The 113,275-nt window shown below is 62.1% G+C and carries 105 protein-coding genes, 1 tRNA gene and 1 pseudogene (2 of these 107 cut by a window edge); 46 read left to right on the forward strand and 61 right to left on the reverse strand.

The genetic code is table 11. The annotated features are described in order from the left end of the window. The 5 genes from ACSBPU_RS11135 to ACSBPU_RS11155 form a co-directional block, all read right to left on the reverse strand. Nucleotides 1-1,255: the 5' portion of an NfeD family protein gene (locus ACSBPU_RS11135; RefSeq protein WP_442598149.1), read on the reverse strand. Its footprint begins 107 nt before the window's first position; the window shows 1,255 of its 1,362 coding nt (coding positions 1-1,255); its start codon is at nt 1,253-1,255; the stop codon falls past the left edge of the window. 67 nt (nt 1,256-1,322) lie between these two features. Next, nucleotides 1,323-1,685 carry a DUF488 domain-containing protein gene (locus ACSBPU_RS11140; RefSeq protein WP_442598151.1) on the reverse strand — a complete coding sequence of 121 codons (363 nt, stop codon included), beginning with the start codon at nt 1,683-1,685 and terminating at the stop codon, nt 1,323-1,325. 12 nt (nt 1,686-1,697) lie between these two features. Next, nucleotides 1,698-3,095 (reverse strand): class II fumarate hydratase, encoded by a 1,398-nt coding sequence (gene fumC / locus ACSBPU_RS11145; RefSeq protein ID WP_442598153.1) that lies wholly within the window; start codon nt 3,093-3,095, stop codon nt 1,698-1,700. A 119-nt stretch (nt 3,096-3,214) separates the two neighbouring features. After that, nucleotides 3,215-4,255, reverse strand: a complete 1,041-nt coding sequence (locus tag ACSBPU_RS11150; protein ID WP_442598155.1) for a type I glyceraldehyde-3-phosphate dehydrogenase — start codon at nt 4,253-4,255, stop codon at nt 3,215-3,217. Between the two features lie 133 nt (nt 4,256-4,388). Then, on the reverse strand, nt 4,389-5,930 hold the full coding sequence (locus ACSBPU_RS11155; RefSeq protein ID WP_442598157.1) for a CoA-acylating methylmalonate-semialdehyde dehydrogenase: 1,542 nt from the start codon (nt 5,928-5,930) through the stop codon (nt 4,389-4,391). A gap of 127 nt (nt 5,931-6,057) precedes the next feature. On the opposite strand from ACSBPU_RS11155, the gene ACSBPU_RS11160 reads away from it, so the two are divergent. Beyond that, nucleotides 6,058-6,990: a LysR family transcriptional regulator gene (locus ACSBPU_RS11160; RefSeq protein WP_442598159.1), complete on the forward strand. Its 933-nt coding sequence runs from the start codon at nt 6,058-6,060 to the stop codon at nt 6,988-6,990. Nucleotides 6,991-7,096: 106 nt separating this feature from the next. Here the strand turns inward: ACSBPU_RS11160 and ACSBPU_RS11165 are convergent, their stop codons facing one another. The 3 genes from ACSBPU_RS11165 to ACSBPU_RS11175 all read right to left on the reverse strand — a co-directional run bounded on the left by ACSBPU_RS11165 (nt 7,097) and on the right by ACSBPU_RS11175 (nt 10,092). Continuing rightward, on the reverse strand, nt 7,097-7,870 hold the full coding sequence (locus tag ACSBPU_RS11165) for an SDR family oxidoreductase (protein WP_442598161.1): 774 nt from the start codon (nt 7,868-7,870) through the stop codon (nt 7,097-7,099). A gap of 15 nt (nt 7,871-7,885) precedes the next feature. Continuing rightward, complete coding sequence (locus ACSBPU_RS11170; protein ID WP_442598163.1) at nt 7,886-9,043, reverse strand: glycerate kinase; 1,158 nt, start codon at nt 9,041-9,043, stop codon at nt 7,886-7,888. Nucleotides 9,044-9,105: 62 nt separating this feature from the next. Next, nucleotides 9,106-10,092: a D-2-hydroxyacid dehydrogenase gene (locus ACSBPU_RS11175; protein WP_442598165.1), complete on the reverse strand. Its 987-nt coding sequence runs from the start codon at nt 10,090-10,092 to the stop codon at nt 9,106-9,108. Nucleotides 10,093-10,185: 93 nt separating this feature from the next. Here ACSBPU_RS11175 and ACSBPU_RS11180 point away from each other — a divergent pair, with 93 nt between their 5' ends. Together ACSBPU_RS11180 and ACSBPU_RS11185 are read left to right on the forward strand one after the other, a co-directional pair. Beyond that, nucleotides 10,186-12,033: an alpha/beta hydrolase family protein gene (locus ACSBPU_RS11180; protein WP_442598167.1), complete on the forward strand. Its 1,848-nt coding sequence runs from the start codon at nt 10,186-10,188 to the stop codon at nt 12,031-12,033. Between the two features lie 15 nt (nt 12,034-12,048). Then, a complete protein-coding gene (locus tag ACSBPU_RS11185; protein WP_442598305.1) occupies nt 12,049-12,654 on the forward strand; it encodes a glutathione S-transferase family protein in 606 nt (201 codons plus the stop codon). 99 nt (nt 12,655-12,753) lie between these two features. Here ACSBPU_RS11185 and ACSBPU_RS11190 read toward each other — a convergent pair whose 3' ends face one another. The 6 genes from ACSBPU_RS11190 to proC all read right to left on the reverse strand — a co-directional run bounded on the left by ACSBPU_RS11190 (nt 12,754) and on the right by proC (nt 18,590). Further along, entirely contained in the window at nt 12,754-13,455 is a 702-nt protein-coding gene (locus ACSBPU_RS11190; RefSeq protein ID WP_442598169.1) for an ABC transporter ATP-binding protein, read from the reverse strand. A gap of 2 nt (nt 13,456-13,457) precedes the next feature. Next, nucleotides 13,458-14,225: a high-affinity branched-chain amino acid ABC transporter ATP-binding protein LivG gene (gene livG, locus ACSBPU_RS11195; RefSeq protein ID WP_180070993.1), complete on the reverse strand. Its 768-nt coding sequence runs from the start codon at nt 14,223-14,225 to the stop codon at nt 13,458-13,460. Beyond that, complete coding sequence (locus tag ACSBPU_RS11200; RefSeq protein ID WP_180070994.1) at nt 14,222-15,448, reverse strand: high-affinity branched-chain amino acid ABC transporter permease LivM; 1,227 nt, start codon at nt 15,446-15,448, stop codon at nt 14,222-14,224. Before ACSBPU_RS11200 ends, livG begins: the two co-directional genes overlap by 4 nt. Then, complete coding sequence (gene livH / locus ACSBPU_RS11205; protein WP_442598172.1) at nt 15,448-16,374, reverse strand: high-affinity branched-chain amino acid ABC transporter permease LivH; 927 nt, start codon at nt 16,372-16,374, stop codon at nt 15,448-15,450. The genes ACSBPU_RS11200 and livH overlap by 1 nt, the downstream gene beginning before the upstream one ends. A 102-nt stretch (nt 16,375-16,476) precedes the next feature. After that, nucleotides 16,477-17,598: a high-affinity branched-chain amino acid ABC transporter substrate-binding protein gene (locus ACSBPU_RS11210; protein ID WP_442598174.1), complete on the reverse strand. Its 1,122-nt coding sequence runs from the start codon at nt 17,596-17,598 to the stop codon at nt 16,477-16,479. 161 nt (nt 17,599-17,759) lie between these two features. Next, nucleotides 17,760-18,590 (reverse strand): pyrroline-5-carboxylate reductase, encoded by an 831-nt coding sequence (proC, locus tag ACSBPU_RS11215; RefSeq protein ID WP_442598176.1) that lies wholly within the window; start codon nt 18,588-18,590, stop codon nt 17,760-17,762. A gap of 177 nt (nt 18,591-18,767) precedes the next feature. Here proC and ugpB point away from each other — a divergent pair, with 177 nt between their 5' ends. The 4 genes from ugpB (at nt 18,768) to ACSBPU_RS11235 (ending at nt 23,134) form a co-directional block, all read left to right on the forward strand. After that, nucleotides 18,768-20,075 (forward strand): sn-glycerol-3-phosphate ABC transporter substrate-binding protein UgpB, encoded by a 1,308-nt coding sequence (gene ugpB / locus ACSBPU_RS11220; protein WP_442598178.1) that lies wholly within the window; start codon nt 18,768-18,770, stop codon nt 20,073-20,075. A gap of 130 nt (nt 20,076-20,205) precedes the next feature. Then, nucleotides 20,206-21,087 carry a sn-glycerol-3-phosphate ABC transporter permease UgpA gene (ugpA, locus tag ACSBPU_RS11225; RefSeq protein WP_442598180.1) on the forward strand — a complete coding sequence of 294 codons (882 nt, stop codon included), beginning with the start codon at nt 20,206-20,208 and terminating at the stop codon, nt 21,085-21,087. Nucleotides 21,088-21,129: 42 nt separating this feature from the next. Then, nucleotides 21,130-21,972, forward strand: coding sequence for a sn-glycerol-3-phosphate ABC transporter permease UgpE (gene ugpE / locus ACSBPU_RS11230; protein ID WP_442598182.1), 843 nt, complete (start codon nt 21,130-21,132; stop codon nt 21,970-21,972). A gap of 43 nt (nt 21,973-22,015) precedes the next feature. Beyond that, nucleotides 22,016-23,134 (forward strand): sn-glycerol-3-phosphate import ATP-binding protein UgpC, encoded by a 1,119-nt coding sequence (locus ACSBPU_RS11235; RefSeq protein WP_442598184.1) that lies wholly within the window; start codon nt 22,016-22,018, stop codon nt 23,132-23,134. A 157-nt stretch (nt 23,135-23,291) separates the two neighbouring features. On the opposite strand, the gene ACSBPU_RS11240 is transcribed toward ACSBPU_RS11235, so the two are convergent. From ACSBPU_RS11240 to ACSBPU_RS11265, 6 genes are all read right to left on the reverse strand, one after another. Continuing rightward, complete coding sequence (locus ACSBPU_RS11240; protein WP_442598186.1) at nt 23,292-24,413, reverse strand: branched-chain amino acid ABC transporter substrate-binding protein; 1,122 nt, start codon at nt 24,411-24,413, stop codon at nt 23,292-23,294. A gap of 109 nt (nt 24,414-24,522) precedes the next feature. Then, nucleotides 24,523-25,044 (reverse strand): Dps family protein, encoded by a 522-nt coding sequence (locus tag ACSBPU_RS11245; RefSeq protein WP_442598188.1) that lies wholly within the window; start codon nt 25,042-25,044, stop codon nt 24,523-24,525. A 142-nt stretch (nt 25,045-25,186) separates the two neighbouring features. Next, nucleotides 25,187-26,140, reverse strand: a complete 954-nt coding sequence (locus ACSBPU_RS11250; RefSeq protein WP_442598190.1) for a LysR substrate-binding domain-containing protein — start codon at nt 26,138-26,140, stop codon at nt 25,187-25,189. A gap of 28 nt (nt 26,141-26,168) precedes the next feature. Continuing rightward, on the reverse strand, nt 26,169-28,160 hold the full coding sequence (gene recG / locus ACSBPU_RS11255; protein WP_442598307.1) for an ATP-dependent DNA helicase RecG: 1,992 nt from the start codon (nt 28,158-28,160) through the stop codon (nt 26,169-26,171). Nucleotides 28,161-28,292: 132 nt separating this feature from the next. Beyond that, entirely contained in the window at nt 28,293-28,679 is a 387-nt protein-coding gene (locus ACSBPU_RS11260) for a Rid family detoxifying hydrolase (RefSeq protein ID WP_180071006.1), read from the reverse strand. 98 nt (nt 28,680-28,777) lie between these two features. Continuing rightward, nucleotides 28,778-29,554, reverse strand: a complete 777-nt coding sequence (locus ACSBPU_RS11265) for an FAD-binding oxidoreductase (protein WP_180071007.1) — start codon at nt 29,552-29,554, stop codon at nt 28,778-28,780. Nucleotides 29,555-29,916: 362 nt separating this feature from the next. On the opposite strand from ACSBPU_RS11265, the gene ACSBPU_RS11270 reads away from it, so the two are divergent. From ACSBPU_RS11270 to ACSBPU_RS11280, 3 genes are all read left to right on the forward strand, one after another. Beyond that, a complete protein-coding gene (locus ACSBPU_RS11270; RefSeq protein WP_442598192.1) occupies nt 29,917-30,966 on the forward strand; it encodes a Fe(3+) ABC transporter substrate-binding protein in 1,050 nt (349 codons plus the stop codon). Between the two features lie 70 nt (nt 30,967-31,036). Continuing rightward, nucleotides 31,037-32,686 carry an ABC transporter permease gene (locus ACSBPU_RS11275; protein ID WP_442598309.1) on the forward strand — a complete coding sequence of 550 codons (1,650 nt, stop codon included), beginning with the start codon at nt 31,037-31,039 and terminating at the stop codon, nt 32,684-32,686. Between the two features lie 24 nt (nt 32,687-32,710). Beyond that, nucleotides 32,711-33,493 carry an ABC transporter ATP-binding protein gene (locus tag ACSBPU_RS11280; protein WP_442598194.1) on the forward strand — a complete coding sequence of 261 codons (783 nt, stop codon included), beginning with the start codon at nt 32,711-32,713 and terminating at the stop codon, nt 33,491-33,493. A gap of 134 nt (nt 33,494-33,627) precedes the next feature. Here ACSBPU_RS11280 and ntrC read toward each other — a convergent pair whose 3' ends face one another. From ntrC to ACSBPU_RS11310, 6 genes are all read right to left on the reverse strand, one after another. Next, a complete protein-coding gene (gene ntrC / locus ACSBPU_RS11285; protein ID WP_442598196.1) occupies nt 33,628-35,112 on the reverse strand; it encodes a nitrogen regulation protein NR(I) in 1,485 nt (494 codons plus the stop codon). Next, nucleotides 35,109-36,158 (reverse strand): nitrogen regulation protein NR(II), encoded by a 1,050-nt coding sequence (gene glnL / locus ACSBPU_RS11290; protein ID WP_442598311.1) that lies wholly within the window; start codon nt 36,156-36,158, stop codon nt 35,109-35,111. Before glnL ends, ntrC begins: the two co-directional genes overlap by 4 nt. Nucleotides 36,159-36,202: 44 nt before the next feature. After that, a complete protein-coding gene (glnA, locus tag ACSBPU_RS11295) occupies nt 36,203-37,615 on the reverse strand; it encodes a type I glutamate--ammonia ligase (RefSeq protein ID WP_180071013.1) in 1,413 nt (470 codons plus the stop codon). 187 nt (nt 37,616-37,802) lie between these two features. Beyond that, nucleotides 37,803-39,038 carry a radical SAM family heme chaperone HemW gene (hemW, locus tag ACSBPU_RS11300; RefSeq protein WP_442598198.1) on the reverse strand — a complete coding sequence of 412 codons (1,236 nt, stop codon included), beginning with the start codon at nt 39,036-39,038 and terminating at the stop codon, nt 37,803-37,805. Between the two features lie 3 nt (nt 39,039-39,041). Continuing rightward, nucleotides 39,042-39,644 (reverse strand): RdgB/HAM1 family non-canonical purine NTP pyrophosphatase, encoded by a 603-nt coding sequence (rdgB, locus tag ACSBPU_RS11305; protein ID WP_442598200.1) that lies wholly within the window; start codon nt 39,642-39,644, stop codon nt 39,042-39,044. Continuing rightward, the gene (locus tag ACSBPU_RS11310) at nt 39,637-40,551 is read right to left on the reverse strand and encodes a LysR family transcriptional regulator (protein WP_442598202.1); all 915 of its coding nucleotides are present in this window, start codon (nt 40,549-40,551) and stop codon (nt 39,637-39,639) included. Before ACSBPU_RS11310 ends, rdgB begins: the two co-directional genes overlap by 8 nt. A 110-nt stretch (nt 40,552-40,661) precedes the next feature. On the opposite strand from ACSBPU_RS11310, the gene ACSBPU_RS11315 reads away from it, so the two are divergent. Further along, nucleotides 40,662-41,822 (forward strand): acyl-CoA dehydrogenase family protein, encoded by a 1,161-nt coding sequence (locus ACSBPU_RS11315; protein ID WP_442598204.1) that lies wholly within the window; start codon nt 40,662-40,664, stop codon nt 41,820-41,822. 9 nt (nt 41,823-41,831) lie between these two features. Further along, nucleotides 41,832-43,226, forward strand: a complete 1,395-nt coding sequence (locus tag ACSBPU_RS11320) for an MmgE/PrpD family protein (RefSeq protein ID WP_442598206.1) — start codon at nt 41,832-41,834, stop codon at nt 43,224-43,226. Here ACSBPU_RS11320 and rph read toward each other — a convergent pair. Next, a complete protein-coding gene (rph, locus tag ACSBPU_RS11325) occupies nt 43,223-43,972 on the reverse strand; it encodes a ribonuclease PH (protein WP_442598313.1) in 750 nt (249 codons plus the stop codon). The two genes, ACSBPU_RS11320 and rph, sit on opposite strands and share 4 nt — an antisense overlap. Before the next feature lie 196 nt (nt 43,973-44,168). Here rph and ACSBPU_RS11330 point away from each other — a divergent pair, with 196 nt between their 5' ends. Further along, nucleotides 44,169-45,104: a YicC/YloC family endoribonuclease gene (locus ACSBPU_RS11330; protein WP_442598209.1), complete on the forward strand. Its 936-nt coding sequence runs from the start codon at nt 44,169-44,171 to the stop codon at nt 45,102-45,104. Between the two features lie 143 nt (nt 45,105-45,247). Here ACSBPU_RS11330 and ACSBPU_RS11335 read toward each other — a convergent pair whose 3' ends face one another. From ACSBPU_RS11335 to ACSBPU_RS11360, 6 genes are all read right to left on the reverse strand, one after another. After that, nucleotides 45,248-46,357, reverse strand: coding sequence for an AI-2E family transporter (locus ACSBPU_RS11335; protein WP_442598211.1), 1,110 nt, complete (start codon nt 46,355-46,357; stop codon nt 45,248-45,250). Nucleotides 46,358-46,474: 117 nt separating this feature from the next. After that, complete coding sequence (locus ACSBPU_RS11340) at nt 46,475-47,482, reverse strand: tripartite tricarboxylate transporter substrate binding protein (RefSeq protein ID WP_442598314.1); 1,008 nt, start codon at nt 47,480-47,482, stop codon at nt 46,475-46,477. A gap of 2 nt (nt 47,483-47,484) precedes the next feature. Beyond that, nucleotides 47,485-48,384: a carboxylating nicotinate-nucleotide diphosphorylase gene (gene nadC, locus ACSBPU_RS11345; RefSeq protein WP_442598213.1), complete on the reverse strand. Its 900-nt coding sequence runs from the start codon at nt 48,382-48,384 to the stop codon at nt 47,485-47,487. Between the two features lie 148 nt (nt 48,385-48,532). After that, nucleotides 48,533-49,513: an NUDIX hydrolase gene (locus ACSBPU_RS11350; protein WP_442598215.1), complete on the reverse strand. Its 981-nt coding sequence runs from the start codon at nt 49,511-49,513 to the stop codon at nt 48,533-48,535. A gap of 5 nt (nt 49,514-49,518) precedes the next feature. Further along, a complete protein-coding gene (locus ACSBPU_RS11355; RefSeq protein ID WP_442598217.1) occupies nt 49,519-50,502 on the reverse strand; it encodes a DUF808 domain-containing protein in 984 nt (327 codons plus the stop codon). A 161-nt stretch (nt 50,503-50,663) separates the two neighbouring features. After that, nucleotides 50,664-51,203, reverse strand: coding sequence for a cupin domain-containing protein (locus ACSBPU_RS11360; protein ID WP_442598219.1), 540 nt, complete (start codon nt 51,201-51,203; stop codon nt 50,664-50,666). Nucleotides 51,204-51,308: 105 nt separating this feature from the next. Between ACSBPU_RS11360 and ACSBPU_RS11365 the strand changes: the two genes are divergently transcribed. The 3 genes from ACSBPU_RS11365 (at nt 51,309) to ACSBPU_RS11375 (ending at nt 54,806) form a co-directional block, all read left to right on the forward strand. Then, a complete protein-coding gene (locus ACSBPU_RS11365; protein ID WP_442598221.1) occupies nt 51,309-52,625 on the forward strand; it encodes an MFS transporter in 1,317 nt (438 codons plus the stop codon). Between the two features lie 266 nt (nt 52,626-52,891). Then, on the forward strand, nt 52,892-53,962 hold the full coding sequence (gene pbpG / locus ACSBPU_RS11370) for a D-alanyl-D-alanine endopeptidase (RefSeq protein ID WP_442598223.1): 1,071 nt from the start codon (nt 52,892-52,894) through the stop codon (nt 53,960-53,962). 10 nt (nt 53,963-53,972) lie between these two features. Further along, entirely contained in the window at nt 53,973-54,806 is an 834-nt protein-coding gene (locus tag ACSBPU_RS11375) for an NRDE family protein (RefSeq protein ID WP_442598225.1), read from the forward strand. A 72-nt stretch (nt 54,807-54,878) separates the two neighbouring features. Here the strand turns inward: ACSBPU_RS11375 and ypfH are convergent, their stop codons facing one another. Then, nucleotides 54,879-55,634: an esterase gene (gene ypfH / locus ACSBPU_RS11380; RefSeq protein ID WP_442598227.1), complete on the reverse strand. Its 756-nt coding sequence runs from the start codon at nt 55,632-55,634 to the stop codon at nt 54,879-54,881. A 160-nt stretch (nt 55,635-55,794) separates the two neighbouring features. On the opposite strand from ypfH, the gene imuA reads away from it, so the two are divergent. Genes imuA through ACSBPU_RS11400 form a run of 4 tightly spaced genes read left to right on the forward strand, consistent with a single transcriptional unit; the run spans nt 55,795 to nt 61,466 of the window. Beyond that, nucleotides 55,795-56,493: a translesion DNA synthesis-associated protein ImuA gene (gene imuA, locus ACSBPU_RS11385; RefSeq protein WP_442598316.1), complete on the forward strand. Its 699-nt coding sequence runs from the start codon at nt 55,795-55,797 to the stop codon at nt 56,491-56,493. After that, the gene (locus ACSBPU_RS11390; RefSeq protein WP_442598230.1) at nt 56,435-57,835 is read left to right on the forward strand and encodes a Y-family DNA polymerase; all 1,401 of its coding nucleotides are present in this window, start codon (nt 56,435-56,437) and stop codon (nt 57,833-57,835) included. Before imuA ends, ACSBPU_RS11390 begins: the two co-directional genes overlap by 59 nt. 7 nt (nt 57,836-57,842) lie before the next feature. Continuing rightward, nucleotides 57,843-60,983, forward strand: a complete 3,141-nt coding sequence (locus ACSBPU_RS11395; RefSeq protein WP_442598232.1) for an error-prone DNA polymerase — start codon at nt 57,843-57,845, stop codon at nt 60,981-60,983. 27 nt (nt 60,984-61,010) lie between these two features. Next, nucleotides 61,011-61,466: a GatB/YqeY domain-containing protein gene (locus tag ACSBPU_RS11400; protein WP_442598234.1), complete on the forward strand. Its 456-nt coding sequence runs from the start codon at nt 61,011-61,013 to the stop codon at nt 61,464-61,466. A gap of 117 nt (nt 61,467-61,583) precedes the next feature. On the opposite strand, the gene ACSBPU_RS11405 is transcribed toward ACSBPU_RS11400, so the two are convergent. Both ACSBPU_RS11405 and ACSBPU_RS11410 read right to left on the reverse strand, forming a co-directional pair. Continuing rightward, nucleotides 61,584-61,982: a BPTD_2524 family lipoprotein gene (locus ACSBPU_RS11405; RefSeq protein WP_442598236.1), complete on the reverse strand. Its 399-nt coding sequence runs from the start codon at nt 61,980-61,982 to the stop codon at nt 61,584-61,586. 122 nt (nt 61,983-62,104) lie between these two features. Then, complete coding sequence (locus ACSBPU_RS11410; RefSeq protein WP_442598238.1) at nt 62,105-63,190, reverse strand: alkene reductase; 1,086 nt, start codon at nt 63,188-63,190, stop codon at nt 62,105-62,107. 173 nt (nt 63,191-63,363) lie between these two features. On the opposite strand from ACSBPU_RS11410, the gene ACSBPU_RS11415 reads away from it, so the two are divergent. Then, entirely contained in the window at nt 63,364-64,017 is a 654-nt protein-coding gene (locus tag ACSBPU_RS11415) for a potassium channel family protein (protein ID WP_442598240.1), read from the forward strand. Nucleotides 64,018-64,023: 6 nt separating this feature from the next. Continuing rightward, nucleotides 64,024-65,391 (forward strand): TrkH family potassium uptake protein, encoded by a 1,368-nt coding sequence (locus tag ACSBPU_RS11420; protein ID WP_442598242.1) that lies wholly within the window; start codon nt 64,024-64,026, stop codon nt 65,389-65,391. Between the two features lie 134 nt (nt 65,392-65,525). Here ACSBPU_RS11420 and ACSBPU_RS11425 read toward each other — a convergent pair whose 3' ends face one another. After that, the gene (locus ACSBPU_RS11425) at nt 65,526-66,203 is read right to left on the reverse strand and encodes a helix-turn-helix domain-containing protein (RefSeq protein WP_442592270.1); all 678 of its coding nucleotides are present in this window, start codon (nt 66,201-66,203) and stop codon (nt 65,526-65,528) included. 99 nt (nt 66,204-66,302) lie between these two features. Here ACSBPU_RS11425 and ACSBPU_RS11430 point away from each other — a divergent pair, with 99 nt between their 5' ends. The 4 genes from ACSBPU_RS11430 to ACSBPU_RS11445 are packed head-to-tail and all read left to right on the forward strand — an operon-like array spanning nt 66,303 to nt 72,838. Beyond that, nucleotides 66,303-66,638, forward strand: coding sequence for a hypothetical protein (locus ACSBPU_RS11430; RefSeq protein ID WP_442592271.1), 336 nt, complete (start codon nt 66,303-66,305; stop codon nt 66,636-66,638). After that, entirely contained in the window at nt 66,635-67,753 is a 1,119-nt protein-coding gene (locus tag ACSBPU_RS11435) for an NHLP bacteriocin system secretion protein (protein ID WP_442592272.1), read from the forward strand. The genes ACSBPU_RS11430 and ACSBPU_RS11435 overlap by 4 nt, the downstream gene beginning before the upstream one ends. Then, a complete protein-coding gene (locus ACSBPU_RS11440) occupies nt 67,753-69,903 on the forward strand; it encodes an NHLP family bacteriocin export ABC transporter peptidase/permease/ATPase subunit (RefSeq protein ID WP_442592273.1) in 2,151 nt (716 codons plus the stop codon). The genes ACSBPU_RS11435 and ACSBPU_RS11440 overlap by 1 nt, the downstream gene beginning before the upstream one ends. Beyond that, nucleotides 69,803-72,838 carry an NHLP bacteriocin export ABC transporter permease/ATPase subunit gene (locus ACSBPU_RS11445; protein ID WP_442592274.1) on the forward strand — a complete coding sequence of 1,012 codons (3,036 nt, stop codon included), beginning with the start codon at nt 69,803-69,805 and terminating at the stop codon, nt 72,836-72,838. The genes ACSBPU_RS11440 and ACSBPU_RS11445 overlap by 101 nt, the downstream gene beginning before the upstream one ends. Nucleotides 72,839-72,871: 33 nt before the next feature. Here ACSBPU_RS11445 and ACSBPU_RS11450 read toward each other — a convergent pair whose 3' ends face one another. Together ACSBPU_RS11450 and ACSBPU_RS11455 are read right to left on the reverse strand one after the other, a co-directional pair. Beyond that, nucleotides 72,872-75,124 (reverse strand): TOMM precursor leader peptide-binding protein, encoded by a 2,253-nt coding sequence (locus tag ACSBPU_RS11450; RefSeq protein WP_442592275.1) that lies wholly within the window; start codon nt 75,122-75,124, stop codon nt 72,872-72,874. Between the two features lie 26 nt (nt 75,125-75,150). Next, nucleotides 75,151-75,420, reverse strand: coding sequence for an NHLP leader peptide family RiPP precursor (locus ACSBPU_RS11455; protein WP_180071058.1), 270 nt, complete (start codon nt 75,418-75,420; stop codon nt 75,151-75,153). A 258-nt stretch (nt 75,421-75,678) separates the two neighbouring features. Here ACSBPU_RS11455 and ACSBPU_RS11460 point away from each other — a divergent pair. The 5 genes and pseudogenes from ACSBPU_RS11460 to ACSBPU_RS11480 all read left to right on the forward strand — a co-directional run bounded on the left by ACSBPU_RS11460 (nt 75,679) and on the right by ACSBPU_RS11480 (nt 78,253). Further along, nucleotides 75,679-75,755, forward strand: a tRNA-Pro gene (locus tag ACSBPU_RS11460). 217 nt (nt 75,756-75,972) lie between these two features. Then, a pseudogene (locus ACSBPU_RS11465) lies at nt 75,973-76,119 on the forward strand (DnaJ domain-containing protein); the annotation flags it as partial. Between the two features lie 528 nt (nt 76,120-76,647). Next, on the forward strand, nt 76,648-77,196 hold the full coding sequence (locus tag ACSBPU_RS11470) for a hypothetical protein (protein ID WP_442598318.1): 549 nt from the start codon (nt 76,648-76,650) through the stop codon (nt 77,194-77,196). Between the two features lie 64 nt (nt 77,197-77,260). Further along, complete coding sequence (locus tag ACSBPU_RS11475; protein ID WP_442592276.1) at nt 77,261-77,770, forward strand: DUF1993 domain-containing protein; 510 nt, start codon at nt 77,261-77,263, stop codon at nt 77,768-77,770. 12 nt (nt 77,771-77,782) lie between these two features. After that, nucleotides 77,783-78,253, forward strand: a complete 471-nt coding sequence (locus ACSBPU_RS11480) for a YaiI/YqxD family protein (protein WP_442592277.1) — start codon at nt 77,783-77,785, stop codon at nt 78,251-78,253. Between the two features lie 24 nt (nt 78,254-78,277). Here the strand turns inward: ACSBPU_RS11480 and ACSBPU_RS11485 are convergent, their stop codons facing one another. Beyond that, complete coding sequence (locus tag ACSBPU_RS11485; RefSeq protein WP_442592278.1) at nt 78,278-79,258, reverse strand: quinone oxidoreductase family protein; 981 nt, start codon at nt 79,256-79,258, stop codon at nt 78,278-78,280. A 348-nt stretch (nt 79,259-79,606) separates the two neighbouring features. On the opposite strand from ACSBPU_RS11485, the gene pgaA reads away from it, so the two are divergent. The 10 genes from pgaA (at nt 79,607) to ACSBPU_RS11535 (ending at nt 90,214) form a co-directional block, all read left to right on the forward strand. After that, complete coding sequence (gene pgaA, locus ACSBPU_RS11490) at nt 79,607-82,057, forward strand: poly-beta-1,6 N-acetyl-D-glucosamine export porin PgaA (protein ID WP_442592279.1); 2,451 nt, start codon at nt 79,607-79,609, stop codon at nt 82,055-82,057. An 11-nt stretch (nt 82,058-82,068) separates the two neighbouring features. Beyond that, nucleotides 82,069-84,093 carry a poly-beta-1,6-N-acetyl-D-glucosamine N-deacetylase PgaB gene (gene pgaB / locus ACSBPU_RS11495; RefSeq protein WP_442592280.1) on the forward strand — a complete coding sequence of 675 codons (2,025 nt, stop codon included), beginning with the start codon at nt 82,069-82,071 and terminating at the stop codon, nt 84,091-84,093. Further along, nucleotides 84,093-85,421, forward strand: coding sequence for a poly-beta-1,6-N-acetyl-D-glucosamine synthase (gene pgaC, locus ACSBPU_RS11500; RefSeq protein ID WP_180071353.1), 1,329 nt, complete (start codon nt 84,093-84,095; stop codon nt 85,419-85,421). The genes pgaB and pgaC overlap by 1 nt, the downstream gene beginning before the upstream one ends. Next, nucleotides 85,418-85,900, forward strand: a complete 483-nt coding sequence (gene pgaD, locus ACSBPU_RS11505; RefSeq protein WP_442592281.1) for a poly-beta-1,6-N-acetyl-D-glucosamine biosynthesis protein PgaD — start codon at nt 85,418-85,420, stop codon at nt 85,898-85,900. Before pgaC ends, pgaD begins: the two co-directional genes overlap by 4 nt. Before the next feature lie 220 nt (nt 85,901-86,120). Further along, nucleotides 86,121-86,597, forward strand: coding sequence for a curli production assembly/transport protein CsgE (locus tag ACSBPU_RS11510; RefSeq protein ID WP_180071351.1), 477 nt, complete (start codon nt 86,121-86,123; stop codon nt 86,595-86,597). Beyond that, nucleotides 86,598-87,059, forward strand: coding sequence for a curli assembly protein CsgF (locus ACSBPU_RS11515; protein ID WP_180071350.1), 462 nt, complete (start codon nt 86,598-86,600; stop codon nt 87,057-87,059). Continuing rightward, entirely contained in the window at nt 87,056-87,970 is a 915-nt protein-coding gene (locus ACSBPU_RS11520) for a CsgG/HfaB family protein (protein ID WP_180071349.1), read from the forward strand. The genes ACSBPU_RS11515 and ACSBPU_RS11520 overlap by 4 nt, the downstream gene beginning before the upstream one ends. A gap of 77 nt (nt 87,971-88,047) precedes the next feature. Then, nucleotides 88,048-88,779 (forward strand): hypothetical protein, encoded by a 732-nt coding sequence (locus ACSBPU_RS11525; protein WP_442592282.1) that lies wholly within the window; start codon nt 88,048-88,050, stop codon nt 88,777-88,779. A gap of 90 nt (nt 88,780-88,869) precedes the next feature. Continuing rightward, nucleotides 88,870-89,196 (forward strand): curli-like amyloid fiber formation chaperone CsgH, encoded by a 327-nt coding sequence (csgH, locus tag ACSBPU_RS11530; protein WP_442592283.1) that lies wholly within the window; start codon nt 88,870-88,872, stop codon nt 89,194-89,196. A gap of 283 nt (nt 89,197-89,479) precedes the next feature. Continuing rightward, entirely contained in the window at nt 89,480-90,214 is a 735-nt protein-coding gene (locus ACSBPU_RS11535) for a response regulator transcription factor (protein ID WP_442592284.1), read from the forward strand. Nucleotides 90,215-90,247: 33 nt separating this feature from the next. On the opposite strand, the gene sufT is transcribed toward ACSBPU_RS11535, so the two are convergent. The 8 genes from sufT to ACSBPU_RS11575 form a co-directional block, all read right to left on the reverse strand. Next, nucleotides 90,248-90,802 (reverse strand): putative Fe-S cluster assembly protein SufT, encoded by a 555-nt coding sequence (gene sufT / locus ACSBPU_RS11540; protein WP_442592285.1) that lies wholly within the window; start codon nt 90,800-90,802, stop codon nt 90,248-90,250. Between the two features lie 10 nt (nt 90,803-90,812). After that, entirely contained in the window at nt 90,813-91,268 is a 456-nt protein-coding gene (gene sufU / locus ACSBPU_RS11545; RefSeq protein WP_180071344.1) for a Fe-S cluster assembly sulfur transfer protein SufU, read from the reverse strand. 1 nt (nt 91,269) lies between these two features. Then, nucleotides 91,270-92,520, reverse strand: coding sequence for a SufS family cysteine desulfurase (locus tag ACSBPU_RS11550; RefSeq protein ID WP_442592286.1), 1,251 nt, complete (start codon nt 92,518-92,520; stop codon nt 91,270-91,272). After that, entirely contained in the window at nt 92,517-93,824 is a 1,308-nt protein-coding gene (gene sufD / locus ACSBPU_RS11555) for a Fe-S cluster assembly protein SufD (protein ID WP_442592287.1), read from the reverse strand. Before sufD ends, ACSBPU_RS11550 begins: the two co-directional genes overlap by 4 nt. Next, nucleotides 93,821-94,588, reverse strand: a complete 768-nt coding sequence (sufC, locus tag ACSBPU_RS11560) for a Fe-S cluster assembly ATPase SufC (RefSeq protein ID WP_180071341.1) — start codon at nt 94,586-94,588, stop codon at nt 93,821-93,823. The genes sufD and sufC overlap by 4 nt, the downstream gene beginning before the upstream one ends. A gap of 12 nt (nt 94,589-94,600) precedes the next feature. Beyond that, nucleotides 94,601-96,064 (reverse strand): Fe-S cluster assembly protein SufB, encoded by a 1,464-nt coding sequence (sufB, locus tag ACSBPU_RS11565; protein WP_180071340.1) that lies wholly within the window; start codon nt 96,062-96,064, stop codon nt 94,601-94,603. Continuing rightward, nucleotides 96,061-96,564 carry an SUF system Fe-S cluster assembly regulator gene (locus tag ACSBPU_RS11570; protein WP_180071339.1) on the reverse strand — a complete coding sequence of 168 codons (504 nt, stop codon included), beginning with the start codon at nt 96,562-96,564 and terminating at the stop codon, nt 96,061-96,063. Before ACSBPU_RS11570 ends, sufB begins: the two co-directional genes overlap by 4 nt. 164 nt (nt 96,565-96,728) lie before the next feature. Further along, nucleotides 96,729-98,510 (reverse strand): ABCB family ABC transporter ATP-binding protein/permease, encoded by a 1,782-nt coding sequence (locus tag ACSBPU_RS11575; protein WP_442592288.1) that lies wholly within the window; start codon nt 98,508-98,510, stop codon nt 96,729-96,731. 108 nt (nt 98,511-98,618) lie between these two features. On the opposite strand from ACSBPU_RS11575, the gene ACSBPU_RS11580 reads away from it, so the two are divergent. Beyond that, nucleotides 98,619-99,146: a sigma-70 family RNA polymerase sigma factor gene (locus ACSBPU_RS11580; protein WP_180071337.1), complete on the forward strand. Its 528-nt coding sequence runs from the start codon at nt 98,619-98,621 to the stop codon at nt 99,144-99,146. Beyond that, nucleotides 99,143-100,195, forward strand: a complete 1,053-nt coding sequence (locus ACSBPU_RS11585) for an anti-sigma factor domain-containing protein (RefSeq protein ID WP_442592289.1) — start codon at nt 99,143-99,145, stop codon at nt 100,193-100,195. The genes ACSBPU_RS11580 and ACSBPU_RS11585 overlap by 4 nt, the downstream gene beginning before the upstream one ends. On the opposite strand, the gene ACSBPU_RS11590 is transcribed toward ACSBPU_RS11585, so the two are convergent. The 13 genes from ACSBPU_RS11590 to ACSBPU_RS11650 all read right to left on the reverse strand — a co-directional run bounded on the left by ACSBPU_RS11590 (nt 100,176) and on the right by ACSBPU_RS11650 (nt 111,408). Further along, entirely contained in the window at nt 100,176-101,561 is a 1,386-nt protein-coding gene (locus ACSBPU_RS11590) for an L-serine ammonia-lyase (protein WP_442592290.1), read from the reverse strand. The two genes, ACSBPU_RS11585 and ACSBPU_RS11590, sit on opposite strands and share 20 nt — an antisense overlap. Continuing rightward, a complete protein-coding gene (locus ACSBPU_RS11595; RefSeq protein WP_442592291.1) occupies nt 101,542-102,342 on the reverse strand; it encodes a ferritin-like domain-containing protein in 801 nt (266 codons plus the stop codon). Before ACSBPU_RS11595 ends, ACSBPU_RS11590 begins: the two co-directional genes overlap by 20 nt. A gap of 27 nt (nt 102,343-102,369) precedes the next feature. Beyond that, complete coding sequence (locus ACSBPU_RS11600; RefSeq protein WP_442592292.1) at nt 102,370-102,750, reverse strand: helix-turn-helix transcriptional regulator; 381 nt, start codon at nt 102,748-102,750, stop codon at nt 102,370-102,372. 135 nt (nt 102,751-102,885) lie between these two features. Then, nucleotides 102,886-103,311, reverse strand: coding sequence for a MerR family transcriptional regulator (locus ACSBPU_RS11605; protein ID WP_442592293.1), 426 nt, complete (start codon nt 103,309-103,311; stop codon nt 102,886-102,888). Nucleotides 103,312-103,388: 77 nt separating this feature from the next. After that, the gene (locus tag ACSBPU_RS11610) at nt 103,389-103,709 is read right to left on the reverse strand and encodes an integration host factor subunit alpha (protein ID WP_180071331.1); all 321 of its coding nucleotides are present in this window, start codon (nt 103,707-103,709) and stop codon (nt 103,389-103,391) included. 15 nt (nt 103,710-103,724) lie between these two features. Next, the gene (gene pheT, locus ACSBPU_RS11615; RefSeq protein ID WP_442592294.1) at nt 103,725-106,136 is read right to left on the reverse strand and encodes a phenylalanine--tRNA ligase subunit beta; all 2,412 of its coding nucleotides are present in this window, start codon (nt 106,134-106,136) and stop codon (nt 103,725-103,727) included. 68 nt (nt 106,137-106,204) lie between these two features. After that, nucleotides 106,205-107,227 carry a phenylalanine--tRNA ligase subunit alpha gene (pheS, locus tag ACSBPU_RS11620; RefSeq protein WP_180071329.1) on the reverse strand — a complete coding sequence of 341 codons (1,023 nt, stop codon included), beginning with the start codon at nt 107,225-107,227 and terminating at the stop codon, nt 106,205-106,207. Nucleotides 107,228-107,296: 69 nt separating this feature from the next. Continuing rightward, nucleotides 107,297-107,656, reverse strand: a complete 360-nt coding sequence (gene rplT / locus ACSBPU_RS11625) for a 50S ribosomal protein L20 (protein ID WP_180071328.1) — start codon at nt 107,654-107,656, stop codon at nt 107,297-107,299. Nucleotides 107,657-107,672: 16 nt separating this feature from the next. Beyond that, entirely contained in the window at nt 107,673-107,870 is a 198-nt protein-coding gene (gene rpmI, locus ACSBPU_RS11630) for a 50S ribosomal protein L35 (protein ID WP_180071327.1), read from the reverse strand. Nucleotides 107,871-108,145: 275 nt separating this feature from the next. Beyond that, nucleotides 108,146-108,907, reverse strand: coding sequence for a TorF family putative porin (locus ACSBPU_RS11635; protein WP_442592295.1), 762 nt, complete (start codon nt 108,905-108,907; stop codon nt 108,146-108,148). Between the two features lie 243 nt (nt 108,908-109,150). Continuing rightward, entirely contained in the window at nt 109,151-110,659 is a 1,509-nt protein-coding gene (locus tag ACSBPU_RS11640) for a YifB family Mg chelatase-like AAA ATPase (RefSeq protein WP_442592296.1), read from the reverse strand. Between the two features lie 120 nt (nt 110,660-110,779). Beyond that, nucleotides 110,780-111,058 carry an accessory factor UbiK family protein gene (locus ACSBPU_RS11645; protein WP_442592297.1) on the reverse strand — a complete coding sequence of 93 codons (279 nt, stop codon included), beginning with the start codon at nt 111,056-111,058 and terminating at the stop codon, nt 110,780-110,782. Nucleotides 111,059-111,198: 140 nt separating this feature from the next. Then, nucleotides 111,199-111,408 (reverse strand): hypothetical protein, encoded by a 210-nt coding sequence (locus ACSBPU_RS11650; RefSeq protein ID WP_442592298.1) that lies wholly within the window; start codon nt 111,406-111,408, stop codon nt 111,199-111,201. On the opposite strand from ACSBPU_RS11650, the gene ACSBPU_RS11655 reads away from it, so the two are divergent. The 3 genes from ACSBPU_RS11655 to ACSBPU_RS11665 all read left to right on the forward strand — a co-directional run. Beyond that, entirely contained in the window at nt 111,407-111,667 is a 261-nt protein-coding gene (locus ACSBPU_RS11655) for a hypothetical protein (protein WP_442592299.1), read from the forward strand. The genes ACSBPU_RS11650 and ACSBPU_RS11655 overlap by 2 nt on opposite strands. A 551-nt stretch (nt 111,668-112,218) precedes the next feature. Continuing rightward, a complete protein-coding gene (locus ACSBPU_RS11660; protein WP_180071321.1) occupies nt 112,219-112,557 on the forward strand; it encodes a P-II family nitrogen regulator in 339 nt (112 codons plus the stop codon). Between the two features lie 70 nt (nt 112,558-112,627). Continuing rightward, nucleotides 112,628-113,275, forward strand: the 5' portion of a protein-coding gene (locus ACSBPU_RS11665) for an ammonium transporter (protein WP_442592300.1). 579 nt of this gene lie beyond the right edge of the window; 648 of the gene's 1,227 nt are visible here — the first part of the coding sequence; the start codon lies at nt 112,628-112,630; the stop codon falls past the right edge of the window.

Raw genomic sequence — 113,275 nt, forward strand, 5'->3', positions numbered from 1 at the left:
AGCTTTCACCGCGGACTTCGGCATATATCGTGCCCCCGCCGACGGCGGTCACCACGCCCGGGAGGCCGGGCATCTGCTCTTTGCCGCTTACGACGCGGTGCCGCCTGACACGAGCCGCGAGCCAGCCCGTGGCGACGATCATGCCGAAGCTGACCAGCGCCACTCCGGCAAGAAACGGCAGGGTCAGGTCATAACCCGGTATGCCGGTGTCCATCAGCAAGAGTCCGCCAAGCACGAAGGCGACGATGCCGCCCACGCCCAGCACCCCGAAGCTGGGCAGGAAGGCTTCGGCGATCATCATCGCCGCGCCTGCGGCCAGGAGCCCCACGCCCGCCCAATTGACGGGCAGCATCTGGAAGGCATACAGCCCGAGCAGCAGGCAGATCAACCCGGCCACGCCGGGCAGCGCCACGCCAGGGCTGGTGAGTTCGAAAAACAGGCCGTAGATGCCGACCATCATCAGCAAGACGGCGATCTGGGGATTGGCAAGCAGGGAAAGAACGCGATTGCGCCAGTCAGGCTCGATGCGTTCGACGCGAGCGCCCTGCGTCTCCAGGGTGATGCTGGCTCCGCCGTCGAGCGTGATGTTCCTGCCGTCCAGTTTCTGAAGCAATTCGGGAATGCAGCCCGCAATCAGGTCGATGACGCCGGCGGACAAGGCTTCCTGGGCCGACATGCTGCGCGCCTCCAGCACGGCTTTCTCGGCGAAGTCTGCGTTGCGGCCCCTCAATTGGGCCAGGCTGCGAATATAGGCCGCCGCATCGTTCGTGACCTTGCTCGTCATTGTGTCGGTGCCGCCCTTCTTCTCGCCGTCCTTGTCCTGTGCCGGCGCGGCGCCGCCGATGGAGACCGGCGAGGCGGCGCCCAGATTGCTGGCGGGCGTCATGGCAGCGACGTGGCTGGCATACAGGATGAAGGTACCGGCGCTTGCCGCCCGCGCGCCGCCCGGGCTGACGAAGGTTGCGATCGGGATGGGCGAAGACAATATCTGGCGGATGATCGAACGCATGGAGCTGTCGAGGCCGCCGGGGGTATCGAGTTCAAGCACCGCCAGCATCGCGCCGTTGTCCTGGGCCTGCTTCAGTCCCCGCTGGATGAAGTCCGCGCTCGCAGGGCTTATGATGCCTTCCACCTTGAGCACCGTGACGAGGCCTCCTGCCGAACTGGCGGGATGCGGAATCATGGCGATGAAAAGACCGGTCAACGCGGCAAGCCAGAACCCGAAGAACCGGCGCATGCAGTACGAAACGCTCATGGTGCCCCCTGGTGAGGCGCGCAGCAAGGCGCTTGCCCGAGCCGCCACGCCGAACGTGAAGCTATGGTCAGTATAGACCGTTCAGCTCGTCCGCGAGGATCAATGCGTGATTATGCTTGTCGTCCTTGGCCGCATACAGCAATGTGATCTTCTTCTTGCCGGCCGCATGGATCAGGTCTTTCATGCGGGCACGCTGCTCGGGCGTGCGCAGCTCGGTTTGGTATCCGTCACGGAAGCGGTCCCAGTGCTCTGCCTTGTGGCAGAACCATTTGCGCAATTCCGGGCTGGGCGCCAGGTCCTTGAGCCAGGCATCATGGCCAAGCTCTTCCTTCGTGATGCCGCGGGGCCACAGCCGATCGATCAGCACCCTATATCCGTCGCCCCGCTGAGGGGCATCATAGACCCGCTTGATCTGTACGTGCTGTGGCATGGCCCGCCCTCCTTAGCCGGAATGCGTCATCTCGATGGGATTGATCCATTCATCATACTGCTCCGCCGTCACATGGCCCAGCGCCAGCGCCGCCTCGCGCAGGGTGCTTCCTTCCTTCTGGGCCTTCTTTGCAATGGCGGCGGCCTTGTCGTAGCCGATGTGCCGGTTCAAGGCGGTGACGAGCATCAGGTTTCGGTCGAGGTTCTCGGCGATGCGCTCGCGGTTCGGTTCGATGCCCACCGCGCAGTGGTCATTGAATGCCAGGCAGGCATCGCTGATGAGCTCTATGCTTTCCAGTACATTGTGAACCATGACCGGCTTGTAGACGTTCAGCTGGAAATTCCCTTGCGAGCCCGCGAACGCGACGGCGGCATCGTTGCCGAATACCTGGACGCACACCATGGTCATGGCTTCGCACTGCGTCGGATTGACTTTGCCCGGCATGATGGAGGATCCGGGCTCGTTATCCGGGATGATGAGCTCGCCCAGGCCGCAGCGCGGGCCGCTGGCCAGCCAGCGCACATCGTTCGCCATTTTCATGAGCGCGCCCGCAAGCGTGCGCAAGGATGCGGATAGATTCACGAGCGCATCGTGAGCGGACAAGGCGAAGAATTTGTTCTCGGCCGACTCGAAGGGCAGTCCGGTGATGTCGGAGATCTTTTGCGCCGCAAGCCCGCCGAATCGCGGATGCGCATTCAGGCCGGTGCCGACCGCAGTGCCGCCTATGGCCAGGCTGTATATGCCCGGCAGGTCGGCCTGGACAGCTTCGAGCGCGAAGTCGATCTGAGCCACCCAGGCGCCGATTTCCTGACCCAGCGTAATGGGGGTCGCATCCTGCAAGTGGGTGCGCCCGGTCTTGACGACGTCCTGGTAAGCCTCTGCCTTGGCGGCGAGCGTATCGCGCAAAGCGCGCACTGCGGGGAAAAAACGCCTGGCAAGCTGCTGCGCAACCGCGATGTGCATGGCGGTCGGGAAGGTGTCGTTCGAGGATTGGCCGCGGTTCACGTGGTCGTTGGGATGCACGGGCTTCTTGCTGCCCTTGTTGCCGCCCGAGAGTTCGATGGCCCGGTTCGAAATGACTTCGTTCGCATTCATGTTCGACTGAGTGCCCGAGCCGGTCTGGAAAACGACGAGCGGGAATTCGTCGTTCAGCTTGCCGCTGATCACGTCGTCCGCGGCCCAGACGATCAGGTCGGCGATCTCGCCGGGCAGCTCGCCCAGCTCTGCATTGGCTTGTGCCGCCGCCTTCTTCAGGATGCCCAGCGCCGAAATGACGGGCTCCTGCCACTTGAAGCGCGATACGCCAATGGGAAAATTCTGGATGGACCGCTGCGTTTGCGCACCCCAATAGTGTTGGGCGGGAACCTCGATCTCTCCCATGGAGTCGGATTCGATGCGGCTGGCTGTCATGACATGCTCCTTTCTGTTTGCACAATGGTTAGGCCCTGTTAACGCTTGCTTGAAGCGCTGGTGGACAGGCATCGCAATGGCTGGGCAGAGGCAAGAACAAACGAATCATTGGAACCGCCCTATCGGCCTGTATCCGATATTCGATCGGACCATGCCTTGGCAACGTCCAGCATGCGGTTGGCGAATCCCCATTCGTTGTCGAACCATACGAACAGGTTCGCGAATCCATCGCCGTTCGTCCGGGTCTGGCTGCCGTCGACGATGGCCGAATGGGCATTGTGATTGAAATCGACGGACGCGTGCGGATGGAAAGAATACGACATCAGGCCCGGATACCGGTTCGTTGCCTCCATCATCAGGGCATTGATATCCTGCACGGAGACATCGCGCCCGAGCTTGACCATGAGATCGATGGCCGAGACGTTCAGAATGGGTACCCGGATGGCCTTGGCCTGCACCTTGCCGTGGAGTTGCGGCAGAAGGCGCTCGACCCCTTGCGCCAGCCCCGTTTCCACGGGAATGATGGATTGCATTGCGGACCGTGTCCGGCGCAGGTCGGTGTGGTGATAGCCGTCTATCATGGGCTGGTCGTTCATGACCGAGTGCAGCGTGGTCAAGAATGCATGCACCACGCCGAACTCCTCGTCGAGCTCGGCAAGAACCGGCACGATGGCGTTCGTGGTGCACGAGGCATTCGACACGATGCGCTCCGATCCTTCCAGGCCTTGCTCGTTGATGCCGTAAACCACGGTGTAGTCCACATCGGCCGCGCTGTTGCCCGGATGGGACACCAGAACCCGTGGGCAGCCCGCGTCCAGAAACTTCTGAATCTGCGTGCGCGAGCCGTACTGGCCGGAGCATTCAAGCAGCATGTCTATGCCAAGGCCCGCCCAGTCGACGCCGTCGGGATCACGGCTGTGGCTGACGCGGATATTGCGGCCGTTCACGATCAGATCGTTGCCGGCGCGCTCGACCTGGCCTGGGAAAACGCCATGCGTGGAATCGAACTGCGTCAGGTAAGCCATGGTCGCCAGGTCGGCGGGCTCGTTGATGGCGACCACCAGGAAGCTGTCCTTGAGTGCCGATTCCTGCAAAGCCCGCAAGACACAACGGCCGATGCGGCCGTAGCCGTTGATCGCCAAACGTAAAGGAAGCTTCATGACCCGCTCAAACCCGTAGAAAGAATGACAATACTGCAACTGTACTACGGTTCAAGGGTCAGACCCCGTGCGGGGTCTGACCCTCAAGCAAAAGCCGGGGTCTGACCCTGTACAGGGTCTGACCCCTATCCGCCTACGACATGGTCGGCATGACGAATTCATTGCCTTTGGTGATGTCTTCGGGCCAGCGCTGCATGACCGACTTCTGCTTGGTATAGAAGCGCACGCCTTCTTCGCCGTAGGAATGCGTATCGCCGAACAGGCTGCGCTTCCAGCCGCCGAAGCCATGCCATGCCATCGGAACCGGAATGGGCACGTTGATGCCCACCATGCCGACCTGTATGCGACGCGAGAACTCGCGCGCGGTATGGCCATCGCTGGTGAAGCACGATACGCCGTTGCCGAATTCGTGGCGATTGACCAGGTCGACCGCTTCGCCCAAGTCGTTGACGTGGACGCAGGCCAGGACCGGCCCGAAGATTTCCTCTTTGTAGATGCGCATGTCGGGCGTCACGTTGTCGAACAGCGTACCGCCGACATAGAAACCGTTCTCGTTGCCCGGCACCGTGAAGCTGCGGCCGTCCACCAGCAGCTCGGCGCCTTCCTCGACGCCGATGCCGATGTAGTTCTCGATGCGCTGCTGGGCCTCCTTGGTGACGACCGGGCCCATTTCGGCATCCAGGTACATGCCGTCCTTGACCTTGAGCGTCTTGGCGCGCTCGATCAACGCCGGAATGATCTTCTTGCCGACATCGCCCACCAGAACCGCGACGGAAATCGCCATGCAGCGCTCGCCGGCCGATCCGTAGGCCGCGCCAACCAGCGCGTCGATCGTGCGTTCGATGTTGGCGTCGGGCATGATGACCATATGGTTCTTTGCGCCGCCCAGGGCCTGTACGCGCTTGCCGAAATGGGCGCCGCGTTCGTAGATGTATTGCGCAATGGGCGTCGAGCCCACGAAGCTCAATGCCGCGACGTCCTGGTGTTCGAGCAGCGCATCCACCACCGTCTTGTCGCCCTGGACCACGTTGAAGACGCCGTCCGGCAAACCGGCCTCCTTGAGCAGCCTGGCCATGAACAGCGCGGCGCTGGGGTCACGCTCGCTGGGCTTCAGGATGAAGGTGTTGCCCGCAGCGATGGCGACAGGGAACATCCAGCAGGGAACCATGCAGGGAAAGTTGAAGGGCGTGATGCCGGCCACCACGCCCAGGGGCTGGCGCATGGTCCAGTTATCGATGCCGTTGGATACCTGTTCGGTGAAATCGCCCTTGAGCAACTGAGGAATGCCGCAGGCGAATTCAATGATGTCGATGCCCCGGGCCACTTCCCCTTGCGCGTCCGTGAAGACCTTGCCGTGCTCGGCCGTGATCATGGCGGCGAGCTCGTCGGTGTGCTGGTTCATGAGAGCGAGAAAACGGTTCAGGATGCGCGAACGCCGCAGCGGGGGCGTGTCGGCCCAGGCCGGCGCCGCCGCCTTGGCCGCGGCTACGGCGGTATTGACGTCTTCGACGGTGGACAGCACCACGTGGCGGGAGACCTGGCCGGTGGACGGGTTGTACACGGCCTGCTTGCGCTGGCTGCCGCTTTCAGCCACTTGGCCGTTGATGAAGTTGACCACGTCGCCGCTGTCGACGTAGGCGGGCTGCGAACTGAGCACGCTGGCCGAGTCTTTCATTGCTATCTCCTTGATGTGCTGGATGGAATGCAAAAAAGTATAGGCATCGCCGGTCTCCATCACAAGAGCGTATTTATTGATTCATTGTTTAAAATACTGAACAATCAATCCGGGATGGGAGCGCGGCATGAACGAATATAAGAAAGAAATGATGTGGTCGCACATCTACTGGCTGAGCATGCTCGGCAGCGCGGGCAGCTACACGGCGGCCGCCAAGCGCCTGGGCGTCAGCAAGGGGGCCGTGAGCCAGCGCATCGCCGAGCTCGAGCAGGCATCGGGCATCGCCCTTGTGCAGCGCACGACCCGCAGCGTGCGGCTGACCGACGCTGGGCAGGCCCTGGTTGACAACACTCGTCACGCCTATGCCTCCATCGAGCAAGGCTTCGACAGCATACGCGACCTTGCACAGATGCCCCGCGGCGCGGTGCGGGTCACGGCGCCGGTGGCGCTGGGGCGTCAGAAGATCATCCCGTTGATCGGGCAGTTTCTTGAGGAGTGTCCCGAAGTCCGGATCGAAATCGAGCTCTCGGACCATGTCAGCTCGCTGGCTCAGGAAGGCTTCGACCTGGCCATACGGCACACCAGCACCGTGCCCGAAACGCATGTCGCATGGCTGCTGCGCCCTTCCGAGACCCTGCTGGTGGCGACACCCGCATACTTGGCAAGGCACGGCAAGCCGCGCAAGCCCGAGGACCTTTCTCGGCACAACTGCCTGTACTACCTGCGTTCCGCAGCGTCGCCGGCCTGGAGTTTCGCGCCGCTGCGCCGCAAGGGAGACCGGCAAAGCGTTGCCATCAAGGGAAACTTCTGTGCCAACAACAGCGAAGCATTGCGCGAAGTGGTCATGGCAAACCAAGGCATCGCGCTCCTGCCCGACTTCAGCGCCGGCGAAGACCTGCAGGCCGGCCGCCTGGTGCAGCTCCTGCCGCAATGGAAGCCGGTGGGCGTGTTTGGCGACGCCATCTATGCGATACGCCCGTATAGCGCCTATGTGCCCAGGGCGGTGACGGCCTTCGTGCAATACCTGAAGGCCAAGGGTCAGACCCCAAATGGGGTCTGACCCTGCCGCATCGGCTGGGGGCGCTGATCGGGGTCTGACCCCGCTACGTCGGCTGGAGGCGTTGATTGGGGGTCAGACCCCGTACGGGGTCTGACCCCTCAACTCTTCAAAAAGTCACTGAAAAGCCGCCGTCGACAACGAGGATGTGGCCGTTCACGTAAGAAGCCGATGGCGACGCCAGGAACACCGCGGCACCGGCGATTTCGTCGGGACGCGCCCACCGGCCGAGCGGATTGCGGCCGACCACCACCGGCCCCTTGACCGGATCCGCTGCCAGGGCGGCATTGGTCTCTGTGGCGAATGTACCCGGGGCGATGCCATTGCTGGTGATGCCCTGCCCGCCATACTCCACCGCCAGCGCACGCACCAGCCCTGCAAGGCCCTGCTTGGCGACGGGATAGATGGCGTCTCCGGCCCGGGCCAGTTCGCCCGCGATCGAGGTAAGCGTAAGAATGCGCCCCGCCCTGCCCGCCGTCACCATTGCCTGGGCGGCCAGGCGCGACAACTCGACCGCTGCGATCAAGTCGATGTTGATCAGCTGCACGACATCGTCGAGCGTTGCCTCGGACATCGGCTTGCGGATACGGATACCGACATTGTTCACGAGGATATCGGGCACACCCGTGCTCTGGCACAACCGGGCGTAGCGTTGCTCCAGCCCACGGACGTCGGCCAGATCGTGGACGAACGCCTCTGCCTGGCCGCCTTCGTCCCTGAGCATGGCGACGACCTCGGCCGCGCGTTCGGCATGGCGGCTGTTGATGATGACCTGGGCACCCGATGCCGCATAGGCGCGTGCGATCACCAGGCCCAGCCCTTGCGTGGAACCCGTGATCAGCGCGGTCTTGTCTTCAAGGGAAAAATCAGGAGTCTTGAGCATGGAAACCCCGCCGCCTCAATGGGAAGCCTGATCCGGACGGCCGGCGCGCCCCGCCAGCCATGCGCGCATGCAGTCGCCCGCCCTCTGACGCAGGAAGGGCCCGGCATTCCTGCATGCATCGTCCAGGGTCACGGGCCCGGGGGCAATGCTGAAAGCCGCGGTGATGCCCGCCTGGTAGAGCCGCTCGTATCCGTCGCCCAGCGAGCCCGCCAGCGCGAAAACGGGTATGTTCTCTTTCTTCGCGTAGCGGGCAACGCCTGCGGGCGTCTTGCCCAGCAAAGTCTGGGCGTCCATGCGGCCTTCCCCGGTAAACACCAGCTCCGCACCCTTGAGCGCCGCCTCAAGGCCCGACAGCTCGGCCACCAGCTCTACACCCGGCCGGAAGCTCGCGGTGAAGCATGCCTTGACGGCAAAGCCCAGCCCCCCGGCGGCACCCATGCCCGGCGTATCGCGCTCGTCGCGGCCGAATTGATGCGCGCACACGTCGGCAAAGCGCGCGATGGCCGCATCCAGCACTGCGACATCTTGCGGACTCGCGCCTTTCTGCGGCCCGAAGATCGCGGATGCGCCGCGCCGTCCGCACAAAGGATTGTCCACGTCGACGGCCAGCTCGAATACCGCCTCTTGCAAGCGGGGATCGACATGCCGCAAGCAAAGGCGGTCCAGCGAGGCGAGCGCCGCGCCGCCGGGTGGGAGCTCGTTGCCTTCGGCATCCAGCAGCCGGACGCCCAGGGCCTGCAGCAGGCCGGCTCCGGCATCGTTGGTCGCACTGCCGCCCAGGCCGATGACAATGTGGCGAGCGCCGCCGTCGAGTGCATTGGAGATCAACTGGCCGACGCCGTAGGTGCCGGCGTGGAGCGGCTTGCGTTCCGCAGGGGAGATCTGCTCCAGGCCCGCGGCGGATGCCATCTCGATGAACGCCTTGCCCTGGCCCAGCCACGCCCAGCTCGCCTGCGTGGGCTCGCCGTTGGCGTTTCGGACCTTGAGTTCTCGCCGTTCGCCGCCCGTCGCCGCCAGCACAGCGTCGAGCGAACCTTCGCCGCCGTCCGCCATGGGCACGCACACGATATCCGCGCGGGGCGCCGCATCGCGCACGCCGTCGGCAATGGCCGCGGCAACCCCCGTGGCACTAAGGCTTTCCTTGAATGAGTCCGGAGCTATCACAACTCGCATGAATGGCAACCTGATATGAAAAAGATGATGCCGGCACGACTACTGCGCCGCGTGGTTGAGAGTCAGGCGGCACGCGCCGCCGGCTTGACGACGTTGCGCGGCTCTCCGGCCTGGAAAGCATCGATGTTGTCGATCAGTTGATCCGCCAACCCCTGGATGGCTTCCTGGCTCGCCCACGCGACATGCGGAGTCAGGATGAAATTGGGCAGATCGAGAAGCTGCATCAGGGGGTGGTCGGCAGGCGGCGGCTCGGGCGTTGCGACGTCGAACCCCGCCCCGCCCAATACGCCCGCACGCATGGCGCGGACCAGGGCCTCGTCATTGACCAGCCCGCCGCGTGCGGTGTTGATCAACAGCGGCTTGCGCGTCATGAGCCGGAATTCCGCGTCACCGATCAGATCGCGCGTCTGGGCATTCAGCGGGCAATGCAAGGTGATGACGTCGCTTTCCGCGAGCAATTGCTCGAAGGGTGTGTACAAGCTCCCCGGACGCTCCGCACCCTTGCGTCCCGCGAACAATACCCGCATGCCCAGCGCCCTGCCGATGGCCGCGACCGACTGCCCAAGCACGCCTTCGCCGATGATGCCGAGCGTGGAACCGGCAAGGTCCTTGATGGGATAGTCGAAATAACAGAACTGCTGCGCCTCTTGCCACCGGCCCGCCTTGACCGACTCGCGGTAGGCGACGATGCTGCGCCGCAACGCAAAAATAAGGGCAAAAGTGTGCTCGGGCACCGTGTTGACGGCGTAGCGACGTATGTTGGACACCACCACGCCCTTGCGTTCGCAGGCTTCCAGGTCCACGTTGTCGGTGCCGGTCGCCGCCACGGCAACCATCTTCAGCCGCTGGGCCTGTTCGATGGCTTCCCGCCTGACGGGCACCTTGTTGACGATGACGATGTCGGCCCCTGCAATGCGCTCGGCCACTTCCTCGGGACGGGTACGCGCGTATACCTTGAGTTCATGCGGAAACGAGGGGTTGCGCAAGACCGTTTCCGGCGAAATGGTATCGCGATCGAGGAAGACGACTTGCAGTACTTGCGCGGCCATATGCTTTTCCTTCTGAGGTCCGGTTGGGGGGAGAATCAAATCCGATATAGTAATGGGATTGCCGAGCACACAGGTTATACAGGATTACATTGCATGCAGCCAGAAAAATTCCCGGTCCAGGACTTCTTCCGCAATCCCGATCGCGGGTTCTTTCGCCTATCCGACGACGGGGCATTGCTGGGTTATATGGAACCGGCGGCCATCGACGGCCGGCCGGCCCGCATGAACGTATTCGTCCAGTCCCTTGATGGCAGCGCACCCGTGGGCAAGCCTCGGCGCCTCACCGCCGAAGTCGACCGCGACATCGCCCAATACTTCTGGAAAGGCTCGGACACCGTCATCTACGAAAAGGACTTCAACGGCGACGAAAACTTCCATGTGCTGGCCGTCGACGCCGTCAGCGGCAAGATCACCGATCTCACTCCTTTCCCTGGCGTACGGGCCGACATTCAGGACGATCTGCCGGACGACCCCGACCATCTGCTGATCAGCCATAACGGGCGCAATCCCGAGATCTTCGACGTCTATCGCGCCAATATCCGCAGCGGCGAACTGACGCTCGTCGCGGAAAATCCGGGCAATATCGTGGGATGGCAGACCGACCACCAGGGGCGGGTAAGGATCGGAATCGCCAGCGACGGCCTGCACACCAAGCTGCTGTATCGCGAGAACGAGTCGGACGACTTCCGCCCGCTGATCAGCACCGATTTCCGCACTGTCGTCAGCCCCCAGTTCTTTACTTTCGACGATCAGCGCCTGTATGCGCTGAGCAACCGCAACCGGGACTGCCTGGCGCTGGTTGTCATCGATCCGGAGAACCCGGAAGACGAACAACTCGTCTACGAAGTGGCCGACCATGACCTGGACGCAGCGGGATACTCCAGGTTGCGACAGGTCTTGACCGTCGTGGCCTACCAGACCGACAAGCCCAAATACCATTTCTTCGACGAGCTCAGCGCACAGCGACATGCGCAAGTTTCAGAAAAGCTGCCGGGCTACGAGATCGCCTTCCAAAGCGGTACGCGCGATGAGAACAAATTCATCGTGGCCACCTACAATGACCGCAGCCCGGGCAGCCGCTACCTGTACGATGCGGTACGTGACACGCTGGACAAACTGGCCGACATCAATCCCTATCTTCCTGAAGACGCGATGGCACCGGTACGGCCCATCCAGTACGTCTCGCGAGACGGCTTGACCATACACGGATACCTCACTCTTCCCTTGGGCAAACCCGCCACCGGCCTGCCCTGCATCGTCAATCCGCATGGCGGCCCATGGGCGCGCGATAGCTGGGGATTCAATCCCGAAGCGCAGTTTCTCGCCAATCGGGGATACTGCGTGCTGCAGATGAACTTTCGCGGATCCACGGGCTACGGCCGGAAATTCTGGGAGGCCAGCTTCGGCCAATGGGGCCTGCGCATGCAGGACGACATCACCGACGGCGTCCAATGGCTGATCGAAGAAGGCATCGCCGATCCCGACCGCATTGCGATCTACGGAGGCAGCTACGGCGGATACGCCACGCTGGCGGGCATCACTTATACCCCCGACCTGTACGCCGCCGCGGTCGACTACGTTGGCGTATCGAACCTGCTCACCTTCATGAATACCATTCCGCCGTACTGGAAGCCCATGCTGGTCAAGATGCACAGCATGGTGGGCGACCCCGACACCGACCGCACACGCCTCGAGGCCACGTCGCCCGCCCTGAACGCCGACCGCATCAAGACACCGCTGTTCATTGCCCAAGGCGCGCACGATCCCAGGGTCAACAAGGACGAAAGCGATCAAATGGTGAAAGCGCTGCGCGACCGCGGTGTCGAGGTCGAATACATGGTCAAGGACAACGAAGGCCACGGTTTTCACAACGATGAAAACAAATTCGAGTTTTATGAGCGCATGGAGCGCTTTTTGGCACAGCATCTACCACAAGCCTGATGGAGAAAACACATGATGAAACTGTATTACCTTCCCGGCGCCTGCCCCCTGGCAACGCATATCGCCCTGAATTGGGCGAACATACCCTACGAGCTGCAAGCCGTCAGCCGTGAGGAAATCAAGCAACCGGCATTTCTTGCCATGAATCCCATGGGCGCCGTACCCGTGCTGGTGGATGGCGACCTGACGCTCACTCAGAGCGCAGCCATTCTGGAATACGTGGCGGAAACCCGTCCCGAGGCAGGCCTGCTGCCCGACACGGCTCAAGGCCGGGCGGAAGTCCGCCGCTGGCTGGGCCTGGTCAACGCCGACATCCACCGCACGTTCGGGAACCTGTTCGGAGTCGCCGGCCTAATCAGCACGCCGGAAGGACAACAGGAACTGGCCGAGAAAACCGCCGCGAAGCTGCGCAACATCTTCACCATCGTCGACCGACAGCTGGAAGGCAAGGAATGGGTTGCGGGCGCCCGTTCGATTGTCGATCCCTATTTGTATACCGTCATGCGCTGGGCCAAGGCGAAGGACGTGGACCTCAGCGGGCTGAAGAACCTGGAAGCGTTTTATGCCCGCATGGAAGCCGACCCGGCCGTGCAGAAGTCGTTGAAGGAACAAGGCCTGTAGTGAACAGGGGGTCAGACCCCGAATGGGGTCTGACCCCATGCAGAGCGCATTGACCTGGGGTCAGACCCCGTACGGGGTCTGACCCCTTCAAGCCATCGCTCAAGCGCCCAGATAAGCCTTGCGCACCTGGTCGTTCACCAGCAGGTTGGCGCCCGTGTCCGCCAGCACGACCTTGCCGGTTTCCAGGACGTAGCCGCGGTCCGCGACCTGCAAGGCCTTGTTGGCGTTTTGCTCCACCAAGAACACGGTGACGCCTTCCTCGCGGATGGTCCGGATGATGTCGAAGATCTGGGCGATGATCAGCGGCGCGAGACCCAGCGTGGGTTCATCCAGCAGCAGCAACTGCGGCCGCGTCATGAGCGCCCGCCCGATGGCCAGCATCTGCTGCTCGCCGCCGGACATCGTGCCCGCGCGCTGGCTCGCCCTTTCCTTCAGGCGCGGGAACAACTCGTAGACATGTTGCAGGCCTTCGTCGATCTCGCGCGAGTTGAGGAAGAACCCGCCCATCTTGAGATTCTCCGACACGGTGAGATCGGGAAATACCCGCCTGCCCTCCGGCGAGATTGCGATGCCGCGCCGCATGATGGTGTGCGTATCGCAGCGCGTGATGTCCTCGCCCAGGAAAGTGATGGTTCCGCTGCTCGCCCGCGGCGAGCCGCAGACCGTCATGAGCAGCGTGGTCTTGCCCGCGCCGTTCGCCCCGATCAGGGTGACGATTTCGCCTTGGTTGACCTCTACGGAAACATCGTCGAGCGCCTGGATTGCGCCATAGTGCGTGTGTACGTTCTGAAGCTTCAGCACTTTTATTCCTCCCCCAGATAAGCTTTGATGACACGAGGGTCGGAACGTACGTCGGCGGGCAGGCCCGTCGTGATGGGCTTGCCGTGCTCCATGACCAGGATGCGATCGGATACGCCCATGACGAGGCTCATGTCGTGCTCGATCAGCAATACCGCAACGCCAAATTCCTTGCGCAATTGATCGATCAATTGCTGCAGGTCGCGCTTTTCCTGAGGGTTGAGGCCGGCGGCCGGTTCGTCCAGCATCAGCAGGCGCGGACGGGTGATCATGCAACGCGCGATTTCCAGGCGGCGCTGGTGCCCATAGGCAAGGTTGCCGGCTTCGCGGTTGGCGAACTGGCGGATACCCATGAAATCAAGCCATTCGGCCGCGCTCTTGAGCGCATCCTGTTCCGACTTGCGGTAGGACGGCACCTTGAACAGGCCCTTGATCAAGCTGGTTTCGATATGCGTGTGCTGGGCGACCAGCAGGTTTTCGAGCACGGTCAGGTTTTTGAACAGGCGTACGTTCTGGAATGTGCGGACCAGGCCATGCTGCGCCACCTTATGGCTGGGCATGCCGTCGATCTGCTTGCCGTCCATCAGGATGCTGCCGGTCGTGGGCTTGTAGAAGCCGCCGACGCAGTTGAAAACCGTGGTTTTCCCGGCTCCGTTGGGGCCGATGATGGCGAAGACTTCGTCTTTCTTGACCTCGAATTCCACTTGGTCCACGGCCAGCAGCCCGCCGAACCTCATGGTGAGGCCCGACACCTTCAATAATGTTTCGCTCATGCCTTCAGCTCCACTTGAGGACGCTTGACCGGCAGCAAGCCTTGCGGACGCCACATCATCATCAATACCATCACCAGACCAAATATCAACATGCGGTATTCCGCGAATTCGCGCGCGATTTCGGGCACCACGGTCAGCACGATGGCGGCCAGGATCACGCCCACCTGGGAGCCCATGCCGCCCAGAACCACGATGGCCAGGATCAGCGCCGACTCCATGAAGGTGAAGGATTCGGGATTGACCAGGCCTTGCCGAGCGGCGAAAAACGCCCCGCCGAAACCGGCGAACATCGCGCCCATGGTGAAAGCGGACAGCTTGATGCGCGTGGGGTTCAGCCCCAGGGAGCGGCAGGCGATTTCATCTTCGCGCAGCGCTTCCCAGGCGCGGCCGATGGGCATGCGTATCACGCGGTTGGATACGAAGAGCGTGACCAGCGCAAGGCACAAGGCCATGAGGTAAAGATAGATGACCACATCCTGGTTGTCAAAGTTCCAGCCGACGAGCTCATGAAAGGTCGTCACGCCTTCCGGCGCACGCCGCGCCATGGGAAAACCGAACACGGTGGGCTTCGGTATCCCAGAAATGCCGTCGGGTCCGCCCGTGAGGGTATACAGGTTGATCAGCAGCAGCCGGATGATTTCGCCGAAACCGAGCGTGACGATGGCGAGGTAGTCGCCCCGCAGGCGCAGAACGGGAAAACCGAGCAGGAAGCCGAACAGGGCCGACATGGCGCCCGCGAACGGCAATGCCTCCCAGAAGCCCCAGCCCGCCCAGTGATACAGCAAGGCGTAGGTATAGGCCCCCACTGCGTAGAATCCTACGAAACCAAGGTCAAGTAGGCCGGCAAAGCCGACGACGATGTTCAGGCCCAGGCCCAGCATGACGTAGATCAGCACCAGCGTGGCGATGTCCACCTGGGCGCGTCCGGTGAAAAAGGGCCAGATCAAGGCGAATGCGATCAGAAGGAAGACGAGCCCGCGGCGGACCGAGTCGGGCAGCACTGGCATTGCGCGCTTTTTTTCGCCTCTTTTCAATACGCGGCTGAACAAAGGCCGGATCATCTGGAACACGAAGACGATGGCCATGCCGAACAGGACCATGTCCCATTCGGGATCCAGATGGGTCTGCATGCCGCTCCGGACGATCTGCAGGCCGAAAATGGGCGCGATGATCACGCCGGCCATGAAGGCCGCGATCAAGGCATTCTTGATATTGTTGCTCATTACACTTTTTCCACTTCGGGTTTGCCCAGCAAGCCGGTAGGCCGGAACAGCAGTATGAAGACCAGCAGGCCGAACGCAACGATGTCCTTGTATTGGGACGAGATGTACGCCGCCGCGAAAGTCTCTGCCAGGCCCAGCAGCACACCGCCCAGCATGGCGCCGGGTATGCTGCCGATGCCGCCCAGCACCGCCGCCGTGAAAGCCTTGATGCCGGCGATGAAGCCGATGAAGGGATTGAGTTTGCCGATGGCCAGCGCAATGAGCACGCCGCCCACCGCCGCGAGCATGGCCCCGATGATGAAGGTAAAGGAGATGATGCGATTGGTGTCTATGCCAAGCAGGTTGGCCATGCGCAGGTCTTGCGAGCACGCCCGCGAAGCGCGGCCCATGCGCGAATACTTGATGAACAGCGACAGCGCGATCATCAGCAGCACCGTGACGACGATGATCATGATGCGGGAGTAAGGCGCCGTGATGACGAAATCGGAACCGAGCTGGAACTGGACCGAGCCCGTGACGAGCGCCGGCACGGCCATGTCGCGGGCGCCCTGCCCGATGGCCACCCAGTTCTGCAGGAAAATGGACATGCCGATGGCGGAAATGAGCGGGACGAGGCGCGGCCCCCCGCGCAGCGGCGCATATGCGACCTTCTCGATGGCGAATCCGTATACGCCGGTGACGAGAACCGCGATGATCAGCATGACGAGAATGATGACGGGGACGGGCAACCCGCTGTTGACGCCGATGGCCGACAAGGTGACCAGGCCGACATAGGCGCCGATCATGTAGATCTCGCCGTGGGCGAAGTTGATCATGCCGATGATGCCGTAGACCATTGTGTAGCCAATGGCAATGAGCGCGTAAATGGCGCCCAGCGACAGACCATTGAACAGCTGCTGTGTAAGTTGGGGTATGAGATCAGACATAAGAACCACGTATTCCGGTGAATCGGCCTCGCGGGTGAGTTGGGGCAGACCGGCAAAAGAAACGCTCCAGCCTGGATGAGGCTGGAGCTGGCGAAGCAGCGCTTACAGTTTCAGCTGCTCCAGATTGCCCGCGTCGTCCCATTTGAAGACGGCGAACTCGAACTCCTTCAGGTCGCCCTTCGCGTCGTATTCGACCTTGCCGATGGCGGTGTTGAAAGTGTTGCTGTGCATGTAGTCAGCCACTTTGGCCGGGTCGGCGCCCACGGCATTGATGCTGTCCACAAGGATCTGCACGGCCGCATAGGCGGTCAGAGTGAAGGCGCCGTCGGGGCTGCGCTTGTACTTCTTGAAGTGCTCGAGCACTTTCTCGTTGCCGGGCAGCTTGGTGAAGTCGGATGGCAAGGTAACCAGCAGGCCTTTGACCGCCGGACCTGCGATGGCCACGAGATCCTTGTTGGCGACGCCTTCGGGACCCATGAACTGGGTAGTCAGACCTTGCTCGCGCGCCTGGCGCAGCAGCAGACCGAGTTCGGCGTGGTAGCCGCCGAAATAGATCAGATCGGGATTGAGCGACTTGAGCTTGGTGATGACGGCGGAATAGTCGCTGTCACCCACGTTGATGCCTTCGAACAGCGTGACGTTGCCGCCGCTCTTGGTGAGATTGTCGCGCACCTGGGTGGCGACACCCGAGCCGTAGGTTTGCTTGTCGTGCAGGATGGCGACCGACTTGGGCTTCAGCTGCTTGGTGATGTAATCGGCGGCGAACGGGCCTTGCTGGTCGTCGCGCCCGATGGTGCGGAAGAAATAATGCGGCTTGATGGTATCGGTGACCAGGGGAGAGGTCGCACCCGGAGTGATGGCGACGATACCTTCCTGTTCGTAGACATTCACCGCCGGGACCGTGGTGCCCGAGCATGCGTGAGCCACGGCGAACTTGGCGCCCGAATTGATGACCCGGTTGGCGGCGGGGACCGCCTGTTTTGGTTCGCAGCCGTCGTCGATCAGCAGGGGTTCGAGTTTCTTGCCCTTGACGCCGCCGGCCTCGTTGATGGCCTCGATAGCGGTAAGCGCGCCTGCCTGGATCTGGTCGCCATACTGCGTGGCGGGGCCCGTCATGGGTTGGGGAATGCCGATTTTGATGGTGTCGGCTGCATAGGCGCTACCTGCGATGGCCAGGGCGCCCAATGCCATGACCAGGGGTGTTACGCGTTTGAAGGACTTCATGCCTGGGAATCTCCGGTTGGGCTTGCCGTTCAGAGCCTTCCTGGTGGGAGGGCTCGTGAAATATGCGGCAAGCCATGTTATTAGCTCGGCCTGAAACGGCTAGCGTATTCTGACGATTCACCCGATGGCTGTCACTACGGATAAGCCCTTATCGCCCTGCGTCAGGAGAACTCTTTCGAGAGCTCGGCAGCGCGGTCCCGTGCGGCGTCCATGGCTTGCTGCACGATGGCGGGGAAATCCCGGTCGTTCAGCACCTGGAGCGCCGCGGCGGTCGTGCCCCCCTTGGACGTAACGCGTTCGCGCAAGACGGCCAGGCTTTCGTGCGAGAGCGCGGCCAGCTGGGTCGCGCCATTTAGCGTCGCCAGGGCAAGCGTGCGCGCCTGGTCGTCGGTCAGGCCCTGGCGCACGGCGCCCTGAATGAGCGCTTCGAGAAAAAGAAACACGTAGGCCGGGCCGCTGCCGGACAAGGCGGTGACGGCATCAATTTGCGCGTCGTCCTGGACCCAGACGACTTCGCCCACCGCGCCCAGCATATGCTGGGCAACCGTGCGGTCATCCTGTGTAACGCCTTCGAGCGCCATGAGCCCGCTGGCCCCCGACCCGATGAGGGCCGGCGTGTTGGGCATGCAGCGTATCACCCTGGTGAACGGCCTGCCGTCGCTGGCCAGCCAGGCGCCGATGACCTGGGCCGATATGCCCGCCGCCACGCTGATGATCAGCGTATCGTCGGCAAGAAACGGCCGGCATGATTCGACGACGTCTTTCAGGAATTGCGGCTTGACGGCGAGAATCCAGACCCGGCGGCTGGCCAGCGTGGCGTCGGGCGCCTGGGCGACCGACACACCTTGTTGCGCCCAGCGGTCGAGGACCGCGGAGTTCTTGTCGATGACGTGGACATCATGCGCGCCGCAACGCTTGCCGATCAGGCCGGCGGCCAGCGCGGTGGCCATGTTTCCGCCGCCGATGAATGCAATGGTGAGTTCTTTGGTCATAGGGGTTCATTGTACGATTTTCAACAGGACGGGCGTATTATTTGCATGCAGGCCGGCTGCACATGGATCGGCATGCGTTTCCCGCCGCCGTCATGTCCGCGTCATGAATGCGACATAAACTTCCGGCGGCGAAAGTTTACCGCTATCGCCGCACGGAATCATCAAGGAGAAGTACACATGCAAGCCAAGTTAGTTGCTCTGTCACTTGCGGGCCTGATCGCCGGCATCGGAACGGCCCACGCCGCCACGGACATCACGTTCTGGCATTCGATGGAAGGCGCGCTCGGAGAGCGCGTCAACGCGCTGGTCGACGAGTTCAACAAAAGCCAGTCCGATTATGTCGTCAATGCGGTCTACAAGGGGGCCTACGGCGAGTCGATGAACGCCGGCATCGCCGCCTTCCGCGCCGGCAATGCGCCCGACATCCTGCAGGTGTTCGAGGTCGGCACCGCCACGATGATGTATGCCAAGGGCGCCGTACAGCCCGTACAGGAAATGTCAGAGAAAGCCGGCGACCCCATCAAGGCGTCCGACTTCCTCGGCGCGGTTGCCGGCTACTATTCATCGCCGGACGGCAAGCTGGTTTCCATGCCTTTCAACAGCTCCACGCCGGTCTTCTATTACAACAAGGACGCCTTCAAGAAGGCCGGCCTCGATGTCGACAACCCGCCCAAGACCTGGGAAGAAGTCCACGAAGCAGGCAAGAAGCTGCGCGCCGCGGGCATGGAATGCGGGTTCACCACCGGCTGGCCGGCATGGATCCAGCTGGAAACCTTCGCCGCCTGGCACAACGTTCCCTATGCCAGCCAGGATAATGGATTTGGCGGATTGAACGCCCGCCTCAAGCTCGAAGACCCCGTGTTCGTCAAGCATCTGGGCTATCTTGCCATGATGGCCAAGGAAGGCACCTTCACCTACGGCGGCCGCGGGGACGCGCCCAACGCGCTGTTCACCTCCGGCAAGTGCGGCATGTTCACCGGCTCGAGCGGCAGCCGCGCCAACATCCTCAAGACCGGCGACTTCGAACTGGGCATTTCTTCTTTACCCTATCACGCCGACGTGAAGGGCGCACCGCAGAACACCATCATTGGCGGCGCATCGCTGTGGGTCTTTGCCAAGAAATCGCCCGAGACCTACAAGGGCGTGACCCAGTTCTTCGAGTTCATTTCCAGCCCCGAAAAGGCCGCGAAGTGGCATCAGGAAACCGGCTATGTGCCGGTGACCAAGGAAGGCTACGAGCTGACGCAAAAGTCCGGCTTCTATGACAAGAACCCGGGCACCATTGTCGCGGTGAAGCAGCTGGACGCCGCCACCACCGAGAACTCTCGCGGCATTCGCCTGGGCTTTCTGCCGCAGATCCGCGACATCGAAGACGGAGAAATGGAGAAGATCTTCTCGGGCGCCGTCACCGCCGAAGCCGGACTGGCGAACATGACGCGCCGCGGAAACGAGCTGCTGGAGCGATTTGAGAAAAGCGCCAAATAAGCCTTGGGAAGCTTTTCCCTTGGATTAAAATCAAGGGCGGCAAGGGGCGTCCGGGTACCCGGACGCCCCTTGAAGTTTCAAGCCGTCCTTCTTTCCGCCAATATCCATTCAAGACAAGGCACCGCTGAACATGGAAAAGCGCGTCGTTTTCAGCCATAAGGTACTGCCCTATCTCTTGGTCCTGCCTCAGCTGGCGGTTACCGTCATCTTCTTTTTCCTGCCGGCGGGACAAGCCATGTGGCAATCCTTCCGTCTCGAAGATCCTTTCGGCCTGTCTTCGGAGTTCGTCGGGCTGGCCAACTATGCCGAGCTACTGGCCAGTTCGGATTACCTCGACTCCTTCAAGGTGACCGCCGTGTTTTCGGTGCTGGTGGCCGTCCTGGGTCTGTCGATTTCGCTTTTGCTGGCCGTCATGGCCGACCGAGTAGTCAAGGGCGCGGCCATTTACAAGACCTTGCTGATCTGGCCGTACGCGGTCGCGGCCGCAATTGCCGGCGTTCTGTGGCTTTTCCTGTTTTCTCCCTCCGTGGGCATATTGGCCGTCTATCTGATGGAAGCCGGCATTGCCTGGAATCCCCGGCTCGATTCGACCGACGCCATGATACTGGTGGTGCTGGCATCCGTCTGGAAACAGATTTCATACAACTTCCTGTTTTTCCTGGCCGGCCTGCAGGCGATACCGCGCTCGCTGATCGAAGCGGCGGCCATAGACGGCGCCAGCCCGGTACGCCGTTTCTGGACCATCGTCTTCCCCTTGCTGTCGCCGACCACTTTCTTCTTGCTGGTCATCAACATCATCTACGCTTTCTTCGATACCTTTGCCATCATCGACATCATTACGCAGGGTGGTCCAGGAACGAGCACTTCGATTCTGGTCTACAAGGTATACAACGCTGGATTCAAAGGGCTGGACATCGGCTCCTCCGCGGCGCAATCGGTCATACTCATGATCATCGTCGTGGCCTTGACCATCGTGCAGTTCCGTTACATAGACCGCAAGGTCAATTACTGATGCACTTCATTTCCACAAGCCTTAGCGCATTCGAGCCGACCCATGATTGAACGCCGCCCCGTCCTGGATATCGTCACCCATGTCGTATTGCTGCTGGGGGTAGCGGTAATCGCCTTCCCCTTGTACGTGACCTTCGTCGCGTCGACGCAGACCGCGCAGGAAGTCGCCCGCGCGCCGATGTCCCTGCTGCCCGGCAGCCATTTCATCGACAACTACCTCGCGGTTCTCACCGGCGGGGCCGGCTCGGCGCCCGCCGTAGGCCGCATGATGTGGGTCAGCACCGTCATGGCGCTGGTGATCGCCATCGGCAAGATCGCGATTTCCCTGCTGTCGGCATTTGCCGTCGTCTACTTCCGATTCCGCTTCCGCATGCTGTTCTTCTGGATGATATTCGTCACGCTGATGCTGCCCGTCGAAGTGCGCATCGCACCCACGTACGAAGTGGTGTCCAACCTGGGCATGCTGAACAGCTACGCCGGGCTGACGCTGCCGCTGATCGCCTCCGCGACCGCCACCTTCCTGTTCCGCCAGTTCTTTCTCACCGTCCCCGACGAACTCGTCGAAGCGGCCCGCATAGACGGCGCCGGCCCCATGCGCTTCTTCAAGGACGTCCTGCTGCCGCTTTCGCGCACCAGCATCGCCGCGCTGTTCGTCATCCAGTTCATCTACGGATGGAACCAGTATCTATGGCCTCTTATCATCACCACCCAGGAAAACATGTATCCCGTCGTCATCGGGATCAAGCGCATGATTTCCGGTGGCGACAGCGTCACCCAGTGGAACCTCGTCATGGCTACCGCGCTATTGGCGATGATTCCGCCGGTGCTGGTCGTCATTTTCATGCAGAAATGGTTTGTGAAGGGTCTGATCGACTCGGAAAAATAAGCCGCCGCCGACGGCGCGCTCAATCCCGAATTTGGAATCACACATGGCTACACTGAGTTTTCGCAACGTTAAAAAAACCTATCCGGGGAACATCGCCGTCATACACGGCATAGACATGGACGTCGAAGACGGCGAATTCATCGTCATCGTCGGCCCCTCGGGCTGCGGGAAATCCACGCTGATGCGCATGGTGGCGGGGCTGGAGTCGATCACCGAGGGCGAGATCCTGATCGGCGACAAGGTCGTGAACAGCCTGGAGCCTGCCGAACGGGACATCGCCATGGTGTTCCAGAACTACGCGCTGTACCCCCACATGTCCGTCTTCGACAACATGGCTTATGGCCTGAAGATCCGCAAGTTCAGCAAGGAAGAGATCCAGCGCCGCGTACAGGACGCCGCCAAGATCCTCGAACTGACCCATTTGCTGGACCGGAGGACCCGGCAATTGTCCGGCGGGCAAAGGCAGCGCGTTGCCATGGGCCGGGCCATCGTCCGCGATCCCAAGGTGTTTCTGTTCGACGAGCCCTTGTCCAATCTCGATGCCAAACTGCGTGTACAGATGCGCCTGGAGATCCAGAAGCTGCACCGCCGATTGAAAACGACCAGTCTCTACGTGACGCACGATCAGGTCGAAGCCATGACCCTGGCGCAGCGCATGGTCGTCATGAACAAGGGAGTGCCCGAACAAATTGGCACGCCCATCGAGGTATTCGAGAAGCCGGCGTCGATGTTCGTCGCCGGCTTCATCGGTTCGCCACCCATGAATCTGATCCCGGTCCGCGTCGATGCGCAGCACCAGGTGTACGACGAGAACGACATCCCCTTGCATTTCCAATCCTCGCTGGTTCCTCCGGAAGTCGCCAATCGCAAGGTGGTGATGGGAATGCGTCCCGAACACATGAAGCTTCACGCAGACGGCATTCCCATCAACATCGAAATGGTGGAAGTATTGGGTTCGGAGCAACTGATACACGGCACACACGCGGACACGCCCATCGTGCTGCGCTGCCCCGTCGGCTTGACCCGCAGCTATCCCTTGCAGATCGGCGAGACAGTGCAAGTAGGCTGGGATGGCGCCCATGCCCTGCACTGGTTCGACGCGGAAACCGGGAAGCGCATCGAAGGAACTGGATCCGGGGGTCAGACCCCGCATGGGGTCTGACCCCAACCATCAAAGCTCTGGGGTCCGACCCTTTATTTTTGGTGCAGGGGCCGGACCCCTATTTTTTGCTCTGGGGTCGGACCCCGCACGGGGTCCGACCCCTTATTTTTTGGCACATGGGGGTCAGACCCCATGCGGGGTCTGACCCCTCGATTGCTTACTTATAGACGGTCTTGGAACCGTCTTTATGCCAATTGAAGATGTCGAACTTGAAATCGTTCAGGTCGCCCTGCTTGTTCCAGGAGATCTTGCCGATGGGGGTTTCGACGCTGTTGGCGTGCAGGTATTCAGCCACCTTGACCGGGTCGTCCTTGCCGGCGCCCTTGATGCCGTCCGCGATCGCCTTGGTGGCGGAGTATGCCGTCAGCTGGAAGGCACCGCCCGGATCGCGTTTCTTGTCCTTGAACGCTTTGACAATGGCGGCGTTGGATGCGTCCTGGGTGAAGTCGGCGGGCAAGGTGACCAGCAGGCCTTCGACCGCGGCGCCGGCGATGGCGTTGATGTCCGGGTTGCCAACGCCTTCCGGGCCCATGAACTTGGTTTTCAGGCCTTGTTCGGAGCCTTGGCGCAGCAACAGGCCCATTTCGGGGTGGTAGCCGCCGTAATAGACGAAGTCGGCGCCGGAGCTCTTGAGCTTGGTGATGACGGCGGAGTAATCGCTGTCGCCCGCATTGATGCCTTCGAACAAAGCGACCTTGACGCCGGCTTTTTCGAGTTCGGACTTGACCGAGCTGGCGATGCCCTGGCCGTACGATTGCTTGTCGTGCAGGATGGCGACTTGCTGCGGCTTGATTTTCTCGATGATGAACTTGGCGGCAGCCGGGCCCTGCTGGTCGTCGCGACCGATGGTGCGCAGGATCGTGTCGTAGTTCTTGCCGTCGGTCACGGCGGGCGAGGTGGCCGAAGGGGTCACCATGAGGACGCCTTCGTTGTTGTAGATGTCGGTGGCCGCAATGGTGGCGCCGGAGCAGACATGGCCGACGACGTAATGGATCTTGTCGTTCACGACGCGGTTGGCAACGACCGGACCCTGCTTGGGTTCGCAGCCGTCGTCGATGGTGACGGCTTCAAGCTGCTTGCCAAGCACGCCGCCAGAGGCGTTGATTTGCTCGATGGCGGTGTCGACCCCTTCTTTCACCATGGCGCCGTACTGCGTCAGCGCGCCGGTGAAAGGGCCTGCAACGGCGATCTTGATGGTGTCGGCCATGGCGCCGGCCGACATGAATACACCGGCGGCCAGACCAAGGGCCGCCGCAACGGGCGTAAAGCGGATTTTCATGATGCCTCCTGAAAGTAGCCAGGAAAGGATACACCGAAATAATCGCGGAGGCCGGGATCCGCTTTCAGGGTTTACGCTAGGGCCTGTTAACGCTAAAAGGCCCTAGGGTTTATTGCAGCAGGCTGCGCAGCATCCAGGCGTTCTTTTCGTGGATGTCCAGGCGCTGGGTGAGAAGATCCACCGTGGGCTGGTCATCGACGGAGTCGGCTTTCTTCAAGGCCGCGCGCGCCGTCTTGGCAACGGCTTCGTTGCCCTTGACCAGCAACTGGATCATTTGCTCGGCGTTCGGCACCGATGAGGTCTCGGAAATGGAGGAAAGCCTGGCGTACTCCGCATAGGTGCCCGGGGCGTAGTGGCCCAGCGCGCGGATGCGTTCGGCGATGCCGTCGAGCGCCTGCCATTGTTCGGTGTACTGCGTCATGAACATGGCGTGCAAGGTGTTGAACAGCGGACCGGTGACATTCCAGTGAAAATTATGCGTCATCAAATACAAGGTGTAGGAATCCGCCAGCATCTTCGACAGCTCTTCTGAAACCGCCGCGCGATCCTTGTCCGAGATACCGATGTCTATGGGCATGCCCTTGTCGCTCATTTTTGCCGCTTTGGCATCCAGCTTGCTTGTTTTAGCCATAAAACCTCCGGGAAAAACCTGATGATCAGACCAGATTAGGATAGCATGGGGACTATGAAAAAAGCTCGGGAGTCAGGCCCCATGCGCTAGAAAATCTGCATAGGGGTCAGACCCCGTACGGGGTCTGACCCCGGGCCTCGAATCAGGCCGGCTCGGCCGCGACGCTTGGTTCGTCGAGATAACGCACGCCGGGCAGTTCGCAGGCATGGATCGCCGCGATCAGGGCATCGATGGCTGCCGCCCTTGGAAAGCTCTTGCGCCATACCAGCACCACTCGCCTGTCGGGCACCGGCCTCTTGAACGGGATGAAGGCCAGGAGTTCGTTTTCCTTGCCGGCAACCGCCAGCGAGCTGGCCGGCAGCACGGTAACGCCTATTCCCGCGGCAACCATATGCCGTATCGTCTCAAGCGATGAGCCTTCGAATGTACGCTGTATCCCTTCGCTTGCCGCCGAAAAACGGGAAAACTCGGGGCACACCTCGAGGACCTGGTCGCGAAAGCAGTGCCCGCTGCCCAGCAGCAGCATGGTTTCGTCCTTCAGGGCCGAGGCGTCGATCTCTTTGCGCGTAGCCCACGGATGGCTCTTCGGAACTGCGACATAGAACGGTTCGTCATAGAGCGGCTGCACCGCCAGCCCCGCATCGGGCAAAGGCAGCGCCACGATGGCGCAATCGATTTCCCCCTGCCGCAAAAGCTCAAGCAGACGAGCCGTATAGTTTTCCTGGAGCACCAGCGGCATCTGGGGCGTCGAGGCGATCTGGGTTGGCACCAGCCGGGGAAGCAGATAGGGGCCGATGGTGTAGATCACCCCCACCCGCAAGGGGCCGGCCAGCGGGTCATGCCCTTGGCGGGCGATTTCGCGCAGGTTGGCGCCCTCTTCCAGCACTCGTTGAGCCTGCGCCACCACGCGCAGACCGATGGGCGTGATGCCCACTTCGGCACCGCCGCGCTCGAACAGCACGACGCCGAGCTCTTCCTCCAGCTTGCGTATGGCGACGGACAATGTGGGCTGGCTGACGAAACATGCCTCGGCGGCACGGCCAAAATGCCGCTCCCGGGCAACGGCCACGATGTATTTCAGCTCGGTCAAAGTCATGATGGTCTCGCGTATAAAAACACCTGCGCTAAGTACGCAGATAATCTTCTCGGTTACGCATCCAACGGTCCAGATGGGCCCTTGCATGTTCAGGATACTGATCGCGCAGGATGGGAACCGCCTCCTGCGCCTGTTCGACGATGCGCGCATCGGTTTCCAGGCTCGCAAAGCGCAGGAGCTCCTGCCCCGATTGCCGCACACCCAGGAACTCGCCCGGCCCGCGCTGATCCAGATCGCGCTGGGCAATCTCGAAGCCGTCCCCCGTTTCGTACATGGCTCGCAGGCGCTGGCGCGCAATACCCGACAGCGGCGCCTGGTACATCAGCACGCAGATGGATTCGGCGCTGCCCCTGCCCACCCGGCCCCGCAATTGGTGCAGTTGAGCGAGGCCGAAACGCTCGGCATGCTCGATGATCATCAAGGAAGCGTTCGGCACGTCGACGCCCACCTCGATGACCGTGGTGGCCACCAGCAGATCGATATCGCCGCTACGGAAGGCCTGCATCACTTCTTGTTTGGCCGCCGTGGCCAGCTTCCCGTGCACCAGTCCGATCCGCATATCGGGCAGCGCCTGGACCAGCATGGCGTGGGTGTCGATCGCCGTCTGCAACTGCAGGGCTTCGCTTTCCTCGACCAGCGGGCAGACCCAGTAAGCCTGCCTGCCCTTGCGCACTTCGGCCATGACGCTGCCCAGCACCTGTTCGCGCCTGGCATCGGAGATGAGCTTGGTCAGGACCGGCTTGCGCCCGGGCGGCAATTCGTCGATGACGGACACGTCCAGGTCAGCGAAGAAGGTCATGGCCAGCGTGCGCGGGATGGGCGTGGCGCTCATGTTCAGCTGGTGCGGTATCAGGCTTCGCCCGGCGACGGCCAATTCCCCCTTGCGGCTGAGTTCAAGCCGCTGGCCGACGCCGAATCGGTGCTGCTCGTCGAGGATCACCAGGCCGAGATTGTGGAAATCGACTTTTTCCTGGATCAAGGCCTGCGTGCCCACGATCAGTTGCGCTTGCCCGGTTTCGGTGGCCTGCAATGCCGACTTGCGCGCCTTGGCACCCAGGCTGCCGGCCAGCCAGGCCAGCTCTATGCCCAGCGGCTGCAGCCAGGCGCCCAGTTTCTGATAGTGCTGTTCAGCCAGGATTTCGGTGGGCGCCATGATGGCGACCTGGCTGCCGCAAGCAATGGCCTGTACGGCCGCGAAAGCCGCCACGATGGTCTTGCCGCTGCCGACGTCGCCTTGCAGCAGGCGATGCATGGGAAAGGGCCGCGCGAGATCGGCCGAGATCTCGCCTACCACACGCTCTTGCGCCGCCGTCAGGGCAAATGGCAGGCTGTCATGCAATGATTGCATCAGGCTGCCGCCGCGCGCTGACAATACCGGCGCCCGCTGCTTGCGCCGTGCCGCGCGCGCCTCGGCCAGCGACAGTTGCTGCGCAAGGAGTTCGTCGAACTTGATCCGCAGCCACGCGGGGTGCTCCCGTTCGAGCAATTCGGAATAGGACACCCGCGCAGGGGGATGATGCAACACCCGGATCGCATCGGCGAAAGGGATCAGCCCGTAGCGTTGCAGCAAGGCGTCGGGCAGCGTATCGGAAAGATCCGCCTGCATCAGGGCCTGGTCGATGGCCTTGCGCAGGCTGGCTTGCGACAGTCCGTCGGTGGTGGGGTAGACGGGCGTCAATGCTTGCGGCAAAACGCCTCCGGCGGCGCTGAGCTTGGGGTGAACCATCTCGTAGCCGCCGAAACCGTGGCGCAATTCGCCGCGGACACGCAGGCGTTGCCCCGTCGCCAGCTGCTTCTGCTGACTGGGATAAAAATGAAGCCAGCGCAGCGCGATCTGTCCGCTGTCGTCGCGAACGACGGCATGAAGCTGGCGCCGCGGACGAAACTGGACTTCGCTATGCATGACTTCAGCCTCGATCTGCCCCGGCATGCCCGGTATCAATTCGGCTATCGTTTGTATGCGGGTTTCGTCTTCGTAGCGCAACGGCAGATGCACGATGAAATCGGATGGGCGAAGCAGGCCCAGGCGGCGGAACTTCCGCTCCAGCAGGGAAGTTCCCGCAGGCTCGGTAGTGCCGGCGGAGCCCTTGTCGGACCCGCGCTTGCGCCGACCCGTTGCGCTGGTACCTGCCAATGCCTGGCCCGGCGGATGTCAGATGACGATGACGGCTTCGACTTCGAACTGCGCGCCCTTGGGCAGCGCGGCGACGCCTATGGTCGAGCGGGCCGGGAACGGCTGGGGGATGATGTCGGCCATGATGGCATTGGCGCTGGCAAACTTGCTCAGGTCGGTCAGGAACAACGTGAGCTTGACGATGTTTTCCAGCGTGCCGCCAGCGGCCTCGATGACGGCCTGCATGTTGGCGAAGGATTGACGCACCTGGCCTTCGAAGTTTTCGGACACGAGTTCACCCGTGCCCGGTTCGAGCCCGATCTGACCCGACAAATACACTGTCTTTCCGGATGAAACGGCAACCGCCTGCGAATAGGGGCCCACGGCGGCGGGCGCGGCGTCGGTGTGAATGATTTGCTTGGTCATAAATGCGTTCTCTGTTTGTGAAGGGAATAAACACAACAACTATCAGAGTTTAATCATCTATAGTAAAAATTAAAAGCCCCCACCGCCGCCGCAGCGCTTTATTTCTCGACGAACGCCCTTTCGATCACGTAATCGCCTGGCTGGCCGACGCCGGGGGACACGGTGAAGCCGCGCGTATCGAGCATGTTGCAGATGTCGGCCAGCATGCTGGGACTGCCGCAAAGCATGGCGCGATCGGTCTCGGGATTCAGCGGGGGCAAGCCGATGTCCTCGAAGAGCTTGCCCGTGTCGACCAGTTTGGTGATCCGCCCCTCATTGCGAAAAGCTTCGCGCGTGACCGTGGGGTAATAAATCAGCTTCCGGCGAACCACGTCGCCAAAATATTCATTGTTCGGGAGCTCGTTTTCGATGAAGTCGGAGTAGGCGAGTTCGCTTTTGTAGCGCACGCCGTGCATGAGTACGATCTTTTCGAAGCGCTCGTAGGTGTCCGGGTCCTTGATGATGCTCAAGAACGGTGCCAGGCCGGTGCCCGTGGCGAACAGGTACAAATGCTTGCCCGGTTTCAGGTCATCGACGACCAGCGTGCCGACGGGCTTCTTGCTGACCAGCACCGAATCGCCCGGTTTCAGGTGTTGCAGGCGGGAAGTGAGCGGGCCGTCGGGCACCTTGATGCTCAGGAACTCGAGGTTCTCTTCGTAGTTGGCGCTGGCTATGCTGTAGGCGCGCATCAAAGGCTTGCCGTTGACCTCCAGGCCGATCATGACGAAGTGGCCGTTGTGGAACCGCAAGGCCGGGTCGCGTGTCGTGGTGAAAGAAAAAAGGGTGTCGTTCCAATGATGAACGCTCTGGACTTGTTCGGTATTGAAAGCTGCCATGAGTAATCGAAGAATGGACGCGTCCAATCGGCCTGCCCTGCCGCCGGGGACTGTGCGCCGCACAAGTGGAACCATGATTTTAGCCTACGCCCGCCCGCCGGCGCCCATTGTCGGACATTGCGCAAGGACATTATCTTTAATCTGGATCAAGATCGAAGAGAATAGTCGCCCGATGCGGCCGCTCTTGCGCCATGCATTGAATACTTTCCCGGACTCTGCTATCTTTCGGATTGCAACATGAGAATCATTTGTATTCTCTGTTGATTAGCCGTGCGGGGTCTGACCCCGCATGGGGTCAGACCCCAACCCTTCCTGCTTCGCCGGCGCATACCGCCGGCGCTTACACCTCCTGGAGAATCTCGATGCGCTCAAAACAAGAGCCACGGAAACTTGTCGGCACTTTGCTGACCGCAGGCCTTCTTGGCTTGACCGGTCTGTCATCCGCGGCCATCGCCGCCGACGTGAACCTGTACACCACCCGTGAACCCAAGCTGATCCAGCCCTTGCTCGATGAATTCACCAAAGACACCGGCGTCAAGGTCAATACCGTCTTCGTCAAGGACGGCCTGATCGAACGGGTGAAGGCGGAAGGCGAAAAATCCCCCGCCGATGTCCTCATGACCGTGGACATCGGCAATCTTCTGGATCTGGTCGAGGCCGGCATCACGCAGCCCATACAGTCCAGCACGCTCAACGAAGTGATCCCCGCCAATCTGCGCGGCACGGACAACCAGTGGTATACCTTGTCGCTGCGCGATCGGGTGGCGTATGTGGCCAACGATCTGGACGTCAATGCCATCACGTATGAAGCCTTCGCCGATCCCAAGTGGAAAGGAAAGGTGTGCATACGTTCGGGCCAGCATCCTTACAACACCGCGCTGATTGCCGCCATGATCGCCCACAACGGCGTCGAGGCCACCGAATCCTGGCTGCGCAACGTCAAGAACAATCTTGGGCGCAAGGCCGCCGGCGGCGACCGCGACGTGGCCCGCGACATCCTGGGCGGCATCTGCGACATCGGCATCGCGAACGCTTATTATGTCGGCCGCATGAAGAATTCCGAACCCGGCACCGACGGCCGCAAATGGGGCGACGCCATCAAGGTCGTGCGCCCCACGTTTGCCAGCAACAAGAGCAAGGGCACCCACGTCAACATTTCCGGCGCCTCGGTCGCCAAATACGCGCCCAATAAAGACAACGCCGTAAAGCTGCTTGAATACCTGGTGTCGGACAAGGCCCAGAGCCTGTACGCCAATGCGAACTATGAATATCCCGTCAGAAAGGGCGTGAAGCTCGATCCGGTCGTAGCCAGCTTCGGCGAACTGGTGGTCGATCCCTTGCCGCTTACCGAAATCGCCAAACACCGCAAGCAAGCCAGCGAACTGGTAGACAAAGTTGGATTCAACAACTAAAGACAGCTTTGCTCCACTCAAGGGAAAGCGGGCGCCACAGCCCGCTTTTTCTCTACCGCTGCAAAAAGCCATCACGCTCGAATCCGGCGCCGGCTGGCGCCTGGCCTCGCTGCTGGTCGCAGCGGGCGTCGTGGCGCCCGTCGTCGCCCTCCTCTGGTTTGCCTTCCAGGGCAATCTGGAGCACTGGCGACATCTGCTTGAATTCGTTCTGCCGACGGCATTCCGCAACACCGCGCTGCTTCTGCTTGGGGTCGGGGTGCTGGTCGGCTGCCTGGGCGTCGGCAGTGCCTGGCTGATCACCGCCTTCGACTTCCCCACCCGGCGCATGCTTTCCTGGGCCCTGCTGCTTCCGCTGGCCGTGCCAACCTACATCGTTGCGTTCGCCTATCTGGACATCCTTCATCCCATCGGACCGGTGCAGAGCGCCATCCGGGAACTGCTGGGCTATACCAGCCCGCGTCAGTTCCGGCTTCCCGATCTGCGCTCCCTGCCTGGCGCCATTTTCCTGCTGGGCTTCGTGCTGTACCCCTATGTATACCTGAGCACGCGCGTCATGTTCGCCACCCAGGCGGCCAGCCTGATCGAAGCGGCACGCGTCCTGGGAGCCAGCGGCGCCAGCGCCTTTTTCCGGGTCGCTCTGCCCATGGCCAGGCCCGCCATCGCCATCGGCATCAGCCTGGCTTTGCTCGAAACGCTGAACGACATCGGCGCCTCGGAGTTCCTGGGCATCCAGACCCTGACGGTATCGATCTACACCACCTGGGTCACGCGGTCGGACCTGGCCGGCGCAGCCCAGATCGCGCTGGCCATGCTGGCCATCGTCGCCGTCCTGATCCTGGTCGAACGCCACGGTCGCCGGCGCCAGCGCTACGCAAGCACCCAGCGCACGCGATCGATACAGCCCCGGCGCTTGAAGGGAGCCGCCGCCCTGCTCGCGTTCGGACTGGGCTGGGCGCCCGTTCTCATTGGATTCGTCGCGCCGTCGCTCTATTTATTGAACGAAACCATCAAGCATTTCCATACGGTGGGGTCGGTGTCGGACCAACTCCTGCTGAGCGCCTACAACACCGTCAGAATCGCCTTCATCGCCACCCTGGCCACTCTGGCGGCCGGATTGGCCGTGGCATGGGCGGCAAGATCCCAGCGGCAAGGCAAAGGGCCGCGGCTGCCCAAGCTGTGCGCCCGCCTGGCCACTAGCGGCTACGCCATTCCCGGCACCGTGCTGGCCATCGGCCTGCTCACGCCCCTCATGCTGATCGACGGCCTGGCCTCTTCGCTGTGGCAGCGGCTGGGCAATCCCGATCCGGGACTTTTGCTGATGGGAACCAGCACCGCCCTCGTGTGCGCCTATGCCATACGCTTCCTGGCGATCTCCATCGGCGGGATCGAATCGGGGCTGGCCCGCATTCCTCCCTCGATGGAGCAGGCGGCTCGCCTGCTGGGCGAGACGCCGGGCGGCACGCTCAGGCGCATACACTTGCCATTGCTGAGACCCGCGCTGGGCGCGGCGGCGCTGCTGATTTTCGTCGATGCGATGAAAGAGCTGCCCGCCACGCTTTTGTTGCGGCCGGTCAATTTCGATACGCTTTCGACCTGGCTATATGCCGAGGCGGCGCGCGGTACTTACGAAGAAGGCGCCGTGGCGGCGCTTGCCATAGTGCTTGCGGGCTTGCTGCCCGTCATCCTGCTCGCGCGCGCGCAACTCAGACCCACTCACTAAGAAATCAAATTCGAAGAACACGGCATGACCGACCTGCTAAAACTGGACCACATCAGCCTGTCCTACGAAACCGATGAAGGCTTGAATCCGGTCGTGCGCGACTTGTCGCTGCGGCTGGAAAAGGGCAACATAGGCTGTCTCCTGGGCGCTTCGGGCTGCGGCAAGACGACTGTGCTGCGGGCCATTGCGGGCTTCGAACCGCTGCGCGCCGGCCGCATCCTGCTGGGCGACACCGTGCTGTCCGAGCCGGACAGGCAGGTGGCGCCCGAACATCGGCATGTGGGCATGATGTTCCAGGATTATGCGCTCTTCCCCCATCTCAGCGTGGAAAAGAACATCGCCTTTGGCTTGCGCAAACGGCCCAAGGCCTGGCGTGATCAGCGCGTGAAAGAGCTGCTGGCCCTTACCGGCCTGGAGAGCTCCTCGCAGCGCTATCCCCATGAACTGTCGGGCGGCCAGCAGCAACGCGTGGCGCTCGCCCGCGCACTGGCGCCCGAGCCGGAACTGCTGCTTCTGGACGAACCGTTTTCCAACCTGGACGTCGATACCCGCGAAAGGCTGGCCTTTGAGGTGCGCGACATCCTGAAAAAGATCGGCCACACCGCCATACTCGTAACCCACAACCAGGCCGAGGCCTTCGCCATCGCCGACAACATCGGCGTCATGCAGGCGGGGACCATCGTGCAATGGGACAGCCCCTATGGCCTGCACCACAACCCGGCCAGCGACTATGTGGCCGACTTCATCAGGCGCGAAGCCTTGATGGCCCAGCGCGCCCAGGCGTATCTGCGGGGCGAAGCAGGTTAAAGGGGGTCAGACCCCGTACCGGGTCTGACCCCAGACGGGATTTGAGGTGAGGCAAGGAGTCAGACCCCGCATGGGGTCTGACCCCAGGTCCGCTTGATAGGGTCAGACCCCATGCGGGGTCTGACCCCACCCAATCAGCCGATATCCAGCTCCGCACATTTGCGGGTGAGCGTATTTCGCCCTATTCCCAAGCGCTGCGCCGCTTCCATGCGCCGGCCTCGGCTGTAGTCCAGGGCCGCCTCCAGCAGCACGCGCTCGAAGTCGCGGGTCAGTGTCGCCATGATCGCGGGTTCGTTGCGGGCCAGGCGCGACTCGGCCTCGCGGGCGAGCATTTCGAGCCAACCGTTGGAGGACGGCGCCGTCTCCGCCACCGGCATGCCGCCCGGCGCCGATGCATTTCCATCCATTGAAACCGCCTGCACAGCCTCGGCCCGGCGCTCGCCCTGCTGCCACGCCAGGATCTCCGGGGGCAGATCCTTGGATTCGATCACCTGGCTGGAGGACATCACGGTCAGCCACTGGCAGAAGTTTTCAAGCTGACGGATATTGCCGGGATAGTCGAACGCGCTCAGCGACCGCAAGGCTTCGGGGGTAATGCGGCGCACCGGCACCCCCAGGTCGGCGGCGCTGTTCTGCAGGAACAAGCGCACCAGGGCCGGGATGTCTTCCTTGCGTTCGCGCAGCGGCGGCAGGCGCAGGCGGATCACGTTCAAGCGATGGAACAAGTCCTCACGGAAGCGCCCCTCCGCCACCCGCCGCTCCAGCGGCTGGTGCGTCGCGGCAACGATGCGCACGTCGGCCTGGATAGCCTGCGAGCCGCCCACGCGATAGAAGCTGCCCTCGGCCAGCACGCGCAGCAAACGGGTCTGGAGCTCGAACGGCATGTCGCCGATCTCATCCAGGAACAAGGTGCCGCCGCGGGCTTCCTCGAAGCGCCCGCGCCGCTGCTGAGTTGCGCCAGTGAAAGCCCCGCGCTCATGGCCGAACAGCTCGGCCTCGAGCAAGTCCTTGGGAATGGCGGCAGCGTTCAGGGCCACGAAGGGCCCGCCGGACCGGTTGCTGTGCTCGTGCAGCGCGCGGGCGATCAATTCCTTGCCGGTCCCCGACTCGCCCGTGATCAATACGGTGACCGTGCTCGACGCCAATCGTCCTATCGCACGGAACACCTCTTGCATCGCCGCCGAGGAAGACTGCATCATGATCCGCCCGGGGCTGGCGGCGGTGCCGCTGGCATCAGGCGCGCCGGCATCCTCGCGCTCCGCCGATTGCATGGCACGCTGTATGAGAGCCACCGCGCTGTTCACGTCGAAAGGCTTGGGCAGGTAGTCGAAAGCGCCCTTCTGGAAAGCCTCGACCGTGCTGTTCAGGTCCGAAAATGCCGTCATGACGATGACCGGCAGCCCAGGATGCGTCTGCTTGATCCGATGCAACAGCGCCAAGCCGTCCTGGCCGGGCATGCGCACGTCGGTGACCAGCACGGCGGGCGCGGCAGTCTGCAGCGCATCGAGGACGTCGGCCGCCGAGGCGAAACTGCGGGTCGGGATCGAGTCCCGGGCCAGTGCTTTTTCCAGCACCCAGCGTATGCTCTGGTCGTCGTCAATAATCCATACCGCTTTCATGTCTGCTCCAAAGGCAGGACCATCTTGAACTCGGTCCGGCCAGGCACGGAATCGAACTCGACGATTCCGCCATGCTGCTGAACGAACTCCTGCGCCAGGCTGAGCCCGAGCCCGGTGCCGCTTGCCCTGCCCGTGACCAAGGGATGGAAGATCTTGTCATGCAAGGCTGCCGGAACCCCGGGGCCATTGTCGATCACGGACATCACGATGCCCAGCTTCGCCTGGCGCGAGGCCAGCAGCAACTGACGCCCTATGCGGGTCCGCAGGGTGATCTGCGCCGACGCCGTCGAGCCCGATTCGTCGAGCGCCTGCGCAGCGTTGCGAACCATGTTCAGGAAAGCCTGCATCAATCGCTCCTTGTCGCCCACCAGCTCGGGAGCCGAGGCATCGTAGTCCCGGATGAAGGTGATCCGGGGGAACTCCGCGCGGGCCAGCGTATGCACGCGCTCGCAGATTTCGTGAATATTGAAACGCGTCTTCTTCAGGGTTGCGCCCTGGGGCGCAATGAGACGATCCACCAATCCGGCAAGCCGGTCCGCTTCGGCGATGATCACCTGGGTGTATTCGTGCAGGGCATCGGTGCCCAGCTCGGCTTGCAGCAACTGCGCCGCGCCACGGATGCCGCCAAGCGGATTCTTCACTTCATGGGCAAGATTGCGCAAGGACTCGCGCTGCGTGGCCAGCTCTTTGCTCAGTTGCCGATGGCGGTCCAGCAATACGTGATGCTCCAGGACCCGGACCTCGAGCAAGGCCGCCCACTCCTGCTTTTGCAAGGGCACGATGGCCAGGCTGACCGGCACCATGTCGCCGCGACGTTCGACCGACAAGTCCTGCCGCAGGACGCCGAACTTGCCATGGATGGCATCGGGCAACCGGGCCGCGAGCTCGGCATCGCCGCCGAACAGGCGGTCCACCGGCTGGCCCAGCAACTGCCTGCGCGAAACGCTGAACAGCTCCTGCGCCGCCGTATTCCCGTGCTGCACGCAGCCCGCCTCATCCAGCAGCAGCACCGCCGTCGACAGCAGATCGTAACTGTCCAGGTCCATGCTCGCGCCCTCGCTTGCCGGGCGGCCCATGGGCCGCCCGCGCCTTAGAGGCTGTAGTACATATCGAACTCGACCGGATGGGGCGTCATGCGCAGGCGCGTGACCTCCTCCATCTTGAGTGCGATATAGGCGTCGAGCATGTCGTTGCTGAATACGCCGCCACGGGTCAGGAATTCGCGGTCCTTGTCCAATGCCTCGAGCGCTTCTTCGAGCGACACGCACACGGTGGGGATCTTCGCGTCTTCCTCGGGAGGCAGATCGTACAGATTCTTGTCGGCGGGATCGCCGGGGTGAATCTTGTTCTGCACGCCGTCCAGGCCCGCCATCATCAGCGCGGCGAAGGCCAGGTAGGGGTTGGCCATGGGATCGGGGAAACGCGCTTCCACACGGCGTGCCTTGGGGCTGCCCACGTATGGGATGCGGATCGACGCAGAGCGGTTGCGCGCCGAGTACGCCAGCTTGACCGGGGCCTCGTAATGGGGAACCAGGCGCTTGTACGAGTTGGTGGAGGGATTGGTGATGGCGTTCAGCGCCCGGGCGTGCTTGATGATGCCGCCGATGTAGTACAGCGCGAACTCGGACAAGCCTGCGTAGCCATTGCCGGCGAACAGGTTCTGTCCGTCCTTCCAGATGGACTGGTGCACATGCATGCCGGATCCATTGTCCCCCACGATGGGCTTGGGCATGAAGGTGGCCGTCTTGCCATACACATGCGCCACGTTGTGCACCGTGTATTTCAGGATCTGGCTCCAGTCGGCGCGCTCCACCAGGGTGCTGAACCGGGTGCCGATCTCGAGCTGGCCGGGGCCCGCGACCTCGTGGTGATGCACTTCGACGGGCACGCCTTGCTGTTCGAGCAGCAGGCACATTTCGGAACGCATGTCATGGAAGGAGTCGACGGGAGGCACGGGAACATAGCCGCCCTTGATGCCGGGACGGTGCCCCATGTTGCCGCCTTCGAAATCGATGCTGCGCGACCATGGCGCTTCTTCCGACTTGATCTTCACGAAGGAACCCGACATATCGTCGTTCCAGGTGATGCCGTCGAAAACGAAGAATTCGGGCTCGGGGCCGAAGAAAGCGGTGTCGCCCAGGCCGCTGGACTTCAGGTAGGCCTCGGCGCGCTTGGCCAGCGAGCGCGGGTCGCGATCGTAGCCTTTCAGATCGGACGGCTCGACCACGTCGCAGGTCAGATTGAGCGTGGGCTCTTCACGAAACGGATCCATGCGCGCCGAGCTGGTATCCGGTATGAGGACCATGTCGGATGCTTCGATGCCTTTCCAGCCGGCAATCGATGAACCGTCGAATGCGACACCGGTTTCGAGCTTTTCTTCGTCCACCGAATGGGCGGGCACGGTAAGGTGATGCTCTTTACCCTGCGTATCCGTAAAACGGAAATCAACAAAAGTCACTTCGCGATCGGCGATCAATTTCACGACATCTTCGGGGGTGGACATAGAAAAGGCTCCTGAACCAGTAAACACAAGAATGAGTGAGGACATCAGACATTACGCAAATGCCGTGCCAACTTCCAGCCCCACGAACGCGCAGGGCGAGCGCCCCGGAAACGGCGGTTTTCACCAAACCGGGGCGACAGGCACCATCATGGTGCAAATTTTAGTGCAAAAAGCGGGCGGCAATGCTTCAATCCAGGAACTCGGAGAGCAAATCATTCAAAAAAGCCCAGCCCAAAGGAGTGGCTTGCAAGCGGGTTGGATCGGGATCCAGCAGCCCTTTGGCGGTGGCCCTCTCTATGGCCGGCGCAATGGCGAAAATGGACTGCCCAGTGCGTTCGACGAAGCTGCCGCGCTCGACGCCCTCCTTCAGGCGCAGGGCGTTCAGCATGAACTCGAAGCCGAGCTCCTTCCATTGCACGGGACGATCCTGCGCAATATGGCTGCCGTCGCGCCGAATCGCCTTTTCCATCCATGACGCCGGGTTCTTCAGCCTGGCCTGGCGCACGATGCGGTCATGGAAGGAAAGCTTGCCATGCGCACCGGGCCCTATGCCCAGATAATCGCCGAACTCCCAGTAATTGACGTTGTGCCGGCAGCGCTGGCCCGGCCTGGCGTAAGCGGAAACCTCATAGCGCTCCCAGCCTTGTTCGGCTGTGGCATGGGCGATCATTTCCTGCATGGCGGCGCTGGCATCGTCATCCGGAACCACCGGCGGGTACTTGGCGAAAACGGTATTCGGTTCCAGCGTCAGATGATAAAGGGACAAATGACCCGTCCCGAATCCCATAGCCAAGCGCAGGTCCCGCTCGCACTCGTCCAGCGACTGCCCGGGCAGGGCGAACATCAAGTCCAGGTTCACCCGCGGAACGGCGCGCTGGGCCATCTCGATGGCGGCCATGGCCTGCTTCCTGTCGTGTATGCGTCCCAATGCCTTCAAGGCGCGATCGTCGAAGCTTTGGATGCCCAGCGACATCCGGTTGACGCCGCTGGCGGCATAATCAATGAAGCGCCCCGCCTCCGCAGTGCCCGGGTTGGCTTCCAGGGTGACCTCGGCATCCGGCAACACATTCAGGCAGGCCCGGAACATCGCCAGCATGCGATCCAGGCCCGCGGACGACAGCAGGCTGGGCGTTCCTCCGCCGATGAAGATGGAAATCACCTGCCTGCCCCATACCGAAGGCAGCGCCTGTTCCAGATCCGCCTGAAGCGCGTCCAGATAATCCCGCTCCGGCAGTTCGCCTTTCAGTTCATGCGAATTGAAATCGCAATACGGGCATTTGCGCACACACCAAGGCACATGCACGTACAGCGACAGCGGAGGCAGGCTGGACAGGATGGTTTTGCCGCCCGGACCCGTAACGACGCCGGGCTTGCGCGCCGCCGAGGATGCGCCGTGGTCGGCATTCTGCTGCAAGGCTGCCATGGCTCACATACCCCGTGCGCGCAGCGTCTGCAGCAGGGACTGCAATGCCATGGCGCGATGGCTTTGGGCGTTCTTCTGCCGGGGCTCGAGTTCGGCCACCGTTTTCCCCAAGGACGGAATATGGAAATGGGCGTCGTAGCCGAAGCCGTTGTCGCCGCGCGGTTCGTCGACGATTTCTCCTTCCCAGCATCCTTCCGCGACGATCGGCCTGGGGTCGTCCGCCGATTTCACATACACCAGCACCGCAATATAGCTGGCGCGGCGATTCTGGACCGAGGCAAGCTCCTGAACCAGGCGGCGATTGTTCGCGCTGTCCGATTTTTCGCCACCGGCCAGCGCCGCATAGCGTGCGGAAAGAACACCTGGACGGTCGTCCAGGGCTTGCACGCACAAGCCCGAATCGTCGGCGAGCGCCGGCAGCCCGGTCAGCAGGCTGGCATGCCTGGCCTTGGCCAGGGCATTTTCCAGAAAGGTCGCGTGCGGCTCTTCGGCCTCGGGCACGCCCAAAGCGCCCTGCGGAACCATGTTCAGGCCGGCTTCGGACAGAATGGCGGAAAACTCCCGCAGCTTTCCCGCGTTGTTGGATGCGAGCACTACTTTAGTCATGGGTAACACCTTCGGCCTCGTCCTTCAGAAGGACCGAGACCAGTTCTTTAGCGAAAATGGGAAGCCTGTCGAATTGCTTGACGCAGATATGCAGGCGGCGCAAGGCCCATGCATCGTTGAGCGCGACGCGCCGGAGCGGAAGATCGCGGACATAGCGCCTTGCGGCCGATGCCGGGATCACGCCTATGCCGACGTTGGCCGCAATCATGCGGCATACGGCCTCGAAGTTGCCGACTTCGACCCTGAACCGCAGCATGCGGCCCAGATCGTCGGCTGCCTGCAGCAGGAATGCATGGATCGCGCTCGTTTCGGACAGGCTGACGTAGTCGTAGGCCAGCGTTTCGGCGAAATCCACCGATTCACGGCCCGCCAGGGGGTGGTCGGCATGCGTGACCAGCACGAGCCTATCGTTGCGGTAAGGCAGGAACTCGACGTTCTCGCCGCCATCGGCCTTCGCCGTGATGCCGATGTCCGCCGCGCCGTCGGCCACGGCCTTGACGACCTGGTGGCTCAGGCGCTCGCGCAGCTCGACGTTGACGTCGCGATGCTCGGCCAGATAGCGGGCCAGGATATCCGGCATGAACTCATTCATCGCCGTCGTGTTTGCATACACCCGCACTCGCCCTTTGATGCCGCTGGCATATTCCTGGATGTCGCCGCGCAGGTGCTCGAGCTGCCTGAGGACGATGCGCGCATGCCGCACGAAGGCTTCGCCCGAAGGCGTCAGCGTCACGCCCTGGCTGTTGCGGTAAAGCAGAGCCGTGCCAAGCCGGCTTTCCAGGTTCTTGACCCGGTTGCTTGCCGCGGGCAGCGAAAGAAAGGACTGTTCCGCCCCTTTCGTCATACTTTGGGCGGCCGCGACGTTCACCATGAGGTGCATGTCGGTCAGGTCGAAATATACAGCCATGTGGCCCACTCTTAAATATTGGCAAACACCCGCTTAATCAACGAACAATGGTCAAGCCGGCCGCAATCAGGCAAAGTTCACGCTATTGTAATGAACCACGCCAAGGAACCATGACCTCGCACGCCAACGACTTCCAGGAAATCCGGGACGCCATCCGCGATCTTTGCTCGCAGTTTCCGCCGGAATACTTCCGCAAGATAGATGAAGAGCGCGGCTATCCGGAAGCCTTCGTCAAGACGCTGACCGAAGCGGGCTGGCTTGCCGCCCTGATTCCCGAAGAATATGGCGGTTCGGGTCTGAGCCTTACTGCGGCATCGGTGATCATGGAGGAAATCAATCGCAATGGCGGAAATTCCGGCGTATGCCATGGCCAGATGTACAACATGGGCACCCTGCTGCGCCATGGCTCGGAGGCGCAGAAGCGGCAATACCTGCCGCGCATCGCCACCGGCGAACTCCGTTTGCAATCCATGGGGGTGACTGAGCCCACGACCGGTACCGACACCACCCGCATCAAGACCACCGCCGTGAAAAAGGGCGATCGATACGTCGTCAACGGGCAGAAAGTGTGGATTTCCCGCATCCAGCATTCGGACCTCATGATACTGCTGGCGCGTACCACTCCGCTGGACCAGGTCGCGAAGAAGTCGGAAGGCATGTCGATCTTCCTTGTCGACCTGCGTCAGGCCATCGGCCACGGCATGCAGGTTCGCCCCATTCCCAACATGGTCAACCACGAGACCAACGAACTGTTCTTCGACAACCTTGAAATTCCCGCCGAGAACCTGATCGGCGAAGAAGGCAAAGGCTTCAAGTACATCCTCGACGGCCTGAACGCCGAACGCACCCTGATTGCGGCCGAATGCATAGGCGACGGCCACTGGTTCATCGACAAGGTTTCCGCCTACGCCAAGGAAAGAATCGTGTTCGGCCGCCCTATCGGCCAAAATCAGGGCGTGCAGTTTCCAATTGCCCGCGCGCACATCAATATAGAGGCCGCCAGCCTCATGCGTTTCGAGGCCGCCCGGCTGTTCGATGCCAGGCAGCCCTGCGGCGCCCAGGCCAACATGGCCAAGCTGCTGGCGGCCGATGCCTCCTGGGAGGCCGCCAATGCCTGCCTGCAATTCCATGGCGGTTTCGGGTTCGCGAACGAATACGACGTGGAAAGAAAATTCCGCGAAACCCGACTCTATCAAGTCGCGCCCATATCGACCAACCTGATTCTGTCCTATGTCGCCGAGCATGTCCTGGGACTGCCGCGCTCCTTCTAAGGTGATTCCATGAACCATCCCAGCGCCCAGCTCGCCGAATTCGCGGCCGAACTGAAATACGAAGACATTCCCTTCCCGGTTCTGCGCCGTACCGAAGACCTCATGCTGGACTGCCTGGCGTCGGTTCTGGCCGGATCCAGCGCGCGCCCGGTCCAGAGCATCGCCCGCTTCGCCGACGCCATGGGGCCTACCAGCGGCCCCGCCGAGAACATGGTCACCCGCCGCACGAGCAGCCCGCTGTTCGCGGCCATGGCGAATGCCGCCGCGGCCCATATGGTCGAACAGGACGACGTGCACAATGGATCGGTCTTCCATCCCGCGGCGGTGGTGTTCCCCCCCGCCATCGCGGTCGCCCAGGCGCTGGGCCGATCGGGCAAGGAGCTGTTGACCGCCTGCGTGGCGGGCTACGAAACCGGCATACGCGTCGGCGAATTCCTGGGACGCTCGCACTACAAGATCTTCCACACCACGGGCACCGCCGGCGCCCTGGCCGCCGCGGCCGCCGTCGGGCGGCTGCTCAACCTGAACCCCGCACAAATGCTCGATGCATTCGGGTCGGCGGGCACGCAAGCGGCGGGCTTGTGGGAATTCCTGAAGGACGCGGCCGACTCCAAACAGCTGCATACGTCCAAAGCGGCGGTCAACGGCATTATTGCCGCCTACCTGGCCAACGACGGCTTCACAGGAGCTCGCCACATCCTGGAAGGCGCTCAAGGCATGGCGGCCGGCATGTCCAGCGATGCCGATCCTGCACGCTTGACGCACGGACTGGGCAGTCGATGGACGGTGCTGGAAACCTCGTTCAAGTATCACGCCTCGTGCCGTCACACGCATCCGGCGGCCGACGCGCTGCTGGCGCTGGTCCAGGCCCATGCGCTGTCCATCGACGATATCGCGCGCGTGGACGCCCTGGTCCACCAGGGAGCCATCGATGTCCTCGGACCGGTGGTCGATCCCAGCACCGTGCATCAATCCAAGTTTTCCATGGGGACGGTGCTCGGCCTGATCGCGCAGCAGGGCCGCGCGGGACTGCCGGAGTTCGATGCCGCCCTGCACGACCCGGACATCGCGGCCTTCCGCAAGAAAGTGGTGATGACGCTGGACGCGGAAGTCGACCAGGCCTACCCCGAAAAGTGGATCGGGAAGGTACGCGTGACCACTACGGACGGCCGCGTCCTGGACGCGCGGGTGGACGAGCCCAAAGGCGACCCCGGCAATACGCTGAGCCGCGCCGAGCTGGAAGACAAAGCGCGCCGGCTCGGCATCTACCGGAACGCCGCCACGCCCGAGGAAATCGACACGCTCATAGAGCGCGTATGGACGCTTGCCGATAACGACATGGTCGGCGGTTTTGTTCCGGGGGGTCAGACCCTCAATGGGCTGACCCGTTCTCACGCTGGCTAAGGGGTCAGACCCCGGACGGGGTTTGACCCCAACTTGATTCGTCCGGGGTCTGACCCCGGCTCGATCCGTACAGGGTCTGATTCCAGCACGGTCTTCTGTATCGCGATCAGGCTCTGTATGCCGGTTTCGGCCAGGTCCAGCAAGCCGTCAAGCGCCTGCCTGCTGAATGTCCGGCCTTCGGCCGTGCCCTGGACTTCGACGAACTGCCCTGCGCCTGTCATGACGATGTTCATGTCGGCGTCGCAGCCCGAGTCCTCGATGTAGTCGAGATCAAGGACGGGTTCTCCGTGCACGAAGCCGACCGAGACGGCCGCCACGTTATCCAGCAAGGGATTGGACGACAGCACGCCACCTTTCATGAGTCCCCGCACGGCCAGCGCCGCCGCGACCCAGGCGCCGGTGATGCTCGCGCACCGGGTGCCGCCGTCCGCTTGCAGCACGTCGCAATCCAGATGCAGCGTGCGTTCGCCCAGGGCGGTCAAATCGAAAACCGCGCGCAGGCTGCGGCCGATCAGCCGCTGGATTTCCTGGGTGCGCCCGCTTTGCTTGCCGCGCGCCGCTTCACGGTCGGATCGCGTGTGTGTGGAGCGCGGCAGCATGCCGTACTCCGCCGTCACCCAGCCCTGCCCTTTTCCCTTCAGGAAGGGCGGCACCTTGTCCAGTACGCTGGCGTTGCATAGCACATGCGTGTCGCCCGCCTGGACCAGAACGGAGCCTTCGGCATGGCGGGTATAGCCGAGCTGCATCGAGAAGCGCCGCAGTTCGTCCGCTTGGCGACCCGAGGGACGGGTCGGGGATGATGAGGGTGGCAAGGATTCCGGCACACGGGCCTCCTGATTCAAAAAAACGATAGCCGCATTCTCTCACAGGCCGGCGGTGCCGCATCGCTGGGCTCAGCGTGCACTTACAATAGTCCTTTTCGACGACCTCACAGGACCACCCATGATCCGCAGCATGACCGCCTTCGGCAATGCCCGCTCAGATACCGAGCACGGGAGCCTTACCATTGAATTCCGCACGGTCAACAGCCGGTTTCTGGATATCAATTTCAGGCTTCCGGAAGACCTGCGCATGGCCGAAGGCGCCGTGCGAGAAGAGCTCGGACGGTTTGTGAAGCGCGGCAAGGTCGACATAAGGGTGAATTATTCGCGTGCCGAGGCGTCCTTGTCCAAGGCCTTGGATCCCGAACGGCTTGCCATCATGAGCGAACAGCTGCGTCAGGCGCGGCAGGCCATTCCGGACGTGCCGGCGCCCACGCTCGCGGACCTGCTCAATGGCTCAGGTCCGGGCGATGCCACGGCCTTTGATACCGAAGCGTGGATGGCGATGTGCGTGGATGCAGCCCGCCAGGCCCTGTCGGAGCTGCAGTCGGCCCGCGAACGCGAAGGCGCGAGGCTGGCGGAGATGATGCTGGCCTGCTCGCGGGACATGTCCACGATCGTCGACCAGGTCGAGCGGGAATTGCCGTCGGTATTGGCGGAACATCAGGAACGCGTCACGCAAAAGCTGCGCGATGCGCTGCAAGCCGTCAGCCCGGACGGCTACGCCCACATCAGCGGCGCAGAACTGTCCGCACGCATCGCGCAGGAAGCTTCATTGTTCGGCTTGCGCATCGATGTCGCCGAGGAGCTTTCGCGCCTGCGCTCCCACATCGCCGAGCTGGGGCATCTGCTGGGCGGCGACCAGGCCGAAACAGCAGCAGCCAAGAAGTCCGGCGGCGGAAGCGCGGGCAAGCGCCTGGACTTCCTATGCCAGGAAATGAACCGCGAGGCCAATACCCTGGGTTCAAAGGCCGGTGCGCTCAACGTCACGCGTGCGGCCATCGACCTCAAGCTGTTGATCGAGCAACTGCGGGAACAGGCGCAGAATATTGAATGATATGTGGGGGTCAGACCCCATGCGGGGTCTGACCCCGTTCCGTCCCGCCCGCCGTTTGGATGCGGGGTCAGACCCCGCCATGGGGAAAATAATGGGGTCAGACCCCGTACGGGGTCTGACCCCGCGCGGCGCCCCCACGACTCCTACCTCTCGGGTCCCATCGCGGGGTCTGACCTGATTGCGATCATTTCATCGTGGGTGCGCTGCTCTTCGACGTGCAGCCATTCGCGCCAGATAGCCACGAGCAAGGCCATGAGCACCGGGCCGATGAACAATCCCACGATCCCCATGGTCTTCACCCCGCCGACCAGGCCGAAGAAAGTAGGCAGGAAAGGCAGCTTGACCGGCCCGCCCACGAGATGCGGGCGCAAGGTCTTGTCGACGATGAAAAGCTCTATGGTGCCCCACAGGAACAGTCCCAATCCAGCCATGGCGTGACCGGATCCGACCAGGTACAGCGACACCAGCGTGAAGGACAGCGGCGCGCCGCCCGGGATCAGCGCCATGAAGCCGGTGATGACGCCCAGCAAGACCGGCGACGGCACGCCGGCAATCCAGTAGGCCACGCCCAGCACCAAACCCTCGCCCAACGCGATAAGGCCCATGCCTGTAACCGTGGAATTGATGGTGGCCGGCACTACCCGGGAAAATCGCTGCCATCGCCCCGGCAGAATGCGTTCGCCGATGATGTCGATCTGCCCCACGATGCGCAAGCCGTCCTTGTAGATGAAGAACAAGGTGATCAGCATGAAGATGACGGTCAAAAGCAACTGGAAAATGTCCCCCGTCGCGGAAAGCAGCATGCGGTAGATATTGCCCAGATGCTCGCCGCTGACCAATTCGACCAAGGCGCCCAGGGCGTGGGGTTCCGCCAAGTACTGCACCCAGTATTCGGCCAGATGCGGCCCGACGACGGGCAGCGCCACGATCCATGCGGGCGTCGGCATGCCGTTGCGGTTTGCCGCCAGCGCCCAGGCAATGAAGCTGTTTGCCTCTTTGATGGCGTAGGTCAGCGCCATGGACAAGGGCACGACCAGCACCAGGATCACCATCAGCAAAGCAATCGTTGCCGCCACGGCGCTGCGCCCGCCGCAGCGGCGCAGCAACCGCTGATACAAGGGCCAGCTTGCCAGGCAGATGATCAAGGCCGCCAGGACGGGAACCAGGAAACCGCTCAGGAAATACAAGCCCACCAGAACGACCAGTACGAGCAGCCAGCGGGCAAGCAGATAAGCGGGCAGGACGGGTTGCATGAATGTATCTGAAAAATATCGGAAGAGACGGTGACGATAGCACGGAAAAAAGCACGCTCCGTCAAAAAATACGTCGGGCAAGCCCCAGGGCCGCCCGTCTTCCAGTCTCAATAGCCCCTAATCGATGCGCAGCCCGATCTGCCCGGTCAGCTCGGCGAACCTCGCGATATCGCGCAGGATCAAGCCCTGAAATTCCTTCGGATCGCCGCCTTCGACGCTATAGCCCAGCGCACGCAGATCGTCTCTGACATCCTGGCGTTGAAGAATCGCGTTGGCAGCCGCAGAGAGCTTGTCGATGATGGCCGCCGGTGTCGCAGCAGGCGCAAGAACCCCATGCCATTGATCCAGTTCGTACCCCGCAAAGCCCTGCTCCGCGACCGTCGGCACCTCCGGCAGGAAGGCGGAGCGCTTCGGCGCCGTCACCGCAAGCGCCCGTAGATTGCCCGCATGGATGAAAGGCATCGCCGCCGACGCGGTCACCATTCCCAGCGGCACATTGCCCGCAAGCACGTCGGTCAAGGCCGGGCCGCAGCCTCGATAAGGCACATGCAGCCATTTTCCGCCGGCGCGCCGGTCCAGCATTTCACCCGCAAGATGCTGGGGGGTTCCGTTGCCGCAGGACGCGTAGGCCACGCCTTTATCGCTTTGCAGCGCAGCGTCGTCCAGCACTTGACCAAGGGTATTCCAGGGGGATCGCGCGGACGTCACCAGTACGGACGGAACGAAGCCGATATTGACCACCCCTTTGAGATCGCGTTCCGGAGAAAAACCAAGATCGCGGAATACGCCTGGATTGACGGCATAGCTGCTGTTGACCATCAGCAATGTATAGCCATCGGCCGGCGAGCGCGCCACCGCCTGCGCCCCGATGTTGCCGCTTGCTCCCGCCCTGTTCTCGATGACCACCGGTTGCCCGAGATCCCGCTCCAGCCAGGATCCCAGCCGGCGTGCCAGCAGGTCGGTGCCTCCGCCGGGCGGGAACGTGACCACCAGGGTAATGGGACGCGAAGGATAGGATGATGCCGATTGCGCCGATAAAGGTTCCGCCGGATTCTTTGCCGCGAGTGTCGCCGCCACAGCCAGCAAGCCCCCGCCTATCGCCAACGCACGCATCGCGTGGCGCATCTTCATGAATCCAGCCCTATGTCGAGGACCGGCGCACTATGCGTCAGCCAGCCGACCGCGATCAAGTCCACACCGGTACGCGCCACATCGACGGCGCTCTCCGGCGTAATGCGTCCGGACGCCTCGGTGGTGGCGCGGCCATCCACCATGCGCACGGCGGCAGCCAGAGTTTCCAGCGACATATTGTCCAGCAGTACAGCGTCCACCCCGGCGTCCAGACCTTCGGCAAGCTGTTCCAGCGTGTCCACTTCGAGCTCGATGCGGACCATGTGGCCGATGCCCGCGCGCGCCCGTGCGACGGCCACCCCGATTCCGCCGGCGACGGCGACATGGTTGTCCTTGATGAGGACCGCATCGTCGAGGCCGAAGCGGTGGTTGCTTCCTCCTCCGATCCGCACGGCGTACTTCTGTATCGCCCGCAAGCCCGGCACGGTCTTGCGTGTGCAGGTGACGCGAGTGCCGTAAGGCCGGATGGCGTCGGCAATGGAAGCAGTTGCGGTCGCCACGCCACTCAGATGACACAAGAAGTTCAAGGCGGTGCGCTCGGCGCCCAGCATCGCCCTTGCGTCGCCGTCGATGCGGGCAATTTCGTCGCCGGGCCGCAGCCGCTGTCCATCGTGAAGCCGCAGGTCGATCCGGACGCCGGGATCCATCATCCTGAATGCCATGCAGGCCAGGTCCAGACCGGCCAGTGTGCCCCGCTGCCGCGCCGCCAGGCGCATCACGCTGCGCGTCCCGGCCGGCACGATGGCATCGGAGGTCAAGTCGCCGGCGCGCCCCAGATCCTCCAGCAGCGCGTCTCGAACCAGAGGTTCCAGCACGATGGAAGGCAGGGACGGGATCGTCCTCTGCACGTGCGCGTCGCCGGAACGCAAAAATTCCGCAGTTTCAATTATGCTCATTGTGAGTATTAATAGAGTGAAAGAAAACATGGCGCGGAAAGCATGATCCGCCCTGGCCCCAACCCGAAATCCAGCTTCGGACTGTTCAATTATGCTAACAGTGAGCATAATTATCCGTCAAGCCATCTGTGCCGTAGACCGACAGGTTTCAGCGCGCCAGCGGCAACTTGCTGCCGGCAATGGCACGCTCCAGCATGACATCGCTTCGGAAACGGAACAGCTTGGCGGGGCGCCCGGCGGTTCCCCGCGCCATCCGACCGGTGTCCTCGACCAGGGACTGCTGTTCGATGAAACGCCTGAAATTCTGCTTGTGCAATCTACGCCCCGCCAGCGCTTCGAAAGCCTGCTGCAACTGCAAGAGCGTGAAGTCGCGCGGCATGAGCTCGAACACCACCGGCCGATACCGGATCTTGGCTCGCAGACGCGCCATGGCGGTGGCCAGGATACGGCGATGATCGTGATGCATGGAGTCGCCAGGCAGCATGCGATCGGCCTGGACTCCCTTACGTCCCGCCGCCTCCGGCACGAGGCCGGCTTCGAACAGCAGTTCGTAGCGCTGCAGCACCATTTCCTCGCTCCAGGAATCCATGTCGGTGCCGAAGGTATAGCCGATGCGCTGGCGTCGTTCCCGCTGCGCCGCCGCGCTATCGGCATGGGCGGCCCAATCGTGCAGTGCGGGCAGCACCTGCTCCTGGATCATGCCGGGACAGCCGTCGCGCCAATCTTCCCATGGGAAGTACCGGTACCAGTCCTGCCAGCCGACGGACTCGACGCCCAGATCGCCCGACTCGCGCGTCAGGCCTAGATAGCTGACCGAAATGATGCGTTGCCCCTCCGTGTTTGCCCGATCCTTGTCGGCGAAGGTGTAAAGCTGCTCGACATAGCCGAGGGGATGATGCGTTTGCGCTTCGACCCACGCGCGCAGGCCGGCCTGCAGCGATCGGTGCGAGGATTCGAAGGGCCCGGCCGGCAAGGCATGGGTGCACTCCCGGGTCAGCACCCGGGGCTGCGCATCGGTGACCGCGACCAGAACCGCGACGAGCTCCGTGGACACCGGGGACGCGGCGGACTCTGCGAGATTCTGATCGGCCCGCGCATGAGCGTGGGCGGCTTGGGCAGGCGTGTTCATTGCGCTCATTGTAATGTCGAGCGCACTTTCCTGATCAAGCCGACGGCGCCCAGCACCAGCGAACCGGCCACGATGCCGACCAGCAGGCTGGACAGCAGCGACCACAGCGCAGTGCCGGCGGATGCCCATAACCCGGGATCGCCCATCAAGCGTTCCGCATCGCCGTGCAGCCAAGCGTCCAGCATGGGCAACCCGTGGACGATGATTCCCCCACCAACAAGAAACATGGCGATGGTGCCGGCGATCGACAGGCTTTTCATCAAATATGGCGCAAGCGTCAAAATGCCTCGGCCGATCTTGCGCTGCCAATTGGCCGAAACGCCTGCCAGCCTGGCCTGGCTCAGGTACAGCCCTGCATCGTCAAGCTTCACGATGACCGCTACCAAGCCGTACACGCCTATCGTCATGACAATTGCCACGGTCGTCACGACACTCGCCTGAACGGTGAAATCCGCCAGCGCTACGGCGCCTAGCGTGATGGCAATGATCTCCGCCGAAAGAATGAAGTCCGTCCGGATGGCGCCTTTTATCTTTTCCCGCTCGGAGCCGCGGCCGGCCGTTGCCGAAGGTGCATTGCCCTGCTCCGCGGCGGTCGTCGACGGGTCCGCTGGCGAACCGGATGGCTGGGCGGAAGCTCCGTGATGCTTGCGGCGGTGAGTCCACGAATGGACGATCTTCTCTACGCCCTCATAGCACAAGTACAGGCCGCCCAGCATCAGAAGAGGAGTGATGGCGGCAGGCGCCAGCCCGCTGATGGCCAGTGCGGCGGGAACCAGGATCAGTTTATTGATGAAGGAGCCCTTCGCCACCGCCCAGACCACCGGCAGCTCGCGATTGGCCACCACCCCGGTCACCTGCTGCGCATTCAGGGCGATATCATCCCCCAGCACACCCGCCGTCTTCTTCGTTGCCGCCTTGGTCATCAGCGCTACATCGTCCAGAACGCTGGCGATATCGTCCAGCAATGCAAGCAAACTGGCACCGGCCATGGACAAGCTCTCCTTTTGCATGGGGAAGAATGATGTTACAGCCAGGGGCAATGTCGGGCGAGCACACTTACAAGAAAAAATCTCCGCCGAGCGAGAGGCCTGGGGCCAGACCCCGTTCGGGGTCTGGCCCCTTTCTCGAAAAACCTGACAGTCTTGCCTCGCTATGGGGTCAGACCCCATACGGGGTCTGACCCCTGCTTCCCGCATGCCAGTCGCCGGATCAAGGCTTCATGCCCGGGATAAGCCCGCAGCAGATCCCCGCAATCCGCCAGTTCGAATTCGCCGAACTCGAAACCCGGCGCCACGGTGCAGCCGGCCAGGGTGTAGCCGTCCGGATCCGGACGCTCGGCGCCGAACCAGCACCCAGCCGGCACGAGCACCTGAAACGACGCGCCTTCGCTCTCGAGCGGATTGCCAAGACGCTGCGTTTCCACAGCACCGCCCGCTTGCAAAACATGGATATCCAGCGGAGAACCCATATAGAAATGCCACATCTCGTCCGACGCGATCCGGTGCCATGCGGAATAAGCGGTCTGGTCCAGAAGATAATAGATGGCGGTCGACGCCGACCGGTCATCGCCGCCGGTTGCACGCTGCACCCGCTGCGGACTCCTGTAGGTTTCCGCATAATAGCCGCCCTCGGGGTGCGGCTGCAGCCCGTACCGCCGTATGAGTCTTTCGACGACGGAAGCGCTCGCCATATTCCTGCTCCGATATAAAAAAACCTGAAGCAGCACTATACTTGAGTGCCTGCGGCCATGAGCATCGTCGCGCCGCCAAGACAACAAAGCCAAAGCATCAGAGACATGACCAGCAGCACCACCGCTAGCGCCGGCGCTTCCGACGGCATTGAATCTCCCTACGCCTGGGCGCGGCTGGTCGTCTCGCTGCTGCTGATGACCATAGGCGGGTCGGGCATGTATTCGGCCACGGTCGTCCTGCCGCAGATCCAGGCCGAGTTCGACATCAGCCGCTCCGAAGCCTCCCTGCCCTATACGCTGACCATGATCGGCTTCGGACTGGGCAGCATGCTGATGGGCAGGCTTTCCGACCGTTTCGGTGTTTTGGTCACCATCGTCCTGGGCACACTGGGCATCAGCGCGGGCTTCATTTGGGCCGGCTCGGCGGAAAGCCTGTGGCAATACAGCCTGGCGCAGTTCCTGTTGATCGGCATGCTGGGCTCCGCCTCGACCATGACGCCGCTGGTGGCGGATACCTCGCAGTGGTTCACGCGGCGCCGCGGCATCGCGCTGGCCGTCTGCATGAGCGGAAACTATGTGGCCGGCGCGTTTTGGCCGCCCATCATGCAGCACTTCATCGATTCGGCCGGCTGGCGGCCCACCTATATCGGGATAGGCGTCTTTTGCCTGATCACCATGCTGCCGCTGGCGCTCACTTATCGGCGCCGGCCGCCCGCGCAACCCGCGGGCATGCCGCCTGCCACGCAAAAGCGCAGGCAGGCGCCCTTCATGATCGAAGCGTCCCGCTCCAATCCGGCTCAACCGCTGGGACTCTCGCCGGGCACGCTGCAGGCCTTGCTTGCAACCGCTGGTGTCGCCTGCTGCGTGGCGATGGCCATGCCGCAAGTCCATATCGTCGCCTATTGCGGCGACCTGGGCTTCGGCGCCGCGCGCGGTGCCGAGATGCTGGCGCTCATGCTGGGCCTGGGCATCGTCAGCCGCCTGGTTTCGGGCTGGATATCCGACCGCATCGGCGGTTTGCGGACGCTGCTGCTGGGCTCGGTGCTGCAAGGCGTCGCCCTGCTCCTTTTCCTGCCCAGCAATGGCCTCGTTTCCCTGTATGTGGTGTCCGCGCTTTTCGGCCTGTTTCAGGGCGGCATCGTCCCGGCCTATGCGCTGGTCGTACGCGAATACTTCGCGCCACAGGAATCCGGCTCGCGTGTCGGGGTCATTCTTACCGCCACGCTGCTGGGCATGGCGCTGGGCGGCTGGATGTCGGGCGCCATCTTCGACCTCACCGGCTCCTACCGGGCCGCCTTCATGAACGGCATTGCCTGGAACCTGCTGAACGTCAGCATCATCAGCTTCCTGTTGCTTCGGGCACGCCGGCCGGGCAAATGGGCCGTGGTGGGGTCAGACCCCACACGGGGTCTGACCCCCTGACCTATTCGCCGCAGCGGAACGGGGTCAGACCCCGTATGGGGTCTGACTCCATGACCTATTCGCCGCAGCGGAACGGGGTCAGACCCCGTATGGGGTCTGACCCCAACCCAATCCCCTGTTCATGCATACAGGATATTTTCCCATCCGCCGCCTTTTCCCCTCACGAAGCTAAAAAAAATATTAAAAAAATGATGTAACTTACTAATATAGCTGCGATTTTTCTGCTACCATCAGGCTCAATTCGATCATAAGCCCAGGTACGCGTCATGCCTCTTATCCGAAAATCACTCTTGCGCCGCATCGTCCGGCCGGCCTCTCTGGCAGTGGCGGCCGCAGTGCTTGGCTTAAACACGCCGCCCGCCGCCGCGCAAACCGCCCCTGCATCCCAGCTCATTGCCGTCAATGGCTTTGCCGTTCTCGACGGCGATCATTCCGCTCCTGGCAAAACCATCTACCGTACCCGGCTTGTCACCGCGCAGAACTTGCAGCCGGTGACATACAGCAACCCATCCTCCTCCGGCGATCCACTGAGCATGCCCGGCAGCCAGGACGAAGCCGCCATTGAAGCGCTGCCGGGCAATCTGGCCAAGCTGCGCTCCGAAGCCGTGCTAGTCCAGGACCTGGAGAGCGCTTCGGTCCTGTACGGAAAGAATGCCAATGAAGTACGCCCCATCGCATCGATCTCCAAGCTGATGACCGCGCTGATCGTGGCGGAAGCCGGCTTGCCCATGGATGAAATGCTGCAGATTTCCGAAGCGGATGTCGATCGCCTGAAACATTCCCGGTCCCGCCTTGCCGTGGGCACGCGGCTCAGCCGGGCCGACATGCTGCACCTGGCCCTGATGTCTTCCGAAAACCGCGCCGCCAACGCGCTTGGCCGATACTATCCGGGCGGCCTGGCGGCATTTGTGCGTGCCATGAACGACAAAGCGCGCGCGCTGGGGATGCGGAATACGTATTTCGTGGAACCCACGGGCCTGTCCAGCGACAATGTCTCCACGCCCAGCGATCTGGTCAAGCTTTTGCGCGCCACCAGCAAGCAGCCGCTGATTCACCGCTACACTACCGATGACAAATACGAAGTGACCGTCGGGCGCGGTCGTCAACTGGTATACAACAACACCAATCGTCTGGTCCGCAATGCGGATTGGGACATCACGGTGTCCAAGACCGGTTTCATCAACGAAGCGGGCGAATGCCTGGTCATGCTGACCCGGATCGACAACCGGGACGTGGCTATCGTGCTGCTGAATTCCTCGGGACGCTATTCCCGCATCGGCGACGCCGTCCGTATCCGCAATCTGGTGGAAAACGAAAGCAAGCTCGCCATGCTTTGATGGCGGCAAGATGTGCATTGCTTATCTGGCGATTGCCGCCCACCCCGACTGGCCGCTCTTCATTGCGGCCAACCGCGACGAATTCCATGCGCGTCCAAGCAAGCCGGCCGCACCCTGGGATGACCATCCGAAAATCATAGCGGGCCTAGACCTGCAGGCGCAAGGAAGCTGGCTGGGGCTCAGCCGCAGCGGCAAGTTCGCGCTCGTCACCAATTATCGCGACCCGGCATCCGTCATGCCCGACGCACCGTCGCGCGGCGACCTGGTCCGACGATTTCTCACCAGCCCGATTGCTCCTCGGGACTATGCATGCGGGCTGGAAAGCGAAGCGTCGGCCTATAACGGTTTCAATCTCATCGTGGGCGATCGGGTCTCTGCCTGGTATCTGAGCAATCGCGGATCGGGCTCGGCAACCAAGCTGGGGGCCGGCCGGTATGTGCTGTCGAATCATCTGCTTGATACGCCCTGGCCCAAGGCGCAACGCCTGCGCGAGGCGCTGGACACACTGCCCATGGCGCAGCTTGATACATCGCTCACGCCGATTTTTGAAATTCTTAAGGACACGAGCATCGCAGGCGATGAGGACCTGCCCGACACCGGCCTGGCGCTCGATCGCGAGCGCCTGCTCAGCAGCGCCTTCATCATCAGTCCCGAATACGGCACGCGGTGCTCCACCATCGTGGCCATCCATGCCAGCGGCCGCGCTCTTTTCAGTGAACAGAGCTACGACGCGGCGGGGCGTCCCACCCAGCGGCATGATTGGCCGTTCTGTCTTGGAGAGGACCAGGCCTGGAATGGGGTACGAGGGGTCAGACCCCATACGGGGTCTGACCCCGCCCTGTAACGGGTCTGATTCCATTTGCATGATACGAGGGGTCAGACCCCGTACGGGGTCTGACCCCATGCCTGCGAAACGTCAATGCAAGGTATTGTTGCCGCTGCCGGACGAACGCTGCTCGAGCGCGTTCATGGCGTCTTCCCAGCTTCGTAAAGGCACGCAGGTCTGCAGGCGTACGATCGCCTGCTTGATCAAGGCGTCATGAAGTTCGTGACCGATGCGCGAGGCGACATCCAGGGTCGCGTCGCCCTGCAATTGGCCCAAGCGCACCAAGGTGGACTCGACCTGGTCAACGGACACCTGCTGGTCGCTGGCGCCATGAAAGAAATGCAGGACGGTGGCTGGGGGAACCGAAACCGGCGGCTTGGCATACAGCCCTGAAAAAGCCAGTACACGGCCAGCCAGGCCATGTTCGGCCTGGCTGGCTTCGAGCGCCATGGAGGCGCCTTGCGAAAATCCCGCCAAAGCCGTCTGCTGGCCTTCCAAACCGAATCGTTCCTGGATTTCGCGGATCTGCCGGATCAGCAAAGGGACTTTTTGTTCGACGCGGCTGGCATAGTTGCTTTCCTGCAAACCGATGGGATCGATCCAGTGATAGCCCGCAATTCCCTGTTTTCCATCCGCTGCGGAGCCATCGTCCGCCATGATGTTCTCGAACGCATAGGGAAGAACCACCATGGACATGGGGAATGCCTGCTTGATGGCATCAGCGAGCGGAAACAGCTGTTCCGGCGAGGCGGCTTCGCCATGCAGCAATACAAACAGCAGCTGCGGCTTGCCTTGCCTGGGAACGAAGATGAGTGGATCGGGGCCTCGGGGCGTATTGATAACCATAAAACAACTCCTGCACCACGTTGGCTAGACATCAGTAATCTGAAAATTGTACGCCAGCGGGCGAACGGCAAGCACTAGCACTCAAAAATACTGTATATTTGAACAGTATAAATATCTGTACGCCAAAGCCTGAATGACTCCCATCAACCATCCGCCTCCTGTGCAGAACCCGGAAGGCATCCACCCGGCGCTCTGGCGTGGAACACAGCTGGCGCAAGCCGGCCGCCCCACCCTTTCCACCGGATTTGAATCGCTGGATGCCGAGCTTCCCGGTCATGGCTGGCCCATGGGCGCGCTCATCGAACTCATGCCCCGGCAAGCCGGCATCGGTGAGCTCTTTCTGTTGCAGCCCGCCCTGGCCGGGCTGGATGCCGGTCGCAGCGTCATTCTTCTATGTCCTCCGTACACGCCGCAATTCCATTGCTGGGTCAACTGGGGCCTGGAAAACCGTCGGTTGCTGTGGGTCGCGCCCAAAACGCCATCCGACACCCTCTGGGCCGCCGAAACCATACTGCGGCACAATGCCTGCGGCGCCTTGTTGTGCTGGGCGGCCATGCCTCGCGCGGCCTTGCTGCGCCGCCTGCATCTAGCCGCCCAGCAAAGCGACACGCTTTTCGTGCTCATGCGTCCGCCCGCCGCCTTGCAGCAAGCCAGTGCCGCAGTCCTGCGCCTGCTTCTGCAGCCTCTGCCCCAGGGCATCGAAGTCCACATCAAAAAACGCCAGGGCCCCCAGGCAAGCCGGCCCGTTTCTCTTTCCCTGTACGGCCCACGGCTTCCCGCGCCCCGTGCCCCCTCCGATCATGTCCCTCTGGATCAGCCTCTACCTGCCGTCCTGTCCGCCCGCCGGCATCTCGCCTGACACTGCCTGCCCAGCGGCCCATGCGGATCATATGCCGGCCTTGCAGCCCGCCGGCGCACCCGAGGCCGCCCTGGCGCTGCTGCAATACACTCCGAACGTGGCTTTTTTCGACGAAGACTCCATTCTTCTCGAAGTCCAGGCCAGCCTGAGTCTTTTCAAGGGGGCACGCAACCTGTGCCGGCTGATCCGCGACAGCCTGCGCAAATTGGGCATCGGCCACGCTCGTCTCGGCATGGCGCCCACCGCGCTGGCTGCCTGGCTATTCGCCAGCCGGGCGGCCGGGCCGATCCGCCTGTTCGGCACCAGAAGGCTGCCACGGCAACTGGATCTTCTTCCGGCTTTTTCATTGCCGTCCGTCCAGCCTTATCGCGACTGGCTCGAAGGCATAGGCTGCCGCAGCCTGGGGCAATTGCGCCGCCTGCCTCGCAAGGGACTGCAGCAGCGCAGCAGTCCAGAAGTAGTCCGGGAACTCGATTTTGCCTATGGTGCCGCAGAGCAGCACTTCACCTGGTTCCAGCCGCCTTCCCGATTTGCCCAGCGCCATGAGCTCATCGAACGATTGGAGCACACCCATGCCATCCTGGCCGTCGCAAAGCGGCTCATCGAACAATTATGCGGCTGGCTGCAAGCCCGCCAGGAAGCCGGCAGCGAACTCACGCTGTTGCTGCACCACGAAAAAGGACGGCATGCCCGGCCCCCTTCCAACGTCACGCTGCGCCTGTCGGAAGACGCCTGGCGGCCCGAGGACTTCACCCACGTACTGGCCGAGCAACTGCATACCTTGTCGCTTCCCGCAGCGGTCATTGCCGTAGAGCTCATCGCCGAAAGCAGCCGTCCTCGCACACCCGCCAACGCCGGGCTGTTTCCGGAGCCCGGGCAGTGGCAACGCCAGGAAAGCCGGCTGCTGGATCTCCTGCAAGCCCGCCTGGGACCCGAGCGTGTCCGGCAGCCGGCGCCCAGCGCCCACTACATGCCCGAACAAGCCAATTTGTGGCGATCCGTCCAGGCCGCCACCTCGCCCCGTCCATCCCACGCGGAACAGGCACAGCCAAGCGAACTCCCCCCACCCCGCCTGGCCGTGCAGGCCCGCCCATTCTGGCTGCTGCCCTCCCCCCAGGCCCTGGCCATGAAAGGCGATCGGCCTGTCCATCAGGGTCGGCCACTGCGCCTGGTCCATGGCCCAGAGCGACTGGAAACCGGCTGGTGGAGCCTTCACGGCCACGAAAAGCGCGATTACTTCATCGCCCAGGATGCGCAAGGGGCGCGCTACTGGCTATATCGCCTGCGCGAACCGCGCGCGGCCCAAGAAACCGGCTGGTTCCTGCACGGTTTTTTTGCCTGAGGCCGACATGCTTGCCGACTACGCGGAACTGGACTGCATTTCGAATTTTTCGTTCCTTAAAGGCGCTTCGCATCCCGAGGAACTGGTGGCCAGGGCCGCCCATCTGGGCTACCAGGCGCTGGCCCTGAGCGACGAATGTTCGCTGGCCGGCGTGGTCCGCGCGCATATCGAAGCCAAGAAACAAAAGCTGAAGCTGATCATCGGCAGCCGATTCATCATCGAAGGCATGGAGATCATCGTCCTGGCCCGCAACCAGAAAGGCTACGGCGATCTGTCGGAGTTCATCACCCTGGCGCGCAGACGCAGCGGAAAAGGCCAATACCAACTCAGCCTTGGCGACGTGACCCATCCGCCTTCCGGTTACGAGCACCTGAAGAACCTGCCCGATTGCCTGGTCATGTTCAAGCCTGGCTACGATCCGGATCCCCACGAACTTCGGCGGCAGCTGCCACGTCTCCTGCAGGCATTCCCGGGACGGCTGTGGCTCGGGCTGGCTCTGCATCACCACCATGCCGACAGCCGGCATCAGGCCAAACTGACGCAAGCCGCCCAAGACTTCGGCATACGCCTGGCGGCCGCGGGCCAGGCCGAAATGGACGTGCGCTCGCGCCAGCCCTTGCACGACACGCTGGCCGCGATCCGCTTGAAGACCCCCATACAGGCTTGCGGCTACGAACTCAAGCAGAATGCGGAGCATTACCTGCGCGGCCGCATGCGGCTGATGCAAGCCTATCCGTCCGAAGCGCTGGCCGAAACCGTATTCATCAGCCGGCTATGCTCGTTCAACCTGGACGATATCCGTTACCAGTATCCTCGGGAGATCGTGCCCGAGGGCATGACTGCCTCGGCTTACCTGCGCCAGGAAACGTTCGCGGGCGCCCGCCGGCGCTATCCACAAGGGATCAGCGACAAAGTCTACAGCCAGCTGGAAAGCGAGCTGGCCATCATCGCCACCCTGGAATACGAACCCTACTTCCTGACCGTCTACGACATCGTCACGTTTGCCAGATCCAGGAACATCCTGTGCCAGGGCCGAGGCTCGGCCGCCAATTCCGCCGTCTGCTACTGCCTGGGCATTACCGAAGTCAATCCTGAAAACGGCAATTCCCTCTTTGCTCGTTTCATCAGCCAGGCACGCAAAGAACCGCCCGACATCGATGTGGATTTCGAACACCAGCGGCGCGAAGAAGTCATTCAATACATCTACGAAAAATACGGCCGCCACCGGGCCGCCCTGACTGCGGTCGTCAGCACCTACCGTACTCGCAGTGTGCTGCGTGACACCGGCAAGGCGCTGGGCCTGCCCGCCGACCTGATCGACGGCGTGGCAAAATCATGCAAGTACTGGGACGGCTCTCATCACCTGCTCGATAAAATGGCGCAGCATGGCCTGCCGGCGGACTCGCATCTGGCCAAGCTATGGTGCAGTCTGGTCGGCCAGATGCTGGACTTTCCCCGCCATCTTTCCCAGCATCCCGGCGGTTTCGTCATTGCCCGCGACAACCTCTGCCGGATGGTGCCCATAGAAAACGCCGCCATGCCCGATCGCAGCATCGTCCAGTGGAACAAGGACGACCTGGACGCCATGGGCATGCTGAAAGTCGACGTCCTGGCCCTGGGCATGCTGAGCGCCCTGCAACGATGCCTCGCGCTGGTGTCGCAGCGGCGCGGCGAGCCTTTTTCCCTGGAAAATATTGAATCGGACGACGGCAAGACATTCGACATGATCACGCGGGCCGATACCGTGGGCGTGTTCCAGATCGAATCGCGCGCGCAAATGAGCATGCTGCCCAGGCTCCAGCCCAAGGAATTCTACGACCTCGTTGTTCAAGTTGCCATCGTGCGCCCCGGCCCCATACAGGGCGGCATGGTCCATCCCTATCTGCGCCGCAGGCAAGGGGTGGAAAAGGTCGCCCCGCTTACACCCGAGATCGACAAGGTCCTGGAGCGCACCATGGGCGTGCCCATCTTCCAGGAGCAGGCCATGCAGATCGCCATGGTCGGTGCGGGCTTCAGCCCCGACGAGGCCGACCAGCTCAGGCGCTCGATGGCCGCCTGGCGGCGCCGGGGCGGCGTGGAGCATTTTCGCGAACGCCTCATCCAGGGTCTGGTGGCTAACGGCTGCGATGAGGATTTCGCGGAAGGCATCTTCCGCCAGCTCGAAGGCTTCGGCGAGTATGGCTTCCCGGAAAGCCACTCGGCCAGCTTCGCCAAGCTGGCCTACCTCAGCGCCTGGCTGAAGTGCCACGAACCGGAAGCCTTCCTGGCCGCATTGCTGAACTCGCAGCCCATGGGCTTCTACTCTCCCAGCCAATTAGTGCAAGATGCCAAGCGGCACGGTGTCGAGGTATTGCCCGTCGACATCATGCACAGCGACCTGGACGCCACGCTGGAACCCATGGAGCCTCACACCGCCCAGCCGCCCGGCACACAGGCCAGGCCGGCCGTCAGGCTGGGGTTCAACCTGGTCAAAGGCCTGTCCGACGATGCGGCCCTGCGCATCCAGGGTGAACGCCTGGCGCATCCCTATGCCGACATCCACGACCTTGCCACCCGCGCGAACCTGAACCGCGGGGACATCGACGCGCTTGCAGCGGCCGGCGCGCTGCGCTTCCTGAGCGGCCATCGTCGCCAGGCCCGCTGGCAAGCCGCCGTCCCGATCCAGAAAGGCCTGCTGCGCAATGCCCCGCTGCGAGACAACGATCCGGTGCAACTGCCTCGGCCCAGCGAGGGCGAGGAAATCGTCGCCGACTACCGGTCCATGGGGCTGTCCCTGGGTCGCCACCCTTTGTCGCTGCTGCGTCGCGAACTATCCGCGCGGCGCTTTGAAACCGCTGAAACGCTGCGGCAAGATTATCCCGACCGCCGGCTGGCCAGAGCCTGCGGCATCGTGACCGGCCGGCAGCGCCCGGGGACGGCAAAGGGAACCATCTTCGTCACCCTCGAGGACGAAACCGGAAACGTGAACGTCATTGTCCAGGCGGACTTGGCACAACGCCAGCGCGCGGAACTGGTGCAGGCTCAACTGATGGGCGTCTATGGTGTGTGGCAAAGCCATCAAGGCGTTACCCATTTGCGGGCCAGCCGGCTGGTGGACCTTACCCCGCTACTGGGCAGGCTGCGCACCCGCAGCCGCGACTTCCATTAAAATAAATGCTTTAACCAGGATGTCATCATGAGCAACTCGCTCAAGCCCCAACTCGCCGACGCCGTGAAAGCCGCGATGCGCGCCAAGGACTCCGCCCGCCTGGGCACATTGCGCTTGCTGCAGGCCGCCATCAAGCAAAAAGAGGTCGATGACCAGCGCGAACTCAGCGACGCGGACATCACCGCCATCATTGAAAAACAGGTCAAACAGCGCCGCGAATCCATCGCCGCTTTCGAGCAGGCCGGCCGCACTGAAACCGCCGAGCAGGAAAAAGCCGAAATGGCCGTCCTGCAGGAATTCCTTCCCCAGGCCGCCGCGCCGGAAGAAGTCGAGGCAACCATTGCCTCGGCCATCGCCGAAGTGCAAGGCCAGGGCATCAGCGGCGCTCCCGCCATGGGCAAGGTCATGGCCATCGTGAAGGCCGCGCTTGCCGGCCGCGCCGACATGTCGGCCGTATCGGCTCAGGTGAAAGCTCGGCTTTGAGGGGTGGCTTTGAGGGGTCAGACCCCATTCGGGGTCTGACCCCGTTTCTCAGGTCTGTTTTGATATGCCCGGGGTCTTACGCCCGGGGTCAGACCCCGCATGGGGTCTGACCCCCTCTTACTTATAAGCCACGCACACCGACGTATCGATCATCACCGACTGGCGCATGGCGTTGAGCGCGGAACCGTCCCACGGACTGTGGCCCCACACGGTATGGGTCACCTGCGTGTTGCGGGCGTCGATGGCCTTGAGCTCCGTCCGCGCGACTTCCACGCCCAGGGGGCTGCGCACGGCCACGAGCCCCGTCTGCATGGCGGGGTCGACCTCGGCAAAAACATCGTAATGGCCTTTTCCACGCAGGCATTCATCAGCTTGGTTCTGAACACGAAGGTATACCGTCTGGTAGCTGCGCGGAACCGTATAGCTCACGGTTGGAGAATCCGCCCCTTGCTGTATGCCCATTGCGCATCCCGACAAGCAAACCGCCACCCCAATACTGACTGCTAGCGTTCTCACACCGCCTCCTGAAAATGAATGCCTTGCCTGATCCCGCTCTGAATGCTGCGGGAACCGCGTACTGGCCACGATCAAAAGTTAGCACGGCTTGTGTGCGGCGGGAAAGCTTTTTGTGCCGCGCCTCAGGAGCAGGTCTCTTTCACCAGGGAAGACGCGCTGCCCAGGCAGGGATAATCCGTGTAGCCCCGGCAGCCCTCGGTGTAAAAAGTCGCCGAATCCCAGTCATTGAGGGGCGCTCCCGTTTTGAACCGCGCAACCAGATCGGGGTTAGCGATGAAAGGCTTTCCAAAAGCCACGGCGTCGGCCAAACCGCTTGCGACGACGCTCTGGGCCCGGGAAAGACCGTAGCCTTCATTCGCGATCACGGGGCCGCCGAACAACTGTCGGATCTCGGCGGTGAGACTGTCATCGCCCAGATATTCGCGCGTGCACAAAAAGGCGATTTCCCGACTGCCCAATGCGCGAGCCACGTAGGAAAACAAGGCTCTGGGATCTGAATCCGACATGGAATGCGCATCGCCCCGCGGCGACAGATGCACACCCACCCTGCCCGCGCCAAGCACGCCAACGCATGCATCCACGATCTCGAGCAGCAGGCGAGCTCGGTTCTCGATCGAACCGCCGTATTCGTCGCTGCGGTGATTGCTGCCATCATGCAGGAACTGATCGATGAGATAGCCATTGGCGGCATGGATTTCCACCCCGTCGAAGCCGGCTTCCCAGGCATTGCGCGCCGCCTCGGCAAAGTCGCCGACAATGCCGGGGATTTCTTCGGTATGCAGTGCGCGAGGCACGACATACGGACGCTTGGGCCGGATGAGGCTGACATTGCCCTCGCAGGCAATGGCGCTCGGCGCCACGGGAATTTCGCCATTCAGGTATTCCGGGTCGGATACGCGCCCCACGTGCCAGAGCTGGAGGAAAATCTTTCCGTGCTTCTCGTGGACCGCGCGGGTAATCTTTTTCCAGCCTTCGACCTGTGCGCTGCACCATATTCCGGGTGTCGCCGGATATCCCACGCCTTGGCGCGAGACCGATGTCGCCTCGGACAAAATCAAGCCGGCTGTTGCACGCTGCGTGTAGTACATGCGCATCAAGTCGTTGGGAATCCTGCCTTCGGAAGCGCGATTGCGTGTCAGAGGAGCCATCACGATCCGATTTTTCAGTGTTACCGCCCCCAAGTCGATGGGGTCAAACAAACTTGCCATATTCATCACTATTGAATGGTTCCAGGCCGAATCGCCCGGAAAAGAGCTGCGAAAACAGCACAGCAAAATGAATAAATAATATGTCTATAAGGGTTTTTACCAGAATTTGAGTTAATTTCGCAATCCGGCTATTGTATTAGCCACTTCGTCACCAAGCGCTCTGAGTGAAACCCATGGGACAGTTTGCAGTAATCGGACTGGGCCGCTTCGGCTCGGCCGCCTCTCTTGAACTCATGAAAATGGGGCATTCCGTACTCGGCGTGGACACCAATCCCAAAATCATAGACAAGCACGCCGACCAGATCACGCACGCCGTCATCGCCGACGTCTCGGACCGAGCCGCGCTCGAAGAGCTGGGCCTGAACAATTACGACGTCATCCTGGTGGCCATCGGGGAAGAGGTTCAAGCCAGCCTGCTGTGCGTGGTCCATTTGAAATCCCTGGGCATACAGCCCATATGGGTCAAGGCGACCTCGCACGCCCAGCACCTTATCCTAAGCAAACTGGGCGTGGACCGCATCATTCACCCCGAAGAGGAAATGGGCATACGCGTGGCGCAGGCACTGAGCTATCCCATGGTGAACGACTACATCTCCATCGGGAACGGCGAGTTCGTCGTGGAAATCGACGTCAGCGAGCACCTGGAAGGCACCCCCTTGAATCAAGTCCTGAAAGACGGGAAGGAGTCCTTGCACGCACTGCTGGTGAAGCGCAGGACGCAGGTCACCGTGCATCCTCCCGGCGACTTCACGCTGCAGGCCAAGGACGTGCTCGTGCTGCTGGGACAACTGTCGGCATTGAAAACCATTGCTCCCAAGCTTGCCTGACATTTCATGCGTAACTGGCTGCCCCTGCAGGGCTATCAAACCTACAAGCGCATCAAGCGCACGGGCATGCTGCGCGCCAGCCCGCCCGTCATTCTGGCCGCGGGCTTCTTCGCACTGATCCTGCTGGGCACTTCGCTCCTGAATCTGCCGATCGCGCAAAAGCAGCCCATCAACCTCTTCGAAGCCTTCTTCATGGCGACGTCGGCGGTGACCGTCACCGGCCTGACTGTCTTCGATCCCAGTACGATGCTTACCGCCTTCGGGCAAATCGTGCTGATTTCCCTTGTGCAACTGGGCGGCCTGGGGTTCGTTACCTTCGCCGTGCTTGCCGCCATCACGCTGGGCAAGAAAATGAGCCTGCAGCATCAGGCGCTGGCGCTGGAAGCATTCAATCAGACCAGCGTCTCGAAGATCCAGCGCACGGCGCTGTCCGTCATCAAGATATCGTTGTGCATAGAAGGCATTGCCGCACTGGCGCTGACGCTATGGTGGTGGCGCGAGTTTCCGCTTTCCACCGCGATGCCCCAGGCCGTCTTTCACACCATCGCCGCCTTCAACAACGCCGGGCTTTCCCTCTTTCCCTTCAGCCTGGCCCGCTTCGTGGATGATCCCGTGACGATACTGGTGATCACGGGCAGCATCATCCTGGGCGGGATAGGCTTCACCGTGCTCAGCGATGTCTCGCACAAGAAACGCTGGGCCACGCTCATGCCGTATACCAAGCTCATGCTCGTGGCGACCCTGGCGCTCAACCTCGCCGGCTTTGCCGCGATATGGCTGCTGGAATTCAACAACACCGCCACATTGGGAGCGCTGCCTTTCCATGGCCAGGCGCTCGCGGCCTGGCTGCAAAGCGTGACTGCGCGAACCGCCGGCTTCACCAGCATAGACATCACCCAGCTGCATGACAGCACCAGCCTGGTGCTCATGCTGCTCATGTTCATCGGCGGCGGTTCGCTGAGCACGGCGAGCGGGATCAAGGTGGGCACGTTCATCGTGCTGCTCGCGGCGGTGCATTCGTATATTTTCCACCGCAAAGAAGTCGTGCTGTTCAAGCGATCGATTTCGCCGGATACCGTGCAAAAGTCGCTGGCCCTGCTTTTGGTCACGAGCGCCTTGATATTCACCGGCACGCTGCTCATGAGCATCTTCGAGCAGGCGCCCTTTCTTACCATCTTGTTCGAGGTGGTGTCGGCCGTCAGCACGACCGGACTCAGTCGTGACTTCACGCCGCACCTGAGCGCGCCCAGCCAGGCGCTGCTGACCATCCTGATGTTCGTGGGCCGCATCGGACCTCTGACGCTGGTCTACAGCCTGGCCACCCAGAAACGCAGCCGGATCCGCTATCCGGAATCGGAATTTCAGGTGGGATGAGTGTTTTGAGGGGTCAGACCCCATTCGGGGTCTGACCCCAATCCAACCAAGTGAGGTCTGACCCCGATTCAATTAGGCGGGGGCGGACCCCGATTCGGCCTGGCGGGGTCAGACCCCGAATGGGGTCTGACCCCTTATCCCACCTGCGCCAGCCGGCTGGCAAGGACTGCCGCCTTGCCGCGGTTGCTGACTTCCAGCCGCTCCAGAATGGAGCTGACATGGTGGCGCACCGTCCATTCTGAAATATCCAGCCTGCGGGCGATTTCTTTATTGGCAAGCCCTTCGGCCAGCAGCACCAGGACCTCTGCCTGGCGCTGTGTCAGTCCGAGCTTCATGAGGCTTTCCGTGCTGGGAGTTTCTTGCAGGGGCTCGGGCTCCGGTCCGCCGGTCGATTGCGCCGCATCGCGCAAACCGCGGATGAGCTCCATGACGACATCGCGTTGATCGAGCGCCGCCTCGATGCGCGTGTCGTCGCTTTCCTGTCCGGGCTGGGCGTCGATGGCGACGAACCAGTTGGCGGTGATGCCTCGCTCTTGCACGGATACGACCATCAACGGAGATTCATGGCTTCCCGGGGCGACCACGCCGGCGCACTTTCGCTCCGGGCCTGCCTCCCGCAGGCTCACGTCCGCTACGGTCAGCTCCTCGGCCTCGTCCAGGCGCCTGTCGGCGATCCGCCTCAATTCGGCCGGATCGCCGCCGCTATACAGGGTCGTGCTGCCATGCAGTCCGGTCAGGATGTGTTGCAGGGCTTCACGGATACGAGGATGATCATCGGCAATGATCAACAGTTTTTTCTTGGGTATGGCCATATAAAACAAAACCGGCTGTTCGACTCTCGTTTACAATATCAAACATATATCGCAGAAATTTTACGTCGATCCCCGGGTTAAGCATTTTTGGGAATGTATATGCGGCAAAACAATGTGCCAGCCGACCACGGCGCCCTGCGGCAATTTGCAGAACGGTTCCGCGACGATACCGCCTTTCATGAACTGGTCCGCAATGATACCAGCGCAGCGCTTGCGGCCGTCGGCATACGCGTACCCAGTGGCGTGCAGGTCAGCTATGCGCCGGACGCAGCAAGCGCCATCAGCATGGCGCTGGATCGAGCGGCGCCCCATGCCGCCCCGGGCGGCATCCTGGACGACAGCCTGCTGCTGGAAGTGGTGGGCGGCACCAGCCAGCGTGCAAGCCCCGAAGAAATCAGGCAATTCGTGGATTTGCTCAAGCACTATAGCGCATGAGCGGCCTGTTTCGGCAAGCAGCCCTCGAAAAGATCTCCAACCCCGACCAGCTCGATCGCGCGCTCAAAGTCGTCCGCCCCTTGCATGGCATCGGCATTGCAGCCATTGCCCTGGTCGTCCTGGCCGGACTGGCCTGGGGCATTCTTTCCTCGGCGCCGGTTACGGTGCGTGGACAAGGGATATTGCTGTCCGCCGCTGGAGTGGCGGTAGTCAGCTCGCCCGGCGATGGTCATGTCGAAGCCGTACTGGTCGAACCGGGCGAACTCGTCAAGAAAGGCCAATTGGTGGCCCTGCTGACTCGCCCCGCCAGCCTGGACACCATCACCGCCAAGCAGGCCGAGCTGCAAGGTGCCCAGGGCCTGCTGGAACTGCGGCAGTCCAACCAGGCCTTGCGTCAGCGCATGCGGCAGGAACTGCAGCAGGACGCCGGGCGGTTGGCTGCGGCCGACGACATCGAACTCGCGCTCCGCCATTTCGACGACGAAGCACAAAGAGAACAGGACATCCTCGAGGCAAGGCTTCGGGTCCAGGCTCTCGAGCGCGAATTGGCCAACATGGAACGCGACTACGAGCGCAGCCGCAGCCTGATCGCGCCGGTGGACGGCACGGCAGTCGAACTGAGCGTCAATCCGGGCGATCTCGTCACCACCGGGCAGATCGTCATGCGCCTGCTGACGGCCAATGCCCAGGGCCAGGACCATTCTCTGCATGCCATCGTCTTCGTGCCCAATGAGGATGGCAAGAAAATCAAGGTAGGCATGGACGCCCAGGTCATGCCGTCGACCACCACGCCGCAAAAAGACGGGTTCATGCAAGGCAAGGTACTTAGCGTCGCCAAAATACCATCCAGCCGCGAAGGCATCATGCGCCGGTTGAAGAACACCACCCTGGTCGACACCCTGCTCAAGACAGGAGCCCCCTTCGAGGTCGAGCTGAAACTGGAAACCGACCCGTCTTCGTATAGCGGTTATAAATGGTCCTCGGGCAAGGGTCCGGACATCAGCATAGACGCGGGCACCATCGCCTGGGCGGACATGGTCGTTGAACGGCGCCGCGTCATCAGCCTCGCCCTCCCCTTCTTCGATCACCTGTTCCGCTGGACGGGAGCGCGCTGATGGCGACGGCGCGGCGTGTCAAAACGCCCACCATCCTGCAAATGGAGGCACTGGAATGCGGCGCCGCCGCGCTCGCCATGGTGCTGGCCTATCACGGCCGGTGGGTGCCGCTCGAGGAATTGCGTGTGCTGTGCGGTGTTTCTCGCGACGGCAGCAAGGCGCTTAACCTGCTCAAGGCCGCGCGCAAGCTCGACCTGCAGGCAAAAGGCATGCGGCTGGAGCCTGACGAGCTGAACGGCATCGCCCTGCCCGCCATCCTGTTCGTCGACATGAATCATTTCGTGGTCCTGGAAGGCATGCAGGATGGATTCTTTCACCTGAACGATCCAGCGGTCGGCCGGCGCAAGGTAAGCGCCGCCGACTTCCACACCATGTTCAGCGGCATCGCGCTCGTCTTCGAGAAAACCGATGCCTTCCAGCCCGGAGGATCGCCCCGGCGCACGCTGTTTGCGCTGGGCGGTCTCCTGCGGGAATCGCTGCCCGCCCTGGCGGCCGTGGTGGCCGCCGGCCTGCTGATGGTGCTCATCTCGCTGGCCACACCGGCCTTCAATCGGGTATTCATCGACTACATACTGATCGAGCGCCTGCATGACTGGCTTGGCCCTTTGCTGACGGCCATCGGCATCGCCGCACTGGCCCTGGCCGGCGCCTGCTGGCTGCGCCTGCATCTGGCCGCCCGGCTGCGCATCAAACTGGCGCTGGTGCTCGGCGGCCGCTTAAGCTGGCATATATTGCGCTTGCCGTCGCTGTTCTTCACGCAGCGCCATAGCGGCATGGTCAGCGCCCGCTTGCCGCTTGCCGAACAGATCGCCGACCTGGCTTCGCAGCAAATGGCGCAACTGGTCGTAAGCATCGCCACCCTGATTTTCTTCACGGCCCTGATGCTGCAATATCATGTGGCGCTCACCCTCATCTGCATCTCGATGGCAGCCGCCAATGCCGTGATGTTCGGCTGGCTGCAACGGCGCCTGGGCGAATCCGCGGAAAGCATTACGCTGCATGCGGTGAAAATGGACGGCAAGATCATGCAGGGTTTGCAGATGATCGAAACCCTCAAGGCCACCGGCGCGGACCAGATATTCTTCTCCAAGTGGGCCGGCCTGCAGGTGCTTTTCGTGAACGCGCAACAAAAAGTGGCGCATATGCAGACCTTGCTGAGCGCCTTGCCGACATTGACCGGCGCGCTGTCCAGTGCGCTGGTCATTTCCCTGGGCGGCCTGTTCGTCATCGAAGGAGAGCTCAGCCTGGGCATGCTGGTCGCATTCATCATCATCGTCGGGTCGTTCACCGCGCCGGTCAACGAACTGCTCAACATCGCCACCGCGGTACGCGATGCCCAAGGCCCATTGGCTCAGGTGGACGATACCCTGCGCCACCCCGTTGCAAAAGAATTCGCCCAGCCGCCTGCGGACGGCCATCGCGTTCGTTCCCACCTGTCGGGCAGTGTGGTCCTGCGCGGCGTCGGTGTGGGCTACTCGCCTCTGGACCCTCCACTCATCCAAGGGCTCGACCTGGCCATGCAACCGGGCAGCCGCATCGCACTCGTGGGGGGCTCGGGAAGCGGCAAGACGACCGTGGCGCGCCTGATTTCCGGGATGCTGGACCCATGGACCGGCGAGATTCTTTTCGATGGCCGGCCCGCCGGGCAATGGCCCCGTGAATTGGTGCGCCGCTCGCTGTCCATCGTCGACCAGGAAATCGTGCTGTTCGAAGGGACCGTGCGAGACAACCTCACCCTGTGGGATGACTCCATGCCGCTGGAGCGCGTGATCCAGGCCGCCAAGGACGCCATGATCCACGACGTCATCATGGCCCGCCGAGGCGGCTACGACAGCCTGGTGCAGGAAAACGGACGCAACTTCAGCGGCGGGCAGCGCCAGCGACTCGAGATTGCGCGCGCGCTCGCCGGCAACCCTAGCGTGCTGATCCTGGACGAGGCCACCAGCGCGCTGGACACCATCAGCGAAAAAGACATCATGTCCAATCTGCGTCGGCGCGGCTGCACCTGCATCATCATTGCCCATCGCTTGAGCACCATCCGCGACTGCGATGAAATCATCGTGCTGGACCAGGGAAGAGTCCTGGAACGCGGCACGCACGAACAACTCATGCGTCGAAACGGCACGTATCGTGGACTCATCGAGAACTGACCCCTTCGCCTCATGCGGCCCCGGGCTGCGGGCATTGCTGGATGCGTCCGGCCCGCCGCTGGCGGTCGCCGGCAACACGCCGTTCCCGCTGGATGAAACGGATACATGCTGGTGGCTGGAACGCGGATGCATAGAATTGTTCCTCGTCGAGATCCGCAATGGCGAGCCGCATGGCCAACGGCATCACTTCGCGAGCATCCAGCCCGGCACGCTGCTTTTCGGCCTGCCACAAGAAGAGGCGCCGGGCCCGGGCGCGTTCGTCGTGCTGGCCGTCCCGCACGTCGATACCGAAGTGCGACGCATCGCGCTGGCGCAGCTGCGCGCAGCGCCGGCGGCCGCCGTACCGGACTTGGCTGGAGCCGTGGATCATTGGATAGAAGCAGTCAGCGCCGGGCTGGCCCGGTGGGCCGCGCCCAGTCCCGTCATTCATCAATCCATACAGCCGGATACAGCCTTCGCCATGGCGACCAACACCCGCATCGCCAGCGGAGGCGGGATTGTCTGGCTCGATGTTCCGCGGCATGCCGCGCTGTTCCTGAGCACGCAGGAATTGCCCGCCGGTCCGGACCGGTGCCTGGTTCCCCTGAGCCGCAGCAGTTGGCTGCAAGCCAGCGAGCCGCTGGAACTGCTGGGCTGCGACAGCGTGCGGCTGCTGTCCGGAAATCTTTTATGGGCAGGCCTGGAAACCCTGCACCGCTTGCTGATTCCCACCGCAAGACTCAACCTGATGCTGGCCACAGTGGACGAGCACAATCGCCTGCGCCAACGATCGGATTCCGCTCGGCGGGAGTGGCGGCAGGGCTTGGGCGCACTCCAGAACGTACTTGAATCCGGCATCGCCGGCAATGCCTTGCTCGACGACCGGCAGCCGGCCCTGGCGCTCGCCCTGCAGGCGGTGGGTCGCCATGAGGGCTTTGACGTCCGTCTGCCGGCCCGCCGCAGGCAACGGGATGAAGACGAAGCGCCCGGCCTCGAGGCCATCGTCCAGGCCAGCGGATTGCGGTCGCGCCTGGTCGCTCTGGATGCCGGCTGGGAACGCTACGATACCCAAGCCATGCTCGGCTTTGCCAAGGACGACGGCAGGCCGCTCGCCATTTTGCCGCAGGCCCATGGCGAATTGCAGGTCTTCGATCCCAAGCGCCGGCAAACCTTGCGGGGCCGGGATGCCCTGGCATTGCTTGCGCCCACCGCATATGCATTCACAGCCCCGCTCCCCTCCCGGAAGCTGGGCTGGCGGGCACTGTCCCGCTTCTCGCTGGCGCGCGGCTGGCGCGATCTGTGCGCCTTCCTGCTGACCGCCTTGTTCGGCGGCTTGCTGGCCATGGCGGTTCCCATCGGGTCCGCCTATCTCATCGATACGGTCATTCCCGGGCATGACCGCAACCACCTGCTGCAGGTCGGCCTGATTCTTGCCGTGCTGGGAATCACCACCTTCATCATGTCCTATGTCGGCGGCATCGCTTTCAGCCGTTTCCAAAGCCGCACGGCTCCCGCTCTCCAGGCGGCCATCGTCGACAGGCTGCTGCGCCTGCCCGCCCGTTTCTTCCGTCATTTTTCCGCCGGCGATCTGGCCGTGCGCGCAACCGCCATCACGCACATCGACCAATTGGTCTCGAGCAGCGCCGCCCAAGCCCTGATGGGCGGTGTCTTCGCCATCTTCAGCTTTGCGCTGCTGCTGTACTACGACTGGCGCCTCGGCCTCTGGGCCGCCCTTCTCACCGCCATCTACACCATCGCCACGCTGGCCTTGATATGGATGCAATTGCGCCACCAGCGCCATTTGGCGCAGAACGAGGGTGCGTTACAAGGCCTGTCGCTGCAGATGGTGACGGGCATCTCGAAGATACGCCTGTCGGCCTCCGAAGACCGCGCGTTCGCCCGCTGGGCGACATTGTTTTCCAGATCGCAGACCCTCCGGAATTCGGCGGCCGCCTACCAGAACATGCAAACCGCGCTGAACAGCCTGTTCGGCCTGGCCGCGCTCTTCCTGTTCTTTCTGGTCCTCGGGACATACCGCGATCCCGGCCAGGCGGACGTGCTGGCGGTAGGCGGTTTCGCCGCATTCCTGGCCGCCTTCAATCACTTCAGCGGCAGCATCACGCAAATGACGCAAACCGCGGCCGGCCTGATGGCCGTCCAGCCGCTGCTGGAACGCGCGCTGCCCATTCTCTCGGCCAGCCCTGAAACCGCCGACGACAAGGACGATCCGGGCACGCTTTCCGGGACCGTGGAAGTCACGCAGTTGTCTTTCCGCTATGCGCCTGACGCTCCGCTGGTGCTGGACGACATCACGCTATCCGCGCGGGCGGGCGAGTTCGTGGCCATCGTCGGCGCTTCCGGCTGCGGCAAATCGACCTTGCTGCGGCTGCTGCTGGGCTTCGAGGCCGCTGAAACCGGAGGCATATTGCTGGACGGACAGGACATGCGCGAGCTGGACATCCTGGCCGTGCGCCGACAGATGGGCGTTGTGCTGCAGAACAGCCATCCCATACCCGGATCGCTATATGAAAACATAGTCGGCACCACCCGTGCCGGCCTGGACGACGCCTGGGACGCCGCCAGGAAAGTCGGCCTGGCCGAAGACATCCGGCGCATGCCCATGGGCATGCATACCGCGGTAACCGAAGGCGGTTCCCTGTCGGGCGGCCAGATACAGCGCCTGATGATTGCCCGCGCCATAGTAGGTCAGCCACGGATCCTGCTCCTGGACGAAGCCACCAGCGCGCTCGACAATCGGGCACAAGCCGTGGTCACCGACAGCCTGGACCGCCTGTCTATAACGCGGATCGTGATCGCACACAGACTGAGCACCGTGGCGAAGGCCGATCGCATCTATGTCATGGACGCCGGCCGCGTAGTCGAACAAGGCAACTACGAACAGTTGATGAGCACGGACGGACACTTTGCCCGGCTGGCGGCTGCCCAACTGCTGTGACGGCCGGCCTGCCGGGCGACACCATGCTCAAGGCTACATGAACATGGGGATCGGATTCAGCTCGTCTTCGGTGCGCGCCTCGGGAAGCCAACCCATGGCCACCGGTACGTCGTACAAGCGCCCGCTTCCGTAACGCGCCCAGAAATGGCGCAGGCCGGGCACGATGACCTTGACCGCCGGCAGCCCCGTATCGGCGCGAGTCTGATCCAGAACGAGCACCTCCATGCCGCGCTGTTCCACAATGCGCCGGCAATGCGTGATGTCCTGCAGCAAATCGCCGCTGTGGCGTATGGGAAAGTCATCCGGGCGCTTCATCGGCACGCCGGCGGCGGGCGCCAGATAAGTTTGATTGTCCAGCGTCGCGGTGGTGAGCCAAGCCACGGTTTCCTCGTCTTCCAAGCCTGGATGATTGCCCCCTCGGCCATCTTGTGCCAGCCCCAGCATCTGGTTCATCTCTGCACAGGCACGCTGCAGGGCGATGCGCGCATCCAGGTGACAGCCGAACCCAAACAGAATCTGCTCCTGCGTGGCATGCAGCCGGCGCGACAGTGCCGCGAACACCGGAATGCCAAGGTCGCTGGTGAGGTCCAGCACCCATGCCTCCCGCCCGATCGACGCATAATGGTCGGCCAGCGCTTTCGGATAAGCCAGCTCCACATCCCGCATGGACGCGCCGGGCTTGCGTAATCGGTTGTACCACCACAAGGCAATCGCATCGCGCTCCACCAGCTCGAGAAAACCCTGCAGGACAGCCTCCTCGAGGTTGTTGCCGGACGCATTGCCATTCGAACAGCCAACGGCATAGAACGCATCGCAAACAGTGCTTGCCGGGGATCCGCAATACACCAATTGCGTGGGCAGGTAGCGGCGCCGCTGATGCGTCAGGGACCACACGGGGGTCCAGTCGATCGGCAATGTTGCGTCCAGAGGCTCCGGCACCCAGTTGAACATCGACTTCCTGTCATTCCATGCTTTGCGTTCGGCCAATTGGCGCTCGCTGTAAAGCATGACCTGATTGGGATGGATCGCATCGTCGCCGTAGTGCCGCTGCATCTCGAGATAGCTGTCGGTAATCACCACTTCGTCGCCCCGCCGTTCGCAGGAATAGCGCTCGATGGCCTCGCACAGGGCGCTGACCTTGGCCTGCATGTCGGACATTCCCTTGCCGCTGCTGGCCGCACGCAGGCTGCGCTTCAGGAAATCGAGGCTGCCCATCCGGAACGCCCCGTTGTGTCCCGCCACGTAGACGTGCGCGATGTCTCCGTCTTCATGCACCCGACGCAGCTTCGTCACCACGCCGGTGATCGGGCTGATCAGGTGCCGATATTTTTCGAAGGTTTGCTCGGGCGGCACGCTGCGGTACCCGCCGTCCTGCAGGCAAGCCGTGGGGCGCGGCACCAGCATCAATGGTCGAGGCATGGATGATGCCGCCATTCCACATGCCGTACAGCACGGATTGCGCCGTAGCGGATGATGCAGCGTGGTCCAGTTGCGGGTATCGATGCTGAGCACCTCATGCCGCAACACGGACGCCCCACCCGCCAGGAACTTTGCGATCTCGACCGCCAGCAGTTCCGCCGCCATCGCCAGCGTGGCGGGCAGCGCGGCCTTGCCGATTATCGGCGGATCAACCTGGCCACGGCGTTCGGCGATGAAACGATGCACGACCCGGTTGCGCGCAAGGTAGTGGGCAAGGCAGCGGTGGCAGGCTGCATCGCCTGGTGCATACAACGGCCCAAGCCAGGGCTCATGGCCGCCCGGCCGGGCCACCAGCCAGGCTTGGCCGGCCACCCGCATCGACGTGTCGACGTCCGCCAGTTCACGGCGTTGATAATCATCGGTGAGCACGACCGCCAGGTCGGCACGCTCGATGCCGATCTGAACGCCAAGCCGTTCCAAGGCCTCGCGCAGCGGTGCCACGCTGACGTTGCCGACCGCATGCAGGCTGACGCATTTCTGCTGCAGGGCCTGGCTAACGGTGCCGCGCACCAGGCCGATTCCGTCCCAGAATGCGGCTTCGGCGGGTGCCAGGGTCGGCTCCGCCTCGGTGATATGGCCGTTTTTTTCAAGCAACGCAAGAGCATAATGCACATGCGTTCCGTCGAATTGCGGCGCCAGTGCCGCCACCAGTTGCGGGACGCTGTGCGCCCCATCCAGCAACGGCGCCAAGTGCTCGTACAAGCGGCCATGCAAGGCCCTGGTCGTGTCTTCAGAGAGCAGCAGCACGCCTTCGCCCGGCAGTATCTCCACCAGCAACTGCGCTTTGAATACCGGATACCGGATCACTTTAAGCTATGCCGGCCGGTGCGACCTTACCAGGGTGAACGGTTCGTGGTAAACGAGTAATAGCCCCCCACCACATTCGCCAAGTCCTGTTCGGACAATTCCGTCGGCCTGGGCGGAATCACCAGCGTACGCTGGCCCACGGTGTCTTCCACCGCGTTGAAGGTGACGCCGTCCGGCACATCGATGCCTTCGGCCTTCATCGCGGCAACCGGATCGGACAATAGTTGCTGCTTGAAGCCCTCGTCGGCCCAGGCCTTGGCGATCAACTGCTGATATTGCATGGTTTGGTCGTTCATCAGTTAGCTTCCGAATGTAGGGAGAGGAACAGCAGGCTTAACAAAATGCAACGTGCAAAGTGTAGCAAAGCGAAGCGCCCGCCGACATGGCTCTCTTTGACTATCGAGATATGCGCTTCAGCGCCGCGAACACGATCACATTGTCAGGCAAACATCCCACACGAAAAAAATATTGTGCTATAGTTACGGTCTTCGCAACACGGCATACGCCGCAAGCGATTTGCAGTGAAATGCTAAGGGCTTTTAAGCCGTTAGTTTCGGGGCGTAGCGCAGCCTGGTAGCGCACTTGCATGGGGTGCAAGGGGTCGCGAGTTCGAATCCCGCCGTCCCGACCAATAAAATCAAGGGCTTACAGCTTAATTGCTGTAAGCCCTTGTTCATTAAAAGCTTGGTGCCAATTACACCAAAAAGCGCTACCAAAAAACAAGGCCTAAGGCTGCCTACTGATGTTAGGCAATCTTCGTTATGAAATACGTGGTAACGTTTACTCGTCAGGTTTAAAAAGTTTGGTGCTAATGCACAAAACTTAGCAAAAGTATTTGGCCAAAACGTATGGCAGAACGCTATCACACCCATTATGACAACTTGAAGGTTGCAACCGATGCGCCCCCAGCGGTCATTCGTGCCGCATACAAGGCGTTATCCCAGCAGTACCATCCAGACAAGAATCCGGACGACCCCCGCGCTACACGAATCATGGCGATCATCAATGCTTCATACGAAGTACTCTCGGATCCGGAAAGGCGCAAACAGCATGACGCTGATATTGCTCGAAATGCGCATCGGAAAAATGAGCATCCTCAAGGTCAGCCACAACCAAGCCATAGGCCCCAATCTTCTTCTACACCATCGCCTTTTGCGTCCGGGACACCCCATAGCGGACAAAAGAGCCCCCAATCGGCGCCAGAGGCACGGACGACAGGGAGCCGATCCATCAGATTCGGGTGGGTGTGGATAATTGTTGCTGTCCTGGGAATTGGCCATCTGTTAACTGACAGGTACCGGTCGGCACAGAAGCTGCAACCGCAACCGGCCGAAAACATGAAGTCGACTTATAACGACCCGCAACGTGCCCACCCGTCTACGCGATACGGCTCTACTCCTCCAGCCCCCACTCTTGCACTGCCTCCTCCATCTGTCATCCCGACCGACGTGGCTGGACGGGTATCGGCTCAAGCGTTGAATATACGCACAGGACCTGGTGTCGAACACCCGGCGATAGGCAAGTTGAAATTTGCCGAACGTGTCACCATTGCAGGCCCAGAAACCAATGGCTGGGTCTTTGTTACTACGCGTTCTGGCAGCGGGTTCGTCAATAAAGCTTACTTGCTGACTGGTGACCCAAATGCCACTCTTCTTGCTCTTTGCCCGCCTGATCACCCCCCACCAGCTAACGGTACCGTGCTTGCTAAAAGCCTAAATGGAGAACACGCTCTTACCATTACCGCGCCGATAAGCGTCCCAGCCCTAATTAAGCTCAAGGATCGCGACGGCGCTACGGCGTTTCTCGGGTATGTAGATGCAGGCAGAACCATTACCTTTAATGGCATTCCGGATGGTAGCTACCAAGCTTGGTTCGCCACCGGTTCGGCATACAGTCGAAAATGCGAACAGTTCATTGATGCACCCGCCGTGACTTTCGATCCGAACTTTATCAAGTATCAAATCGAATCCACTGGCTTCCGACAGTATGCTGCGACCCACATGACTTACCGGCTGCAGCGAACAACGGGCGGAAACTTCTCACCATCCAGCGCTCAATCTGAAGATTTTTAGTCTTCTCCGGTTCTTCGTTAGACTACAGTGCGTGCCATCTCTCCACTCGTTATAAAGGAAAATCATGACTCACTCCATGTACACCCTGTCCGTGCCCGTTTTCAAGCAGATGCTGACGGCGCTGAAAGCCATCATGGCGCAGGCGGATGCACATGCCGCCGAGAAAAACATCGAAGCGGACGCCCTGCTTCAGGCACGCTTGTTCCCGGACATGTTCCCCTTGATAAAGCAAGTTCAAGTGGCTGCGGATTTTGCACGGGGGATTTCGGCCCGCCTGGCCGGTGCTGAAGTTCCCGCCCACGAAGGAACGGAGAAAACCTTCGCCGAGCTCGACACGCTGCTGAGCCGCACGCTGGATTTCCTGGACGGCATCCGCCCGGAACAATTTGAAAACAGCGCATCCAGGGAAATCCTGCTTCGCCCCGGCACTCCCAAAGAGAAGAAGCTGAGCGGCCAATCCTATCTGGCGAACTACGGCCTGCCCCAGTTCTTCTTCCATGTGACGACCGCCTACGCCATCTTGCGCCACAACGGTCTGCCCATCGGCAAGCGCGACTACATGGGCACGTACTGAAAATTCAATAGCATGCACATCTGGGTTGATGCCGACGCCTGTCCCGCCGTCATCCGGGACATCCTGTACCGGGCAGCACAGCGATGGCGGCGGCATCTTACGCTGGTCGCCAACCAGATGCTGCGCACGCCCCCTTCGCCGTGGGTGCGCGCCGTCCAGGTGCCCGGCGGTTTCGACGTGGCGGACGACCACATCGTCCAGCACCTGAAACCCGGCGACCTGGTCATAACGAGCGACATCCCGCTGGCGGCCCAGGTGCTCGATAAAGGGGGCGTTGCCCTTAGCCCCCGTGGCGAGCACTATACCGACGACACCATACGCGAACGTCTTTCAATGCGGGACATGATGGAGGAGCTCCGGAGCGCCGGCATCGATACAGGCGGTCCCGCAGCACTCAGCCAATCGGATCGCCGCACGTTTGCCAACGCGCTCGACCACATCATGCTTGCCCGGGCCCGCATAGACCCGCCGCCTTCCGACTGAGTTTTTTAAAAAGCGGGGCCGCGGTCAAGGCACCATGACGATGGCGCCCGTCGTCGCACGGGCCTCGGCCGACTCGTGGGCCCGCGCCACTTCGGAAAACGGGAAGCGGGCCCCGATGTTGGCCCGGATGATTCCGTTCGAATACGCATCGAACACCATCTTTGCGTTCTCACGAAACACGCTCACATCGGCGTTATGAGGAAATACCGAAGGCCGGGTCAGGTAAAGCCCGCCCTTCTTGTTCAACAGCTCGACATCGAACGGCGGGATCGGCCCCGACGCCGCGCCGAAGACGACCACGTGGCCGAACTGCCGCGCGCAGTCCAGCGAGCCCATGAAGGTGTGCTTGCCGACGGAATCATAGACCACGCCGGCCTTTCTGCCGCCCGTGGCTTCCACGACGCGCGCCACCCAGTCCTCCCTTGAATAATCGATGGCGACATCGCATCCGGCACGTTCCGCCTCCATGCATTTTTCAGGCGAGCCCGCCGTGCCGATGACCGTGGCGCCCAGCGCCTTGGCCCAACGGCTCAGGATCTGCCCGACGCCGCCCGCCGCGGCATGCACCAGCACTATGTCGTCCGGTCCTACCCGGTATGTCTTGTGGATCAAATACTGGACCGTCATCGCCTTGAAGAACATGGCGGCTGCCGAAACCTCGTCGATGCCGTCGGGGAGGCGCACGGCGCGCTCCGCCGGGATATTCCGGTGCGAAGCATAAGCGCCGATGCCGGCGTTCATGTAGACGATGCGGTCTCCCGGCCGGAAATCGGTCACATTTTCCCCCACCGCCTCCACAATGCCCGCCGCTTCGTGCCCCAGGCCAGTCGGCGTGGGCAGGGAATATTTGCCCGTACGCTGATACACATCGATGTAATTGAAGCCTATAGCTGTCTGGCGCAGCTGGATTTCGCCACCGCGGGGCGCTGGTAGGTCGAACTCCCGTAAGGTCAGTACCTCGGGGGGGCCGAACTCCGTCAACTGAACCGCCAGTGTCTTGTTCATCTTTGTCTCCTCGTATCGATATCGTTATGCGTCCTTGCAGACTTTACCACCGGCGGCGCCTACGTATCCGCCCGGCGGACTACGCCATAGCGCGGAAGCGGCAGCCCGCATCCGCCACTGCGTAAGCCGTCTGCCTCATTCTGGCCGAGTCGCTTCCTCTCTATGATTCCATAGCATCAAGGCTGTAATAAGAAATCGGCAATCAACACGTCGCTCGGCAGCTCGGCCTTCGGGCCCCTATGCGAAAAGGCCGCGACGCCGTCGTCGAATCCAGGGAAGAGGAGCCTCGCGCATCATGCCGTCAATCTTGACACACCGCCCCGCCCACCTACACCCGGGGACACGGGCATGAAGAAAACCCTGAGCATATTATGCATGGCAGCCGCTCACTCATGGATCGCCACTGCCCACGCCGGCGTCTCCCGTCAGGAGTACGACGCGCTCATCATGCAGGCGCGCGCCGGCGATCGCGAGCCTGCGCTGATCATGCTGCGCCAGCATGCGCTGGAACACCCGCAGGACTTGCGGGCAGCCTATGACCGGATCCTGATCTCTTCCTGGGCCGGCCGGAATGCGGAAACCATCGCCGCCTACGAGGCGCTGCAGCCCGCCCCGAATCGCCCGCCGGCCGATGTCCTGGAGGCGGTGGCCCGGGCTTATCGGGATGCCCGGCAATGGGAGAACTCCCGCAGGCTGTTCAATGACGGCCGGCGCCTCTTCCCGGAGCGGCCCGTATTCGCCGTCGGTGAAATCATGACGCTGACCGACGCCGGCCGGCCGGCGGAAGCCGTGGCGCTCGCCGAGGAAATGACTGAGAAATGGCCGGACGACGCCGACCTGCAGCTTGCGCTCGCATACGCGCACCGCAGCCGCCGCGCAAGCGGTGAAGTCCTTCAGCGCGCATCCCGCGCGCACGACCTGGCCCCCGCCAAAGGCTACGTGAACCGCGAGTACATACTTGCCATGCAGCACGCCGGCCTGACCGAACCCGCCCTGCGCCTGGCCGAGCAGTACCCCGATCTACTGAGCGTCGCGGAGTTCCGCGACCTGCAGGCCGATCATGCCGCCGAACTGACTCGAATCGCCTCCATGCCGGCACGGAACGAGAAAGAGCGCTTCGATGTCGCTGATCGCGCCCTGGGCATCTATGATCGCCTCATCCCCCAATGGTCCGCCTCGGGCGAGGAGGCGCGCCGGGATGTGCTGCGGCTGCGCTTCGACCGGCTGCACGCCCTGCATGCGCGTTCGAGAATGAGCGATGTCGTGCGCGAGTACGAACAGCTGCTCGCGGAGGGCGTGGAGGTTCCACGCTACGCGCTCAGTGTGGTGGCCGCAGCCTATCTTCACTTGCGGCAGCCAGAGCGCGCGCGCGACCTTTATCTGAAGCTGCTCGCCGAGTCCAACGGCAGCGAGGACGGCGGCAGCAAGCTCGCCAACCAGACAGGCCTGTTCTATGCATTGCAGGAAAGCCAGCAGTACGAAGAAGCCGACGAGATTCTCGAGCAAGCGGTCAATAGCCAGACGGAATGGGTAAAGGTCAAGGGTCAGCCCGAGCCTCTGCCCAACGAGTTCAACCTCTACGCCCGGCACTCCGCCGCGCTGGGCAAGCTGTATGCGAACGACACCGTCAATGCGGAGCTTGCTCTTGCGAACATGGTGGAGCGGGCCCCGAACAACTCCAGCCTGCGCACATCGCTGGCCAGCGTATATCGGGCACGGCAGCAGCCCAGACGCTCCGAAGTCGAGCTGAAGATGGCGGAAGCCCTCACGCCCAGGAACGTCGAACTGGAGACCGGCCAATTCGAGACCGCAATGGCTTTGCAGGAATGGAACCAGGCCGAGCTGCTCCTTCATGACGTCACCCTGCGTTTCCCGGAAAACCTGAGAGTGCAACTGCTGGCACGGGACTGGGAGGTCCACAACAAGTCGGAACTGCGTGTTTCCGGCTACCGCGATCTCAGTTCCGGAGGGCCGTCCACCGGCGATGGCGGATTCGGCATGGAAACGGTCTTGTATTCGGCACCCATCGACCAGAACTGGCGCATCTTCGGAGGCGGCGGCTATGCCAGCGGCGACTACGAAGAAGGCAGCGCCCGCTATCGCTGGATACGCACGGGGGTGGAATGGCGCGGCCGGGACCTGACTGCGGAGGCGGAAGTCTCCGCCCAGAACTACGGGCAAGGAACCAAGACTGGGTTCCGTGCATCGGCGGCGCTGGACTTGAACGACCAATGGCAGATTGGCGCAAGCGGTGAACTCCGATCCAGGCAGACGCCTCTGCGCGCGCTGCTGAACGACATATCTTCCGATAGCGCGGCCTTGTGGGTCCGCTGGCGCGCCAATGAGCGCCGCGAATGGCGGCTTACCCTGACCCCGACCCGCTTCAGCGATGGCAATCGCCGCATCTCGATGCTGCTGTCGGGCCAGGAACGGCTCTATACCGCGCCGCGCGCCCACCTCGACCTCGGGTTCGAAGCCTACGCTTCGCACAACACCGAAGAGAACGTGCCCTATTTCAACCCTCGGTCCGACTTCATGCTGCTGCCCACGCTGAATCTGACCCATACGCTGTACCGCCATTACGAAAACGAGCTGGAGCAGCGATTCACGCTGGGTGCCGGCATGTATTCGCAGAAGGGATACGGATCGGGCGCAGTGGGCACCGTGGGATACGGAATCCGCTATCGCAGCAACAACACCCTGGACGTCGGCGTGAACATCGTGGGAGTCAGCCGCCCGTACGACGGACAACGCGAGCGCGAGCTGCGCATCATGCTCGACCTGAACCTGCGTTTCTAAAGGATGATTTCATGGCCCATTCGATTTCGCGCGCCGTGCTGGCAGCCCTCGTGTGCATCTTTACGTCACTGACGGGCTGCGCCAAGGACATTCCGGTCTTCCTGCCGCCCGACCAGCGCGCGGTGCAGAACAACGAGATGCCCTGGCCCAAGAATCAATACCTGGCCCTTGCCTATCACGATGTAGAGGATGGGGAAGCCGACCAGTCCTATGTCGGCGTCCGCACGGAACACCTGAAGGAACAGCTGGCCTGGCTGCATGCGAACGGCTTCCAGGCGGTATCGGTCGATCAGATCCTGGCCGCCCACCAGGGCGGAGCGCCATTGCCCGAGAAAGCCGTCCTGCTCAGCTTCGACGACGGTTATCAAAGCTTCTACACGCACGTCTTTCCCATACTCAAGGCTTACGGCTGGCCTTCGATCCTGGCGCCCGTGGGCATATGGCTCGATACCCCTAGGTCGCAAAAAGTCGATTTCGGAGGCTTGCCTACCGAACGGGATCGCTTCCTGTACTGGAAACAGGTCGCCGAACTATCGCGTAGCGGTTTGGTTGAAGTCGGTGCCCACACCGACAACCTGCATTTCGGAGCGATCGCCAACCCGCAAGGCAATCAGCAGCCCGCCGCCGCTTCCCGGCTATATGATCCCAAGACCGGGCAGTACGAAACCGAAGCGTCCTACAAGGCGCGCTTGAGCAAGGACGTCCAGGAGATCACCCGGAAAATCCGCCAGGCCACAGGCAAGGCGCCTCGCGTATGGGTATGGCCTTACGGCGCCGCCAGCGGCACCGCGCTGAAGATAGTGGCCGATAACGGCTATGAAATGGCGATGACCCTGGTGGACGGCGGCGCCACCGTGGACGACCTGATGGACACGCCGCGGCTGCTGCTGGCCAATGATCCATCTTTGCGAAACTTTTCCACCGCCATTTCCAACATGCAGCGCGACCCCACCATGCGTGTCGCGCATGTGGATCTAGATTACGTGTATGACGACGATGCAGAACAAATGGAAAGGAATCTCGACAAGGTCATCCAGCGCATTGCGGACATGCAGATCACCACGGTGTTTCTCCAGGCCTTCGCGGACCCGGAAGGCGACGGCCTGGCCCGATCCGTTTATTTTCCGAATCGGCATCTGCCGATGCGTGCGGACCTCTTCAATCGAGCAGCCTGGCAACTTATCAATCGTACGCATGTGGACGTATACGCCTGGATGCCGGTGCTCAGTTTCGATCTGGACCCGGCCCTGCCGCGCGTAGAGCGCTGGGATCCTGAAAATGGCCAGGTCGCGCCCGCTCAGAATCAGTATCTACGCCTTTCCCCTTTCGATCCAAAGGTTCGCCAGCAGATTCTCGAAATCTATGAAGACCTGTCGCAGCATGCCATTTTCAATGGCGTGCTCTACCACGATGACGCGCTGATGTCCGATTTCGAAGATGCCAGCCCGCCGGCGCTGGCGGCCTATCAGGCCCAGGGTCTGCCCGGAAGCATCCAGCAATTGCGCGCCGATCCGGAAACCATGAAGAAATGGACCCGATACAAGAGCCGGTATCTGGTGGAATTCACTCAGGCGCTGACACAGCGCGTTCAGGAAATCCGCGGCCCGCAGATCAAGACGGCACGCAACATATACGCCATGCCGATACTCGAGCCGGATAGCGAGGCCTGGTTTGCACAGAACATGGACGACTTCCTGGCGGCCTATGACTGGACCGCACCGATGGCCATGCCTTACATGGAGAACGTGCCGCACGACCAGGCCGACGCATGGCTGGACAGGCTCGTCGACGCGGTGGCCAAGCGCCCCGGCGCTCTGAAGAAAACGGTCTTTGAAGTCCAGGCACGGGACTGGAGGACGGACACCGCAAAAAGCGACCCCGATCATATTGACTCTCACACCATCGCGCATTGGATGAAACGCCTGCAACTGCGCGGCGCACGCAACTTCGGTTACTACCCTGACGACTTCATTCAGGACGAACCCCGTCTGGAGATCATCCGGCCGGCCCTTTCACATGCTTGGTATCCCTACTGATGATAGACCGCCTGATCGCCTTCCTCGTTCTGTGCATCGTGCTGGGCGCGCCCTTCGGCGTCGTCCTGGTCCTGACCAGCGATGCCTTGCTCAGTTTCGTATTTTTCTATCCCTTGTTCATGTCGGGCATATGGATGGCTGGAGGACTCAGCTTCTGGCTGCGTTGGGAGCGCCACTGGAACTGGCGGCCCTATCGCCCTCCTGTTCTGGCCGGAGAGCCGCTGGTCAGCATCATCATTCCGTGCCACAACGAGGAACGTCATGGCGAGGAAACCCTGCTCGCTGCCTTGAACCAGGACTATCCGAACGTCGAGGTGATTGCGGTCAACGACGGATCCAGCGATGGCACGGCAGCCCTGTTCGACCGGCTGACCTCCGAACACCCCGGGCTGCGCGTCATCCATCTGGCCCAGAACCAGGGCAAGGCCATGGCGCTGCGCATGGGTGCCATGGCGGCCCGCAGCGAATACCTGGTGTGCATAGACGGCGATGCAATACTGGCCGGCGACGCCGTGAGCTACTTGGTGGCGCCGCTCGTCCGCCATCCGCACGTAGCCGCCGTGACGGGCAATCCGCGCATACGCACACGCTCGACCCTGATCGGCCGCATACAGGTAGGGGAATTCTCCTCCATCATAGGCTTGATCAAACGCAGCCAGCGGGTCTTTGGCCAGCTGTTCACGGTTTCCGGCGTATGCACCGCTTTCCGGCGCAAGGCGCTCGACCAGGTCGGATACTGGAGCCTGGACATGGTGACCGAGGACATCGACATCACTTGGAAGCTGCAGCGCGCCCGCTGGACCGTGTTCTATGAACCTCGAGCCCTGTGCTGGATATTGATGCCCGAAACACTGCAAGGGCTCTGGAAGCAGCGCCTGCGCTGGGCCCAGGGAGGCGCCGAGGTGTTTCTGAAGAACATGTTCAGCATCTGGAAATGGGAATACCGGAGGATGTGGCCGCTCATGATCGAGTTCTTCCTGTCCACCGGCTGGGCCTTTGCCGTAGCCTTGTCCATCGGACTTTGGTTGATGAGCCAGTTCATGGTTCTGCCTCCCGGCATGAATGTCTCGGTGCTGCTGCCGCCTTCTTTCACCGGCATGGTGCTGGCCATGGTCTGCCTGCTGCAATTCCTGCTCGCCGTCCTGATAGACCGCCGCTACGAACCCATGATCACGCGTTCGCTGTACTGGATCATCTGGTACCCCTTCGTCTACTGGATCATCAACCTGCTGACCAGCCTCGTCAGCTTTCCCAAAGTCATGCTGCGAATACGGCGCCAGCGCGCACGCTGGACCAGTCCGGATCGCGGAATCAAGGAGCTAACATGAACATCATCACCACCAAGCGTTCGTCTCTGGGCTGGGCCATCGATGCGGGCCTCACCGCCCTGGGATGGGCGGCGTTCTTCTACCTTTTCACGCGCGGTGTGGTATCCATCGTCTATGCCGACGGCCTGCAGCCGATGCCGGCCCTGCTGAGCTCCACGCCACTCATTCCCACTTTGCAGACACTGGCCGTATACGTGCTGGTCGCCTGCGTCAACGCGCTCTTGGTGGTGATATGGGGCCGCTATCATAAAAGGCTGTTCCGTACCCTGAAGCTGTTGCGCGCGCCCGACGCGATGGACGACGACGAGCTGGCCTCGCATTTCCATCTCTCCCGCAACCAACTGCATGAGATCCAGGGCAGCAGGGTCACGGTGATCTACCACTCGAACGACGGCGCCATCTCGGAGCTGGAAACGGATCAGCTGCGCATACAGCCCGCCGGCAACAGCCCGGTTTTCCACACCGCCAAGGTCGCCTGACCGACGCGTCACACCCCACCGGCCACTCGGCCTACGCTTCGAGGCGACCCGCTGCCCGCATTGCGTACACCAAATGGCCGGGTGCGGCCTACGGCATATATCGCATGTATTCCTCCCTCCCCATCTCTACCATGTAGTCATCGGTGCCGTTTCGAGAAGTTAGAAAAAGCAGCCAAAGCTTCTCGAAACTCCGGAAGCGTAGTCAGTGAGGAGAACTCCCATGCGCACGTATGTAGCCTTGCCGATGTTGCTGACCCTGGTGGCGTCCTGCGCCATGGCGGCTCCCACGCCGTCACTGGAGCAGGATCCGCTGCCACGGACCAGTCTGGACAAGGCAAACGGAAGCAATGGCGTAAAGCGCGTTTTTGAAGATCCGCTGCGAGGCGTAATCATCAACCGCACCGTAACGGTGCAGGGCCGGGAGTTCTACATGTATTTCGCGAATCGATGGGCTGAAAAGGATCCGAACGGCCAGTTCACGCTGACCGTATACGAACGGCCGTCAGCCCGTTTCGGCAGCGAGATATGGGTGCAGTTCCGCCAAAAGCAGATGTTTCGCACCTTCCTTCCGCCCGCCCGTTCTGCCACGAAAAAGATCAGCGCCGTCGCCGTCGAGCTGGTTTTCCAGAACATCACCGATAGTGAAGTCGAACGCATGATGACCAGAACCCCCGATCTGGGCCCCGAGGAGATGTAAATGAAAAAACCGCTCACACACACCAAAAAGAAGACCGGCGCGCACTGCGCGCTGGCGCTCGCATCGATAACGCTGGCCGTCGGCCAGGCCTATGCGACACCACTGGTCTACTATCCGCTCAATCCGTCATTCGGAGGCAATCCCCTGAATGGTTCCGTGCTGCTGAATTCGGCGCTCGCCACCAACAAGCACACCAACCCCGATCTGGACGACGCGCAGAACGCCCTCGAAAACAAATCGTCGCTGGAGGTCTTCAACGAAACGCTCGAGCGCGCCATCATCAGCCGCCTGGCTACAGCCGCCAGCTCCAAGATAATCGGGCCGGACGGGCAGTTCATACCTGGAACACTGGAAACCGACAACTTCACCATTTCCATCTCGGATCTGGGCAACGGCTTCCTTTCCATCACCACCACCGACAAGCAAAGCGGCGGGCTGACAACCTTCCAGGTGGGCAAATGAGCCGCGCGCCCGCCCGTCCCGCCCTCAGGCTGGGAGCCTTGGCCGTGCTGTCCGCCCTGCTCGCCGCCTGCGCTGCGCCCCACAAGCCCGTGGAAGTCGCCACGCCGGCGCACATCACCCCGGCCACGCCCTCGACGCGGGATCTGCTCAAGCTGCCCGACCCCAAGGGCAAGGTGATCGTCGCCGTCTATGGTTTCCGGGACCAGACCGGACAGTACAAGCCCTCGCCCGACAGCTCGTTCTCCACATCGGTCACGCAAGGCGCGGCATCGATGCTGGTGAAAGCGCTCAAGGACTCGGGCTGGTTCACTCCGGTCGAGCGCGAAAGCCTGCAGGAACTGTTGACAGAGCGGCGGATCGTGCGCGCGCTCGATGGTTCCCAGGGCGAAAACGCGCCGTCCATACAGATTCCCGCCCTGATGCCCGCCTCGGTACTCATAGACGGCGGGATCGTTGCCTACGACAGCAATGTCAGGACCGGAGGCCTTGGCGCCCGCTTCCTGGGCGTAGGCCTGTCCACGCAATACCGGATGGATCAGATCACAGTCAACCTGCGCAGCGTGGACATACGGACAGGCCGCGTGTTGCAGACGGTATCCACCACCAAGACCATTTTCTCCTATGAGCTCCGTCCCAGCGTCTACAAGTTCGTGAACTTCAAGGATCTGCTTGAAATCGAGGCGGGCGTCACCGATAACGAGCCGACCCAGCTTTGCGTGAAGGAAGCCATCGAGGCGGCGGTCGTCCATCTGACGGTCCAGGGCTTGAAGGACGGAAGCTGGAAGCTGAAGGACGAGAACGACTGGAGCAACAAGGTCGTACAGGACTATCTGCGTGAAAGCAATACCTACGCCGTGACCTCGGTCGACCCCTCGGCGCTCGACAGGCAGGAAACGCAGACGACCCAATAAGCCAATGAGAATTGTCTGGTCATGGAGACCGCCGGGCAAATCAGCAGTTCCAGGTCTCTATCTAGAGGAGAATCACCATGAGCATCAAGCTATCTGCAATTGCACTGGGCATCACTCTGGCATACGGTGCGACGGCCGCCCTGGCGGCCGACACGGCCACCGTCTACCAGCAAGGCAACGACAACTCGGCGACGATCGAGCAGTTCGACAACAACACCGCCACGGCGACGATCACGTCATTGGGAAATGGCAACGACAGCACCATTGAACAGGAAGACAGTTCCTCCGTGTGGGGCACCATCCTGGCCACCGGCAACTACAACGACGGCGTAATCACCCAGGATCATGTGCGTGATTCGATGGCGACCATCAATCAGTTTGCCAGCGGCGGCGACGCCACGATCACCCAGGGCGGCACCTATAGCGGTGGCTGGGGCTGGTTTGGCCACGGCAGCTGGACCAATGGCGAAAACCTTTACGCCACCATCAATCAGTACAGCGGGTGGGGTAATGTGGCCACGATCGACCAGACCGGGAAAAAGGCCACCGCCACGGTCAATCAGTCGGGTTACAACAATCTGGCCGATATCAACCAGCATGGCAACGGCGCGGCATACATCACCGCTACGCTGTCGCAAAGCGGGCATGGCAACGATGGCTACATCGATCAGAAGGGTTCCAGCCTGCTGGCCACTGTTAGCCAGATGGGGAACTACAACGACGCCATCGTGATGCAAAGCGGCACCAACAAGATCGCGACGGTAACGCAATTCGGCAACAACAACTATAGCTACGTCGATCAGCGCTGATCGTTTTCCGAAGCAATTCCGTTCACGGAGTCCGTCCATGGCGGCCCGTGAACGGGTTCTCCACCCTGCCATACGTACGAGGAGACATCCATGATCACAGCTGACAGCGACATACAAGCCTGGCTGGAAGCGGCTTCCAGGAGCCAGCCCAGCTTGATCGTTCCCTATGTCAAGTCGGGGCACCAAGCCACGCTGCAGTATGAGATCGAGGCGAGGAAAGAAGGCAAAAGCGGAAAATCGGTGCTTCGGCAAGGGGGAAGTGTAACAATTTACCCTGGCCAGACAGTCAATTTAGGCTCGATGACTCTGAGCCGAAATATGCATGACATATGTTTTGTGGTTTTATCGCTCTATGAACGGGAGAAAAAGGTCGCTAATTATCGCTTTGATTGCCCGAAAATGGCCGTTATGAAATGATTACGCGAATAATCTCAATAACATAAGTAAATTAACCAAGGTACACAATTTCTTACTTAAGAAAGCTCATAGCTGATTCCATACTAGTCAAGGAAACTTTTCCATTCACAATTTGTTTCGCATCGCGATGCACTGACAGTAGGCTGAATATCCTGCGACCACGCTGATATTTGTTTTGCCCTGTTGCAACGGTGAAGGGCAAGCATTTACCACACAGATCCAGACATTCGGTCCGCGCTCGGCATCGCCCACAAAGCGAACGTCGAACAGGGAAGAATAAAGAATGACCACAATAATTGTCATCGAGCCGCATCCATTGCTGCGCTTGGGCATACTGCAACTGCTTTCCGATGGGTCTTGCTCCTGCACGCTGGAAGGCGCTGACTACTCGCTTCTGACACGGGAAACCAGCACACAGCGCAACTGCGAACTCATCCTTCTGTCCATCTCGTCATTCGAGAGCCTCCATGAACTCGCCCACGCCGCCGAAAGGATATGTTCGCCCAAAAGCATCTTGCTGCTCTCCGACAGCAGCAGCATGCCTCATAGCGTACAGGGCCTGCCCGCTTCGGTCGCCGGCTATGTGCCCAAGAACGCCCCGCCCGAGGTCCTGCAAGCGTCCGTGAAGCTGGTGCTGGCCGGCGGCAGCTGCTTTCCCATGCGTGCTCCGGACGCCGGCCAGCAGATGAGCCTTCCATTGGTGAAGAACTTCGAACCAGTGAAATGGCCGCCCGAAAACGAAAGAAAAAACAAAGTGGTCAACGGCAGCAACCCGGAGTGCGAGATGCTCGGCCTCACACCGCGCCAATACGAGGTTCTCGTGCTGCTGGCCCGCGGGTATCCCATGAAAACCGTGGGGCGCTACCTGAATATTTCAGTGGCCACCGCCAAAGCACATACCGAAACGCTTTATCAGCGCCTAGACGTCCACAACCGGAACGCCGCGGTCTATGCCGCCGTCTCGCGAGGCGCAACACTGGGCTGGCCTTCGATACAAGGCGCGCCCCACGACGCATGACCGGGATCCGGCCAGGGGCTGCCCCCGCCGGATCTACAACAAACCCAATTGCAGGCGTGCAGGCTCGCTGATCATTTCACGGCTCCAGGGCGGATCCCACACCAGATCGACTTTGACTTCATCCACACCATGGATGGACTGCAGCTTTCCACGCGCCTCGTCGGCGATCAGTGTGCCCATGCCGCAGCCCGGTGCCGTGAGCGTCATCTGGACCTCGATGCGAAACCGGTCGTCTGCGGCGGGCAATACCTTGCAGCTGTAGACCAGGCCCAGGTTGACGATATCGATGGGGATTTCAGGATCGTAGCAGGTGGCAAGCAGGCTCCACGCGCAGTCTTCGACGTACTGGGCCGTGACCGGACCTTCCGGTGCGTGATTGACCTCGTCGGTCGGTTCGAATCCCAGCGCATCGCCATCCACGCCTTCGACCCGATACAGGTTTCCCTCGACCATGACGGTGTAGCTGCCGCCCAGTTGCTGCGTGATGGTGGCTTCGCAGCCTTTTTCGATCGTCACCGGCGATCCGTATGGAACCGACACCGCCGGGCAATCCCGGCTGACGATGACGTCTTGTCGCGTATAACTCATGATGAACCTCTTACTCGGTGCGCGCGGTATCGCGGGCCCGGGTGATTGCATTGTGCAGCGTATGCCAGGCAAGCGTCGCGCACTTCACCCGGGCGGGGAATTCGCGCACGCCGGAAAGTACTTCCAGCTTGCCGAAATCCCGCGCTTCGGGGTGGGCTTCCGTAAGCATCGCATGCATGTCGCGAAACAGGGATTCGACCTCGTCCACGGGCTTGCCCTTGACGGCTTCGGTCATGAGCGACGCCGACGCCGTGGAGATGGCGCATCCATGCCCCACGAAGCTTGCCTGCTCCACCACGCCGTCCTTGACGATGGCATAGACGGTAAGCTGGTCGCCGCACAAGGGGTTATGGCCGTCGGCCGTATGGCTGGCATCCGGCATAGCATGGAAGTTGCGCGGATTGCGGTTGTGGTCGAAGATGACTTCTTGGTAAAGCTCGCGCAGGTCGCTGTGCTGATCGCTCATCCTACCTTCCTGTTCCAAACAATTTCTGCGCCTTGCGCAGGGCGTCGATCAAGGCCGCCACGTCGTCCAGCGTGTTATACGCGGCGAACGAGGCCCGCGCGGTGCCGGGTATGCCAAAGCGCGTCATGAGCGGCATGGCGCAATGGTGCCCGGCGCGTATGGCGACGCCTTCGGTGTCGAGTATGGTGCCCAGGTCGTGCGGATGAATACCGGCAACCACGAAAGACGCGATCCCGGCCTTTTGTCCGGCGGTACCGATCAACCTCACACCGGGCAAGGCCTGCAGCCCTTCCGTGGCGTGCTCGAGCAGGATGTGTTCGTGGTCGGCGATGGCCTCCAGGCCGACGCCCTGCACGTAGCGGATGGCGGCATCCATGCCGACCACGCCCGCGATGTTGGGCGTGCCCGCCTCGAAGCGCTGCGGCACATCGGCATAGGTGCTGCGTTCGAAGCTGACCGTATGGATCATGTCGCCGCCGCCCTGCCAGGGCGGCATGTCCTTGAGGATGTCGTAGCGGGCGTACAAGGCGCCTATACCGGTAGGGCCATACAGCTTATGGCCGGAGAAAACGTAGAAGTCGCAATCGAGCGCCTGTACGTCGACCACCTTGTGCGCCACCGCCTGCGCGCCGTCCACGAGCACCTTGGCGCCGGCTTCGTGGGCCAGGCGCGTCATTTCCTGAACGGGATTGATCGTGCCCAGGGCATTGGAGACATGAGCGATCGCCACCAGTCGCGTGCGCGGTCCCAGCAAGGCGCGGTAGTCTTCAAGACGAATCTCGCCGCTGTCGGTGACCGGTACCACCTTGATGGAGGCCCCCACCTGCTCGCACAGCATTTGCCACGGAACGATATTGGAGTGATGCTCCATGCCGGTCAGCACGATTTCATCGCCTTCCCCGATGGCGCCGCGCGCCCAGCTATGGGCGACCAGGTTGATGCCTTCGGTCGTCCCGCGCGTGAAGACGATCTCTTCGGGACGGGCGGCGTTCAATAGCTGGCGCACGCTTTGGCGGCCCTGTTCGTACAGGTCGGTCGAATGCTGCGAGAGCCAATGGACCCCGCGATGGATGTTGGCGTTCGACCGCTCGTAATAGCGGGTTTCCGCCTCGATGACCGCGGCGGGCTTCTGCGTGGTCGCGCCATTGTCCAGGTACACCAGCCTGCGGCCCTTGACGGGGTGCTGCAGGATGGGGAAATCGTCGCGCACGTCCAGCAGGACGGGTACGGAAGCGGCGGCGGGCGCGTTCATGAAAAGTCTCCCAGGGCGGCGCCACCGGGAACCAGCGACTGGATCGCGGCAACCACGCGCTGGCGCAGGAACTCGGGCTCGATGCGATGCACGGCCTCGGCGGCGAAAGCATAGGTCAGGACGTGCCGCGCATGCGCCTCATCCAGGCCGCGGGAACGCAGGTAGAACAAGCTGTCCGCATTGATCTGGCCGACAGTCGCGCCATGCGCGCACTTCACGTCGTCGGCATAGATTTCGAGTTCGGGACGGGCATCCGCCTTTGCCATGCGCGACAGCAGCAGGCTGTCGGAGCGCTGGACGGCGTCGGTCTTGTCGGCCCCTGGCGCAACCAGTATGCGTCCGCCGAACACGCCGCGCGCGTTGTCATCCAGCACGCCGCGGAAGAACTCGCGGCTGACGCCGAAGGGACGCGCATGGTCGATGACCGTGTGGTGGTCGACATGGCGGCGCCCGTCGACATAGTACAGGCCGTTGAGCAGCGTTTCGCAATGATCGCCATTGAAACGCGTCGCGATGTCGTGGCGCGCAAGGCGCGCACCGAACGACATGGAGTGCGAGTTATAGACCGAACCCTTGTCCTGTTCCGCATCGATGACCCCAAGGTGGAATGCCTGGGGGTCTTCCTGCTGGAGCTTCAAATGCGTGACATTGGCATCCGCCGCCAGCTTCAGCCGGGTAACGGCATTGGTCAGGCTCGCGCCGCTGCCCTGCCCCACATAGTGCTCGACGATGATTGCGTGGGATCCCGCCTCGGCCTGTATCAGATTGCGCGGAAAGCTGGCCGCGCCGGCGCTGGCGGAAATGAACAGCAGATGCACCGGCTGTTCGATCGACACGCCGCGGCCCAGCCGGATGAAGGCGCCATCGGACACGAAAGCGGTATTCAGCGCCTCGGTGGCGCTGCCGCGCTGCTCGTCGCCGAACAGGACTTCGACCAGATCTGGCGCGTCCGCCAACGCCTGGGACAGGCTGAGCAGTTCGGCCCCGGCGGGCAGCGCCTTGATGTCGGAAAGCTCCGGCACATAGCGTCCGTCGACGAAAACCATGCAATGGCTGTCTTCCGTCTGGCGCGATCGCGCCACGGTCTCTTTGACGGACGCCGGCTGCGCCGCCGCAAAGGATTGCTGCTCCAGCAAGGCCAGCGAAGTATGGTGCCAGTCTTCCAGCCGGGTCGTAGGCCAGCCTTCTTCGGCGAAACGATCCAGGGCGCGCTTGCGCATGGCGGCAAGCCAGGGCACGCCGGCACCCGTCAGGCTTTGCTCGCGCGCGGCAAAATCGGATACCCAGGTATCTATGGAACTCATGCTGCAGCCCCTTTCCCGGCTGCGCCTTCGCCAACCCATCCGTAGCCGCGCTCTTCGAGTTCGAGCGCCAATTCGCGCCCACCCGAACGGACGATGCGGCCGCCGGCCAGCACGTGCACGAAATCCGGAACGATGTAGTCGAGCAGGCGCTGGTAGTGGGTAATGACGATCAAGGCGCGGTCCGGGGAACGCAAGCGGTTCACGCCATCGGCCACGACCTTCAGCGCGTCGATGTCCAGTCCGGAGTCGGTTTCGTCGAGAATTGCCAGCTTTGGTTCGAGCAAGGTCATTTGAAGCACTTCATTGCGCTTTTTCTCGCCGCCGGAAAAGCCCTCATTGACGGATCGGTACAGGAATTCTTCCTTCATTCCGACCGCTTTCATTTCCTCTTTGACGCGCTTGATGAAATCCATGGCGTCCAGCTCGGGGAGGCCTTGGTGGCGCCGCGCCGCATTGACAGCGGTGCGCAGGAAATAGGCGTTGGACACGCCCGGGATCTCGATGGGATATTGAAAGGCCAGGAAAAGCCCCGCACGCGCGCGCTCCTCGATGGGCATGGACAGCAGGTCCTGCCCCATCCACTCCACCGAACCGCTTTCGACGACATAATCTTCACGTCCGGCCAGCACCTGCGACAAGGTGCTCTTGCCCGAACCGTTCGGACCCATGATGGCGTGCACCTCGCCGGCCTTCACTTCCAGGTTGAGGCCGCGCAAAATGGGCTTCTGTTCGACTCGGGCGTGCAAATCCTTGATACTCAGCATGACTACTTCTCCTTAACCTACGCTGCCTTCCAGACTTACGCCGAGCAGATTCTGTGCTTCGACCGCAAATTCCATGGGCAATTCCTTGAAAACTTCCTTGCAGAACCCGTTCACGATCATCGAGACGGCGTCTTCGGCCGACAGACCGCGCTGCATCGCATAAAAGAGCTGGTCTTCGCCGATGCGGGACGCAGTGGCTTCGTGCTCGACACTGGCCGTCGGGTTCTGGACTTCCATCGTCGGGAAGGTATGGGCGGCGCACTTGCTGCCGATCAGCAGCGAGTCGCACTGCGTGTAGTTGCGCGCGTTCTCGGCCTTGGGCGTGATGCGCACGAGCCCGCGGTAGGCGTTGCTGCCCCGTCCGGCCGAGATGCCTTTGGAAATGATCGTGCTGCGGGTGTTGCGCCCGATGTGTATCATTTTCGTGCCGGTATCGGCCTGCTGCATGTGATTGCTGAGCGCCACCGAGTAGAACTCGCCGATGGAATCGTCGCCGCGCAGGATGACGCTGGGGTACTTCCAGGTGATGGCCGAGCCGGTCTCGACCTGGGTCCAGGAAATACGCGAACGCGCGCCACGGCAGTCGCCGCGCTTGGTCACGAAGTTATAGATGCCGCCCTTGCCGTCCTTGTCGCCCGGATACCAGTTCTGTACCGTCGAGTACTTGATCTTGGCATCATCCAGCGCGACCAGCTCGACCACGGCGGCGTGGAGCTGGTTTTCATCGCGCATGGGCGCCGTACAGCCTTCCAGATAGCTGACGGACGCGCCTTCTTCGGCAATGATGAGCGTGCGTTCGAACTGACCGGTATTTTGCGCATTGATGCGGAAGTACGTGGACAGCTCCATGGGACATCGCACGCCCTTCGGAATGAAGACGAAGGACCCGTCGGAGAAAACAGCGGAATTCAATGCGGCATAGAAATTGTCGCCCGGGGGCACCACCGTGCCAAGATACTTGCGCACAAGATCCGGATGCTCTTTGACCGCTTCCGAGAACGAACAGAAAATGACGCCGACCTCGGCAAGCTGCTTGCGGAAAGTCGTGGCGACCGAAACCGAATCAAAAACGGCGTCGACCGCGACGCCGGCAAGACGCGCGCGCTCGTGCAAGGGAACGCCCAGCTTTTCGTAGGTGCGCAAGAGCTCCGGATCGACCTCGTCCAGGCTCTTGGGGCCATCGGCCTTGCTTTTGGGCGCGGAATAATAGCTGATGTCCTGGAAGTCGACAGGAGGGAAATGGACCTGCGCCCATTCCGGCGTCTTCATGGTCAGCCAGTGGCGGTACGCCGCCAGCCGCCACTCGAGCATGAACTCGGGCTCGCCTTTCTTGGCCGACAAAAGACGAATCGTGTCTTCAGACAGACCCTTGGGTATGGTGACCGATTCAATATCGGTGACGAACCCAGCGGAATACTCGCGATCGAGGAAAGACTCGATCGGGTCTGCGCCTGCTGGTTCGGTCAAAGAATTCATTTACGATGACTCCATGTCGTGGGGGAAGCCGCGACGGCTCTGGCGTTCGTTCCGGACGCCGGTCGCGTATTCAGAGAAAATTCGATGGGGGTGGCTGCGGGCACTATCATGTCGGCAATGCTGACGTCCTCGAGCGTTCGCCTGACGATGGCATTGATGCGCTGCCAATTCGTGCGGATATGACAGCCCGATTCGACACTACAGGCGCCCGGCAAAGCGGTGCATTCGGTCAAGCCGAAAGGCTGTTCTTCAAGAGCGTCTATAATGTCGGCGATACTGATCGATTCGGCCGGACGGCCGAGCATGTATCCGCCCCGCGCGCCCCGACTGCTTTTCACCAGTTCGCGCTGACCCAGCAGCTTGAGAATCTTACTGACGGTAGGCTGGCCCAGACCCAGGGTCGCCGCCAAGTCGGCCGCGCTGAACACGCGGTCTGGGCACCCTGCCATATGGGTCAGCACCAACGTGCCGTAATCGATGATTTTGCTGATGCGCAGCACCCGGCCGCCTCCATTCGAACAATAAGCATATAGTACTACTTTGGTACTATATAGGTCAAGCCGGGGTCGGATCAAGCTGGGGTCAGACCCCGTACGGGGTCTGACCCCTCAAGACACGCGCCAAAACCACAGCATCGGGTCGGACCCCGACGGGGTCTGGACCCTCATCCATCAATGCCGGCCTGCTGCAAGGCCCACATCTGCGCATAGCGTCCGTCCCGCTGCATCAGCTCGCGATGCGAGCCGGCCTCCAGCACCCGGCCCTGGTCGAGCACGATAATCTGGTCCGCGTCCACGACAGTCGAAAGCCGATGCGCGATGATCAGCGTCGTGCGGTCCCTGGCGATCTGGCCGAGCTCTTCCTGAATGGCGCGTTCCGTTCGCGTATCGAGTGCGCTGGTGGCTTCGTCGAAGACGAGTATGGGCGGATTCTTCAGCAGTGTACGGGCGATGGCCACGCGTTGCTTCTCGCCGCCCGACAGCTTCAGGCCGCGTTCGCCGACCTGGGTCTGGTACTGGTCGGGAAGACCCACGATGAATTCGTGGATGCGCGCGGCCTTGGCCGCCTGCACGATCTCTTCCTGCGTCGCGGCGGGATTTCCATAGGCGATGTTGTATAGAATCGTGTCGTTGAACAGCACGGTGTCCTGCGGAACGATGCCGATGTGCTGGCGCAAGCTGGCCTGGGTCCAGTCGCGCACGTCCGTGCCATTGATCTTGATCACGCCGCCGTCGACGTCGTAGAAGCGGAACATCAAGCGCGACAGGGTCGACTTGCCGGCGCCCGAAGCACCCACCACCGCCAGCGTTCCGCCGGGGGGAATGCGGAAGCTGACGTCGAAAAGGATTTGCCGCCGCGGTTCATAGCCGAAGTCGACATGCTCGAACTCGACGCTGGCCTGGCTGGTTTTCAAGCGACGGGCATCCGGCCTGTCGGCCACCTCCTGCCCCTCGTCCATGAGGGTGAACATGCGCTCCATGTCGGCCAGCGCATGCTTGATCTCGCGATACACAAAACCCAGGAAATTGAGAGGCGCGTAGAGCTGGGTCAGGTAGGCCGACACCAGCACCACGTCGCCCACCGACATGGTTTGCTTCACGACGCCGCTCGCCGACAGCCACAGCAGCAAGGTGATGCCCACCGTGATGATGACCCCCTGCCCCATGTTCAGAAAGCTCAACGAGACTTGGTTCTTGACGGCCGAGTCGACCCACTTGCCCAGGTTGCGGTCGTAGCGGTCGACCTCCCACCCCTCGTTTCCAAAGTACTTGACGGTCTCGTAGTTGATGAGCGCGTCGATCGCCTTGCTGTTGGCCTTGCTGTCCAGGTCATTCATGCTGCGCCGATACACCATGCGCCGTTCAGTGACCAGCAAGGTGAAGGCAACGTAGCACGCAATGGTGCCAAGGGTGACGATGGCGAAGGGCAGGTCGTAGCGCCACAGCAAAATAGCCGCCACCATGCCGATTTCGAGCAAGGTCGGCAAAATGTTGAAGACCATGAAGTTGAGCAGAAACCCGATTCCCTTGGTGCCGCGCTCGATATCGCGGCTCAGGCCGCCAGTCTGTCGCTGCATATGAAAGCGCAGCGACAATGCGAACAGATGCTGGAACAATTGCGCCGCGATTCTTCGGATCGAGCCCTGCGTGACCCGAGCAAACAGCGCATCGCGCAATTCTCCGAACACACTCGTCGCCAGACGGGCGAAGCCGTAGCCCAATAGCGCGGCAATAGGCAGGATAAGCAAAGTGCCGGGCAGGCTCAGCGCGTCGACGATACGCTTCAGATACAGCGGCAATATGACACTGGCCACTTTGGCGGCGACCAGACAGGTCAGCGCCGCGATCACCCTCCATTTGAACTGCCATACGAAAGGCAGCAAAGACTTGATGGTCTTCAGGTCGTTGCGATTGGAAGGTGCGGTGCCGCGATAGCTTGGTCTCATGCCGCATTGTACTTTGCGGCAGGAAGATCAACCTTGTCACAAAGACAGCTCCGCGCAAGGAAACAGCTAATACAATATGCCTTTCACCGGGTGTAGTCTGGAGCAGGCATGGCAGTATCCGACTTCGATTACGCGGCAGCGCTTCAGGCCTGCGCGCGCAACGATCAAAGTGCTTTTCGCAATCTGTACCAACACGAGGCGCCGCGCATTCTCGCGCTCGCCCTCAAGATGCTGGGCGAACGCAGCAGCGCCGAAGACCTTCTTCGCGACGCCTTCGTGCTGATCTGGAAAAACGCCGCCAGCTACGATCCCGCCACCGGGCCGGCGCGCGCCTGGATATACAGCATCGTCCGCTACCGCGCCCTGGGCAGGCTGCGCCAGCCGGGCCCGGTTCGCAATTCTTCGCCCGGCTGGATGGATCAACTGCCCGGCGACGACCAGCTTCGCGAATCAGACGACGACTTCTCACGCGCGCTGGCCGCATTGGATGCCACGCAACGGCGCGCCATGATGCTTGCCTATTTTCATGGGTGCACCTACGAGCAGATGCAAGCCCGCCTGAACACGCCGGCAAGCAGCATCAGGCAATCGCTGCAGGCCGGCCTGACTTCGTTGCGGGAGCGTCAGTACGCATGAGCAACACCACGCCTCAGAACGACATCCTGCTCGCCGAATACACGCTGGGCTTGCTGAATGCGCGTGAAACGCAGCAGGCGCATGCGCTGCTCGGGCAAAGCGACGACGCCGTCGCGACCGCGCTCGGCTGGGAAGAAAGCCTTTTGGCGCTTACCGACCTTCTGGCGCCGGTGGATCCATCTCCCCTCGTCTTGCAACGCATACAAACAAGCCTTGGACACGACACCACACCGCCGCCGTCCGCCCTGTATCGCAGGGTAGCCGGCGCGCCGTCCCGCCACGCGGCGCCCTCAGCTCCCGTTTCGCAAGCGCCGGCGCCGGCCACCGCTCCCGTCCAGCCGCCGGAAGCGCCCGCGATGTCCGCAGCGGCCGTCACGGCAACCGTGCCCATTGCCACCGCGGCGGCAGCCTCCATGGGCAGCGCTCGGACCGCGCCCGATCTTGCCGCCGCGACGGCCGCTGCCATGGCCGCGAAGCCGGCATCCTCTTCGGCGCCGGCCCAGAGCCCGCCCCGGGACATCCCGGAACGCACCGGCGATGCCGGACGCACGAAGAAAGACGGCAACATCTGGTTCTGGCGCCTGAGCACCGTGGTCTTTGCAGGCATTGCGCTGGCGCTCGGCCTGGCGCCGGCCAAGCCCTCCGCGCCGCCGGTGACCATACTCGAAGTTGCGCCGACCCAGGCGGCCGTACTGCAGGCGCCAGGGCATAGCTCGACCCCCGCCTGGGTCGTTACGATCGATCACCAGCAAAACGTCCACATGGTTCCTCAGGCCAATACCGACGTGCCGCCCGACGCCTCCGTGCAGCTCTGGACGCACACGGCAAGCATGCCTCAACCTCGATCCCTTGGCCTCATCGATCCGAACCGGCCGGTCACGGTGCCCGCCGAATTGATGGGCTCCGTGAGCGCGGGGCAAATTTTCGAAATGACGCTGGAACCACAAGGCGGGTCACGGGCAGCCGACCCGTCCGGACCTGTTCTTTATATAGGCCGCGTCGTGGCGCTGGGCGCCGCGCCGGCGGCCGTCAACACACCACCACGTTAACGGCCAGCCCGCCCCGCGAGGTTTCCTTGTATTTGCTGCGCATGTCCGCACCGGTCTGGCGCATGGTTTCAATGACGGCATCCAGGGAAACGTGGTGCGTGCCGTCGCCTTGCAGCGCCAGGCGGGCGGCGTTGATGGCCTTTACCGCGCCCATCGCGTTGCGTTCGATACAGGGAATCTGCACCAGTCCGCCGATGGGATCGCAGGTCAGTCCCAGATTATGCTCCATGCCGATCTCAGCGGCATTCTCGACCTGCCAGGGCGTGCCGCCCAGGACGGCGGCGAGCCCTGCCGCCGCCATCGAACAGGCCACGCCGACTTCGCCCTGGCAACCGACTTCCGCACCGGATATCGAAGCATTCTCTTTGTACAGAAAACCGACGGCTGCCGCCGTAAGCAGATAATCGACCACGCCGTCGTCGCTCCAGGCCGGAATGAAGGTCTGGTAGTAGCGCAGGACGGCAGGCACGAGGCCGGCGGCGCCATTGGTGGGCGCCGTCACGACGCGGCCGCCCGCCGCATTTTCCTCGTTGACCGCCATGGCGTACAGGTTTACCCATTCCATGGCGCGCAGGCCGTCGTTGTCGTCATTCCTGCGTTGCAGCTCTCGAAACAGCGCCGGTGCTCGCCGCCGAACCTTCAGCCCGCCGGGCAATGGCGCATCGGCCTGATCGTTGTCCAGTCCGCAGCCGCGGTCTATGCAGGCATTCATGACACCCGCAATCATGAGCAGGCGTTCCCGGACCTGCTCGATAGGCGCGAGCACGGCCTCGTTCGCCCGCATGATGTCCGCGATCGACAAGCCGCTGCTTGCGCAAAGCTGCAGCAGCCCCTTGCCCGTGGAGAAAGGGTAAGGCATGGGATCGTGCTGCGGCGTGCTTTCGTCGGTTTCAATGGTGTCCAGCGCCCGGATGAAGCCCCCTCCGATCGACACGTAGCGTTCAGCGCTCAGTTCGCCGCCGTCGTCGGCGAATGCGCGAAACCGCATGCCGTTCGGATGCTCGGACAGAGGACGTATGCGGTACGAGAAGGCGCGCTCTGGATTGAACGCGATGGGATGCACGCCCGCGACGGACAGGCTGCCGGTTCTGCGGACACCGGCAATGAGCGGGCCGATCCCGGAGGGCTCGACAGTATCGGGCGCGTGGCCCATCAGCCCCAGCATGATGCCGACATCCGTGGCGTGGCCTCTGCCCGTTTCGGCGAGCGAGCCATATAGATCGATCGACAGGGACGCGGTCCGGTCGAGCAGCTTCCTGTCGCGCAGATTGCGAACGAAATTGCGTGCGGCCCGCATCGGCCCGACCGTATGAGAACTGGACGGCCCGATGCCGACCTTGAAGATGTCAAATACCGAGAGTGTCATGTTGAAGCACCTGTAGTTCGTCCTCCGTGAATCCCGCGGCGCGCCGCGCCTCGAGATTGAACGGCCCGCGCAGGCGCGGCGCCCGATATGCGGCAGCCAGATGCTGGAATTCAGCCAGGGGATCCAGGCCGCGCTGCTCGCATAGATAACGATACCAGCGATTGCCGATGGATACATGACCGATTTCGTCCCTGAGGATGATATCGATGATGCGCGCCCCGGCATGATCGCCGACGCCGGCCAGCTTGTTCCTCACCAGGGGCGACGCGTCCAGGCCGCGCGCCTCCAGCGTGCGAGGCACGAGCGCCAATCGCGCAAGAAGGTCGTTGCGCGTGCGCTCCGCCATTTCCCACAGGCCGTCATGCGCCGGCATGTCGCCGTAGGCATAGCCCAGGTCGGTCAGATGCGAACTCAATAAGCTGTAGTGGTGGGCCTCCTCGCGGGCGACCCGGGCCCAATCGAGATAAAACTGCGCGGGCATGCTCGGAAAACGCCAGAGGATGTCCAGGGCCAGGTTGATCGCGTTGAACTCGATATGAGCGAGTGAATGAATCAGGGCCGCCCTGCCCTCGGGGCTGCCCATGGAACGTGTCTTGACCTTCTGCGGTTCCACCAGTTGCGGCCGGGCCGGGCGCCCCGGCACGCCGTTCCGGCACGCCAGGACCTCGTCTTCGCCAATCGGCCCGTTATCGGACAGCCGGGCGACGGCCTGGACTTTGCATTGCGGATCGGCCGCCAGCAGGGCCTGCAGGGCAAGATTGCGTAAGGTATGGTTTTGCATGGGGAGATTCTAGCCCCCGGCCGTGGTTCAGGACTTGGATGAAGTCCAGCGCACCGCCCCTTGCATGGACGTCAGGGCCTCCATCGGTGCGTTTTCCCGGAATTCGCTGGGCCAGACGCCCACGTACTCCCGGAAGGCGTTCGAGAAGTTGGCCGCGCAGGAAAAGCCCACCTCGCGTGCGATGGACTCCAGGCCCAGCGAGGTCTGGACCAGCAGACGCTGAGCCTTCCGCATGCGTTCTTCGCGCAGGAATCCGGCCACCGTCAGGCCGAGTGAACTCTTGAAGACTTCCGTCAGGCGATACTTGGTCACGCCGAACGCGGCGGCGACCTCTTCCAGCTTGGGAGGATTGGACAATCTGGATGCCAGGAGCTGTTTGGCGTACGACAGCAACAATTGATCACTCAAATCGCCGGACGCTTGAGTACGGTATACAGGACACATATACCTTCAACTCTAGGTACCATGCGCCCGTTTGTCCAAGCGTTTCCGCCGGCCTTGACGATTGTTGACTTTATCGCCGGCGGATGGGGGGCTTGTGTCTCAGGAAAGCTGCAGTCCGCCCTGCCCCGCTTCTTTGGAGGGTTGCGGTTCGAGAGCCTCGCCGAGCATGTCGCGCAGTTGCGCAAGATCGCTGCGCAAGCCTTGCAGTTCGGACGCGCTCAAGCGGACGGCGGCATCCTGATCGCGTGGCACGTCATTCAGGTCGCCCAGTCGATTCCGGGCTCCGCTGATGGTGAAGCCCTGTTCGTAAAGCAGATCGCGGATACGGCGGATGAGCAGCACTTCATGATGCTGGTAATAACGGCGGTTGCCTCGACGCTTGACCGGTTTGAGCTGAGTGAACTCCTGCTCCCAGTAGCGTAAGACATGGGGCTTGACGCCGCATAGCTCGCTGACTTCACCGATGGTGAAATAGCGCTTGGCAGGAATGGGAGGCAATGTAACGGAAGTTTCGCTTGTACTCATGTGCAGATTGTATGCCGTTCAAAAGACTACGAATAAAACGGAGACCGGCTTGCTGGCGCCGCCGCCCGGACCTTTGCTCATTCAGTGTCTGTGGGTGCCCTTCCGGCCGTTTCCACCACGCTCTTGAGCTTCTGGCTGGCATGGAAAGTCACGACGCGGCGCGCTGCGATGGGTATGACTTCGCCTGTCTTGGGATTGCGTCCCGGACGGGGAGGCTTGTCGCGGACCTGGAAATTTCCGAAGCCGGACAGCTTGACTTCGATGCCGCGGGCAAGCGATTCGCGAATTTCCTCGAAGAAGGTATCGACGATGTCCTTGGCTTCGCGCTTGTTCAGGCCTACGCGGTCGAACAGGAGCTCAGCCAGCTCCGCTTTGGTCAGGGTACGATCCGGATTCATAATCAATCGAGCTCCTCAAGTGCGCAGGCGTACGCCGTGGGCGCCCACCAGCGCTTCAAGCAGCAATGAAATGCACTGTTCGACGGTGGCGTCGTCGAGCGTGGCTTCGCGATCCTGGAGCCAGAAGCGGAAAGCCATGCTTTTCTCTGGGGTTTGGGCGGACTTGTCACGCCAGACGTCGAACAGCCTAATGTCTTTGACGATACCAAGATTAGCATTAGTTTGAATCGTACGGGTAAGTGTACCGAACAAATCCTGATAAGAGACGCTATCGGGCGCCCATACGGCCAGGTCGCGGATGACCACCGGCTGCCGCGAGACCTCGGTTGGAACGGGCAGGGGCACGGTCGAAATGGCCTCGACATCGACCTCGAATACCACCGGGGAGTGCGGCAGGTCGTTCTGCTGGGCCCAGCGAGGATGCAGCTCGCCCAGCCAGCCCATGGGCCGCCCGTCGAGTTCCAGGCGCGCCGACCGCCCCGGATGAAGCGCCGGATGAGAAGCGGGAACGCAGCGCAAGCGGGGCGCGAGCACGCCAAGCAGGCTTTCCAGGTCGCGCTTGACATCAAAGAAGTCCACGGGCCGGGCAGCGATGCCCCACTGCTCGTCGACCGCAGGGCCCCAGGCGGCGGCGGCCAGATATTGCGGCTGGCTCACACCTGCCACCGCCAGGTCGCCATCGGCAACGCCGGCGTCGCGCGTGAACACGCGGCCGAGTTCGAAGACCCGCACACGGCTTTGCTTGCGGTTCGCGTTATGGACGATGTTGGCCACCAGCCCGCCGATCAGGCTGGAGCGCATGACCGCCAACTGGCTGGCGATGGGGTTCACCAGCCGGATGGGGTCGGTGTTGCCGGCGTAGTCGCGCTCCCAGGCTTCCTCGACAAAGGAAAAGTTGATGACTTCCTGATAGTCGAGGCCGGCCAGGCGGGCGCGCAACGCATGCGGTCCCTGCAAGGTTTCGGGCTGCATCCGCATCTTGGCGCGTGCCCGAGGGGGAATGTCGGGGATGCGCTCGAAGCCGTAAACGCGGGCGACCTCTTCGATCAGATCTTCTTCGATGAAGAGATCGAAGCGGTACGAAGGCGGGGTCACGACGAACACATCGCCGTCTTCGATCCGGCATGGCAGGCCCAGGCTGGTGAAGATACGCTCGACCTCATCCCTGGAAACCGGAACCCCCAGGACGCGATGGCAACGGTCCAGACGCATCCGGACCGGTTCGCGCGTGGGAAGATTGACGGTCTGATCGTCCAGCGGACCGGCCTGGCCGCCGCAGATATCGATCAGCAGACGGGTCGTGAGTTCGAGGTGCTCGGTGATCGACGCGAAATCGACGCCGCGCTCGAAGCGATGGCTGGCTTCGGAGCTGAATTTGTACCGGCGCGCCCTTCCCATGATGGCTTCGGGCCACCAGAAGGCGCCTTCCAGATATACGTCTGTGGTGTCCAGTGTGACGGCGGTGGCCTCGCCGCCCATGATGCCCGCCATGCTCTCGACGACATCGCCCGCGCAGATGACGCCGACGTCCGGCGCCAAGTCGACGAACTGGCCGCTCAGGAGCTCCAGGCGCTCGCCTTCGCGCGCCCAGCGGACCGTCAGGCCGCCCTGTATGCGCTGCAGGTCGAATACGTGCGTGGGACGTCCCAGTTCGAGCATGACGTAGTTGGAGATATCCACCAGCGCGGAAACAGAGCGCTGGCCCGCGCGCTCCAGGCGCGATTTCATCCATGCCGGCGTCTGGGCTCTGGCATTCACGCCGCGGATGATTCTGCCGCAAAAGCGCCCGCACAAATCCGGCGCCTGGATATCGACGGGCAGCCGATCCTGCAAGGTGACGGGAACGGGATCGAAGCGCGGCAAAGACAGCGGCGCCCCGGTCAATGCGGAGACTTCGCGCGCCACGCCCAGGATGGACAGGCAGTCCGCGCGATTCGGCGTCAGCTTGAGCTCGAACACCGTGTCGTCCAGGTCGAGCGCATCGCGAAGCGAGGCGCCAACGGGAGCATCATCGCCAAGCACCAGCAGGCCGGCATGATCCTGCGACAGCCCCAATTCGCGCGCCGAACACAGCATGCCGGCCGATTCGACGCCGCGCATCTTGGCCGTGCCGATTTTCATTCCACCGGGCAGTTCCGCGCCCACGCGCGCCAGCGGCACCTTGATGCCGGCCGCCGCATTGGGCGCACCGCATACGATCTGCAGCAAGGCGCCCGAGCCGTCGTCCACTTGGCAGACCCTGAGCTTGTCCGCATTGGGATGCGGGGCGATTTCTTTGATGTGGGCCACCACGACGCCGCTGAATGGAGGCGCCGCGGGCGTCGTGCCCTCGACCTCCAGGCCCGCCATGGTGAGACGGTGCGCGAGGGCATCGGTATCGAGGTCCGGATTGGCAAAAGCGCGCAGCCACGATTCTGGAAATAGCATAATTTACTCGTCGGATTCGGTGTCGGAGGACTAGGCCTGTTAACGCAAAAAGCTAGACGGCAGTGGCCCTAGCGGTTGAACTGGCGCAGGAAGCGCAGATCGCCTTCGAAAAACTGGCGCAGGTCGTTCACGCCGTAGCGCAGCATGGTCAGTCGCTCAAGGCCGGAGCCGAAAGCAAAGCCGATATAGCGTTCGGGATCCAGCCCGAAATTGCGCACGACTTGCGGATGCACCTGGCCTGAACCGGAAATTTCCAGCCAACGCCCCTGGTTGGGGCCCGAGGTGAACATCATGTCGATCTCGGCCGAGGGCTCGGTGAAGGGGAAGAAGGACGGCCGGAAACGTACCGACAGATCGTCCGTTTCAAAGAACTCGCGCAGGAAATCCGTATAGACGCCCTTGAGATCGGCGAAGGAAATGTCTTCCGCGATCCACAGCCCTTCGACTTGGTGGAACATGGGCGAATGCGTGGCATCGCTGTCGACGCGATAGGTGCGCCCCGGAGCAATGACCTTGATCGGCGGCTGATTCATGCGCGCATAGCGCACCTGCATCGGGCTGGTGTGGGTGCGCAGCAGCAGGGGCAGGCCCTGGGCGTCTTGCATGTCCACGTAGAAAGTGTCCTGCATGGAACGCGCCGGATGGTTCTCCGGGTTGTTCAACGCAGTGAAATTGGTCCAGTCGTTTTCGATCTCGGGGCCGTCGGCCACGTCGAAACCGATGGACCGGAAGATGGCCTCGACACGCTGCCAGGTCTGGATGACCGGGTGTATCCCGCCGATTCCGCGACCGCGTCCGGGCAAGGTGACGTCGATGGTTTCGGACGCCAGGCGCCGATCGAGCTGGGCCTGCGCCAACTCGGCGCGGCGCTCGTTGAGCAGGTTTTCGACTTGCTGCTTCAGTTGGTTGATCCGGGCGCCTTCCGCCTTTTTTTGTTCGGGCGCCAACTGGGCCAGGCCTTTCATCATCGCCGTCAGGGCGCCCTGCTTTCCAAGAAAGCGGGCCTTGGCGTTTTCGAGGGCGGCCGCATCGCCCGCCTGGGCGAACTGTTCTTTTGCCTGAACGATCAGGTCATCCACTGAAGAAGTCATATATCGCTTTTCCAAATGCAAACGGAGCCCGACAGAGCCCCGTTCACAATAATACAGAATCGAAATCGATCAGGCTGCCAAAGCGGACTTGGCTTGCGCAACTACGGCTGCAAAGCCGGCCTTATCGTTGACGGCCATGTCGGCCAACACTTTGCGATCCAGTTCGATCGAGGCTTTCTTCGTGCCTGCGATGAACACACTGTATGTGATACCCAGTTCGCGGCATGCCGCGTTGATACGGGTGATCCACAAGGCGCGGAAGGTGCGCTTCTTGTTGCGGCGGTCGCGGTAGGCATATTGCCCTGCGCGCATGACCGCCTGTTTGGCGATGCGAAAGACATTACCGCGGCGGCCGCGATAGCCTTTGGCAGCTTTGATGACTTTTTTGTGGCGGGCGCGAGCGGTAACGCCGCGTTTTACGCGTGGCATAGTAGATCTCCGTTAATCAAGCGAAAGGCAACATTGCCTTGACCGATGCGACGTCTGAATCGTGCACAGCGGCAGAACCGCGCAGTTGGCGCTTGTTCTTGGTTGTTTTCTTGGTGAGGATGTGGCGCTTGAACGCCTGGCCCCGCTTGATGGAACCACTACCACGAACCTTAAAGCGCTTTGCGGCGCCTTTTTTGGTTTTCATCTTAGGCATGATGTAACTCTGTGATTGGTGAACCCGGGTGGCCGCCAAACCTGCTGGCAACGCTTGCACGACCCAAAATCCACTTATTGATTGAACCAGCAAAACCCCGATGCTTGCCGCAACAAGACCCTACTGGCCATGAGCTTTCCAGTAACGGTGAACGTTTCTAGGAAAAGCCCTTGATTATACGACGGAATTTAAAGTTTTGTCTAATGCGGTGAGGGGTCGGACCCCGGATCCGTGCCAGGGGTCAGACCCCGTACGGGGTCTGACCCCTCAACTCGTTAGAACGCTTTGGACAGGTTCAACACCACGGCGGACCGGCCCATGTATTTTCCCCTGCTGTTTGTGTAGAGGTCGCGGTCGGCGTTGGTGTCCACGTAGGCGATGCCGGTTGAAAAGCCGGCCCCCCAATCCTTGGTAACGCCCAGGGACCAGTCCGTATAAGACCCGTCTTCCAGGTTCCGGACTTTTTGATAGCCCACGTGGGCATCCAGCGTCAGCCCCCAGAACCCGGTCTCGAAGCTGCCGCTCAGGTCGTAGTACTGGCTGTTGCGAGAATCCGCGACACCAAACAGATTGGTGACAGCATGGGAATATTTGAAGGTCACCGGCCCATACCCCAAACCCAGATACAGCTCGGTCGTATGGGGCTTGGTATAGCCGTCCGGATAGCTTCCGGGGTAGCGATAATGGATGGCGCCCAGATCCACCGAGAACTGCTCGCCGAGCGGGAACTTGTAGCCTCCGTAGAAATCCATCTCGACCGCCGACGACACATCCGGATCAGAATCGGAGAGCCAGCTGATGCTGGAGTTCCAGTTGCCCAGATAGAATCCGCTTTCGTGCTCGATGTCGAAACCGCCCTGTATCGCCGGCCGGTTGTTGGTCTGCATGATTCCGCGGTAGCGGTATTGGCTGGCGACGGACAGATTGGCGCTCACGCTGAAGGCGGAAGGCGATGAAGGGGCGGCAGCTTGCTGCGCATGGGCCTGCGCCAAACCGGAACCCAGCAAAATCATGGAAACGGCACTGAATCGAAGCATGGAGACTCTCCTTGAGGGGCGTGAACGGAAACGACGGGTATGTTTCCAAACGCAAAGGCCATGCCAGTTTCAAGCCGTCCTGCCATGCCTTCGACGATCCATGATGGTGCGTCGAGCATGCATTCGCCCCGGATGGGGCACATCGCGGTGCATTTGACCGAATGGGGTCAGACCCCGTACGGGGGCCATCTTCCGGGGGTCAGACCCCGTTCGGGGTCTGACCCCAATCCAAGGAGGCGTTCATCAGGGAGCCCAGGGTTGCCGATACTGGATGGCCTCGCCCACATGGACGGCCAGAATCTGGTCCTGTTCCGCAAGGTCGGCCAAGGTCCGTGCCACCCGAAGGACCCGGTGCACGACCCTGGCCGACCAGTCCCAACGCTGCATCCCTTCTCGCAGCAAGCGTTCCGCGCCTTGATCCAGGCGGCAATGCGTCTGTAATTGACCTACGCCCAGCTTGGCATTGACGCAAGCCTGCCGGGCACGCTGGCGCTGACGGCATCGCTGGACGCGCGCGCGCACGCAGCTCGAGGCTTCGCCCGGCGGCGAATCCATCCAGTCGCCGGTGGCGGCAGGCAGGTTGATCTGCAAGTCCACGCGGTCCAGCAGAGGCCCCGACAAGCGGCCGCGATAGGCCGCGACCTGGTCCGGTGTGCAACGACATGGCTTGCGAAGATGCCCAAGCCAACCGCAAGGACAAGGATTCATCGCGGCCACCAATTGGAAGTCTGCCGGGAAGACCAGCGTACGTGCCGCCCGCGCAATGGCCACTCGCCCCGTTTCGAGCGGCTCGCGCAAGGTTTCAAGAACCCCGCGCTGGAATTCGGGCAGCTCATCCAGGAACAAAACACCATGGTGGGCCAGACTGATCTCGCCCGGCCTGGGATGGCTGCCACCGCCGACCAGCGCAGGCCCCGAAGCGGAGTGATGCGGAGCCCGGAATGGCGGATGGTCGCTCAATGGCGCCTTGTTGCCAGTCAGGCTGGCAAGTGCGCACACTTCGAGCGCATGTTCCATGGTCAGCCTGGGAAGCACGCCGGGCAGTCGATGCGCAAGCATGCTCTTGCCCGTGCCCGGCGGTCCGCAAAGCAGCAGGCTGTGGCCGCCCGCCGCCGCGACTTCCAGCGCCCGGCGGGCCTGCAGTTGCCCGCGCAGCTCGGACAGGCATAATTCCGCTTCGGACTCGTCCGACCACGGCGTCGGCTGAACGGGATCGAGTTCGCCGTCCCCGCTGAAGTAGGCGGCAAGCTCGGCCAGCGTCGACACCGCCAGCACCTGCAATCCAGGTACCCGCGCCGCCATTTGCGCACAGCCTTGCGGCAGGACCAGCACGGTGTTCGGCGAACCACGGGCGACCTCCAGGGCGATGGCGATCGGGGCGTTCACCGGAACGATGGCGCCTGTCAGGGACAGCTCGCCGGCGAATACATGGTTGCGCAAGTCCGGGGAGCCGGCACGCATCGGGATTTGACCCGATGCCAGCAGCACACCCAGCGCAATGGGAAGATCGAACCGCCCGGACTCCTTGGGCAAATCGGCCGGGGCGAGATTCGCCGTAATACGGCCATGGGGAAATTCGTAACCGCTGTTTATGATGGCGGAACGAACGCGCTCGCGGCTTTCACGTACACCCGCGTTGGGCAACCCAACCAGATGGAAGGCGGGCAGGCCCGGACCGACGTGCACCTCGACCCGCACGGGCGGCGCCTGCATGCCGTACAGCGCCCGGCTGGCCAATATGGCAATGGACATGGATGACCTCATGCGATGCGCCATTGAATATGGCGCCACGCATGATTATGGAACCGTCATACAGCCCGCGATACGCGTTCGCGATGCTGCGGTCCATGCGTAAAGCTACGGCGACCGGTCCTATTCGGTGCCAGTGGCGGCCGGCCCCGCCTGCAAAGGCGTGTCGGGCCTGCCTTCGAGCGTCTGAACACGGGATTCGAGAGCGGTAATGCGGGCCAGGGCGCGCTCGAGCAATTGCGCCTGCACGTCGAACTCTTCCCGAGTGACCAGCTCCAGCCGAGAGAATGTTTGCGCCATCATGGCTTTCACATTGCGCTCGATGTCGGCTGCCGGGCTCTTGGCGATGAGTTCAGAAATATTCTTCTGAAAGTCTTCTATCCAGTCGGTGCGATGGATCATGGCTATCTCCCTCATTCAATAAGCGCACAAGACTGTAGTGTAATGAAAAACCGGTACGAACTGCTGCGCGCCCCATACGCAAGCGCCGCGGCGAACATAGGGACAGCCGCCCGATGCATATCGGGCGGACAAGGCCGGATTTACGGTTTGGGCTGTTCGTTCGCCCGCGTCACGTTGCCGGAAGCGTAGGTGTTGCCGTTGCTGATTGATTCCTGGATGGCCTGATCGGCCTTGGCCGCCCCTTCCTTGATCGCATCGCCGACCTCTCCCGCTTTCTGGGCCGCGCTGTCCTTGAGCTCCCCGGCCTTCGCGGCCACCGTGCTGGCGGCCTGTTTTGCGGATTCTTTCATGCGCTCGCCCGCGGTCGGGCCGTCCGAAGGCGCCATGCCCGAAGAAGGCGGCGGCATGTCGGACGGCGCCGGCGTGGTGCCGGAGTCAGGTGCCGGAGCTGGCGCCGGCGCTGCCGGTGGCGGTGCGGGCGCCGGCGCCGGCGCGGGCGTTTCGACCGGGGGCGTTGTGTTCATGGGAGCCTCGGCGTCTTCACCCTTGGAGCAAGCCGCCAGCAAGCTCATGGATGCAGCCATCGCGATCAAAGTTAAGTGTGTATGAGTCCTTTTCATGCTTTCCTCACTTTCAACGTCGCGTGCCATTGCGTTCTGTCCCGTTGCGACAAGCGGTTCAGCGAGTTGCGCAGCAAGGTGCGCGTTACAAATGGCTTAGTAACAATTCTAGCGAGGCGGTGCGCGGCCACCCATGAAGCCATGTAAATCCTGATTTCAGGCCGGCGCTTCCGTTTTCCTCATTTATGCCGCAAACCTTTGACTGGCGCGCCTTTGGGCTACGCGCCGTTTTGATCGCGCAATCACAGCAAGATACAAAACCCTCCCCACCCTCTTGTCTGGTTACACTTCTGTGCACTTTTGCCCCGCCCTGATTTAGTGCGTGCCCCGGGCATTGCACCAGATTGGCGCTCCGGGTTGGGGTAAAACCCGTACGGGGTCTGACCCCTTTCACCACGACACCGGCGCCAGCCCTCCATACGGGTCTGACCCCTTCGCAAAGATACCGGGGTCAGACCCCGTACGGGGTCTGACCCCTCAAAAGGAAAAGTGGCATGCATATTGCGTAAGTCCCCATGTCAACCCCAATGAGGAAACGCAATGAAGCTCATCACCGCCATCATAAAACCGTTCAAGCTGGATGAAGTCCGGGAGGCGCTGTCCGAAATCGGCATCCAGGGCATGACGGTCACGGAAGTCAAAGGTTTCGGCCGCCAAAAGGGACACACCGAGCTGTATCGGGGCGCGGAATACACCGTCGATTTTCTGCCCAAGCTGCGTCTTGAAATGGCCGTGGCCGACGGCAATGTCGAACAGGCCATCGAAAGCCTGTGCGCGGCCGCGCACACCGGAAAGATCGGCGACGGCAAGGTGTTCGTGACGCCCATCGATCAGGTCATCCGGATCCGGACGGGCGAGTCCGGCGAAAGCGCGCTCTGACCCCACCCATAACCCATCAACGCGCCGGCACGAGAATCTGACACGTAGGCCGGCTCACAGGAGTGAAATAATGGATAAAGCCGATTTGGCATGGGTCAGCGTCTCGACCCTGCTGGTATTGCTGATGGTCATGCCTGGCCTGGCCCTTTTCTACGGCGGCCTGGTCCGCGCAAAAAACGTGCTCTCCGTGCTGGTCCAGGTGACCACCGTGTTTGCGCTGGCCGTCGTCTTGTGGTTCGTATACGGCTATTCGCTCGCTTTCACCGAAGGCAATGCCGTCATAGGAGGCCTTTCACGCTTGCTCTTCAACGGCATGCAACGCCTGTCCACGGGCGAGTACGCCTTGTCGGGCACCATTCCGGAACTCAGCTTCGCGGCCTTCCAGGCAACCTTCGCCGGCATTACCTGCGCGCTGATCGTGGGCGGCTTTGCCGAACGCACCCGCTACGCCGCGGTATTGGTGTTCACCGCGATCTGGATGACTTTATGCTATGTGCCCATCGCCCATATGGTCTGGGGGCCTGGGGGCTGGCTGCTCGAACGCGGCGCTCTGGACTTCGCGGGCGGCACCGTGGTCCATATCAATTCCGGGGTGGCCGCCTTGGTGGGCGCCTACTTCATCGGCAAGCGCATCGGCTATGGCCGCGAAGGCATGCAGCCCCACAATCTGCCCATGGCCATGATCGGCGCGGCCCTGCTTTGGGTGGGCTGGTTCGGG

The organism is Parapusillimonas sp. JC17 (assembly GCF_052180245.1).
GTDB lineage: Bacteria > Pseudomonadota > Gammaproteobacteria > Burkholderiales > Burkholderiaceae_B > Parapusillimonas.

What these genes read in the sequence shown, in the direction of transcription:
- ACSBPU_RS11140 (WP_442598151.1), bottom strand. Translation starts at nt 1,685, where the DNA reads ATGCCACAGCACGTACAGATCAAGCGGGTCTATGATGCCCCTCAGCGG.
- fumC (WP_442598153.1), bottom strand. Translation starts at nt 3,095, where the DNA reads ATGACAGCCAGCCGCATCGAATCCGACTCCATGGGAGAGATCGAGGTT.
- ACSBPU_RS11150 (WP_442598155.1), bottom strand. Translation starts at nt 4,255, where the DNA reads ATGAAGCTTCCTTTACGTTTGGCGATCAACGGCTACGGCCGCATCGGC.
- ACSBPU_RS11155 (WP_442598157.1), bottom strand. Translation starts at nt 5,930, where the DNA reads ATGAAAGACTCGGCCAGCGTGCTCAGTTCGCAGCCCGCCTACGTCGAC.
- ACSBPU_RS11160 (WP_442598159.1), top strand. Translation starts at nt 6,058, where the DNA reads ATGAACGAATATAAGAAAGAAATGATGTGGTCGCACATCTACTGGCTG.
- ACSBPU_RS11165 (WP_442598161.1), bottom strand. Translation starts at nt 7,870, where the DNA reads ATGCTCAAGACTCCTGATTTTTCCCTTGAAGACAAGACCGCGCTGATC.
- ACSBPU_RS11170 (WP_442598163.1), bottom strand. Translation starts at nt 9,043, where the DNA reads ATGCGAGTTGTGATAGCTCCGGACTCATTCAAGGAAAGCCTTAGTGCC.
- ACSBPU_RS11175 (WP_442598165.1), bottom strand. Translation starts at nt 10,092, where the DNA reads ATGGCCGCGCAAGTACTGCAAGTCGTCTTCCTCGATCGCGATACCATT.
- ACSBPU_RS11180 (WP_442598167.1), top strand. Translation starts at nt 10,186, where the DNA reads ATGCAGCCAGAAAAATTCCCGGTCCAGGACTTCTTCCGCAATCCCGAT.
- ACSBPU_RS11185 (WP_442598305.1), top strand. Translation starts at nt 12,049, where the DNA reads ATGAAACTGTATTACCTTCCCGGCGCCTGCCCCCTGGCAACGCATATC.
- livG (WP_180070993.1), bottom strand. Translation starts at nt 14,225, where the DNA reads ATGAGCGAAACATTATTGAAGGTGTCGGGCCTCACCATGAGGTTCGGC.
- ACSBPU_RS11200 (WP_180070994.1), bottom strand. Translation starts at nt 15,448, where the DNA reads ATGAGCAACAATATCAAGAATGCCTTGATCGCGGCCTTCATGGCCGGC.
- livH (WP_442598172.1), bottom strand. Translation starts at nt 16,374, where the DNA reads ATGTCTGATCTCATACCCCAACTTACACAGCAGCTGTTCAATGGTCTG.
- ACSBPU_RS11210 (WP_442598174.1), bottom strand. Translation starts at nt 17,598, where the DNA reads ATGAAGTCCTTCAAACGCGTAACACCCCTGGTCATGGCATTGGGCGCC.
- proC (WP_442598176.1), bottom strand. Translation starts at nt 18,590, where the DNA reads ATGACCAAAGAACTCACCATTGCATTCATCGGCGGCGGAAACATGGCC.
- ugpB (WP_442598178.1), top strand. Translation starts at nt 18,768, where the DNA reads ATGCAAGCCAAGTTAGTTGCTCTGTCACTTGCGGGCCTGATCGCCGGC.
- ugpA (WP_442598180.1), top strand. Translation starts at nt 20,206, where the DNA reads ATGGAAAAGCGCGTCGTTTTCAGCCATAAGGTACTGCCCTATCTCTTG.
- ugpE (WP_442598182.1), top strand. Translation starts at nt 21,130, where the DNA reads ATGATTGAACGCCGCCCCGTCCTGGATATCGTCACCCATGTCGTATTG.
- ACSBPU_RS11235 (WP_442598184.1), top strand. Translation starts at nt 22,016, where the DNA reads ATGGCTACACTGAGTTTTCGCAACGTTAAAAAAACCTATCCGGGGAAC.
- ACSBPU_RS11240 (WP_442598186.1), bottom strand. Translation starts at nt 24,413, where the DNA reads ATGAAAATCCGCTTTACGCCCGTTGCGGCGGCCCTTGGTCTGGCCGCC.
- ACSBPU_RS11245 (WP_442598188.1), bottom strand. Translation starts at nt 25,044, where the DNA reads ATGGCTAAAACAAGCAAGCTGGATGCCAAAGCGGCAAAAATGAGCGAC.
- ACSBPU_RS11250 (WP_442598190.1), bottom strand. Translation starts at nt 26,140, where the DNA reads ATGACTTTGACCGAGCTGAAATACATCGTGGCCGTTGCCCGGGAGCGG.
- ACSBPU_RS11260 (WP_180071006.1), bottom strand. Translation starts at nt 28,679, where the DNA reads ATGACCAAGCAAATCATTCACACCGACGCCGCGCCCGCCGCCGTGGGC.
- ACSBPU_RS11265 (WP_180071007.1), bottom strand. Translation starts at nt 29,554, where the DNA reads ATGGCAGCTTTCAATACCGAACAAGTCCAGAGCGTTCATCATTGGAAC.
- ACSBPU_RS11270 (WP_442598192.1), top strand. Translation starts at nt 29,917, where the DNA reads ATGCGCTCAAAACAAGAGCCACGGAAACTTGTCGGCACTTTGCTGACC.
- ACSBPU_RS11280 (WP_442598194.1), top strand. Translation starts at nt 32,711, where the DNA reads ATGACCGACCTGCTAAAACTGGACCACATCAGCCTGTCCTACGAAACC.
- ntrC (WP_442598196.1), bottom strand. Translation starts at nt 35,112, where the DNA reads ATGAAAGCGGTATGGATTATTGACGACGACCAGAGCATACGCTGGGTG.
- glnL (WP_442598311.1), bottom strand. Translation starts at nt 36,158, where the DNA reads ATGGACCTGGACAGTTACGATCTGCTGTCGACGGCGGTGCTGCTGCTG.
- glnA (WP_180071013.1), bottom strand. Translation starts at nt 37,615, where the DNA reads ATGTCCACCCCCGAAGATGTCGTGAAATTGATCGCCGATCGCGAAGTG.
- hemW (WP_442598198.1), bottom strand. Translation starts at nt 39,038, where the DNA reads ATGGCAGCCTTGCAGCAGAATGCCGACCACGGCGCATCCTCGGCGGCG.
- rdgB (WP_442598200.1), bottom strand. Translation starts at nt 39,644, where the DNA reads ATGACTAAAGTAGTGCTCGCATCCAACAACGCGGGAAAGCTGCGGGAG.
- ACSBPU_RS11310 (WP_442598202.1), bottom strand. Translation starts at nt 40,551, where the DNA reads ATGGCTGTATATTTCGACCTGACCGACATGCACCTCATGGTGAACGTC.
- ACSBPU_RS11315 (WP_442598204.1), top strand. Translation starts at nt 40,662, where the DNA reads ATGACCTCGCACGCCAACGACTTCCAGGAAATCCGGGACGCCATCCGC.
- ACSBPU_RS11320 (WP_442598206.1), top strand. Translation starts at nt 41,832, where the DNA reads ATGAACCATCCCAGCGCCCAGCTCGCCGAATTCGCGGCCGAACTGAAA.
- rph (WP_442598313.1), bottom strand. Translation starts at nt 43,972, where the DNA reads ATGCAGCTCGGCTATACCCGCCATGCCGAAGGCTCCGTTCTGGTCCAG.
- ACSBPU_RS11330 (WP_442598209.1), top strand. Translation starts at nt 44,169, where the DNA reads ATGATCCGCAGCATGACCGCCTTCGGCAATGCCCGCTCAGATACCGAG.
- ACSBPU_RS11335 (WP_442598211.1), bottom strand. Translation starts at nt 46,357, where the DNA reads ATGCAACCCGTCCTGCCCGCTTATCTGCTTGCCCGCTGGCTGCTCGTA.
- ACSBPU_RS11340 (WP_442598314.1), bottom strand. Translation starts at nt 47,482, where the DNA reads ATGCGCCACGCGATGCGTGCGTTGGCGATAGGCGGGGGCTTGCTGGCT.
- nadC (WP_442598213.1), bottom strand. Translation starts at nt 48,384, where the DNA reads ATGAGCATAATTGAAACTGCGGAATTTTTGCGTTCCGGCGACGCGCAC.
- ACSBPU_RS11350 (WP_442598215.1), bottom strand. Translation starts at nt 49,513, where the DNA reads ATGAACACGCCTGCCCAAGCCGCCCACGCTCATGCGCGGGCCGATCAG.
- ACSBPU_RS11355 (WP_442598217.1), bottom strand. Translation starts at nt 50,502, where the DNA reads ATGGCCGGTGCCAGTTTGCTTGCATTGCTGGACGATATCGCCAGCGTT.
- ACSBPU_RS11360 (WP_442598219.1), bottom strand. Translation starts at nt 51,203, where the DNA reads ATGGCGAGCGCTTCCGTCGTCGAAAGACTCATACGGCGGTACGGGCTG.
- ACSBPU_RS11365 (WP_442598221.1), top strand. Translation starts at nt 51,309, where the DNA reads ATGACCAGCAGCACCACCGCTAGCGCCGGCGCTTCCGACGGCATTGAA.
- pbpG (WP_442598223.1), top strand. Translation starts at nt 52,892, where the DNA reads ATGCCTCTTATCCGAAAATCACTCTTGCGCCGCATCGTCCGGCCGGCC.
- ACSBPU_RS11375 (WP_442598225.1), top strand. Translation starts at nt 53,973, where the DNA reads ATGTGCATTGCTTATCTGGCGATTGCCGCCCACCCCGACTGGCCGCTC.
- ypfH (WP_442598227.1), bottom strand. Translation starts at nt 55,634, where the DNA reads ATGGTTATCAATACGCCCCGAGGCCCCGATCCACTCATCTTCGTTCCC.
- ACSBPU_RS11390 (WP_442598230.1), top strand. Translation starts at nt 56,435, where the DNA reads ATGTCCCTCTGGATCAGCCTCTACCTGCCGTCCTGTCCGCCCGCCGGC.
- ACSBPU_RS11395 (WP_442598232.1), top strand. Translation starts at nt 57,843, where the DNA reads ATGCTTGCCGACTACGCGGAACTGGACTGCATTTCGAATTTTTCGTTC.
- ACSBPU_RS11400 (WP_442598234.1), top strand. Translation starts at nt 61,011, where the DNA reads ATGAGCAACTCGCTCAAGCCCCAACTCGCCGACGCCGTGAAAGCCGCG.
- ACSBPU_RS11410 (WP_442598238.1), bottom strand. Translation starts at nt 63,190, where the DNA reads ATGGCAAGTTTGTTTGACCCCATCGACTTGGGGGCGGTAACACTGAAA.
- ACSBPU_RS11415 (WP_442598240.1), top strand. Translation starts at nt 63,364, where the DNA reads ATGGGACAGTTTGCAGTAATCGGACTGGGCCGCTTCGGCTCGGCCGCC.
- ACSBPU_RS11420 (WP_442598242.1), top strand. Translation starts at nt 64,024, where the DNA reads ATGCGTAACTGGCTGCCCCTGCAGGGCTATCAAACCTACAAGCGCATC.
- ACSBPU_RS11425 (WP_442592270.1), bottom strand. Translation starts at nt 66,203, where the DNA reads ATGGCCATACCCAAGAAAAAACTGTTGATCATTGCCGATGATCATCCT.
- ACSBPU_RS11430 (WP_442592271.1), top strand. Translation starts at nt 66,303, where the DNA reads ATGCGGCAAAACAATGTGCCAGCCGACCACGGCGCCCTGCGGCAATTT.
- ACSBPU_RS11435 (WP_442592272.1), top strand. Translation starts at nt 66,635, where the DNA reads ATGAGCGGCCTGTTTCGGCAAGCAGCCCTCGAAAAGATCTCCAACCCC.
- ACSBPU_RS11440 (WP_442592273.1), top strand. Translation starts at nt 67,753, where the DNA reads ATGGCGACGGCGCGGCGTGTCAAAACGCCCACCATCCTGCAAATGGAG.
- ACSBPU_RS11445 (WP_442592274.1), top strand. Translation starts at nt 69,803, where the DNA reads ATGAAATCATCGTGCTGGACCAGGGAAGAGTCCTGGAACGCGGCACGC.
- ACSBPU_RS11455 (WP_180071058.1), bottom strand. Translation starts at nt 75,420, where the DNA reads ATGAACGACCAAACCATGCAATATCAGCAGTTGATCGCCAAGGCCTGG.
- ACSBPU_RS11475 (WP_442592276.1), top strand. Translation starts at nt 77,261, where the DNA reads ATGACTCACTCCATGTACACCCTGTCCGTGCCCGTTTTCAAGCAGATG.
- ACSBPU_RS11480 (WP_442592277.1), top strand. Translation starts at nt 77,783, where the DNA reads ATGCACATCTGGGTTGATGCCGACGCCTGTCCCGCCGTCATCCGGGAC.
- ACSBPU_RS11485 (WP_442592278.1), bottom strand. Translation starts at nt 79,258, where the DNA reads ATGAACAAGACACTGGCGGTTCAGTTGACGGAGTTCGGCCCCCCCGAG.
- pgaA (WP_442592279.1), top strand. Translation starts at nt 79,607, where the DNA reads ATGAAGAAAACCCTGAGCATATTATGCATGGCAGCCGCTCACTCATGG.
- pgaB (WP_442592280.1), top strand. Translation starts at nt 82,069, where the DNA reads ATGGCCCATTCGATTTCGCGCGCCGTGCTGGCAGCCCTCGTGTGCATC.
- pgaC (WP_180071353.1), top strand. Translation starts at nt 84,093, where the DNA reads ATGATAGACCGCCTGATCGCCTTCCTCGTTCTGTGCATCGTGCTGGGC.
- pgaD (WP_442592281.1), top strand. Translation starts at nt 85,418, where the DNA reads ATGAACATCATCACCACCAAGCGTTCGTCTCTGGGCTGGGCCATCGAT.
- ACSBPU_RS11510 (WP_180071351.1), top strand. Translation starts at nt 86,121, where the DNA reads ATGCGCACGTATGTAGCCTTGCCGATGTTGCTGACCCTGGTGGCGTCC.
- ACSBPU_RS11515 (WP_180071350.1), top strand. Translation starts at nt 86,598, where the DNA reads ATGAAAAAACCGCTCACACACACCAAAAAGAAGACCGGCGCGCACTGC.
- ACSBPU_RS11520 (WP_180071349.1), top strand. Translation starts at nt 87,056, where the DNA reads ATGAGCCGCGCGCCCGCCCGTCCCGCCCTCAGGCTGGGAGCCTTGGCC.
- ACSBPU_RS11525 (WP_442592282.1), top strand. Translation starts at nt 88,048, where the DNA reads ATGAGCATCAAGCTATCTGCAATTGCACTGGGCATCACTCTGGCATAC.
- csgH (WP_442592283.1), top strand. Translation starts at nt 88,870, where the DNA reads ATGATCACAGCTGACAGCGACATACAAGCCTGGCTGGAAGCGGCTTCC.
- ACSBPU_RS11535 (WP_442592284.1), top strand. Translation starts at nt 89,480, where the DNA reads ATGACCACAATAATTGTCATCGAGCCGCATCCATTGCTGCGCTTGGGC.
- sufT (WP_442592285.1), bottom strand. Translation starts at nt 90,802, where the DNA reads ATGAGTTATACGCGACAAGACGTCATCGTCAGCCGGGATTGCCCGGCG.
- sufU (WP_180071344.1), bottom strand. Translation starts at nt 91,268, where the DNA reads ATGAGCGATCAGCACAGCGACCTGCGCGAGCTTTACCAAGAAGTCATC.
- ACSBPU_RS11550 (WP_442592286.1), bottom strand. Translation starts at nt 92,520, where the DNA reads ATGAACGCGCCCGCCGCCGCTTCCGTACCCGTCCTGCTGGACGTGCGC.
- sufD (WP_442592287.1), bottom strand. Translation starts at nt 93,824, where the DNA reads ATGAGTTCCATAGATACCTGGGTATCCGATTTTGCCGCGCGCGAGCAA.
- sufC (WP_180071341.1), bottom strand. Translation starts at nt 94,588, where the DNA reads ATGCTGAGTATCAAGGATTTGCACGCCCGAGTCGAACAGAAGCCCATT.
- sufB (WP_180071340.1), bottom strand. Translation starts at nt 96,064, where the DNA reads ATGAATTCTTTGACCGAACCAGCAGGCGCAGACCCGATCGAGTCTTTC.
- ACSBPU_RS11575 (WP_442592288.1), bottom strand. Translation starts at nt 98,510, where the DNA reads ATGAGACCAAGCTATCGCGGCACCGCACCTTCCAATCGCAACGACCTG.
- ACSBPU_RS11580 (WP_180071337.1), top strand. Translation starts at nt 98,619, where the DNA reads ATGGCAGTATCCGACTTCGATTACGCGGCAGCGCTTCAGGCCTGCGCG.
- ACSBPU_RS11585 (WP_442592289.1), top strand. Translation starts at nt 99,143, where the DNA reads ATGAGCAACACCACGCCTCAGAACGACATCCTGCTCGCCGAATACACG.
- ACSBPU_RS11590 (WP_442592290.1), bottom strand. Translation starts at nt 101,561, where the DNA reads ATGACACTCTCGGTATTTGACATCTTCAAGGTCGGCATCGGGCCGTCC.
- ACSBPU_RS11595 (WP_442592291.1), bottom strand. Translation starts at nt 102,342, where the DNA reads ATGCAAAACCATACCTTACGCAATCTTGCCCTGCAGGCCCTGCTGGCG.
- ACSBPU_RS11605 (WP_442592293.1), bottom strand. Translation starts at nt 103,311, where the DNA reads ATGAGTACAAGCGAAACTTCCGTTACATTGCCTCCCATTCCTGCCAAG.
- ACSBPU_RS11610 (WP_180071331.1), bottom strand. Translation starts at nt 103,709, where the DNA reads ATGAATCCGGATCGTACCCTGACCAAAGCGGAGCTGGCTGAGCTCCTG.
- pheT (WP_442592294.1), bottom strand. Translation starts at nt 106,136, where the DNA reads ATGCTATTTCCAGAATCGTGGCTGCGCGCTTTTGCCAATCCGGACCTC.
- pheS (WP_180071329.1), bottom strand. Translation starts at nt 107,227, where the DNA reads ATGACTTCTTCAGTGGATGACCTGATCGTTCAGGCAAAAGAACAGTTC.
- rplT (WP_180071328.1), bottom strand. Translation starts at nt 107,656, where the DNA reads ATGCCACGCGTAAAACGCGGCGTTACCGCTCGCGCCCGCCACAAAAAA.
- rpmI (WP_180071327.1), bottom strand. Translation starts at nt 107,870, where the DNA reads ATGCCTAAGATGAAAACCAAAAAAGGCGCCGCAAAGCGCTTTAAGGTT.
- ACSBPU_RS11635 (WP_442592295.1), bottom strand. Translation starts at nt 108,907, where the DNA reads ATGCTTCGATTCAGTGCCGTTTCCATGATTTTGCTGGGTTCCGGTTTG.
- ACSBPU_RS11640 (WP_442592296.1), bottom strand. Translation starts at nt 110,659, where the DNA reads ATGTCCATTGCCATATTGGCCAGCCGGGCGCTGTACGGCATGCAGGCG.
- ACSBPU_RS11645 (WP_442592297.1), bottom strand. Translation starts at nt 111,058, where the DNA reads ATGATCCATCGCACCGACTGGATAGAAGACTTTCAGAAGAATATTTCT.
- ACSBPU_RS11655 (WP_442592299.1), top strand. Translation starts at nt 111,407, where the DNA reads ATGCGCTCGCCCGCGGTCGGGCCGTCCGAAGGCGCCATGCCCGAAGAA.
- ACSBPU_RS11650 (WP_442592298.1), bottom strand. Translation starts at nt 111,408, where the DNA reads ATGAAAGAATCCGCAAAACAGGCCGCCAGCACGGTGGCCGCGAAGGCC.
- ACSBPU_RS11660 (WP_180071321.1), top strand. Translation starts at nt 112,219, where the DNA reads ATGAAGCTCATCACCGCCATCATAAAACCGTTCAAGCTGGATGAAGTC.